The sequence below is a fragment of the Nocardioides sp. Z50_6 genome, assembly GCF_058215755.1.
Window position 1 is genome coordinate 1 of record NZ_JBZAJB010000010.1, and the last position, 108904, is coordinate 108904.

Consider the following 108904-nt stretch of genomic DNA (forward strand, 5'->3'; position numbering starts at 1 on the left):
TCCTTGCCGGTCTGCTTCTCGCCCTCGGCGATCGTGGGGACGCCGGCGGTGCCGGTGGTGGGGAACGGCAGGTCGGTGGTGGTGCTCATCGCAGGACTCCTTCGACGGACTCGGTCAGGTCGACGGGGGTGCCCTCGACCTCGCCGACGAGGCTGCCGATGACCTCGGCGAGCTCGGCGGCCTTGATGGGCATGCCGTTGACCTGGTTGTAGCCCACGGTGTCGACGAGGTACTCGGCGCGCAGCAGCAGCGAGAGCTGGCCGAGGTTCATCTCCGGCACCAGCACCTTGTCGTAGCGGGCCAGGACCTCGCCGAGGTCCCGGGGGAACGGGTTGATGTGGCGCAGGTGCGTCTGGGCGACGCGGCCGCCGGCCCGGCGGACACGGCGGACCGCGGCGCCGATCGGCCCGTAGGTCGAGCCCCAGCCGATGACCAGCACGTTGGCTCCGCGCCCTTCGGCGGCGCCGGGGTCGTCGACCTCCAGCGGGGGGAGGGCGTCGGCGATCCGCGCGATCTTGGCGGCCCGGGTGCGCACCATCAGGTCGTGGTTGGCCGGGTCGTAGGAGATGTTGCCGTGGCCGTCGGCCTTCTCCAGGCCGCCGATCCGGTGCTCGAGCCCTGCGGTGCCCGGCACCGCCCAGGGACGCGCCAGGGTGTCGGCGTCACGCAGGTAGGGCCAGAAGTCGGTCACCTCGCTCTGCTCGCCGGTCTTGGCGTCCTTGCGGGTCGAGGTGTGGTTGGGCTCGGTGGCGAAGCGGGGCTCGATGGCGGCCAGCTCGGAGATCTCGGGGATCCGCCACGGCTCCGAGCCGTTGGCCAGCATCCCGTCGGAGAGCAGCATCACCGGGGTGCGGTAGGTGATCGCGATCCGGCACGCCTCGAGCGCGGCGTCGAAGCAGTCGCCGGGCGACTGCGGGGCGATCACCGGCAGCGGCGACTCGCCGTTGCGGCCGAACATCGCCTGCAGCAGGTCGGCCTGCTCGGTCTTGGTGGGCAGACCCGTGGAGGGGCCGCCGCGCTGCACGTCGACGACGACCAGCGGCAGCTCGGTCATCACGGCCAGGCCGATCGCCTCGGACTTCAGGGCCACGCCCGGGCCCGAGGTGGTGGTCACCCCGAGGTGACCGGCGAACGAGGCGCCGATGGCGGAGCCGACGCCGGCGATCTCGTCCTCGGCCTGGAAGGTGGTGACGCCGAAGGACTTGTGCTTGCTCAGCTCGTGGAGGATGTCGGAGGCCGGGGTGATCGGGTAGGAGCCCAGGAAGACCGGCAGGCCGGACTGGACGCCGCCGGCCACCAGGCCGTAGGCCAGGGCCAGGTTGCCGGTGATGTTGCGGTAGGTGCCCGGAGCCATCGTGGCCGGCTTGATCTCGTAGGAGACCGCGAACGCCTCGGTGGTCTCGCCGAAGTTCCAGCCCGCCTTGAAGGCGGTGATGTTGGCGTCGCGGATGTCGGGGACCTTGGCGAACCGCCGCGAGAGGAACTCGACCGTGGTCTCGGTGGGGCGGCCGTACATCCACGACAGCAGGCCGAGGGCGAACATGTTCTTGGCGCGGGCGGCGTCCTTGCGGGAGAGGCCGAACTCCTTGACCGCCTCGACCGTCATGCCGGTCAGGTCGAGGGGGTGGACGGAGAACTCCGCGAGCGAGTCGTCGTCCAGCGGGGAGCCGACGTAGCCCGCCTTGGTCAGGTTGCGACCGGTGAAGTCGTGGGTGTCGACGATGATCGTCGCGCCCTTCGGCAGGTCGCCCAGGTTGGCGCGCAGGGCGGCGGGGTTCATCGCCACCAGCACGTCGGGGCGGTCGCCCGGGGTGAGGATGTCGTGGTCGGCGAAGTGGACCTGGAAGGACGAGACGCCCGGGAGGGTGCCCTGGGGGGCGCGGATCTCGGCGGGGAAGTTGGGGAACGTCGCCAGGTCGTTGCCGAAGGCGGCCGACTCCTGGGTGAACCGGTCACCGGTGAGCTGCATGCCGTCACCGGAGTCGCCGGCGAACCGGATGATGACGCGGTCCAGCTGCTTGACCTGCTTGGTCACTGCGGGCCTTCCTTCTGCATCTGCTGTGTGCCCTTGCGTGCGGGGGGCGGAGGTGGGGTTGCCTCCGCATGCACGCGCCCCCGGGGGGAGGCGCGCGGATTCAACACTAACCCCGAGGCAAGCCGCGCGTCGTCGCGTCTTGAAGTCCCCCACGCGCAGAGATGTGACGCCCGACACGTGACAGGTAATGTCTCATATGCTGAGTAAGACACTAAAGTGCAGTACCTTACTCCTCAAACACCAGTTCACGCCGCCGCGAGGCGGCCGCCAGAGGGAGCAGCAACATGAGGTCGAGCACCAAGGGTCGAGGCATCGCCGCAGCAGGCATCGGGCTGGCCATGCTGGCGCTGAGCGCCTGCGGCGGCGGGTCGGACGCCGCCGACGGGGACGACAAGACGCTCAGCATCGTCGGGTTCGCCGTTCCCGAGGCGGCCAACAAGGCCATCGGCGAGGAGTTCGTCAAGACCGACGCCGGCAAGGGCTACCGGTTCAAGACGTCGTACGGCGCCTCGGGCGACCAGAGCCGCGCCGTCGAGGCGGGCCTCGACGCCGACTACGTCCACTTCTCGGTGGCCAGCGACGTGACCCGCCTGGTCGACGCCGGTCTCGTCGCCGACGACTGGGACGCGGGGGAGAACAAGGGTGTCGTCTCCCGCTCCGTGGTCGTCTTCGGCGTCCGCGACGGCAACCCCAAGGGCATCGAGGACTGGGACGACCTGATCAAGCCCGGCGTCGAGATCGTGACGCCCAACCCGGCCTCCTCGGGGGCGGCCCGGTGGAACGCGCTCGCGGCCTACGGACAGGTCATCCGCAAGGGCGGCACCGAGCAGGAGGCCACGGAGTACGTCGACAAGTTCTTCGCCAACGTCGTCTCCCTGCCCGGCAGCGGCCGGGACGCCACCACCGCCTTCCTCGGCGGCAGCGGCGACGTGCTGATGGCCTACGAGAACGAGGCGATCCTGGCCGCGCAGAACGGCGAGGAGTTCGAGTACATCATCCCGGAGACCACCCTGCTGATCGAGAACCCGGGCGCCATCCTGACCGAGGCCGACCCGGCGGCGGAGGACTGGCTGGAGTTCGTCCTCAGCGACGAGGGCCAGCGGCAGTTCGCCCTCACCGGCTTCCGCCCGATCCGCGACGACGTCGACTACGGCGGCACCGTCGAGGGTGCCAAGGACCCGTCCGACCCGTTCCCGGTCGTCCCCGACCTGATGACGGTGGCCGAGGACTTCGGCAGCTGGGACGACCTCTCCACCAAGTTCTTCGACGAGGAGGACGGCCTTGTCACCAAGGCCATCGCCGCGTCGGGCAAGGGCGAATGACCACTCCATGACGAGTGTCTCCATCGAGGCCGCTGGCCGGTCGGCGCGCAGGCGCCGGCCGGCCCTCGGCACGAACCTGACCGCCACGTCCGGCGTCGGCCTGGGCGTGGCCATGATCTGGTTCAGCCTGCTCGTCCTCATCCCTCTGTGCGCCGTGGTGGTGACCGCGGCCGAGGGCGGCTGGGGAGCGTTCTGGACCACGATCACCAACGAGCAGACGTCGGCCGCCATCAAGCTGACCGTCTCCCAGGCGGCCCTGGTCACGCTGGTCAACGTCGTCATGGGCACGCTGATCGCGTGGGTGCTGGTGCGCGACCACTTCTGGGGCAAGGGCGCCCTGGAGATCCTGATCGACATCCCCTTCGCGCTGCCCACCATCGTCGCGGGCCTGGTGCTCCTCTCGCTCTACGGTCGCGACAGCCCGTTGGGGTTCGACGTGGTCAACACCCGGGCCAGCGTCTTCCTGGCCTTCCTCTTCGTCACCCTGCCGTTCGTCGTCCGGATGGTGCAGCCGGTGCTCGCCGAGCTCGAGAAGGACGTCGAGGAGGCGGCCGCCTCCCTCGGGGCCAGCAGGATCACCACGTTCCGCCGGGTCATCCTGCCCAGCCTGGTGCCGGCGATCGCCGCCGGCGCGGCGCTCTCCTTCGCCCGCGGGGTCAGCGAGTACGGCTCGCTGGTCCTCCTCTCCGGCAACCTGCCCTTCAAGACCGAGGTCACCTCGGTGCGCATCCTCGGCAGCATCGAGAACGACAACGTCGCCGCGGCCGCGGCCACCGCCACCGTCCTGCTGATGATCTCGCTGACCGTGATCGTGCTGCTCGACGTGATCCAGAGGAAGGTGTCCAAGCGTGGTTAAGTACGTGCTCCGGCTCGTGGTCGTCGCCTACCTGTTCCTGCTGGTGGCGTGGCCGGTCTCGTTGGTCGCGATCAACACCTTCGACGGCGGGCCCACCGCGCTGGTCGAGGTGCTGCAGGACCCGGACGTCCAGGTGGCGCTGCGGCTCACCGTGGTCGCGGCCCTCTCGGCGGTCCTCATCAACACCCTCTTCGGGGTCGGGATGTCCCTGCTGCTGGTCCGCTACACCTTCCCCGGGAAGCGGATCCTCAGCGCCCTGATCGACCTGCCCCTCTCGGTCTCGCCGATCGTGGTCGGCCTCGCGCTGGTCCTGGTCTACGGCGGCCAGGGCGGCTGGTTCGGCCCCTCCCTGGAGTCGGCGGGGTTCCAGGTCATCTTCTCCACCCCCGGCATCATCATGGCCACCGCCTTCGTCGCGCTGCCCCTGGTGATCAGGGAGGTGGTGCCGACCCTGGAGGAGATCGGCATCGAGCAGGAGCAGGCCGCCACCAGCCTGGGCGCCAGCGCCTGGCAGACCTTCTGGCGGATCACCCTGCCCGGCATCAAGTGGGCGGTCGTCTACGGCGTGGTGCTCTCGCTGGCCCGGTCGCTCGGCGAGTTCGGCGCCGTCAAGGTCGTCTCCGGCAACGTGCTGGGGGAGACCCGCACCGCCACCCTCGTGGTGGAGGAGAAGTACCTCAACTTCGACCAGCAGGGGGCGTACGCGATGGCCTTCCTCCTCGCCATGGTCTCGGTCCTGTGCATCGTCATCGTCGCCATCCTCCGTCCCAGCAACGAGAAGTCAGCAAAGAAAGGCGCACGCGCATGAGCATCGAGGTCAAGGGCCTGCACAAGAAGTTCGGTGACTTCGTCGCGCTGCAGGACGTCAACGTCTCCATCCCCACCGGCCAGCTCACCGCACTGCTGGGCCCCAGCGGCGGCGGCAAGTCCACCCTGCTGCGGATCATCGCGGGCCTGGAGAGCGCCGACTCCGGCACCATCGAGATCGAGGGCGTGGACGCCACCCGGCTCTCGCCGCAGAAGCGCAACGTGGGCTTCGTCTTCCAGCACTACGCGGCGTTCAAGCACATGAGCGTGGCCAAGAACGTCGCCTTCGGGCTGGAGATCCGCAAGCGACCCAAGGACGAGGTCAGGCGCCGGGTCGAGGAGCTGCTCGAGCTGGTCCACCTCTCCCAGTTCGGCCACCGGCTGCCCTCGCAGCTCTCCGGCGGCCAGCGCCAGCGGATGGCGCTCGCCCGCGCGCTCGCGGTGGAGCCGACGGTGCTGCTGCTCGATGAGCCGTTCGGCGCCCTGGACGCCAAGGTCCGCAAGGAGCTGCGCGACTGGCTGCGGCGTCTGCACGACGAGGTGCACGTGACCACGGTCTTCGTCACCCACGACCAGGAGGAGGCGCTGGAGGTCTCCGACCAGATCGTGGTGATCAACGAGGGACGGGTCGAGCAGATCGGCACCCCCGACCAGCTCTACGACGAGCCGGCCAGCGACTTCGTGATGAGCTTCCTCGGCGACGTGACCACGCTGGGCGGGCACGCCATCCGCCCGCACGACATCGACCTCGCGGTCTCCCCGCAGGTGGCCGGCGTGGTCGAGGGCACGGTGGCCCGGGTGCTGCGGATCGGCTTCGAGGTGCGGCTGACCGTGCACACGCTCGACGGCGAGGAGGTCACCGTGCAGCTGACCCGCACCCACGCCCGCTCGCTGGGCCTGGTCGAGGGCGCCACGGTCTGGCTGAGCCCGGCCGAGGGCGCGACCGTGATGCCGCCGCGCCAGGTTGCCCTCTCCTAGTCAGGGCGGGGCGCCGGCGGGCACGCGCGGAATGAAGAGGAACGCCGTGCGGCGCATTTCTCTTGAATTCTGAATCAGCGTGGGCAAGTTTCCTTTCCACTATTCCTCGTGGGCTGGCGCCGCCGTGGTGATGGGGGTGTGGGGTCTGTGCGCCTGGAGCCTCACGGTGCCGCAACAGCACCGACTCGTCTCCCTGGCCCCCGGGAGTGCCCCCGTGGCGCTCGGACTCAGCTGCGGTGGACCTCGCGTTCGAATTCGATGAAGGACCCCACCATCGCGGCGTAGATCCGCCCCACGAGCGCGCCAGACCCGCCCGACTCCTCGGCCCGGCTCGCCGCACGCTCGACGACCGCTGCGGCGCGGGCGGGCGCGCGCACGGCCGCGTCGTCGGTCTTGAAGTCCGAGGCCCGGGCCACCAGGTGCTGGCGCGCCACGAGGAGACCCACCAGCCGGCTGTCGAGCTCGTCGATGGCCAGCCGCACGGCGGCCAGGTCTGGCAGGTCCGCCGGGTGCGGCTGGTCGGCGGGGGGAGGTGCGGGGCTCTCGGTCACGACGCCCCTGCCCTCAGCGGTAGTTGGTGAACTGGACCGCGAAGTCCAGGTCCTGGGACTTCACCAGCTGCTGCACGGCCTGCAGGTCGTCGCGCTTCTTGGAGGAGACGCGCAGCTCGTCGCCCTGGATCTGCGCCTTGACGCCCTTGGGGCCCTCGTCGCGGATGAGCTTGGAGATCTTCTTGGCGTCCTCGGAGGTGATCCCCTCCTTGAGGGTGATCGAGATCTTCGACTGCTGGCCCGAGGGGCGCGGCTCGGAGGCGTCGAGGATCTTCAGCGACTGCTGACGCTTGATCAGCTTGTCCTTGAAGACGTCGAGGACGGCGGTGGCGCGGTCGTCGGCCGAGGCGGTGATCTCGATGGAGTGCTCGCCCTGCCACTCGATGGTGGCGCCGGTGCCCTTGAAGTCGAACCGGGTGGCGACCTCGCGGGCGGTCTGGCCCAGCGCGTTGTCGACCTCCTGGCGGTCCAGCTTGCTCACGATGTCGAACGACGAGTCGGCCATGTTCTCTCCTGTGCTGGCTGGTGGCGTGCTGGCGCCGCGCTGGGGTCGGGGACCTGATTTGTCCCTGCACGCGGTGCTTGGGCTATTCTTCCTTCTCGTCGGCCAGGGGTTCAAACGGACTCCGGGTCGACGGTGTGAGGCAGGTTGCCCGAGCGGCCAATGGGAGCGGACTGTAAATCCGTCGGCTTACGCCTTCGAAGGTTCGAATCCTTCACCTGCCACATCCACAGACGCTGGCCCCCGCCTGACGGCGGGGGCCAGCGGCGTTTCCGGGGATGCGTCAGCCATGGCTAATTCATGCACATCATTGCTATGGTGTGGGCCACGGGAGCCCCGGCCGGGACCCGTGGAGACTACGCAGATTGGGAGATCACCATGGGACGCTTCGACGGCAAGACGGCCTTCATCACCGGCGGGGCGCGCGGCCAGGGCCGCTCGCACGCCATGCGCCTGGCGAGCGAGGGTGCGAACGTCGCCATCATGGACATCGCGGCCCAGATCGACACCGTCGCCTACCCGCTCTCGACGCCCGACGACCTCGCCGAGACCGAGCGCGCGCTCAAGGACCTCGGTGCCGAGGTGCTGACGATCCAGGGCGACGTGCGCGACCAGGCGGCCGTCGAGGCCGCGGTCGCCGCCGCGGAGGAGCGGTTCGGCGGGATCGACATCGTCCTCGCCAACGCCGGGATCATGGCCAGCTACGGCGACCGGAAGAACGACATCCAGGCGTGGCACGACTCGGTCGCCACGATGCTGAACGGCGTCTACTTCCTGCTCCGCGCGGTCACCCCGGGCCTGATCGAGCGTGGGCGCGGCGGTGCCATCTGCATCACCGGGTCGACCTCCAGCTTCATCGGGGTCGCCTACAAGGAGGAGATGCTCAACCCCGGCCAGATGGGCTACGGCGCGGCCAAGACCGGGGTCCTGTCCTTGATGAGGAACTTCGCCATGGTGCTCGGCAAGCACGGCGTCCGGGTCAACACCGTGATCCCCGCCGGCGTCTCCACGAAGATGATCGTCAACGACTTCTTCAGCTCCGACCTCTCCGGCGACGCCCCCGGCGGGTGGATGGCCAACGTGATGGAGCGGGGTCCCGTCGAGCCCGAGGAGATCACCCACGCCGTGGCGTGGCTCTGCTCCGACGAGGCACGCTTCGTCACCGGGCAGACCCTGGCGGTCGACATGGGCACCCTCCTGCTCTGAGGCCCGGGTGGGGCAGACTCGCGGCATGCCCCCCGAGCAGCTCCACCGGATAGGACGGCGGCGGGCCTGGAGCATCTGGCTGGTCGCCATGGCGGTCTACGTCCTGGCGATCTTCCACCGCAGCTCGCTGGGAGTGGCCGGGCTGCTGGCCTCCGAGCGGTTCGGCATCACCGCGACCGAACTGGCGTTCTTCACCGTCCTCCAGCTCGTCGTCTACGCCGCTATGCAGGTCCCGGTCGGGGTGCTGCTGGACCGCTACGGCTCCCGCGCGCTGCTGCTCGGCGGGCTCGCGCTGATGACGCTGGCGCAGCTCGTCTTCGCCTTCGCCACCTCCTTCGGGGTGGCGGTGCTGGCCCGCGCCCTGCTCGGGGCCGGCGACGCCATGATCTTCGTCAGCGTGATCCGGCTGGTCGCCGTCTGGTTCCTGGTCCGGCAGGCGCCGATGGTCACCCAGGTGACCGGGTGGGGAGGCCAGCTCGGGGCGGTGGTCGCGGCCGCCCCGCTGACCCTGCTGCTGGAGCACCTCGGCTGGACCCGGACGTTCGCGGCCGCCTCCAGCCTCGGGGTGGTGCTGCTGGTCGCCGTCGCGCTGCTGGTCAAGGACACGCCCTACCGCTCCGAGGGGGTGGTCCGGGTGAAGTTCCGCGCGCTCGCCTCGTCGGTGCGCACCGTCTGGGGCAACCCCGGCACCCGGCTGGGCATGTGGACCCACTTCACCGCGCAGTTCTCCGGGACCGTCTTCGCGTTGCTGTGGGGCTTCCCGTTCCTGGTCCGCGGCCAGGGCTGGTCCGAGGTCGCCGCCGGCACCCTGATGATGCTGATGACCGGCTGGGTGGTGGTCAGCGGCCTGCTGCTGGGCGCCGCGGTCGCGCGCTGGCCCTGGTACCGGTCGTGGCTGGTCCTCGGCATCGTCGCGGCGATGGCACTGGCCTGGGGCGCGGTGCTGCTGCACCCCGGGCCGTCGCCCGCCTGGTTGCTGGTGGTGATGGCCTTCGCGACGGCCAGCGGGGGTCCGGCGTCGATGATCGGCTTCGACCTGGCCCGCACCTTCACCCCGGTGCGGGCCCTGGGCCGGGCCAACGGGATCGTCAACGTCGGCGGCTTCGTGGCCAGCCTGCTGACCATGGCGGTGATCGGGGTGGTCCTCGACCTGCGCGAGCCCGGCGGCATGGGCGCCTACGACCTGGACGACTTCCGGTGGGCGATGGCCACCCAGTACCTCTTCTGGGCCTTCGGGGCCTGCCAGGTGCTGCGGTTCCGGCGCCGGGCGGTGACCCACCTGCAGCGCGTGCACCCCGGCGCGGTGGCGCAGATGAAGGCCGGTCGCCCCTTCGTTCATCCCGGGGTGGGCGACGACGGCGTCTAGGGCGTGACAGGTGTCATGCCCCGCCCGTGCGTTCCGGCGACCCCTCCATGACGCCCGACACTGGTGAGCCCCCCGGACCCGGGAGACGGTGGAGCCATGAACCAGACGACACAGGCAGCGCTGGAGGTCCGCGGGCTGCGCCGGACCTACGGCACCGGCGACGACGCCTTCGAGGCGGTCCGCGGCATCGACCTCACCGTGCCGGCCGGCAGCATCCACGCACTGCTGGGGGTCAACGGGGCGGGCAAGACCTCGGCGCTGGAGGTGATCGAAGGGCTCTCGCCCGCCAGCGCCGGTGAGGTCCGGGTGCTCGGTCTCGACCCGGTCGCCGACCGCGCCGAGGTGCGCCGCCGTACCGGGGTGCTGCTGCAGCGCAGCGGGTTCGTCGGCGACCTGACGGTCCGCGAGACGCTCACCATGTGGGCGGCGACCGTCACCGGCGCCCGCCCGGTCGAGGAGTCGATGGAGATGCTCGACCTCACCCGGCACGCCGACTCGCGGATGCGCGCCCTCTCGGGCGGCGAGCACCGCCGGGTCGACCTGGCGTGCACCCTCACCGGGCACCCCGAGCTGGTGATGCTCGACGAGCCGACCACCGGGCTGGACCCGGAGAGCCGCCGCGCCGTCTGGGAGCTGGTACGCCGGCTCCGCGACGAGGGGGCCACCGTGGTGCTGACCACCCACTACCTGGAGGAGGCCGAGGCGCTCGCCGACCACGTCTCGATCATGCGAGCCGGCGAGATCGTGCGGGCCGGCACCCTTCCCGAGATCGTCGCCGGGCACCCGGCCGAGATCTCCTTCCGCACCCCGAGCCAGCCGCTCATGGTCCCCGACGGCGTCGAGGAGTCCCGCGACGGCGACCGCACCGTGCTGCGGACCGCGGAGCTCCAGCCGGCGCTGACCCGGCTGCTCCTCGACGCCCGCGACCGCGGCGTCACCCTCGACCTGCTGGAGGCCCGCACCGCGACGCTCGAGTCGGTCTTCCTCGCCCTCGCCGCCGATCCCACCTCCGACCTGCAGGGAGCCACCCGATGAGCACCGCGACCCAGATCCCCGCCGTCTCGCGCACCCTGGGCCTGGCCCGCTTCAACGCGATCCTGATGATCCGCAACCGGACCACGATGCTCTACGCCTTCCTGGTCCCGCTGGTCCCGCTGGGGCTGCTCTTCCTCGCCCCGGAGCCGGACCCGATGGCCGGCACCGCCACCATCGGCATCGCACTGCTGATGGCGCTGCTCTTCCCGGGCTACTACAACCTGCTCTCCATGTTCGTGACCCGGCGCGACGAGCTGGTGCTCAAGCGGCTCCGGACCGGCGAGACCCGCGACGTCGAGCTGGTCGCCTCGATGGCGATGCCGGGCGCCGTGCTGACCCTGGTGGTGACGGCGCTGACCGTGCCCATCGCCGCGCTCGCGGGCTTCGACCTGCCGGCCAACCCCCTGCTGCTCCTGCTCGGCGTCGCGCTGGCGATCGTCACCTTCGCCGCCCTGGCGCTCTGGACCGCCGCCTGGACCCGGACCGCGGAGTCGGCCCAGCTGACCAGCGGCCCGGTGATGATCATCGCGATGGCCGGCTTCATGGGCCCCGCCGTCCCCGACAGCGTCTCGCGCTACCTGGACCTGCTGCCCGGTGCTGCGGTCAACGAGCTCATCCGCACCGGCTGGTTCGGGCTGGCCCGGGGCTCCGACGAGCAGGTCGTCGGCTTCTGGCAGACCTGGGTGGAGGCCGCCCCGGGGATGGCGATCCTCCTCGGCTGGACCCTGCTGGCCCTGGCCCTGGCGGTCCGGTCGATGCGGTGGGAGCCACGTGGCTGACCCGCTCCTAGGATCAGCGGCGATGAGCCCGCCCGGAGAGTCCATGCAGCGCGGTCTGCGCATGCCCCGGCCCGCCCGCGGACAGCTCAGGTTCCCGGGGTGGACCGGGCGCGGCGACGTGGAGCGGGTCGACCTCTACACCCGTGGCTCGCTGCACGTGCTCTTCTGGTTCACCATCGCGATGATCACCCTCAACTCGGTCGCGATGCTCTCCACCTCGTTCGACCGGGCCGCGGCGGTGCTCGCGGCCCTGGCGGTCGCCGTGCCCGCCGTCCGGGTGCTGAAGGCGGCCTTCGTCCTGTATCCCGCCTCGGGGCCGATCCCGTGGCGCCTGCTGGCCCCGGTGCTGCTGCTGAGCGTGCCGGTGCTGGCCTGGCTGCTCACCCTGGAGGGCGAGACCGGCGTCTCCCCGGCGCTGGTGCTGGTCGGCACCCTCGCCTGGACGTTGGGTGGGCTGCGGGACCGCCGGGTGATCTGGGTGCTGACGGCGTTCGGCGCCCTGGTGCTCGGCGTGGTGGGGGGACACCCGGCGATGGCGGTCTACGGGGCGGTCGTGGCCGCCTTCTTCGCCTTCACCGTGCAGAGCTCGCTGTGGCTGCTCGGAGTCGTGGTCGAGCTCGACCACGCCCGCAGCTCCGAGGCGGCCCTGGCGGTCGCCGAGGAGCGGCTCCGCTTCTCCCGTGACGTGCACGACGTGATGGGCCGCCACCTGTCGACCATCGCGGTGCAGGCCGAGCTGGCCGCCACCCTCGCCGAGCGCGGCGACGCCCGGGCGCCGGAGCTGGTGCGCGAGGTGCGGAGCACCGCCCACGAGGCGCTGCGCGAGGCCCGCCAGCTGGCCCGCGGCTACCGGCCCCTCGACCTGGCCCAGGAGCTCGAGGGGGCGGTCGCACTGCTCGCCTCGGCGGGGATCGAGGCCACGGGCGACCTCGACGGGCTGCCTGAGGCGTGGCACCCCCCGGTCGCCCGGCTGGTGCGCGAGGCGGTCACCAACGTGCTGCGCCACTCGCAGGCGAGCCGGGTACGCATCGGGTACGACGGCGCCGTGGTGGAGGTGCGCAACGACGGCCTGCCGGCCCGGGCTGCGGAGCGTCCCGGCGGGGGCGACGGCACCGGGCTGGCCACGCTGGTCGCCGAGACGGCGGCGCTGGGTGCGCGGCTGACCCACGAGGTGGAGGGCGAGGAGTTCGTGGTGCGCCTGCGGCTGCGCGCCGACGGCAGGGACGGCGAGGGACGATGACCGAGGACCGACCGATCCGGGTGCTGCTCGCCGACGACGAGAACCTGATCCGCAGTGCGCTGGCGCAGATGCTCGACCTCGAGGACGACCTCGAGGTGGTCGCCGAGGCGGCCGGCGGCGAGGAGGCCGTGGCGGCGGCGCGGGCGCACCAGCCCGACGTGGCCGTCCTGGACCTGCAGATGCCCGACCTCGACGGGATCGAGACGGCGGCCCGGATCGCCGAGGTCGCCCCCGGCTGCGCCTGCATGATCGTCACCAGCCACGGGCGGCCCGGCTACCTCAAGCGGGCCCTGGCCGGCGGGGTCCGGGGCTTCCTGCCCAAGACCACGTCGGCGGCCACCCTGGCGCGGGTGGTGCGGATCGTGCAGTCCGGGGGGCGTCACGTCGACCCGGAGCTGGCGGCCGAGGCGATCGCCGCCGGCGACTCCCCGCTCACCCCCCGGGAGGCCGATGTGCTGGAGGCGGCCGCCGACGCCGCCCCGGTGGAGGAGATCGCGCGACGCGTCCACCTCTCCGCCGGCACGGTGCGCAACCACATCTCCAGCGCGGTCACCAAGCTCGGCGCCGCCAACCGCCACGAGGCGGTGGCCACCGCGCGACGGATGGGCTGGATCTGACTCTGGTTGGATGGCGGTGCCTGGACGCAGGTCGCGTCGGCACGAGGGGGACGAGATGGTCTGGTTGGCAGTGGGGCTTGGGGTTCTGGCCGTGGGAGCGGCGGTGGTCGCGCACCTGGCGCGCAGCGAACGGCAGGAGCTGCTCGGCAACGAGACCCTGACGGCAGCCGAGCTCCGGGAGCTGCACGCGGCGGCGAACGAGGCCGCCGGCCCGGACGCGTTCCGGCAGGCGGTCGAGCTCAAGGGTCGCAGCGCGGCACACGTCGACGGGCTGCTCACCTCCGAGCTCACCTCGACGCCGTGCGTCTGGTACCGGCAGAAGGTCACGCGCAAGTACGAGGAGGTCCGCCGCGACTCCGACGGCGACCGCACCACGGTCCAGCGCGAGGAGGTGATGACCGACAACCACTCCGACAAGGCGTTCTTCGTCGTCGACGAGACCGGCCGGATCGCGGTGGTGCCGGGCAAGGAGGTGCAGGGGGCGCGCAAGGTGCTCAGCGAGTTCCGGCAGGCCGAGCACGGCGCCGGCTCCTCGAAGCTGGAGCTCGGCTCCTTCAAGCTCAGCCTGCCCACCGGTGGCGGCCGGGGCGGGACCCTGGGCTACGAGTACGAGGAGTGGGTGCTGCCCGAGGGTGTGCAGCTCTTCGTCTGCGGCGAGGCCGTGGACCGCGGGGGCAGGCTCACGGTGCGCAAGCCGCAGAGCAAGGGCTCGCTGCTGATCACCACGAAGTCCGAGGAGGAGCTCGTGGAGGGCGCGGCGAGGCGCTACCAGATCGCCGCGGCGGTCAGTGTGGTGGCCGGTCTCGCCTCGGTGGTGGTCGCCGCCGTGGCGGCCGTCTCCGCTCTCGCCTGAGCCGGCTGGGCCGGCTGAGCCGCCCTACTCGTCCACCGGCTCGCCGGTGGGGTCCGGCGCGGCCTCGTCCTCGAGCAGGTGGCCACCGAGCGGGTCCGCGTGCCACTCCACCAGCCGCCAGCCCCGCGTGGGGTGGCCCTCGACGGTGACCAGGCCGGTGTTGTGCAGCGGGCTGGTCGCCTCGGGGGTGCCGGCCACCTCCGGCACCCGGGCGGCGACCCAGGTGCGGATGGCCGCGCCGTGGCTGACGACCAGGGCGGTGTCGACGCCGCTCTCCGCGACCCGGGCGACGTCGGCGTCGTAGCGCTCCAGGAACTCCTCGCCGGTCTCGCCGCCGGGCATCCGGGCGCCGAGCTCGCCGTGCACCCAGCGCTGGACCGTGGTCAGGTAGCCGTGCACGGAGTCGCGGTCGGTGGCCATCTCGTAGCGACCGGCGGAGATCTCGTGGAGCCCCGGCAGCACGCTCTGCGGCAGCTGGGCGCCGCTCACCAGGGGGTGCGCGGTCTGCTGGGTCCGCACCAGCCGGGAGACGAAGACACCCTCCACCTCGGTGTCGCCGAGGACCCGCGCGGCCGCGGCGGCCTGGGCGCGCCCGAGGTCGGTGAGGTCGAGCCCGGGCTCGCCGGTGTCCAGCGCCCCGGCCACGTTGGCGTGGGTCTGTCCGTGGCGCAGCAGCAGGAGGCGCATGGACGCAGCCGCCACGCCTCAGACCTCGGCCGCCGTGCTCGGAGCATCGAGCCGGGCGAGCACCCGGAAGGCGTTGCCGGGCTGGTCGAGCCCCTCCCGGCGGGCCGAGACCTCGGCCACCGCCGCGGCGACCGCGCCGACCGGCAGGGCCGCGGCGACGACCGCGGCCCGCGCGAGCCGCTCGGCCCGGGTGGGGCGAGGCAGCCAGGGCATCCACGGCCGCGGCACCAGCTGGCCGGCGGCGAACCAGGCGGCCGGGAGGACGTCGATGCCTCGGGTGGACGGCTCGCGGTAGCGGTCGAGCACCGTGAACCCGCGCTGCTCCAGGGCCTGCTCGAGGCGCGCCATGGAGAGGAAGTGCTGGTGCTGCGGCTGCAGCCAGGGCATCCAGTAGGGACCCAGCAGGCGTCCGGACGCACAGTCGGGGTCGGGCACCTCCACCATCAGCAGGCCTCCGGGCTTGAGCGCGGTGACCGCCGCGTCGAGCTCGGCGAGCGGCTCCCGGGTGTGCTCGAGGTAGTGGAGCATGCTGACGACGTCGAACTGCCCGGCGAGGTCGCCCGCCACGTCGGGGAAGAAGCCGCGGTGCGCCCGGTCGACCCAGCCGCGGAGCGCGGCGTCGTCGATCGCCTGGCTCTGCTCGACCCCCTCGAAGGAGGTGGTGGGGAACTGCTCCTTGGCGACGAGGCAGAAGTGGGCGTGCCCGCTGCCCACGTCGAGCCAGCGCGCCGGCGTGGCCGTGGCGTGCGCCGCGACCATGCCGACGCGGCCGGCGTACTCGTCGTCGGAGGAGGCGAAGACCTTCTCCATCTCGGCTCCCGCGAACCCGTCGTAGTAGTCGCGGTAGTAGAAGTCGAGGCCCTCGATGCTCAGCCGCGGGTTCTGGAAGACGTGCCCGCAGGTGGCGCACTCGTCGAGGGTGAAGGCGCCCGGCTTGTGCTGGATCAGGTCGGGGGAGGTGACGCGCGGCGCGACATCGGGGGAGCCGCACCACCGGCACGAGTCGACCCGCTCCTCGAAGAACCGCTCGGTGCCGCGCTCCAGCTCCTTGGCGTAGAGCGGGCGCAGCTCGTCGGAGAGGCGGATGGTCGGGGCCGGCGGTGCGGGAGCCCGCATCAGGGCGACCGAGCGCCGCACCTCGGCCAGCCACCGGCCGGCGCGGCCGCCGGCCCGACCCCGGCCGACCAGGCGCGGCTGGAGCTGGTGGACCAGGAGCGCCGGCAGGCCGACCCCTGGCGCCAGCAGGGCACCGGCGCCCACCGTGGCCAGGGACGCGGCGGTCCACACCTGGTGGCTGGTGGCGTAGCGGTCCAGCACGGTGCGCAGCACCGTCAGCTCCTCGGAGGCCGAAAGCGCCACCGACCGCTCGTCCGGTGCCACCACGAAGTCGGTGCGGCGCGGGGCGAAGCGCTTGACCTGCCGGCTCGCCTCGACGAGCTCGGCGGCGCTGACGGGTCCGGTGGGCAGCTGCGCGCGGCTCGCCAGCTCGCTGCGCACCAGCAGGGCGTGGCCGGCGCTGTGCCCTTCGCTGAGCGGGTTTCCACGGAAGGTGCGGGTGTCGACCTGCCGCAGCAGGCCGACCACCCGCTCGGCGGGCAGGTCGTCGGGCACCAGGTCGACGGCGTCCAGGCCCTCGCGCTCCGCCCAGGCGACCGCGGCGGCCAGCGTCGAGGGCCGCACCTGGACGCCGTGGGCGGCGAGGCTCACCCAGCCCGCCGGCACGCCGGCGCCCGCGGCCTCTCCAGCAGGCAGGGAGGCCAGACCCTGGCCGCGGCCGCGCAGGCGCAGGCCGTTGAGCACCATCCCGGCGGCGGTGGCCGTGGTGATGGTCCGGGCGGCTCGGGTGAGGCTCTTGGGCATGACTGGTCCCTGACTCGTGTCGCTGGCTGGCTCGGCGTCCCCACCGCCTCGGCGGGTCCTGAGACCCTAGCGAGGTGGGGCGCGGGCCGGGAGGTGTTCCGAGGGCTGGCGGCTCAGGGGCGCGCGGGGACGATCCGGCCGGCCACGTCACCCAGGGTGATCCGTCCGCCTCCGGTCCCGGGGGCGGAGTAGCGCAGCACCACCTCGTCGCCGTCCTGGAGTGCGAGCCGTTCCTGGTCGCCCACGGCGACGGGCTCGCGCCACCCCCAGGTGAGCTCGAGCAGCGAGCCGAGCTGGTCGCGACGGCTGCCCGAGACCGTGCCCGAGGCGAAGAGGTCGCCGGGGGCCAGGGAGGCCCCGTTGACCGTCAGGTGGGCGAGCATCTGGGCCGGCGACCAGTACATGGCGGCGTACGGCGGCCGGCTGACGACGTGGTCGTTGACCACCACCTCGAGGGCGAGGTCGAGGCCGCGGGTCCGCCCGGGGGCCAGGTAGGGCAGCGGGGTCGGCTCCTGCCGGGGCAGGTCGGTCCAGGCGGCCGTCAGGGCCGCCAGCGGCGTCACCCAGGCCGAGACGCTGGTGGCGAAGCTCTTGCCGAGGAAGGGGCCGAGCGGGACGTACTCCCAGGCCTGGATGTCGCGGGCGCTCCAGTCGTTGAGCCCGACCACCCCGAAGACGTGGTCGGCGAAGGCGTCGGCGCTCACCCGCTCGCCGAGCGCGGTGCCGGTGCCGACCACGAAGCCGATCTCCGCCTCGAGGTCGAGGCGCGCGGTCGGCCCGAAGACGGGGGCGGGGTCCGAGGGGCTCTTGCGCTGACCCAGGGGCCGGATGATCTCGGTGCCGCTGACCACCACGGTGCCGGCCCGGCCGTGGTAGCCGACCGGCAGGTGCTTCCAGTTGGGCAGCAGCGGCTCGGCGTCGGGGCGGAAGATCCGCCCGACGTTCGAGGCGTGGTGCTCGGAGGCGTAGAAGTCGACGTAGTCGCGCGGCGCGAAGGGCAGGTGCAGCGTCACGTCGGCCAGTGGCAGCAGGTGCTCGGCGACCCGGTCCGGCTCGTCTCGGAGCAGCGCGGTCACCGCACCGCGGGCCGCCTCCCACGAGGCCCGGCCGGTGGCCAGGAAGGGGTTGAGGGAGTCCGCGCGCCAGTGCGGCTCCGGCAGCACGGCGGCGAGGTCGAGGACCCGGTCGCCGTACCGCACCCCCATCCGCGGTGCGGGGTCCTGCGCGGTGGAGAGGACGCCGTAGGGCAGGTGGTCGAGCCCGAAGCCGTCGTCGGTGGTGCTCACCCCAGCAGGCCCAGCGCGCGCAGGTCGGCCAGCGGCTCGGCGACCGAGCAGGAGCCGAACGAGGTGAACCAGCGCCGGGCGCCGGCGAGCGACTCCTCGGCGCGCAGCGCGTCGGCCAGCGCGGCCGGGTCCCGCTCGGCCAGGGTCGCGACCACCTCCTCCCGGGCGGCGCCGTCGAAGGCGCGGCGGGTCGCCAGCAGCACGTTGGCGAAGCCGTGCTGGTCGTCGTGGCGCACCGCCCGGTGCAGCCCGGCGGTGCACTTGAAGGGGGTCTCCCGGTCCAGGGCGGCGTCGATCCGCGCGGCGAGGTCGGCCTCGTCGGCGGGCAGCGAGCCGTCGGGGGCGCCGGTGCGGAGCTTGAGCCGCAGCTCGGCGGCGGCGAGCTCGTCGGCGGCCCGGAGCCAGGAGGCGCCCACCCGGCCGGGGACCTCCACGTGGACCGGGGTCTCCTCGTCGAGGACCCCCTCGCCCCGGGCGGCGTCGACCGCGGCCAGCACCCGCCGGGCGTTGCCCGCCAGGTCGTCGAGGTCGCGCAGCGCGATCTCGACCCCGGCGACGTCGAGGCCGGTGCGGGTTGCCAGCCCCAGCGGGCCGGCGAGCTGGCCGGCACCCCCGGTGACCACGACGGAGAACCGCGCGTCCGCGTCGCGGGCCCCGGGCAGGTCGGTGTCGCGAAGCACGAAGGTGCCGACCAGGCCGGTGGCGCGGTGGGCCGGGTGCGCGGCGAGGGCCTCGCCCAGCGGGGCGTTCCCGGGCGGGAAGATCGCGGCGTCGTCGACGATCCCGGCCCAGGCGGGAGGCAGGGTCTCTGGCGTGGTGGCGGTCACGGGGTTACTCTAATCAAGCGATATGCGAACGCAAGTGTTCGATCAGCGAACAGGCGAGTCCATGGCAGGGAGGCGTGCGCGATGGCCCACTACCGGAGCGTGGGAGACGTCCCGCCCAAGCGGCACACCCAGCACCGTGACCCCGGCGGCGCCCTCTACCGCGAGGAGCTGATGGGGGAGGAGGGCTTCTCCTCCGACTCCTCGCTGCTCTACCACCGCGGCGTGCCGTCGGCGATCGTCGACAGCCGGGTCTGGGAGCTGCCCGACCAGACGCGCACCCCCCACCACCCGCTCAAGCCGCGCCACCTGCGGCTCCACTCCCTCTTCGACGCCCCGGGCGAGGGCGCCGGTGCCGACCCGGTCACCGGCCGGCGCCTGGTGCTGGGCAACAACGACGTGCGGATCGGCTACGTCGTCACCGGGGTGGAGCCGAGCCCGCTCTACCGCAACGCGATCGGCGACGAGTGCGTCTTCGTGGAGTCCGGGAGCGGCGTCGTGGAGACCGTCTTCGGGGTGCTGCCCTACCGCAGCGGCGACTACGTGATCCTGCCTCGGGCCTGCGACCACCGCTGGGTGCCGGCGGAGCCGTCGCGGCTCTACGCGATCGAGGCCACCGGTCACATCCACCCGCCCAAGCGCTACCTCTCCCGCTTCGGGCAGCTCCTCGAGCACGCGCCGTACTGCGAGCGGGACCTGCGCGGGCCCACCGAGCCGCTGCTCGCCGAGGGCACCGACGTGGAGGTGCTGGTCAAGCACCGCACCTCGGCCGGCATCGTCGGCACCCGGCTCACCTGCGCCACCCACCCGTTCGACGTGGTCGGCTGGGACGGCTGCCTCTACCCCTGGACCCTCAACGTCGCCGACTTCGAGCCGATCACCGGCCGGGTGCACCAGCCGCCGCCGGTGCACCAGGTCTTCGAGGGCCACAACTTCGTGGTCTGCAACTTCGTGCCCCGCAAGGTCGACTACCACCCGCTGGCGGTCCCGGTTCCCTACTACCACTCCAACGTCGACTCCGACGAGGTGATGTTCTACGTCGCCGGCGACTACGAGGCGCGCAAGGGGTCGGGGATCGGCGTCGGGTCGATCAGCCTGCACCCGGGCGGCCACCCGCACGGCCCGCAGCCCAGCGCCATCGAGGCCTCGCTGGGCGCGGAGCGGTTCGAGGAGCTCGCCGTCATGGTCGACACCTTCGCGCCGCTCGAGCTCGGCGAGGGCGGGCTGGCGGTCGAGGACCCGGCCTACGCCTGGACGTGGGCGGGACGGGGCCCCGCCTGAGCCGTCCTGTCAGGATGGGAGGGTGCCCAGCCCCTCGGTCCTGTCGGTCTCGCGCGACGAGCTCCACCGTTTCAGCAAGCTGCCCTGCGCCGAGATCACCCTGGTCGCGGGGCTCGGCGTCGTGGGCGACGCGCACGCCGGGACCCTGGTGCAGCACCGCTCCCGGGTCCGGCGCGACCCGAACCAGCCCAACCTGCGGCAGGTGCACCTGGTGCACGCCGAGCTCTTCGCCGAGGTGGCCCAGGCCGGGCACGCCGTCGCCCCGGGGGATCTGGGGGAGAACGTCACCACCAGCGGCGTCCCGCTCCTGGATCTGCCCACCGGCACCCGGCTGGCGTTCGGCGACGCGGTGGTGCGGCTCACCGGCCTGCGCAACCCGTGCCGGCAGATCGACGCCTTCCAGCCCGGCCTGCTCAAGGCGGTGCTGCCGCACGGCGAGCGGCGGGCCGGCGTGATGGCGGTCGTGGAACAGGGCGGCACGGTCCGCCCGGGCCAGCCGATCGAGGTCAGGCTGCCCGACGGCCCGCACGAGCCGCTGGAGCCGGTGTGAGCCGGCGCCGCCTGCTGCTGGCCGTCGACGCGCCGTCGCTGCTGCACCGCCACCACCACGCCCGCGCCCACTCCGACCTCCGCGACCGGAACGGGCGGCCGGCCTGGGCGCTGCACGGGATGCTGCGCCAGATCCTGGAGGCGATCGACGCCTTCGCGCCCGACGCGGTGATCTTCGGCCTCGACGACCGGACGACGTCCGTGCGCGAGGCGCTCTACCCCGACTACAAGGCGGGCCGGGCGGCCAAGGACCCGGCGCTGGTCGAGCAGCTCGAGCGCACCGGCGCCCTGCTGGACGCGCTCGGCCTGGCCGCGGTCACCCCGCCGGGGCTGGAGGCCGACGACGTCAACGCCTCCGCGGCGGCCTGGGCGGTGGCCCACGACTGGGACTGCGTCCTGGTCACCTCCGACCGCGACTCCTTCGCCCACATCAGCGACCACACCCGGGTGCTGCGACTGATCAACGGCGGGATGGCCGGCTCGCCGCTGCTCACCCCGCGGGCGCTGCGCGCGATGTACGGCGTCACCCCGGCGCAGTACCTGGAGTTCGCCGCCCTGCGCGGCGACGCCAGCGACAACCTGCCCGGCGTGACCGGGCTGGGGGAGAAGACGGTGCCGGTGCTGCTCTCCCAGATGGGCTCGATGCAGGCGGTCTGGGCCGACATCGACCACAGCGAGGGGCGCCACCTCGTCGCCACCTTGGACTCGTGGGCCGAGGAGACCGGCCAGCGCCGGCTCGGCGCCGGGCTGCTGAAGCGGCTCACGGCCCCCGGCGCCCGGGAGCGCTACGAGTTCAACCTCGCCCTGATGTCGGGTCGCGACGACCTCGACCTGGGGCTGACCCCGGACGTGCCGGGCACGCCGGGCCTCCTGCCGCTCGACCCGCTGCGGGTCTCCCGGGTGGTGGGGCACCTCAACGTGGAGTCCACCACCGCCCTGGCGCTGCGGGTGCTGACCGAGCCGCCCGCCTCGACCGGTCAGCTGGCGGGGTTCGCCGCCAGGTGAGCCAGCGCGCCGCGCTCGAAGCGGCGTACCTCGACCAGTCCGACCCGCTCGGGCCGCACGGCCGAGACCAGGGCCTCCACCTGCTCGGTGGTGCCCAGCTGGAGCACGGCGTGGCCGCCGTCGGCCAGGTGCCGGTCGACCAGCGCCAGGCACTGCGCGGCCACGTCCAGGCCGTCGGGCCCGCCGTCGATCGCCAGCTCGGGGTCGTCGGGGTAGCGGGTGATCTCGGCCCGGGGCACCCACGGCGGGTCCGCCAGGATCAGCGGGAACCGCTCGTCGGGTCGCAGCACCTGGTCCATGTAGCCCTGCCGGATCTGTGGTGCGAGCCCGGCGGTGGCGGCGTTGGTGGTCGCGAACTCGCACGCCGCGGGGTTGGCGTCGACCATCACCAGGTCGCGCCCGGTCAGCCTCTGCAGCACCAGCCCGATGTGCCCGGCGCCGCTGCACAGCTCCAGCGCCGGACCGGCCGGGGCCCCGTCGGCGAGGGCGGCGAGCCACTCGGCCTGGGCGGCCGTCCACGGGCGCGGCTCGAGGACGCGGCTGTCCCAGGCGATCCGCAGGCCGCCGACCACGCTCTCCCTCACTGTCTCCATGGGCCCTGATCATGCCAACCCCTGCCCAGCGCATACTCGTGCGGTGACCCAGCCCCAGCTCGATCCCCGCAGTCGGCGGGCCCTGGTGGTGATCCCGCTCGTCCTGGCGATGCTCTCGATGATCGGCCCGTTCAGCATCGACACCCCGTTCCCGGCGTTCACCCAGATGCGCACCGACTTCGGCGTGGGCGCCCCGGAGATGCAGCTGGTGGTCACCGCCTACCTGGCGTCGTTCGCGGCGATGAGCATCTTCCACGGGCCGCTCTCCGACGCGGTGGGCCGCAAGCCGGTGATCATCGGCTCGCTCGCCGTCTACGTGGGCGCCTCGATCGGGGCCGCCTTCTCCCCGGACCTCGGGGTGCTGCTGGCCTTCCGGGTGCTGCAGGGGCTGAGCGCCGGCGGGGCCACCATCGTCAGCCGGACCGTGATCCGCGACCTCTTCGACGGCGCCCAGGCGCAGGTCCTGATGAGTCGCGTCGCGATGATCTTCGGCCTGGCGCCGGCCATCGCGCCGGTGGTCGGGGGAGTGGTGCTGCAGCTCGGTCCCTGGCCCTGGGTCTTCGCCTTCATGGCGGTGCTGGGGGTGGTGCTGGTCGCGGCGACCGCGTGGGTGCTCCCCGAGAGCCACCCCCCGTCGCGGCGGGTGCCGCTGCACCCGGCCTCGGTGCTGGGCGGGTTGGTCGAGGTGGCGCGACTGCCGGGGTTCCACCGGGTCGCGTGGGCGGCGACCTTCGCCTTCGGCGGCCAGTTCCTCTACATCGGCGGCGCCGCGCTCTTCGTGGTCGACCTGCTCGGGCTGGGCGAGCTCGACTTCTGGGTCTTCTTCGTGCCGATGATCGGCTCGATGGTCGTCGGCTCCTGGATCTCCGGACGCGCCGCCGGCCGGATCACCGGACGCCGCCTGGTCAGCGCCGGCTTCGTCGTCTCGGTGACCGGGGCGGTGGTCGGCGTGGCGCTCTCGCTCACGCCCTGGGCCACCGACCTGCCGTGGGCGGTGGTCGGGCCGAGCATCCTCGCCCTGGGCAACGGGATGTCCTACCCGACCCTGCAGCTGATGCTGCTCGACCTCTTCCCCGAGCGTCGGGGCGCCGTCGTCTCCGGCAGCTCCTTCCTCACGCTCATGCTCAACGCGACCGTCGCGGTGCTGGTGACGCCGCTGATCGCGGTCTCGGCGCTGGGCTTCGCCGCGACCGCGCTGGTCATGGTCGTGCTCGGCCGGCTCTGCTGGTGGTGGCACTGCGCGGTCGAGGACCGCGACGCGCCCGTGCCGGCCGGCGCCGAGCCGATGGGGCCGGACGGACCTGCTGTGAGGCCTCAGCCGAGGGCGGGGTAGTCGGTGTAGCCCTCCGCGCCGCCGCCGTAGAAGGTCTCGGGCCGTTGCTCGTTGAGCGGGGCACCGGAGGCCAGACGCGCGGGCAGGTCGGGGTTGGCCAGGAAGGTCCGGCCGAAGGCGACCGCGTCGGCCCACCCGCCGGCCAGCACCCGCTCGGCCTTCGCCGCGTCGTAGGCCCCGGCGACCACCAGGGTGCCCGGGTACGCCGCGCGCAGCGCGTCGCGGTAGTCGTCGTCCAGGGCGGGGCCGCCGGCCCAGTCGGGCTCGGAGAGGTGCAGGTAGGCCAGGTCGCGCTCGGCGAGCGCCCGGGCCAGGACCAGGCCCTCGGCGCCGCCGTCGGGGTCCTCGAGCCCGTTGAACCGTCCGGTCGGCGAGATCCGGATGGCGACCCGGCCGGGGCCCGCCTCCGCGACGCAGGCGTCGACGACCTCGAGCACCAGGCGCATCCGGTTCTCCAGGGAGCCGCCGTAGGCGTCGGTGCGCCGGTTGCTCGCCGCGGAGAGGAACTGGTGGAGCAGGTAGCCGTGGGCGGCGTGGATCTCGACCAGGTCGAAGCCCGCCCGCCGCGCGTTCGCGGCTGCGCGCCGGTAGTCCTCGACCAGGCGCGGCAGCTCGTCGGTCTCCAGCGCCCGGGGGACCGGGACGTCGGCGCGCACGACCCGGCCCTGCTCGTCCTTGAGGCTGGTGCGGGCGCGCACTTCGATCGCCGAGGCCGAGACCGGGAGCGCGCCGTCGTGCAGCGACGGGTGGTCGACCAGACCGGTGTGCCACAGCTGGGCGGCGATCAGCCCGCCCTCCTCGTGCACCGCGTCGGTGACCCGCCGCCAGGCCTCGACCTGCTCGGGGCTGTGCAGCCCCGGGGTGTCGGCGTACCCCTTGCCCTCGGGGCTGATCTGGGTGCCCTCGCTGATCACCAGGCCGGCGGCCGCGCGCTGGCGGTAGTACTCGACGTGGAGGTCCCCGACCAGGTCGCCCGGCTGCTCGGCGCGCATCCGGGTCAGCGGCGCCATGAAGACCCGGTTGACGGCTTTCACGGCGCCCAGCGTCAGGGGGTCGAGCAGGGCGACGGCCGGGGCGGGTGGCTGGCGGTCGGTCATGCCGTGCCCCAACCGGGCCGTCCGGGGGGCTATTCCCCCGGGCCCTCGTCTCGCGTGTCGACACCCTGGCGCGAGCCTTGCCAAGGTGGACAGTATGGGGACCATGACCAATCCGGAGCCACGCCCGCGCGAGCAACGGATCGCCCCCGGCGACACCGAGGTGCCGCTGGAGCTCCTGCCGCCCCGGGAGGTGCCGCTGGGCGGGCCGCGCGGGATGCGGGTGCGCCGGACGCTGCCCCAGCGTCACCGCTCCCTGATCGGGGCCTGGTGCTTCCTGGACCACTACGGGCCCGACGAGGTGGCGGCCACCGGCGGCATGCGGGTGCCCCCGCACCCGCACACCGGGCTGGCCACGGTCAGCTGGCTCTTCACCGGCGAGATCGAGCACCGGGACTCCTCCGGCGCCCATGCCATGGTGCGCCCCGGCGAGTTCAACCTGATGACCGCGGGGCGCGGCATCAGCCACTCCGAGATCTCCACCCCCGAGACCGACGTGCTGCACGGCGTCCAGCTCTGGCTGGCGCTCCCGGAAGGCGCTCGCGACGTCGAGCCCCGCTTCGAGCACTACGTGCCGCGGCCGGTGCGCGGACCCGGCTGGGAGGGCCGCGTCTTCGTCGGGTCGCTGCTCGGCGACCGGTCCCCGGTGCGCACCCACACCCCGCTGGTCGGGGCCGAGGTGATGCTCGCCGACCGGGCCGCCCTCGGGGTCGACGTCGACCCCGGCTTCGAGCACGGGGTGCTGGTCGACCTCGGGCACGTCTCGGTCGACGGCCAGGAGATCAAGCCCGGCGAGCTGCTCTACCTGGCGCCCGGACGCTCCCGCCTCGAGCTGGAGTGCCACGACGAGGCGCGGCTGATCGTGATCGGCGGACCTCCCTTCGGGGAGGAGATCATGATGTGGTGGAACTTCGTGGGCCGCACCCACGAGGAGATCGTGGCCTACCGCGAGGACTGGCAGGCCCAGCTGCACCCCGACGGCGCCCTGGTGACCGACAGCACCTTGGTGGGGCCGGGGCGCTTCGGTGTCGTGGCCGGCCAGCACCTGCCGCCGCTGCCCGCGCCCACCCTGCCCAACGGCCGCCTCAAGCGCCGCCGCTGACACCTCCCGCGAAGCGCCCCCCTGCGCGGCGCTGGCAGACTGCTGGACCGTGAGCGTGCCTGAGGCGGTGGTCGGCGAGGACGGCGTGCCGCGCTGCCCGTGGGCGGTCGGCCACCCGGTCAACCTCGCCTACCACGACACCGAGTGGGGCGTCCCGATCCACGGGGAGGCCGCCCACCTCGAGCGCCTCACCCTGGAGGCGTTCCAGTCCGGTCTCTCCTGGCTGACCATCCTCAACAAGCGACCGGCCTTCCGGGCGGCGTTCGCGGGCTTCGACGCGGACGCGGTGGCGGCGTACGACGAGCGCGACGTCGAGCGCCTGATGGCCGACGCGGGCATCGTGCGCAACCGGCGCAAGATCGAGGCGGCCGTCACCAACGCCCGGGCCACGGTGGCCCTGCGGGAGCACGGCGGGCTGGAGGAGCTGATCGGGCGGTACCGCCCCGCGGGCCCGGTGGAGCCCCAAGCGGCCACCACCTCGGCGGAGTCGCTCGCTCTCTCGAAGGCGCTGAAGCAGCGCGGCTTCGTCTTCGTCGGGCCGACCACCATGCTTGCCCTGATGGAGGCGATCGGCCTCTTCGACCCGCACCTGCCCGGGTGCCACCGGCGCGGGGCCTGCTGATGCTGCGCGGACTGACCGTGCTGCTGGCCTGCCAGCTCGCCGGGGAGGTGCTCGTGACCCTGACCCGGCTCCCGGTGCCGGGCCCGGTGGTGGGGATGGTGCTCCTCTTCGTGCTGCTCCAGGCGCGGCCGCCGGAGGCCGACGCGGGCACCCTCCGGGCCGCCGACGTGCTGCTGCGCCACCTGCAGCTCCTCTTCGTGCCGGCCGGGGTCGGCGTGGTCGTCTACCTCACCGTGCTCCGCGAGGACGCACTGCCGATCACCGTCGCCCTGGTGGGCTCCTGGCTGGCGGGCCTGCTCGTCGTCGGGTGGACGGTCTCCTGGCTCGGACGACGGCGAGGCGTCCGGTGAGCGGGGAGTGGCGCGAGCTCGCCTCCTCGCCGCTGGCGCTGGTGCTGGTCACCCTGCTCGGCTACCGGCTCGGCCTCCTGCTGCGCGACCGGAGCGGCGGGCACCCGCTCGCCCAGCCCGTGCTGGTCGCGGTGGTGGTGGTCGCGGTGGCGATCACGCTCGCCGACGTCGACTACGCGACGTACGCGGACGGCGCGGCGCTGATCAGCTTCTGGCTCGGGCCGGCGACGGTGGCCCTCGCGGTCCCGCTGCACCGTCAGGTCCGGCGGCTGCGCGGCGTCGTGGGGCCGATGCTGGTCGCGATCCCGCTGGGCGCCGCGGTCTCGATCCTCAGCGCCTACGGCCTCGTCACGGCGCTGGGCGGCGGCGAGGAGCTCGCGCTGACCATGTCGCCGAAGGCGGCCACCACCCCGGTCTCGATCGCGCTGTCGGAGGAGATCGGGGGGATCCCCGCGCTGACCGCGGTGGTGACCGTCACCGCCGGGGTGCTCGGCGCGGTCGCGGGCCCGACCCTGCTGACGGTGGCCCGGGTGCGGAGCCGGGAGGCCAGGGGGCTGGCCCTGGGCGCCTCCTCGCACGGGATCGGCACCGCTCGGGCCCTGCACGAGGACGAGACCGAGGGCGCCTTCTCGGGGCTCTCGATGGGGCTGACCGCCCTGGCGACCAGCCTGCTGCTGCCGGTCTTCGTCTGGCTGCTCTAGGACGCGGAGTCGTCGAGCTCCTTGAAGTAGCGGGCGACCGGCCAGCGTTCGAAGCCGAGGGACTCGTAAGCCAGACGAGCCGGCGCGTGCCCGGAGTCGGCGCCGGTCTCCACCATCACCATCGTCATGCCTGCTGCCCTCGACCGGGCGAACGAGCGCTCCAGGAGGGCGCGTCCGACGCCCCGCTGCTGGTGGTCGGGGTCGACGACGACGACGTACACCTCGCCCATGCTGTCCTCGGGGTGCAGTCGCGTGCAGACCCAGCCGATCGGCCGGTCGCCGTCGAGAGCGACGTCGACGTTCTCGGGCTCGCTCTGCAGGATCTCCGCGAGGTCCTGGTGCTGCCGGTCACGCCAGCCCGTGGGGTAGAAGGCGGCGTAGACGAAAGAGGGAACCTCCTGCTCGACCGCCGGAAACACGGGCTCCCAGGCCCGCAGTGCGAGCTCGAGCAGGGCGGCGTGGTGGCTCGGGGCGTACGGCACGAGAACCGGAGGAACGGGGTGGGAGGTCACCCCGGAAGTGTGGACCATCACGTGTGGTCAGGGGACCGGTGAGAAGCGTTCGTCGGCGTCACGCCCCCCGCGCGCACGCCAGGTGACAGGTCGGAAAGCGGTTGGAGTCGTCCCGCTGGGCCACCACCCGCCACCGCTCGGCCATGCCGGCGTCGGCCAGGGCCGAGGCCATCGCGTCGGGGTGCCAGCGCCACGCCCTGGCGACGGCGTGGTCGAACTCGAGCACGGGGCGCCCCGGGTCCTCGCTGACCTGGAACGCGACCAGGACGTGGGCGCCGGACCGGAGCCGGGCGGCCCACGCCGCCAGCACTCCCGGCACGGACGCGGGGGCCACGTGGATCAGGCTGAACCGAGCCAGGATCCCGCCGAGGGGGACGAGGTCCCTGGGCAGACGCCCCAGGCCCGCGTCGTCCTGGTGCCAGCCCAGCTGCGGGTAGCGCCGACGTGCGAGGTCGAGCATGCCCGTCGAGGGATCGACCCCCAGCACCTCCAGCCCGCGCGTGGCGAGGTCGTGGGTGATGTGTCCCGCACCGCACCCGACGTCCACCACCGGTCCCGCCGGCCCGTCGGCCAGGAGCTCGTCGGCGAAGAGGGCCACGGCGTGCCGCTCCACGGGTGTGGCGTATCCGCTCGGGAACGTCTCGTCGTACGCGCTCGCGAGGGCGTCGTAGCCGGGCTGGGTCTGCACGCGGCTCATCGTGGCAGCCGCGTCGACTCGCGGACCAACCGCGAGAGCGAAGCCTCACGTGCGGAGGTCGACGGGAGGGGCCCTGCAGGTGCCACCGTTCCCCGTGTCCGCATGCCGGTTGGCGGCTAGAAATCGAACAGATGTTCGAGAGAGGATGGACCATGGAGACGGGGAACATCGACGAGCTGGACTCTGCGGGCGTGCTCGCCGAGTCGGTGCGAGTGCTGCGTGAGCGCCGGGCTGCGGAGGTGGCCGAGCTGCGCCTCGCCGCGCAGTGGGCGCTGCTGCACGGCAGCGATCCACGAGACGACCCCACGGCCTCGCCCTTCGAGAGGCTCGTCCCGTTCGGCGGGGAGGGCACGCCCTGGGTGCGCGACCTGTGTCCCGGTGAGCTCGCGCTCGTCCGGCAGGTCGGCTGGATGACGGCGCGAGCCGCGATCGCTGACGTGCTCGACCTGCAGCACCGGCTGCCCCGGGTCTGGGCGCGGGTGGAGGCGCTGGAGGCCGAGGCCTGGGTCGCGCGCAAAGTGGCCGTCATCTCCCGCACGCTCGCGCTGTGCCACGTCGGCGTGGTCGACGCGGCCGTCGCCCGGGCGATCGCGGGAGAGGCGCCCAGTCGGGTGCTGGAGCTGGCGAGGGCCAAGGTGATCGAGGCGGATCCCGAGGCCCACGCGCACCGGGTGGCGGTCGAGCGAGGACGGCGACACGTCACCCTCTCCCGCACCGACGAAGTCGGTCTGAGGCACGTGATCGCCCGGGTGGAGGCTGGCGACGCGGTCTACGTGGACGCGATGGTCGCGCGGGTCGCCGAGATCCTCCGCGAGCGGTTGCACGCATCCGGGGTGCCGCCTCGCGAGCAGCCGACGGGCGACGTGCTGCGCTCCGAGGCTTTCGGCTGGCTGGCCCGCCCCGCCGAGCTGCTGCGGCTCCTCCTGGAGCACGCCGAGGGGGCGGACCCCGGCGACCCGGACCCGGACCCGGACCCGGACCCGGACCCGCCAACGTCCCGCACCACGGCGTTCCCCGCCGACCTGCTGGCCTCCCTGCGATCGATCGACCCCACCCGCCTGCGTCCCCGAGCCTGCCTCTACGTCCACGTGACCGCCGATGCGCTCGCCGACGCCGACCGGGCGGTGGTCCGGCTCGAGGAGCACGGCCCCCTCCTGGCCGCCCAGCTCCGGAGCCTGCTCCGGCACGCCCATGTCGAGCTGAAGCCGGTGGTCAATCTGGCCGAGGACGTGCGGGTCACGGCCTACGAGCACCCCGAGTCGCTCCGGGAGCGCGTCTGGCTCCTCGCCGGCGGTGGCGACCGGTTCCCGTGGTCCGGCTCGAGCAGCCGGCACGTCGACCTCGACCACGTGCGCCCCTGGACCCGCGGCGGACCACCTGGGCAGACCGGCACCCACAACTCCCACCCGCTGCTGCGACGCCACCACCGCTGGAAGACGCACGCCCGGGGTGGGGTCTGGCAGGTGGGCCGAGCCCGATGGCTCTGGCGCAGTCCGCACGGCAGGTACGTGCTCGTCGGACCGGAGGGAACGGCGGCCCTGTGACGCGGAGCCGCCGGATCCTCGACTCGCGTGGTGACGGAGGTTACTGTCCGGTCGCATGACGCGACGCCATGCCTACGCCGAGGACGCCCTGCTCGACCACGACGCCGTCGGCCTGGTCGAGATGCTGCACCGGGGCGAGGTCTCGCCCGTCGAGCTGGTCGAGGCCTCGATCGCCCGGACCCTCGAGGTGGACGAGCACCTCGGCACCCTCGCGGTGGAGATGTTCGACCTGGCGCGCCACCGGGCACGGGACCCGCGCGGCGGCTACTTCTCGGGGATCCCGACCGTCATCAAGGACAACGCCGACGTGGCCGGCGTCCCGACCCAGCACGGCACCGACGCCTTCGTCTCCCCGCCGGCCACCCGGGACGGCGACTTCGCGCGGATGTTCCTGGCCACCGGCGTCATCCCGCTCGGCAAGTCCCGGCTCTCGGAGTTCGGGTTCTCCGGCGCGGTCGACCACCCGCGGCTCGGCCCGGTGCGGAGCCCCTGGCACCACGACCACTATGCCGGCGCCTCCTCCGCGGGCTCGGCCGCGCTGGTCGCCGCCGGGGCCGTGCCCCTGGCCCACGCCAACGACGGGGGAGGGTCGATCCGCATCCCGGCGGCCGTCAACGGACTGGTCGGCCTCAAGCCCACCCGGGACCGGGTGCCCCAGGACAAGCTCAACCGCAGCATGCCGGTGCGGATCGTCGCCGACGGCGTGCTGACCCGCACGGTGCGTGACACCGCAGCCTTCCTGCGCGAGTCCGAGCGCATCTACCGCAATCCGGCCCTCCCGCCGGTGGGCGACGTGAGGGGGCCGTCGGGCCGACGGCTGAGGGTCGCGGTCGTCACCGAGGGGGTGGGGCGCAGCGCGTCGCCGGAGGTGCGGGAGCTCACCCTGAAGACGGCCGCGCTGCTGGAGGAGCTGGGCCACCAGGTCGAGCACGTCGACCCCCCGGTCCCGGACTGGTTCGCCGACCACTTCCTGCTCTACTGGTCGATGCTCTCGATGTTCCTGGTGCGCACCGGCCGCTCCACCCACGGCGGCTCCTGGAACCCGGCCAACCTGGACAACCTCACCCTCGGCCTCGCCCGGCACTGCCAGCGCAACCTGCACAAGCTGCCGGTGGCCATCGCGACCATGGCGGGCTCGCAGCTGATCTCCCGCAAGCACTACGAGCGGTACGACGTCACCCTCACCCCGACGCTGGCCACCGAGACCCCGCGCGTGGGGCACCTCGACCCGACCCGGGACTACGAGGAGGTCATCGACCGGATGATGGACTGGGTCGCGTTCACGCCCCTGCAGAACGCCACCGGCGAGCCGGCCGTGAGCCTGCCGCTGGCGACCACCGCCGCGGGACTTCCGCACGGCATGCAGCTGGCCGCGGGCAAGGGGCAGGAGGCCCTTCTCCTGGACCTCGCGTACTCCCTGGAGGAGGCGCAGCCGTGGCCTCGGATCCAGGATTGAGGGGCCGATTTCACGCCCGGCTCAGCCCTGTGTATTCTCTTCCGACGTTGCCCCTTTAGCTCAGTCGGCAGAGCGTCTCCATGGTAAGGAGAAGGTCTACGGTTCGATTCCGTAAAGGGGCTCTGGGACGGGTCCCGTACTCTTGAGTGCGGTGCCTCCCCGGTGGCGGGGTAGCTCAGGTGGTTAGAGCACACGACTCATAATCGTGGTGTCGCGGGTTCGAGTCCCGCCCTCGCTACGAGAACGACCCCCTGGACGAAGCACCACGCCGGACCAGCCGGTACCGCATCACACCAAGCATTCGACGAAGGACTTCCCGTGGCCAGCAAGAGCTCTGACGTTCGCCCCAAGATCACGCTTGCGTGCGTGGACTGCAAGGAGCGCAACTACATCACCAAGAAGAACCGTCGGAACGACCCCGACCGTATGGAGATGAAGAAGTTCTGCCCGCGCTGCCGCACGCACACCGCGCACCGCGAGACCCGCTGACGGCTCGCTCTCCAGCGTCTCGACGCCCCGCGTCGCCGACCCGCCCGGTCTCACCGGGCGGGTCGCTCGCTATTTTGGCTGCCATGCCCCTCGACCAGTCCCTGGTGGGACGCAGCTTCCCGCCCACCGCCCCCTACGTGGTGACCCGCGAGGCGGTCTCCGCCTTCGCCGCGGCCACCGGCGGGGCCTACGACGGCGGCCCGGCGCCGGTGACCTTCCCCATCGTCCTCGCCTTCGACGCCATGCAGGACTTCCTGGACGCCCAGGGCCTGGCGCTGCACCGCGTCGTCCACGGGGAGCAGCGGTTCGCCTACGAGCGGCCCGTGCTGGTGGGTGACACCCTCACCGCCACCCTGACGGTCAGCTCGCTGCGCCACATCGGCGGCAACGACATCATCGGCACCACCAGTGCCCTCGCCGACGCCGACGGCACCCTGGTCTGCACCGCGCACGCCACCCTGGTCCACCGGGGCGAGGAGGAGTCATGAGCACGCTGACCGCCGGGCAGGCGCTGGAGCCGCAGACCTACACGATCGTCCGGGACGACCTGGTCCGCTACGCCGCGGCCAGCGGCGACCACAACCCGATCCACCAGGACGAGGCGGTCGCTCGCTCCGTCGGCCTGCCCGGGGTGATCGCCCACGGCATGTACACGATGGCGCTGGTCGGCCGCGCGGTGCGGGAGTGGACCGGCGGTGGCGAGGTGCGTCAGCTGGGCTGCAAGTTCACCAACCCGGTGGTCGTCCCGGCCGACGCCGGCGTCGAGGTGCGGGTGGCCGGCACCGTCAAGGAGGTCGTGCCGGAGGCCGACGGCTCCGCGTCCGTCACCCTGGCGCTCGAGGTGACCAGCGCGGGGCAGAAGGTGCTGGGCATGCCCCGCGCCGTGGTGAGGCTGGCACCCGTTGGCTGAGCCCGCGCCGCGGCCCCTGCTGCGCGACCACACCACGCTGCGGCTCGGCGGACCCGCCGACGAGCTGCTCGTCGCCACCACCGAGGCCGAGCTGGTCGAGGCGGTCGCCGACGCGGACGCCGCGGGCGTCCCGGTGCTGCTGCTCGCCGGCGGCTCCAACCTGGTCGTCGCCGATGCGGGGTTCGCGGGGCGCGTGGTCAAGGTCGCGACCTCCGGCGTCGTCGCCGACGTCGAGGGGGACGCCGCGGCCTGCGGCGGCGTCCTGGTGAAGGTGGCGGCGGGGGAGTCGTGGGACGGCTTCGTCGCCCGGGCCGTCGCCCGGGGCTGGAGCGGCGTGGAGGCCCTCTCCGGCATCCCCGGCTCGGTGGGTGCCTCCCCGGTGCAGAACGTGGGCGCCTACGGCCAGGAGGTCTCCCAGACGATCGCCTCGGTGCGGACCTGGGACCGCGTCGAGCGGCGCCAGCGCACCATCGCCGCCGCCGACTGCGGCTTCGCCTACCGCGACAGCCGCTTCAAGGCAGACCCGGAGCGGTACGTCGTGCTCGAGGTGACCTTCCAGCTGCCGCTCGGGTCGCTGTCGGCCCCGGTCGGGTATGCCGAGCTCGCCCGCACCCTCGGCGTGGAGGTGGGCGAGCGCGCCCCCCTCGACGCGGTGCGCGAAGCCGTCCTCGCGCTGCGCCGTGGCAGGGGGATGGTCCTCGACGACGCCGACCACGACACCTGGAGCGCCGGCTCGTTCTTCACCAACCCGCTGCTCAGCGCCGAGCAGGCGGCCGCCCTGCCGCCCGAGGCGCCGCGCTTTCCGCAGCCCGACGGCAGGGTCAAGACCAGCGCCGCCTGGCTCATCGAGCACGCCGGCTTCGCCAAGGGGCACAGCCTCGGCGCCCCGGTCAGTCTCTCCACCAAGCACACGCTGGCGCTGACGAACCGCGGCGGAGCCACCACGGTCGACCTGCTCGCCCTGGCCCGCGAGGTCCGCGACGGGGTCGAGCGGGCCTACGGCGTGCGCCTGGTCAACGAGCCGGTGCTGGTCGGCGCCTCACTCTGAGAGCCAGGCGTCGATCTCGGCGAGCACCCGGGTGCGCAGGTCCGACGGCGCCCGGGAGGCGCGGACCGACATCCTGGCCAGCTCGGCGAGCTGCTCGTCGGTGAGCTCGTGGGCGGCCCGCATGGTGGCGTACTGCCCGGCCAGCTGTGACCCGAAGAGCAGCGGGTCGTCCGCGCCGAGGGCGACGGTGGCGCCGGCGGCCATCAGCTGGGGGAGCGGCACGGAGGTGAGGTCGGAGTAGACCCCCAGGGCCACGTTGGAGACCGGGCAGACCTCCAGCGCGGTCCCGCTCGCCACGATCCGCTCCAGCAGGCGCGGGTCCTCGGCCGCGCGCACGCCGTGGCCCAGCCGGTCGGCGTGCAGCTCGTCGAGGCAGACCCGGACGTGCTCGGGCCCGCGCAGCTCGCCGCCGTGCGGCACCAGCAGCAGGCCGGCGCGCTCGGCGATCGAGAACGCGTGCGCGAAGTCGTGGGTCTGTCCGCGGCGCTCGTCGTTGGAGAGCCCGAAGCCGACCACGCCCCGCCCGGCGTACTGGGCGGCCAGCCGGGCCAGGGTGCGGGCGTCCATCGGGTGCCGGGTCCGGTTGGCGGCGATCACCACGGCCATGCCCAGCCCGGTGCGCGCCGAGGCGTCGGCCACGGCGTCCAGGACCAGGTCGGTGAAGGCGGTGATGCCGCCGAACCGGGCCGCGTAGCCGCTGGGGTCGACCTGGATCTCCAGCCAGCGGCCGCCGTCGCGCACGTCGTCCTCGGCGGCCTCGCGCACCAGCCGCCGGACGTCGCCCTCGGTGCGCAGCACCGAGCGCGCCACGTCGTAGAGACGCTGGAAGCGGAACCAGCCCTTCTCGTCGGCCGCGGACAGCTGCGGCGGCCACTCCGAGACCAGCGGGTCAGGCAGGACGATGCCGTCACGCTCCGCCAGCTCGAGCAGCGTGGTGTGCCGCATCGAGCCGGTGAAGTGCAGGTGCAGGTGCGCCTTGGGAAGCGTGAGCAGGTCGCGCCTGACCCGCATGGTCGCGGAGGTCAGGAGAACAGCTTCTGGATCCGGGAGACGCCCTCGACGAGGTCGTCGTCTCCGAGGGCGTAGGAGAAGCGGAGGTAGCCCGGGGAGCCGAACGCCTCACCCGGCACCACGGCCACCTCGGCGTTCTCGAGGATGTACTCCGCCAGCTCGGCGGAGGTCTCGATCATCCGGCCCCCGTGCTCGCGGCCCAGCAGGCCCTTGACCGAGGGGTAGGCGTAGAAGGCGCCCTCCGGGGTGGGGCAGTAGACGCCGTCGATCGCGTTGAGCATCTCCACGATCCGCCGGCGGCGCCGGTCGAAGGCGACCTTCATCTCGTCCACGGCGCTCAGGTCGCCGGCGATGGCGGCCAGGGCCGCGCGCTGGGAGATGTTGGCGACGTTGGAGGTGGCGTGCGACTGGAGGTTGGCGGCGGCCTTGACGAGGTCCTCGGGGCCGAGGATCCAGCCGACCCGCCAGCCGGTCATGGCGTAGGTCTTGGCGACCCCGTTGACCACGACGCAGTTGTCGGCCAGGAAGGGGCACAGCACCGGCATCGAGCCGGTCTCGACGTCGTCGTAGACCAGGTGCTCGTAGATCTCGTCGGTCAGCACCCACAGGTCGTTGTCCTCGACCCAGCGGCCGATCGCCCGGATCTCGTCGCTGGTGTAGACCGCGCCGGTGGGGTTGGAGGGGGAGACGAAGAGGAGCACCTTGGTGCGGTCGGTGCGCGCCGCCTCCAGCTGCTCCACGGTGACCTTGTAGTCCTGGGTCTCGTCGGCCAGCACGGGCACCGGCACGCCGCCGGCCAGGGCGATCGCCTCCGGGTAGGTGGTCCAGTACGGCGCCGGGACGATCACCTCGTCGCCCGGGTCGAGCATCGCCGCGAAGGCCTCGTAGATGGCCTGCTTCCCGCCGTTGGTCACCAGCACCTGGGCCGGGGTGACCTCGTAGCCGCTGTCACGGCGAGTCTTCTCGACGATCGCCTGCTTGAGCTCCGGGAGCCCGCCGGCGGGGGTGTAGCGGTGGTTGCGCGGGTCGCGGCAGGCCTCCACCGCGGCCTCGACGACGTAGTCGGGGGTGGCGAAGTCCGGCTCGCCCGCACCGAAGCCGATCACGGGGCGCCCCTGCGCCCTCAGCGCCTTGGCCTTGGAGTCGACCTTGAGGGTCGCCGACTCGGCGATAGCACCGATGCGACGGGAGATGCGACGCTCGCGGGGGTTGCCGGGGGACGGGGTCGAGGTGGGAGACTCACTCATGCGGCCATGGTAGGCGTTTGGACGAGAGGTCCGGGGCCCCGTACACTCCTCGTCTGGTGGCTTCTCCACATGCTGCGGCCTGCCCTCCGGGGTGGCTCGTCGCGGAGAAGCGGAACCGGAGGGCACTAGCTCAACTGGCAGAGCATCGGTCTCCAAAACCGAAGGTTGGGGGTTCAAGTCCCTCGTGCCCTGCAAGGCGCACCACGTCTGCAGCAGAACTCGTCACACATTCCGATGGAGGCCCGAACGTGTCTGACACGAAGGCGGCTCCCGAGCCACGCGGTGGCAAGGGCCCCGACAAGGCCCCGGGAAGCACCCGCACCGACCCGGTGACCTTCATCCGGCAGGTGATCGCCGAGCTCCGCAAGGTCGTGTGGCCCACCCAGTCGCAGCTCGTCACCTACTTCATCGTGGTGATGGTCTTCGTGCTGGTGATGATGACGCTGATCGCAGGCCTCGACCTGGCGTTCGGCAAGCTGGTCTTCGAGATCTTCACCGGCGACAGCCAGTTGTGACCGGCGCCCCGGACGGGGCCCACGACAGTCCAGCGAGAAGCAACGGAATCCCAAGTGACGGAGCAGCACGTGTCTGAGCAGAACGACTCGACCGAGGCCGAGCAGGCCGACATCGAGGCGACCGAGCCCATCGAGACCGAGCCGGCCGAGGAGACCGAGGCCGAGCAGACCGAGGCCGAGGACGCCGCGACCGCCGAGTCCGACGACTCCGACGAGGACGAAGACTCCGCCGAGGACGCCGACGCCGACGACCCGCTGGAGCGGTTCCGCCGCGAGCTGTGGGCCAAGCCCGGCGACTGGTTCGTGGTGCACACCTACTCCGGCATGGAGAAGCGGGTCAAGGCCAACCTGGAGAACCGTATCCAGGCCCTCGACATGGGTGAGTACATCCACGAGATCGTCGTGCCGACCGAGGAGGTCGCCGAGATCAAGAACGGCCAGCGCAAGATGGTCACCCGCACCGTGCTCCCCGGCTACGTCCTGGTCCGGATGGACCTCACCGACGAGTCCTGGTCGGCCGTGCGGCACACGCCGTCGGTGACCGGCTTCGTCGGCCACAGCCACAACCCCGTCCCGCTCTCGATGAGCGAGGTCGAGTCGATGCTGGCGCCGAGCGCCGTGGCGGTCGCCGAGGCCGAGGCCGAGGCCGCCAGCGGCAAGACCGGTGGCGCCACGTCGGCGTCCAAGAAGCCGGTCGAGGTGGCCGACTTCGACGTCGACGACTCCGTCATGGTGGTCGACGGCCCGTTCGCCACGCTGCACGCGACGATCACCGAGATCAACGCCGAGTCCCAGAGGGTCAAGGCCCTCGTCGAGATCTTCGGCCGGGAGACCCCGGTCGAGCTGAGCTTCAGCCAGATCCAGCGGGTCTGAAGCACAGCACAGCAACACCCGAGGTGGCAGAGCCGGGATCGTGCCCGGCTCGACAAGACCACGACGTACGAATCGAAGGAAGCACCTAGAGATGCCCCCCAAGAAGAAGATCGCTGCCCTGGTCAAGGTGCAGCTGCAGGCCGGCTCCGCGACCCCGGCGCCGCCGGTGGGTACCGCGCTTGGCCCCCACGGCGTGAACATCATGGACTTCTGCAAGGCCTACAACGCGCAGACCGAGTCCATGCGCGGCAACGTCATCCCCGTCGAGATCACCATCTACGAGGACCGCTCGTTCACGTTCATCACCAAGACCCCTCCGGCCGCCGAGCTGATCAAGAAGGCCGCCGGCCTGGCCAAGGGCTCGGGCGTCCCCGACAAGGAGAAGGTCGGCAAGCTCACCAAGGACCAGGTCCGCGAGATCGCGCAGACCAAGCTGCCGGACCTCAACGCCAACGACATCGAGGCCGCCATGAAGATCGTCGAGGGGACCGCCCGCTCCATGGGCGTCACCACCGACTGATCCCCCGTACGGCCCACCTGATCGACACCCCGTGGCAGAGCCGCGCTGGCTCAGCGACCACACTGGAGAGAAACGAGTACCAGACATGCAGCGCAGCAAGACCTACCGCGCGGCGGCAGAGAAGTTCGACAAGGACGAGCTCTACGCCCCGCTGACCGCGATCAAGATCGCCAAGGACAACAGCAAGAAGAAGTTCGACGAGACCCTCGACGTCGTGATGCGTCTCGGTGTCGACCCCCGCAAGGCCGACCAGATGGTGCGCGGCACCGTCAACCTGCCCCACGGCACCGGCAAGACCGCCCGCGTCCTGGTCTTCGCGAACGCCGAGAAGGCCGAGGCCGCCCGTGAGGCCGGCGCCGACTACGTCGGTGGCGACGAGCTGATCGAGAAGGTCAACGGCGGCTGGCTCGACTTCGACGCCGTGGTCGCGACGCCCGACATGATGGGCAAGGTCGGTCGTCTGGGCCGGGTGCTCGGCCCGCGCAGCCTGATGCCGAACCCGAAGACCGGCACCGTGACCCCGGACGTGGCCAAGGCCGTGTCCGAGATCAAGGGCGGCAAGATCGAGTTCCGCGTGGACCGTCACGCCAACCTGCACTTCATCATCGGCAAGGCCTCCTTCTCCGAGGTCCAGCTCGCGGAGAACTACGCCGCGGCGCTCGAGGAGGTGCTGCGGCTCAAGCCGGCCAGCTCCAAGGGCCGCTACATCCGCAAGGTGACGGTCTCCACCACCATGGGCCCCGGCATCCAGATCGACCCGGCTCGCACCAAGAACGTCGCCGTCGAGGACGAGGGCCAGGCCTGATCGCCTGATCCACCCGCCACGGCAGACAGGGCCGGTCACCCCCACGGGGTGACCGGCCCTGTCGCATCTCCCGCGGGCCGCGGCGGGGATCAGTCGACGAAGACGCGCTCGTCGACCAGCTTCTCCGCGACGACCTCGCCGTCGGCGATGAAGCGCCCGTAGGCGAAGTGCTTCTTGAACTCGATCTCCGCGCCGGTGCGGCCCGAGCGGTTCTTCTCGACCGTGAGCACCGACCACTCCTTGAAGTGGTCGCCGTTGTTGGCGGCGTACATCAGGTGGTGGCGGGCCACGATGTCGGCCTTGTTGGCCAGGATCAGCACCACGTCGGCCTCGTAGGCCAGCGCGGTGGAGCCCTTCATGTTGCGCGCCCGCATCCGCGCACCCGGCTCGAGGCCGGCGCGGTCGGAGGCCGAGATGGCCAGCACCGGGCAGTCGAACTCGATGGCCACGTCCTTGAGCCGCTCGGTGACGTGGGTGATGGCCTGCTCCTCCTCCATCGCCACCGGAGGGTGCACCTTCTGCAGGTAGTCGACGATCACCAGCGGGGACTCCCCGCACTCGGCGACCACCTCCTTGACCGCCGCGGAGATCACGTCGAGGTTGGTGTGGGTGCTGGTGGAGCGGTGGATCGTCAGCCGCGGCGCGTAGTCGCTGACCGTGGCCAGCGCGTCGAGCCCGCCGGGGTAGCGCCCGAGCCGCTCGGGCAGCCCGCCCTCGACGCCGTCGCTGGCCTCGAAGGCGGCCCGCACCTGGTAGACCGAGATGGGGCCGGGGACGCCGGAGTCCGCAGCCTCGGCGGCGATCACCTTCTGCAGCAGCACCTCCGCCTCGAGCTCGTAGGAGAAGAAGAGGACCGGCCGGCCCTGCCGGGCGCACTGCCGGGCCACCTGCAGGGCGAAGGTCGTCTTGCCCTCGCCCTGGGAGCCGGCCAGCAGATTCAGGGCTCCGGCCCGCAGCCCGCCGCCGAGGGCGTCGTCGAGGAGGGGGAACCCGGTGGACCAGATGCGCACGTCGGTCCCGGGGGAGAGGAGGCGGGCGTCGACACGCTCGAGCACCTCGTCGAGGGAGTTCATCGATTCCACCTGCGGATTCCATCACAGGGGGCGGGTACAGGAGACGGGAACGAGGATTTGGCAGGCCCCTCGCCGACCCCTACTCTTGTCGGAGTAACCAGAGACCGCCGGTGACCGGCTCTCCCTCGTGGGGTGTCGGTCGAAGGTTCCGTGAAGCGGACGGCCAGCGCAGGTTCCAGAGTCACCCGGAGCGATCCGGGTCCACGCCCTGGGCCTTGCGCCCGGGGCGTTCGTCTTTGTGGATCCGCCCGACTGTCTTCGACGTAGTCCGGAAGGAGACCCATGGCGCGGCCAGAGAAGACAGCAGCCGTCGCGGAGATCGTTGAGTCGTTCAACGAGTCCGCCGGTGCTGTGCTGACCGAGTACCGCGGTCTCACCGTGAAGCAGCTGCAGGACCTGCGGCGCTCCCTCGGCGAGAACGCCAACTACGCCGTGGTCAAGAACACGCTGGCCAAGCTGGCCGCCAACGAGGCGGGCATCGAAGGCTTCGACGACCTGTTGACCGGTCCCACCGCCATCGCCTTCATCAGCGGTGACGTCGTGGAGGCGGCCAAGGGTCTGCGTGACTTTGCCAAGGCGAACCCCGCCCTTGTGATCAAGGGTGGTGTCCTGGACGGCAACACGCTGGACGCGGCAGAGGTGGCCAAGCTGGCCGACCTCGAGTCGCGCGAGGTGCTCCTGGGCAAGATGGCGGGCGCGATGCTCGCCTCGCTGTCCCAGGCCGTCTACCTGCTCAACGCCCCGCTCGCACAGGCTGCCCGGCTCGCCGGCGCCCTGCAGGCGAAGGCGGAGCAGGACCCCTCGATCCTCGCAGGTGGTGCCGGTACGCCGGCCCCGGAGGCCGCTGCCGACGAGGCCGCAGCCCCCGCTGCCGAGGAGGCCCCCGCCGAGTCGTCCGACGACGAGGCGACCGAGGCCACCGACGCCTGAGGGCGTCACACCACCACCACCTGAAACCCCAGGACGGCCCGGGAACCCCGGTCGTCCACCGAATGGAAGGAAACGCCAACCATGGCGAAGCTCAGCACCGCTGACCTCCTCGACGCGTTCAAGGAGATGACCCTCATCGAGCTCTCCGAGTTCGTGAAGGAGTTCGAGGACACCTTCGGCGTGACCGCCGCCGCCCCCGTCGCCGTTGCCGCCGCCCCGGCTGCCGGTGGCGCCGCCGGCGCCGAGGCCGCCGCCGAGCAGGACGAGTTCGACGTCATCCTCGAGGCCGCTGGTGACAAGAAGATCAACGTCATCAAGGAGGTGCGCGCCCTGACCTCCCTCGGTCTGAAGGAGGCCAAGGACCTCGTCGAGGGTGCCCCCAAGGCGATCCTGGAGAAGGTCGACAAGGCTGCCGCCGAGAAGGCCAAGGAGTCCCTCGAGGGCGCCGGCGCCACCGTCACCCTCAAGTGACCCCCGCCCCCTCGGGGGCAAGCACCACCGCGGAGGCGGCCACCCCATCGGGGTGGCCGCCTCTGTGCGTCCCGGCCCTCTCGCGCGACGTACGGTCGTCGGCCTCGACTCCGGCGTCGTCGAGCCCGCGGCCGACCTGACCTGCGAGTTCGACGACCCGGCGATCCTCGACGTTCATGTGGTGGTGAGCGCCGCCGGCCGAGCGGGCCGGTCCCGCGGCCGGGTGGCTTGACCTTCGGCTCCCGGCGAGCCATCATCTTCGCAACCGCACGGAGTTTCTGGACCCCCATCGGGGGTTTGTCCTGCGTGCGTCTCTGCGCTAGCATCATGAGTTGCGTCTGCCCTCATATGCTCTCACCCTGACCGGACGGGTGATGTAGTGGTGGGTGACGCCACTTCACCTTCAGCGATGATTCGAAGGACGCATCTTGGCCGCGCGCAGCTCTGCTGGAAACCCCCGCCGCATCTCTTTCGCAAAGATCAAGGAGCCTCTCGAGGTTCCCCCTCTGCTTGCTCTTCAGACCGACAGCTTCCACTGGCTGATCGGTGACGAGAAGTGGGAGGAGACCGTCGCCGCCCGCCGCGCCGCCGGCGACGACGTCTCGGAGAAGTCGGGCCTCCAGGAGATCTTCGAGGAGATCTCTCCCATCGAGGACTTCAACGACACCATGTCGCTGTCCTTCGAGAACCCGGTCTTCGTCGACCCCAAGTACACCGAGGAGGAGTGCAAGGAGAAGGACTTCACCTACTCCCGCCCCCTCTACGTCTCGGCCGAGTTCATGAACAACACCACGGGCGAGATCAAGGCCCAGACCGTGTTCATGGGCGAGTTCCCGATGATGACGAAGAAGGGCACCTTCATCATCAACGGCACCGAGCGTGTCGTGGTCTCCCAGCTCGTGCGGTCGCCCGGCGCCTACTTCGAGCGCACCGCCGACAAGACGTCCGACAAGGACATCTACACCGCCAAGGTCATCCCCTCGCGTGGTGCCTGGCTCGAGTTCGAGATCGACAAGCGCGACCTGGTCGGCGTCCGCCTCGACCGCAAGCGCAAGCAGAACGTCACGGTCCTCCTCAAGGCGCTCCAGGCGCTGGCCCAGGAGGAGGGCTACGAGGGCGAGCCCTACGACTACGAGTCGGTGATGGCCGAGCTGCGCCAGTACGAGTCGATCCAGCTCACCGAGGAGAAGGACAACACCCAGGGCCCCGACGACGCCCTCCTCGACATCTACCGCAAGCTGCGCCCGGGCGAGCCGCCCACCCGCGAGGCCGCGCTGACCCTGTTGAAGAACTACTACTTCAACCCCAAGCGCTACGACCTGGCCAAGGTCGGTCGCTACAAGATCAACAAGAAGCTCGGCCTGCACGAGCCGTTCGACCAGCAGACGCTGACCATCAACGACGTCGTCAACGCGATCCGCTACATCGTGCAGCTGCACGCCAGCGGCGCGCCGAGCGAGCCGGTCGACCTGGTCGACCCGTCGGGCGCGGTCGTCATCGGCTCCGACGACAAGCCGGTCAAGGTCTACGCCGACGACATCGACCACTTCGGCAACCGCCGGATGCGCACGGTCGGCGAGCTCATCCAGAACCAGCTGCGCACCGGCCTGGCCCGGATGGAGCGCGTGGTCCGGGAGCGGATGACCACCCAGGACGTCGAGGCCATCACGCCGCAGTCGCTGATCAACATCCGTCCGGTCGTCGCGGCGCTGAAGGAGTTCTTCGGAACCTCCCAGCTCTCGCAGTTCATGGACCAGACCAACCCGATCGCGGGCCTGACGCACAAGCGCCGGCTCTCCGCGCTGGGCCCCGGCGGTCTCTCCCGTGACCGCGCGGGCATGGAGGTCCGTGACGTCCACACCTCGCACTACGGCCGGATGTGCCCCATCGAGACCCCGGAAGGCCCCAACATCGGCCTGATCGGCTCGCTGGCCTCCTACGGGCGGATCAACCCGTTCGGCTTCGTCGAGACGCCCTACCGCAAGGTCGAGAACGGTGTGGTGACCGACCAGATCGACTACCTCACCGCCGACGACGAGGACCGCTACGTCATCGCCCAGGCCAACGCGCGCCTCGACGAGGACAACCGGTTCCTCGAGGAGCGGGTGCTGGTCCGGCAGAAGGACGGCGAGGTCTCCGAGATCCTGGCCGCCGACGTCGACTACATGGACGTCTCCCCGCGCCAGATGGTCTCGGTCGCCACCGCGCTGATCCCGTTCCTGGAGCACGACGACGCCAACCGCGCGCTGATGGGCGCCAACATGCAGCGCCAGGCCGTGCCGCTGATCCGCAGCGACAGCCCGCTGGTCGGCACCGGCATGGAGTACCGCGCCGCGGTCGACGCCGGCGACGTGGTCGTGGCCGAGAAGGCCGGTGTGGTCAAGGCGGTCTCCGCCGACGCCATCGAGACGATGAACGACGACGGCACCTACCAGACCTACCGGATGGCCAAGTTCAAGCGGTCCAACCAGGGCACCTGCATCAACCAGCGTCCGCTGGTCGTCGAGGGTGACCGGGTCGAGGTCGGCTCGCCGATCGCCGACGGTCCGTGCACCGACAACGCCGAGATGGCACTGGGCACCAACCTGCTCGTCGCCTTCATGCCGTGGCAGGGGCACAACTACGAGGACGCCATCATCCTCAGCCAGCGCCTGGTGCAGGAGGACGTCCTCACCTCGATCCACATCGAGGAGCACGAGGTCGACGCCCGCGACACCAAGCTCGGCCCCGAGGAGATCACCCGGGACATCCCGAACATCTCCGAGGAGGGCCTGGCCGACCTCGACGAGCGCGGCATCATCCGCATCGGCGCCGAGGTCACCACCGGCGACATCCTGGTCGGCAAGGTCACCCCCAAGGGCGAGACCGAGCTGACCCCGGAGGAGCGCCTGCTGCGCGCGATCTTCGGTGAGAAGGCGCGCGAGGTCCGCGACACCTCGATGAAGGTGCCGCACGGCGAGTCCGGCACCGTCATCGGCGTCCGGGTCTTCGACCGCGAGGACGGCGACGAGCTGCCGCCCGGCGTCAACCAGCTGGTCCGCGTCTACGTGGCCCAGAAGCGGAAGATCTCGGTCGGCGACAAGCTGGCCGGCCGCCACGGCAACAAGGGCGTCATCGCCAAGATCCTGCCCGTCGAGGACATGCCGTTCATGGAGGACGGCACCGCCGTCGACGTGGTGCTCAACCCGCTGGGTGTGCCGCGACGGATGAACATCGGCCAGATCCTCGAGCTCCACCTGGGCTGGCTGGCCAAGCAGGGCTGGGACCTCGACCTGCACGCCGACCGTGGCTCCGAGGAGTGGCAGGACCGGCTCATGTCGATCCACGCCGAGAAGAGCGAGGCCGGCACCAAGGTGGCGACCCCGGTCTTCGACGGTGCCCGTGAGGACGAGATCACCGGCCTGCTGGGCGCCACGCTGCCCAACCGTGACGGCGTGCGGCTGATCGACGAGACCGGCAAGGCCAACCTGTTCGACGGCCGCTCCGGCGAGCCGTTCCCGGACCCGGTCTCGGTCGGCTACATGTACATCCTCAAGCTCCACCACCTGGTCGACGACAAGATCCACGCGCGCTCGACCGGTCCGTACTCCATGATCACCCAGCAGCCGCTCGGCGGTAAGGCCCAGTTCGGTGGCCAGCGCTTCGGTGAGATGGAGGTCTGGGCGATGGAGGCGTACGGCGCGGCCTACGCCCTGCAGGAGCTGCTGACGATCAAGTCCGACGACGTGCCTGGTCGCGTCAAGGTCTACGAAGCCATCGTGAAGGGTGAGAACATCCCCGACTCCGGTATCCCCGAGTCGTTCAAGGTGCTCATCAAGGAGATGCAGTCGCTCTGCCTCAACGTGGAGGTGCTGTCGCAGGACGGCTCCACCATCGAGATGAAGGACGCCGAGGAAGACGTCTTCCGCGCGGCCGAGGAGCTCGGCATCGACCTGTCCCGTCGCGAGCCCAGCTCCGTCGAAGAAGTCTGAGTCGTGAGGCGGCGCGTCCGACGGACGCGCCGCCCGCCTCAGTCACCGTCTTGATTCAAAGAGAACTAACGAAGGAATTGAAGCCAACGTGCTCGACGTGAACTTCTTCGACCAGCTTCGGATCGGCCTGGCCACCGCGGATGACATCCGCACGTGGAGCCACGGTGAGGTCAAGAAGCCGGAGACCATCAACTACCGCACGCTCAAGCCCGAGCGTGACGGCCTCTTCTGCGAGAAGATCTTCGGTCCCACCCGGGACTGGGAGTGCTACTGCGGCAAGTACAAGCGCGTGCGCTTCAAGGGCATCATCTGCGAGCGCTGCGGCGTCGAGGTGACCCGCTCCAAGGTGCGCCGTGAGCGGATGGGCCACATCGAGCTCGCCGCCCCGGTCACCCACATCTGGTACTTCAAGGGCGTGCCCTCGCGCCTGGGCTACCTGCTCGACCTGGCGCCGAAGGACCTCGAGAAGGTCATCTACTTCGCCGCCTACATGATCACCTCGGTCGACGAGGACGCGCGTCACCGCGACATGGAGACCCTGGAGAACAAGGTCGGCCTGGAGCGGGAGCGCCTGGAGAAGCGCCGCGACTCGATGGTCGACGAGCGGGCCAAGAAGCTCGAGGAGGACCTCGAGGCCCTCGAGGCCGAGGGTGCCAAGGCCGACCAGCGCCGCAAGGTCAAGGACGGCGCCGAGCGCGAGATGGCCGCGATCCGCAAGCGTGCGGACAGCGAGCTGGCCCGGCTCGAGGAGATCTGGTCGACCTTCAAGTCGCTCAAGGTCCAGGACCTGCTCGGCGACGAGATCCTCTACCGCGAGATGAAGAACTGGTTCGGCAAGTACTTCGAGGGCTACATGGGCGCGACCGCGATCCAGAAGCGCCTCCAGGACTTCGACATCGAGGCCGAGGTGGAGTCGCTGCGCGACACCATCGCCAACGGCAAGGGCCAGCGCAAGGTCCGGGCGCTGAAGCGCCTCAAGGTCGTCGACGCCTTCCGCAAGACCGGCAACCAGCCGATCGGCATGGTGCTCGACGCCGTCCCGGTCATCCCGCCGGACCTGCGCCCCATGGTCCAGCTCGATGGTGGCCGCTTCGCCACCTCCGACCTCAACGACCTCTACCGCCGCGTGATCAACCGGAACAACCGCCTCAAGCGGCTGCTGGACCTCGGCGCGCCGGAGATCATCGTCAACAACGAGAAGCGGATGCTCCAGGAGGCCGTCGACTCGCTGTTCGACAACGGCCGTCGTGGTCGCCCCGTCACCGGCCCGGGCAACCGGCCGCTGAAGTCCCTCTCCGACATGCTCAAGGGCAAGCAGGGTCGCTTCCGTCAGAACCTGCTCGGCAAGCGCGTGGACTACTCGGGCCGTTCGGTCATCGTGTCGGGTCCGCAGCTCAAGCTGCACCAGTGCGGTCTGCCCAAGCAGATGGCGCTCGAGCTCTTCAAGCCCTTCGTGATGAAGCGGCTCGTCGACCTCAGCCACGCCCAGAACATCAAGTCCGCCAAGCGGATGGTCGAGCGCGCCCGCCCCGTGGTGTGGGACGTGCTGGAAGAGGTCATCACCGAGCACCCGGTGCTGCTCAACCGTGCACCCACCCTGCACCGACTCGGCATCCAGGCCTTCGAGCCCCAGCTGATCGAGGGCAAGGCCATCCAGATCCACCCGCTCGTCTGCAGCGCGTTCAACGCTGACTTCGACGGTGACCAGATGGCGGTGCACCTGCCGCTGTCGGCCGAGGCCCAGGCCGAGGCGCGGATCCTGATGCTCTCGACCAACAACATCCTCAAGCCGTCCGACGGCCGGCCGGTCACCATGCCGACCCAGGACATGATCATCGGTCTGTTCTTCCTCACCACCGACCGTGAGGACCAGCCGGGCTCGGGGCGCGCCTTCTCCTCGCAGGCCGAGGCCATCATGGCCTTCGACCGCGGCGAGATCTCGCTGCAGAGCAAGGTCCGGATCCGGCTCGACGGCATCGTCGCGCCGATGGACCTCGAGGGCGCCGCCGACCTGGAGGACGGCCAGCCGGTCCTCCTCGAGACCACGCTCGGCCGGACGATCTTCAACGACTGCCTGCCCGGCGACTACCCCTTCGTCAACTACGAGGTGGGCAAGAAGGCGCTCGGCCAGATCGTCAACGACCTGGCGGAGCGCTACACCAAGGTCGAGGTCGCGGCGTCCCTGGACGCCCTGAAGGACGCCGGCTTCCACTGGGCCACCCGCTCGGGGGTCACGGTCTCCATCGACGACGTCACCACGCCGCCGGAGAAGGCCCAGATCCTGTCGGGCTACGAGACCCAGGCCGCCAAGGTGCAGACCCAGTTCGAGCGGGGTCTGGTCACCGACGACGAGCGTCGCCAGGAGCTCATCGAGATCTGGACCCAGGCCGCGGCCGAGGTCGGTCGCGCCATGGAGAAGACCTTCGACCGGGCCAACCCGATCTACATGATGGTCGACTCCGGCGCGTCGGGAAACATGAACCAGATCCGTCAGGTGGCGGCCATGCGAGGACTGGTGGCCAACCCGAAGGGCGAGATCATCCCGCGGCCGATCAAGTCGAACTTCCGCGAGGGCCTGACCGTCCTGGAGTACTTCATCGCCACCCACGGTGCGCGCAAGGGTCTCGCCGACACCGCGCTGCGTACCGCCGACTCGGGCTACCTGACCCGTCGTCTGGTCGACGTCTCGCAGGACGTCATCATCCGCGAGGAGGACTGCGGCACCGAGCGCGGTCTGCCCAAGCAGATCGGTGAGCGTCGCGAGGACGGCACGATCGTCAAGCACCCGCACTCCGAGACGGCGGCCTACGCCCGCTCGGCGGCGGTCGACATCGCCCACCCGGAGACCGGGGAGGTGCTCGCCGTCGCCGGTGAGGACCTCGGTGACGTCAAGATCGGCGAGCTCGTGGCGGCCGGCATCGAGGAGGTCAAGGTCCGCTCCGTGCTGACCTGCGACGCCAAGACCGGTACCTGCGCCAAGTGCTACGGCCGCTCGCTGGCCACCGGCAAGCTGGTCGACATCGGCGAGGCCGTCGGCATCATCGCGGCCCAGTCGATCGGTGAGCCCGGCACGCAGCTGACGATGCGTACCTTCCACACCGGTGGTTCGGCCTCGGCCAGCGACATCACCCAGGGTCTGCCCCGCGTGGTCGAGCTCTTCGAGGCGCGTCAGCCCAAGGGTCTGTCGCCGATCTCCGAGGTCGCCGGCCGGGTCGAGATCGAGGAGACCGACAAGGCCCGCAAGGTCATCATCACCCCCGACGACGGCTCCGAGGTCGTCGAGTACCCGGTCTCGAAGCGGTCGCGGCTCAACGTCGCGGACGGCGAGAGCATCCAGGTCGGCCAGCAGCTGACGGTCGGTACCCCCGACCCGAAGGAGGTGCTGCGGATCCTCGGCATCCGCCGGGCGCAGCAGCACCTCGTCGACGAGGTGCAGGAGGTCTACCGCAGCCAGGGTGTGTCGATCCACGACAAGCACATCGAGATCATCGTGCGGCAGATGCTGCGCCGCGTGACGGTCATCGAGTCGGGCGACACCAACCTGCTGCCCTCCGACCTGGTCGACCGGGCCCGCTTCGAGGAGGAGAACCGTCGGGTCGTCTCCGAGGGCGGCACGCCGGCCTCGGGTCGCGCCGAGCTGATGGGGATCACCAAGGCCTCGCTGGCGACGGAGTCGTGGCTCTCCGCGGCCTCCTTCCAGGAGACCACCCGGGTGCTCACCGACGCCGCGATCCACGGTCGCTCCGACTCGCTGCTGGGTCTGAAGGAGAACGTGATCATCGGCAAGCTGATCCCGGCGGGTACCGGCCTCGAGCGGTACCGCAACGTCCGGGTGGAGCCCACCGAGGAGGCCCGCGCCGCGGCGTACTCCGTCACCGGCTACGACTCCTACGACTACGACTTCGGCCAGGGCTCCGGCCAGGCCGTCGCGCTGGACGACTTCGACTTCGGCTCCTACCAGAGCTGATCGAGCCGTCGCCGAGGCGACGTAGTCACCCACGAGGGCCGGATCCCGCACAGGCGGGGTCCGGCCCTCGTGCCATGCCCCTGCCATGCCCCCTGCCATGCCCGCGTGTCTTCACGGCGCGGTTCCTGCTGGCAGGATGACGCGCATGGGCGAGCAGGACGAGCGGGCGGTCGCCGCCCGGGCCGAGCGGCTGCTCGCCGAGCTCGGCGGCCTCGCGGATCAGGCCGGGCTCGACGTCTCCCGCGAGCTGGCGGCCCTAGCCGAGCGGTTCGCCGCCGCCCCCGCGGCCGCGACGGCCCTGCCCGCTGACGTGCCGCCGGTGCTCGGCGTCGACGCCGGCAAGGGCAGCTGGGTGGGGGTGCTGCTCGCCGGCGGCCGGAGCCGGGTGCTCGCCGCCCCCACCCTGGCCGGTCTGGTGGAGCTGGCCCGCGAGGCCGAGCCGGTCCAGGTGGTGGGGGTCGACATCCCGATCGGGCTGCCCGACACCGGGCGCCGGCAGGCCGACGTCCTGGCGCGTCGCGAGCTGGTGGGGAAGTCCTCCTCGGTCTTCACCACCCTGACCCGGGCGGCCTACGAGGCGGGCAGCTACGCCGAGGCCCGCGCGGCGAACGTCGCCGCCACGGACGGGCAGAGCGCCTCCGCCCAGGCCTGGGCCCTGCGGGAGCGCATCCTCGACGTCGACGGCTACGTGCGGGGCACTCCGCCGGTCCGGGTGGTGGAGGTCCATCCGGAGCTCTCCTTCGCCCGCCTCGCCGGTGCCCCGGTGCCGGCCGCCAAGCGCACCCCCGAGGGGCAGCAGGCGCGCGAGGCCGCCCTCCGGGCGGCCGGCTTCCCGCTGCCCTGGCTCGCCGCCGGGCCGGGCTACGCGGTCGACGACCTCCTCGACGCCTGCGCCGCCGCGTGGAGCGCCGCCCGGTACGCCGTGGGGGTGGCGGAGTCGTTCCCGGCGGAGCCCGAGGTCTTCTCCGACGGCGTCCCGGCCGCGATCCGCGTCTGAGGCCCGACGGTTCGGCGATGCTCCGGAGGCCGACATAGCCTGTCCCCGTGAACGGCGATCCGGGGTTTCAGGAGGGGCAGCAGGACAGCAGGACCCGAACGGATCGGCCGGATCGAGCGGCCTGGTCCCGGCGCCAGCTGCTGGTCGATCTCGGCGTCACCGCCCTGGCCGCCGTCGGCTGCGTCCTGGTCGCCGAGCACCGGTTCCGTGGCCTGTTGCAGGGCGACGTCGGCGGGATCGGCGAGCTGCCCTGGGTGGTGCTGGCCCTCAGCGCGGTCGTCCTGTGGCTCCTCTCCCTGCTGGTGCTGGGCCTGCTGGGGTCGCGGGTGGTCGCCGTCCTCGCCCTGGGCCTGCTCACCGGCGTCACCGTGGTGGCCAGCGACGAGAAGGCCAGGCTCCGCCTCGAGCCGCTCTTCCCGACCGACGTCGCCTACCTCGACCAGACCGGGTTCCTGCTGGACAACGCGGGGATCCCGGTCTGGCAGCTGGGGCTCGCGGGCGGGCTCGCCGTGCTCGCCCTGGCCGCCGCCACGTGGGCCGCGGCGCGACGTCGCCGGACGACAGGGGTGCGCGGCGCCCCGCCGCTGCTCCGCGTCGGGTACGTCGTCGTCGGAGCCCTGGTCCTCCACTCGACGCTCACCTTCAACGACGAGCGCAACCTGCTGCGCGCCGGCTACGAGGCGGGCGGCGCCGAGTGGGTGGCCTGGGACCAGTGGGACAACTACCGGGCCAACGGGTTCCTGCCGGCGCTGCTCTACAACATGCCGGCGAAGCCGATGAAGCGCCCCGACGGCTACGACGAGGAGACGATGTCGGCGCTCGCCGACAAGTACGTCGCCCGGGCCCGGGAGCTGAACGCCTCCCGCGATCCCGCCGCGCTGAAGGACACCAACATCGTGGTGGTGCTGAGCGAGTCGTTCAGCGACCCCACCTGGCTGGACGGCCTCGAGCTGGAGGAGGACCCGATCCCGTTCACCCGCGAGCTGATGGGGAGCAACCCCTCGGGGCGGATGGTCAGCGTCGGGTACGGGGGCGGCACCTCGACCATGGAGTTCGAGGTGCTCACCGGGCTCGCCGCCGCCAACCTCCAACCACAGGCGCGCACGCCGTTCCAGCAGCTCCTCCCCGGCCACGCCCGCTTCCCGGGGTTCGTCAACGCCCGCGTCGAGACCAAGCGGGCCAAGCTGGCGATGCACTCCTTCGGCGGGAGCTTCTACCGGCGCGGTACCGCCTATCCGGCTCTGGGGTTCGACCGCACGAAGTTCTCGGACCAGATGCGCCGCAAGCAGACGCTGGGGCGGTGGCACTACGTCAGCGACCGCGCCCTCTACCGGGAGGTGCTCGACGAGCTCGAGGAGACCGAGGAGCCGATGCTCATCAACGCGGTCTCGATGCAGAACCACGCGCCGTACGAGGACCGCTACCCCGACCCGATCGGGGCGCGCGTCGCGGGGGAGGAGCTCTCTGCGGGGGTCGGCCAGTACCTGCGCGGCATCAAGCACTCGGACGAGGCCCTGGCCGACCTGGTGGCGGGTGTCGCGGCCCTCGACGAGCCGACGGTCGTGCTCGTCTACGGCGACCACCTCCCCGCGATCTGGCCCGAGGGGCTGCTCCGCAGGAACGGTGAGGTGAGGCGCTACGAGACACCGTGGGTGGTCTTCGGCAACGTCCCGCTGAGCCGGACCGAGCAGGTCGACCCCGTCGGTCCGACCCACCTCTGGCCGCTGCTGCGCGAGGCGACGGGGGCCCCCGTGACGCCGATGTCGGCGCTCCTCACCGACCTGCGCCAGGAGCTCCCGGTGCTGACGCCGCAGCTCGTGCAGGACCGCCACGGCGCCGAGGTGGACCCCGACGAGCTCACCGGCCGGGCTCGAGAGCTGCTCGAGGAGTACCGGCTCGTCCAGTACGACCAGATCGAGGGGCGCAGTCGCTCGACCGAGCGCTTCTACGCCCTCCCGGACTGAGGCGCATCAGTCGGCCGAGCGTGGGGTGATGACCCCCGCGGCGCCGCCGCCGCGGCGGACCGGCTCGGAGACCGCGGTCAGCCGGCGTCCGGAGAGCTCGATCGCGGTGGCCGCGCCGATCTCGGCCTGACTGGTGAACGCGTCACCGGCCGCCACCAGCGTGTGCCCGTAGGCGGTCAGCCCGGCCCCGAAGGCGGTGATGAACTCGGGCTCCGCGGTCGTGCTGGCGCCGTTGCGCTGCGTCGCCCGCGGGGCGGCGATCGCCTGCTCCAGGGTCATCCCCAGGTCGATCCGGTTCACCAGCATCTGCAGCACGGTGGTGATGATCGTGGACCCGCCGGGGGAGCCCAGCGCCAGGAACGGCTTGCCGTCCTTGAGCACGATGGTCGGCGCCATCGAGGAGCGCGGCCGCTTGCCGGGCTGGATCCGGTTGGGGTCGCCCGCGTCGTAGACGGTGGAGAAGTCGGTCAGCTCGTTGTTGAGCAGGAAGCCGCGGCCGGGCACGGTGATGCCGGAGCCGCCGGTCTGCTCGATGGTCAGCGTGTACTCCACGACGTTGCCCCACCGGTCGGCGACGGTGAGGTTGGTGGTGGAGATGTTCTCGGTGTCGGCCGCGTCCTCGCCGGCGTCGGGGGCGGCGGTGCAGATCCCGTCGTAGTCCGCGACGTTGCCCGGGGCGGTCGGCTTCGCCAGCGCCCTGCCGGGGGTGATGGCGCACGCCCGCTCGGCCGCGAAGGCGTCGCTGAGCAGGTCGCGCAGCGCGACGTCGACGTAGGCGGGGTCGCCGACGTACTTGTTGCGGTCCGCGAACGCCAGGGCGCTGGCCTCCAGGTAGTGGTGCAGCGCGTCGGTGACCGACATCGACCGCAGGTCGTAACGCTCCAGGATGTTGAGCGCCTCGCCGACGGTGGAGCCGCCCGAGGAGGAGGGCGCCATCCCGTAGACCTGGTAGCCGCGGTAGTCCACCTTGGACGGCCGCTGGGCGACCACCCGGTAGCCGCGCAGGTCCTTGCGGTCGAGCGTGCCGGCCGGGACCGGGAGCGTGGTCCCGCTGACCCGGTCGGGCCGGCGGACCGCCCGGACGACCTGCTTGGAGAGGGGGCCGTCGTAGAAGGCGCGGATGCCCCGGCGGGCGATCAGGTCGTAGGTCTCGGCGAGGTCGCGGTTGCGGAAGACGGAGCCGACCCGGGGTGCGTCCCCGCCGGGCAGCCAGAGCCGCCTGGACTCCCTGGTGGCGCGGAACCGCTCGGCGTTGTCCAGGGTCTGCTGGCGGAAGGTCTCGTCGACCTTGAAGCCCCGGCGGGCGATCTCGGTGGCCGGGGCCAGCGCCTCGTCCAGCCCCCAGGTGCCCCACCTGCGCAGCGCCTTGTCCCAGGTCGCCAGGGTGCCGGGCACGCCGACGCTGACGCCGCTGGTGACCAGCTCGGGGGTGAAGTTGTACGGCGCCCCGGTGGCGGGGTCGATGAAGGCGTCGCGGCGCATCTTGCGCGGGGCGGTCTCGCGGCCGTCCAGGGTGCGCACCTTGCCGGTCGCCGCCTCGTAGAGCACGAAGTACCCGCCGCCCCCGATGCCGGCGCTGTAGGGCTCGGTGACGCCGAGCGCGGCGGCCGCGGCGACGGCCGCGTCCACGGCGTTGCCGCCGGCCCGGAGCACCCGCAGGCCCGCCCGGGTGGCCTCGGGGTCGACGGTGCTGACCGCGCCGCCCCGGCCGACCGCCGTGGGCACCTTGGTGTCGTCCCGGGGGGCGGCGTGGGCCGGCCCGGTCGCGACCAGGGCGGAGGCGCCGAGGGCGAGGGCCCCGACGGCGGTGGCGAGGGTGCGTGCTGGTCCTGGCATGGGTCCTCCCGAGACGTGTGCCGGCTGGCTGGGTCCGTTCACCCTCCTCCACCTCGGCGCCGCTGTCGAGGGGGGTGCGCCGCCTCACCGGGGGCCTGAGAGAATCGCGGCGTGCCCGACCCCTTGCCCGCCCAGACCGACGTCCTGGTCGTCGGTGCCGGTCCCGCCGGCTCGGCGGCCGCCGCCTGGGCCTCCCGTCACGGCCTGGACTCCCTCCTGGTCGACATGGCCGTCTTCCCCCGCGACAAGACCTGCGGCGACGGCCTCACGCCGCGCGCCATCGGGGAGCTGACCCGGCTCGGCCTCGAGGACTGGCTGCGCGCGCACGTCGTCAGCAAGGGCCTGCGCGCCCACGGCTTCGGCCAGACCCTGCACCTGCCGTGGGCGGTGCCCGGCGGCACGCTGCCCGACTGGGGCTCCGCGGTCGCGCGCACCGAGCTCGACGACCACCTGCGCAGCACCGCCATCAAGTGGGGAGCCACGGCGGTCGACGGCACCAAGGCGGTCGACGTCGTGATGGACGGCGACCGGGTGGCCGCCGTGGTGCTCGAGCGCGACGGCGTCCGCACCGAGGTCCGCTGCCGGTGGCTCGTGGTGGCCGAGGGCGTCCGCTCGCCGCTCGGCAAGAAGCTGGGCCGCGAGTGGCACCGCGACACCGTCTACGGCGTGGCGGGCCGCTCCTACGTCGCCTCGACCATGTCGCAGGACCCGTGGATCTCCTCCCACCTGGAGCTGCGCGACGAGACCGGCAAGGTGCTCTCCGGCTACGGCTGGATCTTCCCCCTCGGCACCGGCGAGGTGAACCTGGGTGTGGGTGCGCTGGCCACCTCGAAGCGGCCGGCCGACATCGCGGTCAAGCCGCTGATGCGGTTCTACGCCGAGCAGCGCCGTGCCGACTTCGGGATCACCGGCCAGCTGCGGGCCGAGACCTCCGCGCTGCTGCCGATGGGCGGCGCGGTCAGCAACGTCGCCGGCCGCAACTGGGCGCTGATCGGCGACGCCGCCGCCTGCGTCAACCCGCTCAACGGGGAGGGCATCGACTACGGCCTGGAGACCGGGCGGCTGGTCGCCGAGACCATCGCGGCCGGGGACGACCTGGGCGAGGCGTGGCCCGCGCTGCTGCGCGAGCACTACGGCGAGGCGTTCTCCATCGCCCGGCGGCTCGCCGGGATCGCCACCGTCCCCCGGGTGGTGGCCACCCTGGGGCCGCCCGGGATGCGCTCGGACTGGCTGATGACGCTCGCGCTGCGCTGGATGGGCAACCTGGTCACCGAGGAGGACCGGGACCGGGCCGCGCGGGTCTGGCGCTGGGCCGGCCGGCGGTCGCTGGCGCTCGACGCGCGTCCGCCCTTTTCCTGATTCCACCGGCGCCGGACCTCGCTGACGGCTACCGTCGGCGCCTGTGAGGGAAGGCTGCTACCGGACCACCCTGGCGCTGGGCAGCCTCGCGATGCGGGCCCTCGACGTACGCCTGGAGGTCTCCGGCCTCGAGCACCTGCCGCGCCACGGGCCGGTCATCCTCGCCGCGACGCACGTCTCGTACGCCGACTCCCTGCCGATCGCGCTGGCGGCCCGGCGCCGCGGGCGCTTCGTCCGCTTCACCGCCCGGCACGACGTGTGGCACGCGCCCGGCCTCCGGCTCCCGATGGACCGGATGCGGCACGTGCCGGTCGACCGCAGCGCGCCCGCCGGCGCCTACCTCGCGGCGCGCCGCCTGCTGCGCGAGGGCGAGGCGGTGGGCATCTATCCCGAGGCCGGGATCTCCTACTCCTTCACCGTGCGGTCACTGATGCGCGGCACCGCGGCGCTGGCCCGGGAGACCGGGGCGGTCGTCGTCCCGGTCGCCCTGTGGGGGATCCAGCGCCTCTACTCGGTGGGGCGCCCGGTCGACGGGGTGGAGCCGTCGCCCGACTGGACCCGCGGCAGAAGGGTCGACCTCGCCTTCGGCCCGCCCCTCACCTTCGGTCCCGGGGAGGAGCTGACGCAGTGGACGCGCCGGCTCGGCGTGACCCTGACCGAGATGCTGGAGGGGCTGCAGCGGCTGCCGCACCACCGGCCCGGTCCCGGCGAGCACGCCCCGTGGTACCCCGCCCACCTCGGCGGGCACGCCCCCTGCCTGGTCGAGGCCGCCGCGCTGGACGACGTGCCGCGTGCCGCGGTCAGCCCGACGTGGGGACCTGGGGCCGTCTCCGCTCCGCCCGCCACCGGGTGAAGGTGTTGACGGGGTCGACCAGCCAGAGCAGCCGGGTCGCCAGGGGGCGCCAGCCCAGCAGCAGGGCCAACCCCACCGCGGCGGCCACGGTGATGAAGAGCGACGTCCAGCCGTCCCCGGGCAGCCACTCCTGGTAGCCCTGCGCCTCCACCCAGCGGATCACGAAGCCGTGCAGGAGGTAGACCCCCATCGTGTAGGCGCCGACGTCGGTGACGGCCGACCGCCGGTGCGGGACGAGGCTCAGCACCGCGAAGGTGCCCAGCAGGGCGAGGACGATCAGCTGGGCCCGGATCTCGGCGCCCTCGGCGAGACCGACGCCCAGGGTGTCGTAGGCGTTGCGGTAGTAGAGCCACTGCGTCGACCAGTGGTCGTCGGTCCGTGCCGCCAGCCACCAGAGCCCGGCGAGCACGGCCAGGCCGGCGAGGCCGGAGCCGCGGGCGCGGAGGGCTCCGAGCACGGGGCGGGGCAGGTGCAGCCCGACGACGAAGAAGGGCAGCAGCCCGAGCGCGCGGTTGAGGTCGAGGAGCTCGACGTCGATCCCCCCGGCCAGCAGGCTCACCACCACCGAGGCCGGCACCATCAGCCAGTGCAGCACCAGCACCGGGGTGGCGAGCCGCCACAGGATGAGGACCACCAGGTACCACATCGGCCAGTGCGGGTTGAGCCACAGCGGGGAGAGCGCCTCGAGGCTGGAGACCTGGTGGACCACGTGGACCCGCCACAGCGCCATCAGCAGCTCGAAGATCAGGTAGGGGACCGCCAGCGTGGTGACCAGCGACCACAGGTGCTTGCGGGTCCACCGGAAGCTCCTGGACAGGTAGCCGGTGAGCAGCACGAAGGCCGGCATGTGGAAGTAGTAGATGAAGTCGTAGGCGCGCGACTTCAGGTCCCCGGCCGGCAGCAGCACCAGCGCGTGGCCCACCACCACCAGGACTACGAGCACGGTCTTGGCGTTGTCCAGCCACGGGTCCCGGCGTCTGGGCACGCCGTCACCTTAGCCTTGCCCCATGAGCACCCCCGGCGACCTCCCCAGGCACCAGCGCGTGGCGGCCTATGCCGTGATCCGACGGACGGGCGAGGCGGGTGAGGAGGTCCTGCTGAGCCGCATCTCGGAGCGGATCGCGACCCACGAGCTCTGGACGCTGCCCGGCGGTGGGCTGGACCACGGGGAGGACCCGCGCGCCGCCGTGGTGCGAGAGGTGTACGAGGAGACCGGCCTGGCGGTCACCGTCGGCGAGACCGCCCACGTCTACTCCGCCCACATGCCCGGCGTGCGCCGGGAGGGGCGGGTGGTCGACGCCCACGCGCTCCGCATCGTCTACGAGGGCTGGGTGCCGCCCACCTCCCCGGAGCCGCGCGTGGTCGAGGTGGACGGGTCGACCGTCGAGGCGGCCTGGAAGCCGGTGGCCGATGTCGTGGGCGGGGCGGTCCCGGTGGCGCCCATGGTGGTCGAGGCGCTCGGCGACCTGCAGCCGGCCAGGAACCAGCGGGTGGCGGCCTACGCCCTGGTGCGCCGGCCCGGGGCGGGCGGGGAGGAGGTGCTGCTGACCCGGATCTCCGCGCGGGGCTTCCACTCCGGGAGCTGGACCCTGCCGGGCGGGGGAGTCGACCACGGGGAGCAGCCGGCCGCGGCGTTGTCGCGCGAGGTGCGGGAGGAGACCGGGCTGGAGTGCCGCGTCGGCGCGCTGCTCGACGTGCACGACGTGCACTTCTCGGGGACCGCGCCGAGCGGCCGTTTCGAGGACTTCCACGGCGTGCACCTGATCTTCGACGCGACGGTGCCCGACGGGGCCGAGCCCCGGGTCGTCGAGGTCGACGGCACAACGGACGCCGCGGCCTTTGTGCCGCTCGCACAGATCGAGGACGGCGCGGTGGAGGTATTGGACGTGGTGAGGCACGCTGTGGCCCACCACCCCCCTCGATGAAGGAGCATCCCCGTGAGCGAGCAGATCTTCACCTACGCGGCACCTGCGCTGAAGTTCGGGCGCGGTGCCTCGGGTGAGCTCGCCCACGACCTGCGTGCCCTCGGCGCCACGCGGGTCCTGCTGGTCACCGACCAGGGGGTGGCCGCGACCGGCCACCCGGCGCGCATCGCCGACCAGCTGAGCGCCGCGGGCCTGGAGGTCACCACCTACGACCAGGTCCACGTCGAGCCGACCGACGCCTCCCTCGAGCACGCGATCGGCTTCGCCCGCGACGCCGGGCCGTTCGGGGCCGTCCTCGCCGTCGGCGGCGGCTCGAGCATCGACACCGCCAAGGCGGTCAACCTGCTCACCACCAACGACGGCGAGCTGATGGACTACCTCAACGCGCCGATCGGCCGGGGGCGGGCACCGGAGAAGCCCCTGCTGCCGCTGGTGGCGGTGCCGACCACCACCGGGACCGGGTCGGAGTCGACGACGATCTGCGTGCTCGACGTGCTGGCGCTGGAGGTGAAGACCGGGATCAGCCACCCCGCCCTGCGCCCCACCCTGGCCGTGGTCGACCCCGACCTGACCATGACCCAGCCCGCCGCGGTGACCGCGGCGGCCGGGATGGACATCCTCTGCCACGCGCTGGAGTCGTGGACCGCCCGCTGGTACGGCGACTTCGAGGCCAAGGCGCCCGAGCGGCGGGTGCCCTACTGCGGGGCCAACCCGATCGCCGACATGTGGGCCACCCGGGCGCTCGGCCTGCTGGCCGGGGCCTTCCGCGAGGCGGTGCGCGACGGCGGCGACGCCCGGGCCCGGGAGCAGATGGCCCTGGCCGCGACCTTCGCCGGGCTCGGCTTCGGCAACGCCGGCGTCCACGTGCCGCACGCCTGCGCCTATCCGATCGCCGGGCGGGTGCGTGACTTCCGGCCCGACGGCTACCCGGGGGAGGGGCCGATCGTGCCGCACGGGATGGCCGTCTCGCTCACCGCTCCCGCGGCCTTCCGCTTCACCTTCGAGGCCGACCCGGCCCGCCACCTGGAGGCCGCCCGGCTGCTCGACCCCGGTACCACCGCCACCGGTCCCGAGGCGCTGCCGTCGGTGCTCAGCGCGCTGATGCGTGACATCGGCATCCCCAACGGGCTGGCCGAGGTCGGCTACCTCGAGACCGACGTCGACGCGCTGGTCGAGGGGGCCCTGGCCCAGCAGCGGCTGCTGGCCACCGCCCCCCGCGAGGTCGGCGCCGAGGACCTCGCTGAGGTCTTCCGCGGTTCCATGTCCCTGTGGTGAGTCGGAGCAGCCGGCCGGCGTGGTTCACACTTGGCACATGAGGTGCGTCGAGAGGTCCGTGCGGTGAGTCGACAGGCGGGATCCACCGACGTGCTGGCCGCGCTGCGGCGCGCCGGCGTCACCGACGTCTCGGACGCCGACGTCACCCGGGCGGTCTACTCCACCGACGCCTCCCTCTACCGGGTGGTGCCCCGGGCGGTCGTCCGGCCGCGGCACCGCGACGAGCTGGCGGCGGTGCTGGCGGTGGCCCGCGAGACCGGGACCCCGCTGACCATGCGGGGCGCGGGCACCTCGATCGCCGGCAACGCGGTGGGGCCCGGGATCGTGGTCGACACCTCCCGCCACCTGCACCGGGTGCTCGAGGTCGACGGCGAGGCCCGCACCGCGCGGGTGGAGCCCGGAGTCGTCCACGCCTCGCTGCAGCGGGCCGCGGCGCCCCACGGGGTCCGCTTCGGTCCCGACCCGTCGACCCACACCCGCTGCACCATCGGCGGGATGATCGGGAACAACGCCTGCGGCTCCCGGGCGCTGGGCTACGGCCGCACCAGCGACAACGTGCTCGGCATGGAGGTGCTGTGGGGCGACGGCACCTCCGCCACCCTGGCCGCCGGCACCGTGCCCACCGACCCGGTGAGCCGGGGCCTCCTCGACCTCGTGGCCGGCGACCTCGGCCACGTGCGCCAGCACTTCGGCCGCTTCTCCCGGCAGGTCAGCGGCTACTCGCTCGAGCACCTGCTGCCCGAGCACGGCCGCGACGTGGGCCGCTTCGTGGTCGGGTCCGAGGGCACGCTGGGGCTGGTCCTGGAGGCCACGGTGCGGATGGTCGAGGAGGAGCCGCGGCGCCTGGTGGTGCTGGGCTACCCCTCGATGATCGAGGCGGCCGACGCGGTCCCCGCCATCCTGGCCGGAGGGCGCGAGCAGGGGCTCGGCCTGGTCGCGTGCGAGGGCCTGGACGCCCGGATCGTCGAGCTGGTGCGCGGGTCCGGGAAGAGCGTCCCCGACCTGCCGCGGGGCGCCGGCTGGCTCTTCGTCGAGCTCACCGGCGAAGGGGTGCTGCCGCCCGCCGAGGAGCTCTCCCGGCTCGAGGTCGGCGAGGCGGGCGCCGCGGCCGCCCTGTGGCGGATCCGGGAGGACGGGGCCGGCCTGGCCGCGCGCAGCCTGAGCCGACCCGCCTACGCCGGCTGGGAGGACGCCGCGGTGCCGCCGGAGAAGCTCGGCGCCTGGCTGCGCGAGTTCGACGAGGTGCTGCGCGAGTTCGACCTCGACGGGGTGCCCTACGGCCACTTCGGCGACGGCTGCGTGCACGCGCGCATCGACTTCCCCTTCGACGGCGACGCCCCCGACGGCGGGCGGGGCGTCTTCCGTGAGTTCCTGGAGGCGGCCACCGACCGGATCGTCGCCCTCGGCGGCTCCCTCTCCGGGGAGCACGGCGACGGCCGGGCCCGCTCCGAGCTGCTCTCGCGCATGTACGACGCCGACTCGCTGCGGCTCTTCGGCGCCGCGAAGACGATCTGCGACCCCGACGGCCTGCTCAACCCCGGCGTGCTCGTCGACCCCGCCCCGGTCGACGCCGACCTGCGTCCCGGCCGCCCCGTGGCCAAGGTGCCGACGCTGCTGCGCTTCGTGGAGGACGGCGGCTCGATGGGCCGCGCGGTGCACCGCTGCACCGGCGTCGGCAAGTGCGTGGCCGGCCCGGCCACCGGGCCCGCCTCGTCGGTGATGTGCCCGTCCTGGCAGGCCACCCGCGACGAGAAGGACTCCACCCGGGGTCGCGCGCGGGTGCTCCAGGAGGCGCTCGACGGCACCCTGGTCGACGGCCTGGCCGACCCCGCGGTGCACGACGCGCTCGACCTCTGCCTCTCCTGCAAGGGGTGCTCCAGCGACTGCCCCACCGGGGTCGACATGGCGACCTACAAGTCCGAGGTGCTGCACCAGACCTACCGCGGCCGGCGGCGCCCGCGCACCCACTACACGCTCGGCTGGCTGCCGGCCCTGGTCCGGCTCGCGCCGAAGCGCTTCGGGCGGGGCCTGGCCGAGCGGGCGATGGGTGCGGCCCCGCTGGTGCGGGTGGCGGCCAGGGCCGCCGGGATCGACCCGCGCCGGTCGCTGCCCCGGATCGCGACGCGGACCGCGCGGTCGGTGCTGGGCACCCGCGAGCTGGCCGACCAGGTGGACGTCTGGATCTGGGCCGACACCTTCACCGACCAGTTCCGCCCGTCGGCGGCCCAGGCCGCCATCCAGCTCCTCGGCGAGGCCGGCCTGAGGGCGGCCCTGATCGGGCCGGACGCCTGCTGCGGCCTGACCTGGATCTCCACCGGCCAGCTCGACCGGGCCCGGAGCACCATGCAGCAGACCGTCGAGACCCTGGCGCCCTACGTGGCCTCCGGGGCGCCGGTGATCGCCCTGGAGCCGTCCTGCCTGGCGACCCTGCGCTCCGACGCCGTCCAGCTCAGCGACGACCCCCGGGCCGAGCAGGTCGCCTCCGGGGTCAGCTCGCTCGCGGAGCTGCTCGCCCGGCTCTCCGAGGAGCGCGGCTGGCAGCCGCGGGACCTGCGCGGGGTGGAGGTGGTGGCCCAGCCGCACTGCCACCACCAGTCGGTGATCGGCTGGGAGACCGACGCCCGGCTCCTCCAGCGCGCGGGCGCCACCGTGACCCGGGTCGGCGGCTGCTGCGGCCTGGCGGGCAACTTCGGCATGGAGCAGGGTCACTACGACGTCTCCGTGGCGGTGGCCGAGCTGCAGCTGCTGCCGGCGGTGCGGGCCAACCCCGACGCGGTCGTGCTGGCCGACGGCCTCTCCTGCCGCCACCAGCTCGACGACCTCGCCGGCGTCCGGGCCGTGCACCTCGCCGAGCTGCTGGTGGGGCCTGGGCTGCCGGTGGGTGCCGGGAACTAGCATCGAGGTCATGAACCCCCACCACCGCCGGCTCGTGATCCCGATGGCGCTCGGGGGACTGATCGTGATCGTCGTGCTCGCCGCCCTGCTCAAGTGAGGCCCGAGGTGAGGGACTGATGGCTGCCGAACCCCTGCTGCGCGCGCTGGCCCGGATGCGCAGCCTGATCCTCGACCCCGACGTGCTGGTCCGGGCCGTCGCCTCGGGGCGCAAGAAGGGCTCCGTGCCCCGTTGGAAGCGGGTCGAGCTGCGCTACGTCGAGCTCAAGTCCGGGCTCCACCTGCAGGTGACCGCCTACGACGAGACCCAGGCCCACACCTCCAACCACGCCGTCGGGGAGCCCGGCCGGCCCAGCCCGGCCCGCGAGGCGCTCGACGACCTGCTCGACGAGCCCTTCGGCAACTGGCACGTGGAGACCACCACGCAGCAGCACCAGGTGCGGGTCACCAAGAAGCTCGAGGCGCTGGTCCACACCACCGAGCGGGGCGAGGCGGTGACCGTCGACCGCGAGCACGACCGCGACAAGCAGCGGTTGCTCGCCGAGGACGACCCGGTCCTGGTGGCGCTGGGCATCTCCACGCCCGAGGGGCGGATCAAGCCGAGCCGCCAGGCCAAGTACCGCCAGGTCGAGGAGTTCCTCCGGCTCCTCGACTCCTCCCTCACCGAGGCCCTGACCAAGGGGAGCCTGCGCCGCCCGACCCCCGAGGAGCCGCTGCGGGTCGTCGACCTGGGGTGCGGCAACGCCTACCTCACCTTCGCCGCCCAGCGGTTCCTCACCCACGTGCGCGGCCTGCCGGTCCAGGTGACCGGGGTCGACGTCAAGCAGCAGTCGGCCGACCACAACTCCTCGGTGGCGGCCTCGCTCGGCATCGAGGCCGACTTCGTGGTGGGCACCATCGAGCAGGTCGAGCTCGCGGCGGCACCCGACGTGGTGCTGGCGCTGCACGCCTGCGACACCGCCACCGACGAGGCGCTGGCCCGGGCCGTCGGCTGGCAGGCGTCGCTGGTGCTGGCCGCCCCCTGCTGCCACCACGACGTGGCCGCCCAGCTGCGGCGCACGCCCACGCCCGCGCCGTACGCGATGCTCACCCGCCACGGCATCCTGCGTGAGCGCTTCGCCGACACCCTCACCGACGCGCTGCGCGCCTCGCTGCTGCGCCTGGAGGGCTACAAGGTCGACGTGGTCGAGTTCGTGGAGAGCGAGCACACCCCCCGCAACACCCTGCTGCGCGCGGTGCGCAGCGGCGGCCCGGTCAAGGGCGGCGGGGTGCGCAAGGAGTACGACGACCTGGTCGCGGCCTGGGGCATCCGGCCGCGCCTGGCCGAGCTCCTGGACCGGTGACCTCCGCGCGGGCCTGGGCGTCCGGCCTGGTCCTGGCCACGCCGTTCGTGCTGGGCACCGCGGCCGCGAGCACCCCGCCGGCGGGCGACGTGGTGCTGGTGATGTCCGATCCGCGGATCGTGGAGTCCTCGGGCCTCGCGGAGGTCCCGGACCCCGAGGCGGGGCCAGGCCCGCTGCTGGCGACGGTCAACGACAGCGGCGACACCGGACGGGTCTTCGCCGTCGACCCCGCGACCGGCCGCACGGTGGGGATCACCACCTGGTCCGACGACCCGACCGACGTCGAGGCGCTGGCGCCCGCGGGGCCGGGCGAGGTGTGGGTGGGCGACATCGGCGACAACCTGCGCGCCCGCGACGACGTCGAGGTGGCGCGGGTCCCGGTGGGCCGGGGCGCCGCGCAGGTGGCCGCGCCGCGCTGGAGGCTGACCTGGCCCGACGGCCCCCGCGACTCCGAGGCGCTGCTGGCCCACCCGGTCACCGGCCGGCTGCTGCTGGTGAGCAAGGGCGTCTTCGGCGGGGAGGTGGTCCAGGCCCCCGCCGAGCTGGACCCGGCGGGGCCCAACCCGCTGGCCGAGCTGGGGGAGGTCGCCGCGATGGTCACCGACGGCGCCTTCTGGCCCGACGGCCGCCACCTCCTGCTGCGCACCTACGAGCGGCTGCACCTCTACTCCTACCCCGCGCTGGAGCGGGTCGCCGAGCTCGCGCTCCCGGCTCAGCCGCAGGGCGAGGGGCTGATGGTCACCGGCGACGGCGAGGTGTGGCTCAGCTCCGAGGGCGCCCGCAGCGAGGTGCTGCGGCTCTCGTTGCCCGGCGACGTACGCCGGCTGCTCGACGAGGCGCCGCCCGCCGACGAGGAGACCGCCGCCGGGGAGCAGATCCCGGCGTGGTGGCAGTACGTGCTGCGCAGCCTCTTGCCATGGGTGTGAGGATGAGCCCATGCCCCGACTGCGCCGCACGTCACCGGACCAGCCGGGCTGGACCCGCCGGCGCGCGGGCAGGGGCTTCGTCTACCTCGACGAGCAGGGCCGGCGCCTCCCCGAGGAGGACGCCCAGCGGGTCCGGGAGCTGGTGATCCCCCCGGCCTGGCGCGAGGTGTGGGTCACGCCCCACCCCCACGGCCACCTGCAGGCCGTCGGCACGGACGACGCCGGGCGCCGCCAGTACCTCTACCACCCCCAGTGGCGGGCCAAGCGGGACGCGGCGAAGTTCGACCGGGTCCTCGAGTTCGGTCGGGCGATGTCGGTGGCGCGGGAGAAGGTGCTCACCGACCTGGGCGCGGAGGGGATGGAGCTGGGTCGCGCCTGCGCGGTGGCCGTGCGGCTGCTCGACCTGGGCTACTTCCGGATCGGCAACGACGTCTATGCCGACCAGAACGGCAGCTTCGGCCTGACCACCCTGGAGCGGCGCCACGTCTCGCGCCGGGGGCAGCGGCTGATCTTCTGCTTCACCGGCAAGTCGGGGGTGGAGCACTGCATCGAGATCGACGACCCCGCCGTGGTCGAGGCGCTGGAGCTGATGCGCCGGCGGCGCGACCGCGAGCAGCCCCGGCTGCTGGCCTGGAAGGACGGGCGCACCTGGCGCACCCTGGACTCGGCGGCGGTCAACGACTACATCCGCGAGACCACCGGCGTGGACGCCACCGCCAAGGACTTCCGCACCTGGCACGCCACGGTGATCGCCGCCGGCCACCTGGCCCACACCCCGGAGCCGGGGGCGACCAAGGCGTCCCGCAAGCGGGCCCTGGCGGCGTGCTATCGCGAGGTCTCGGACTTCCTCGGCAACACCCCCACACTGGCCCGCACCTCCTACGTCGACCCCCGGGTGGTCGACGCCTACGAGGAGGGCCGGACCGTGGACCGGGTCGACGAGCGCTCGTGGAAGACGCCCGACGAGCGTCAGGCGGCGCTGGAGCGGGCGGTGCTGGAGCTGCTCACCGAGGAGAGCTGAGCGCCTCGACCACGTGGTCGAGGCAGTGGGTGAGCTGCTCGACGTCGGAGGGGTCGACCGCGGGATACATCGCGATCCGCAGCTGGTTGCGGCCCAGCTTGCGATAGGGCTCGGTGTCGACGATGCCGTTGTCGCGCAGCACCGCGGCGAGCCGGGCGGCGTCGACGGACTCGTCGAAGTCGAGGGTGGCGATGACCAGCGAGCGGTGCGCCGGGTCGGCGACGTAGGGGGTCACGAAGGGTCGTCGTTCCGCCCATCCGTAGAGGGCGTCGGAGGAGGCGGTGGTCCGCTCGACCATGGCGGGCAGACCGCCCTGGTCGTTCATCCAGTCGAGCTGCTCGGCCATCAGGAAGAGCGTCGCCACCGACGGGGTGTTGTAGGTCTGGTTCTTGGCGGAGTTGTCGATCGCGGTGGGCAGGTCGAAGAACGGCGGGACGTAGCGGCCGCTGGAGGCGATCTCCTCGGCGCGGGCCAGGGCGCGGGGCGACATCAGCGCGAGCCACAGGCCCCCGTCGGAGGCGAAGCACTTCTGCGGGGCGAAGTAGTAGACGTCCGTCTCCCGGACGTCGACCGGCAGGCCGCCGGCCCCCGAGGTGGCATCGATCAGCACCAGGGCGTCCTCGTCGGCGCCCGGCGGACGCAGCACCGGGGCCATCACCCCGGTGGAGGTCTCGTTGTGGGCCCACGCGTAGGCGTCCACGCCCTCCTCGGCCACCGGCTCGGGGAGTGAGCCGGGCTCCGAGGCGATCACGGACGGCTCGGCCAGCCAGGGGGCGGCCCGGACCGAGGCCGCGAACTTGGAGGTGAACTCACCGAAGGTCAGGTGCTGGCTGCGGCTGCGGACCAGGCCGAAGGCGGCGATGTCCCAGAAGGCGGTGGCCCCGCCGTTGCCGAGCACCACCTCGTAGCCCTCGGGAAGGTCGAAGAGGTCCCGCAGCCCCGCACGCACGTGGCCCACCATCCGCCGCACCGGCGCCTGGCGGTGAGAGGTGCCGAGCAGGGAGGTCCCGGTGGCGGCGAGCGCCTCGACGTGGCTCGTCGCGATCTTCGAGGGCCCGGCGCCGAAGCGTCCGTCGGCGGGCAGCAGGCCGGCCGGGATGATGAGCGCGTCGTGGGCGGTTGAGGTCACCAGGCATCCTTTCACCGGACCCGCGGCTGCCGACCAGCGCGGGCGTCCTGACGACACTGTCAGCGCGGTCCATTGTGGCACCGGCCCCCGATCTGAGCGAAACGGAACGAGCATGAGCACCGCAGCACCCGACCACCTCGGCCCCGCCCTGAGACTGCGTCGTCGCCCGCTCGCCCACCCGGACTCGGTCCGGCTGGTGCAGGAGGTCCAGGCCGAGTACGTCGTCCTCTACGGAGGACCGGACGAGGCGCCGATCGACCCGGGTGAGTTCGAGGACGGGACCGGTGCGTTCTACGTCGGCTACCTCGGCGAGGTGCCGGTGGCCACCGGCGCCTGGCGCCGGGTCGAGCCGCCCTCGGGGGTGGGCGCGGGCCCCTGCGCGGAGATCAAGCGGATGTACGTGGTCGCCGGGCAGCGCCGCCGCGGTCTCGCCCGCCGGGTGCTCGCCGAGCTGGAGGAGGCGGCGGCCGCGGCGGGGATCCGGGCCCTGGTCCTGGAGACCGGGTTGAAGCAGCCGGAGGCCATCGCGCTCTACGAGGCCTGCGGCTACCGGCCGATCCCGGGCTACGGCTACTACTGCGGCTCGGAGCTCTCCCGCTGCTACGCCAAGGACCTCTCGCCCCAGCCCGCGGGGCTCGCCGAAGGTGCACGTCCAGCCGACACGCCGTGCTGATCTGACTTTCTCACCCGTATCGCGGACATCGACGCCCCTCTCGACGTAGCGTCACGGACGTGACTGGAGGGACTCGGGGAGGAGATCCGCAGGTGAGCAGGGAGTGGCCCGCACGGGCAGTCGTGAGGGCGCTGCTGGTGCTCCTGCTGGCCTCGGTGGTGACGGTGCCGGGCCTGGCCCAGGCCAGCCCGGCGCCCGATCCCGTGGCCGGCCGGTCGGCGACCCCGGTGCCGATGGCACGGGTGCCGATGCTCAGCGCGGCCCTGGTCTACACCTCGGTGCTGGAGGGGTACGCGACCTACCAGCCCCAGACCCGGTGCCGGCCCAAGGCCAAGCCCGGGGTGCTGCTGCTGGCCGCCGCCCTGGTGGCGCGCGGGGGCGGCAACGGTCCCATCGGCCGCGGCTGCGCCGGCTCCTCGACCTCGGAGCACAAGGAGGCCCGGGCCTTCGACTGGATGCTCGACCACCGCGACCCCGCCCAGCGGGCGCTCGCCGACCAGTTCCTCGCGGAGGTGCTGGCCCCGGACCACCTGGGCAACCCCCACGCGCTGGCCCGCCGGATGGGGATCATGTACGTCATCTGGAACGACCGGATCTACTCCGCCTACGACGGCTTCGCCGGCCGTGCCTACCTCAGCTCGTCGTGCCGCACCAAGCGGCGCTGCTCGCCGACGCTGCGGCACCGCGACCACGTGCACATCTCGCTGACGCGCCAGGCGGCCCGCGGCCTGACCAGCTGGTACCTGGAGCAGCCCCCGCCCCTGGCGTGAGCCGGGGCGGGGGCGGCCCCGGGTCACTCCTCGATGATGTGGACCGCGGCCTCCTCGGCGCTGGCGCCGGCACCGTCGATGCCGACGTCCTCGCCGACCAGGTCCTTCTCGGTGTCCTCGGCCACCCCCTGGTCGGGGTCGACCAGGCGGCCCGCCCGCTGCGCACCGACCTCGCCGTCGTCGAGGTCCTCGTCGGCCTCGAGCTCGGCGGCCTCGACGTAGGGGTCGGGCTCGGGCACCTCCTGGGCGATGCGCTGGTCCAGCGACTCGCCCTCGGCCTCCTCGCGGGGAGTGTTTCCGAAGCCCTGGGCCGGCGACCACTTCTCCGGGGGCGAGTAGCCCTCGTCGAGCGGCTCCGTCAGCCCGCGGTCGTCGACCAGGCTGTCTCCCTCGCCCTGGGGCTGGTCCTCGTCGTCCACGGAGTAGCCGTGGTAGGACTCGCTGTCCGGGGTCTCGGTCATCGTCGTCGCTCCTGGTTCCGTCGTCTCGCTTGCTGCTGGGACGTACCCGATCCCCGTCCGGCGATGCGCCGGGTCAGGCAGACCAGGCGTCGTTCCAGCCCTCGACCTCCGAGGCCGGGCGCGAGGCGGGGCCGGTGTAGAGCGCCGAGGGGCGGATCAGGCGGCCGGTCCGCTTCTGCTCCAGGATGTGGGCCGACCAGCCGCCGGTGCGGGCGCAGGTGAACATCGAGGTGAACAGGTGGGCGGGCACCTCGGCGAAGTCCAGGACGATGGCCGCCCAGAACTCCACGTTGGTCTCCAGGACCCGGTCGGGACGCCGCTCCCGCAGCTCGGCCAGCGCGGCCTTCTCCAGCGCCTCGGCGACCTCGTAGCGCGGGGCGTTCAGCTCGCGCGCGGTGCGCCGCAGCACGCGGGCCCGGGGGTCCTCGGCGCGGTAGACGCGGTGACCGAAGCCCATCAGGCGCTCGCCGTCGTCGAGCAGCCGCTTGACGTAGGCGCGGGCGTCGCCGGTCTTCTCGACGTCCTCGATCATCCCCAGCACCCGCGACGGGGCGCCGCCGTGCAGCGGGCCGCTCATCGCGCCGATCGCGCCGGAGAAGGCGGCCGCGACGTCGGCCCCGGTGGAGGTGATCACCCGGGCGGTGAAGGTGGAGGCGTTCATGCCGTGCTCGGCGGCCGAGGACCAGTAGGCGTCGATCGCGTGCGCGTGCTTCGGGTCCACCTCGCCCTTCCAGCGCAGCAGGAACTTCTCGGCGAGGGTGCCGCCCTCGTCGACGATGCGCTGGGGGACCACGGGCTGGTGCAGGCCGCGGGCCGACTGGGCGGCGTAGGAGAGGACCATCACGGCGACGCGGGCGAGGTCCTCGCGGGCCTGCTCGTCGCTGATGTCGTAGGTCTGGCCGAAGCCGAAGGCCGGGGCGAGCATGGCGATGGCGGCCTGGACGTCGACGCGCACGTCGCCGGTGTGCACCGGGAGGTTGTAGGCCTCGGCGGGCGGGAGCCCGGGGGTGTAGCTGCCGTCGATCAGCAGGCCCCAGACGTTCTCGAAGGGGACGCGCCCCACGATCTCCTCGATGTCCACACCACGGTAACGAAGGGCGGACCCTTCCTTGTCGGGCTCGGCGATCTCGCTCTCGAAGGCGACGACGCCCTCGAGTCCGTGGTGAACCTCGGTCATGCGGCTTCGACTCCTTCGACGGGGGATGGGGGCTTCTCGCAATTCTGCACCCCGGCTGGTTCCTGCGCACCATTGCGCCGGTCTAGGGTCGCGCGTGTGGAACCCCGACCGGTCCGCGAGCCGGACCCCGCCGAGTCCCTGGCCGCGCTGCGCCGCGAGTACGCCGCCCGTGGCCTGCTCGAGGAGGACGCCGGCGAGGACCCCTTCGCGCTCTTCCGGCGCTGGCTCGCCGACGCGCTCGGCTCCGGGCTGCACGAGCCCAACGCGATGGTCCTCTCCACCGTCTCCGCCGGCGGGGTCCCCTCCTCGCGCACGGTGCTGCTCAAGGGCTTCGACGAGCGCGGCTTCGTCTTCTTCACCAACCGGGGCTCGCGCAAGGGCGTGGAGCTGGCCGCGAACCCCCACTGCGCCCTGCTCTTCGGGTGGCACGCGGTGGAGCGGCAGGTGCGGGTGACCGGCCAGGCCTGGTCCCTGCCGCCCGACGAGGTCGCCGCCTACTTCGCCACCCGGCCCCGCGGCGCCCAGCTGGGCGCGTGGGCCTCGGCCCAGTCCGAGCCGGTCGGGTCGGCCGCCGAGCTCCGGGCCGCGCACGAGGCCGCGGCGGAGCGGTTCGCCGGCGTGGAGGTCCCGGTGCCGCCCCGCTGGGGCGGCTACCGGGTGCGGCCGCTGGCCTGGGAGTTCTGGCAGGGCAGGCCGGACCGGCTGCACGACCGGCTGGAGTTCCGGCGCGCGGAGCCGGTGCCGACCCGGTGGGTGCGCCGGCGGCTGGCGCCCTGACCTCGCCGGGGCCGGAAAATCCCTTGGCTCCGCGCCCGCGGCGACCTACCGTGGAAGGACACGGGAAAGGAGGTGGTCCGCGAGATGATGTCTTCACGGATGCGTGAGGTGGCTGCGAGCTAGCAGCTAGTCCACCGCAGTCACCCGACCCGCAGGCTCCGGCGCCATCCGACCGGCCCAGGCTCCGTCCCGGAGCAGCCTGCGGGTCGTCTGCGTCGTGCCGGTGCATGAGACGCTGACGTCATGGGGGAGGAGTCGCGTCACGCGCGCCAGGATCCGGACGACGACGTGGGCGACCTGCCCGACCGGATCGTCGGGCGGCTCAGGCTCCTGGTGTCCACGATCATGGACCTCGGCGCCGACCTCGACGAGGAGACGGTGCTGTGCCGGCTCGCCACCGGTGCGTGCGCGGTCGCCGAGGGGGCCCGGGGGCGGGTCGAGGTGCTCGACGGGCACGGTGCGGTGCAGCGGGTGCTCACCGAGCGCGGGACGCCGTACCGCCGGGCTGCCGGCCCGGACCCCCGGGGCACCCGGCTCCGCGAGGAGGTCGTGGTCGACGGGGTCCCGGCGGCCGTGGTGACCGTCTTCGAGCCGCTCGGACCCCACGGTTTCGACCCACGGGCCGCCGGCCGGCTGGCGGCGGTGGCGCGGACGGCCGGGATCGCCCTGCGCAACGCCCGCGTCCACGCCCGGGGCGAGCGGCGCCGGGTCAGCCTGGAGGCGACCACCCAGGTGGCCCACGCGATCACCTCCGCGGTGCCCCTGGAGGACGTGCTCTCGGTGGTGACCGGGTCGGTCCGCCGCGCCCTGGCCGCGACCGGCGCGGGCCTCCTGGTGCCGCACCCCAGCGGCCTGCACGAGGTCAGGGCGCTCGACGTCCGGCGCGGCCACCTGACCCGCAGCCGCACGCTCTTCGAGCAGGCCCGGCCGGCGCTGGAGGAGGTCCTGGTCTCGGGCGAGGAGCAGGTCCTGGCCTTCGACCAGGACGTGATCGCGCTGGTGCCGGTCGAGCTCACCGGCGACGAGCGGCACCTGCTCGGGGTCTGGTGGGCCGGGCGCACCGCACCGCTGGCGGAGGAGGAGCGGGCCCTGGTCGCGGCCTTCGCGGAGCAGGCGGGGGTGGCGATCGACCGGGCGCGGGCCGCCCAGGACCGCGAGCGCCTGCTGGTCCTCAGCGAGCGGGAGCGCATCGCCCGCGATCTCCACGACGTGGTGATCCAGCGCATCTTCGCCTCGGGGCTCCAGCTGCGCAGCCTGCTGCGCGAGGACGACCTGGACCTCGCCCGGCGGGGGCTCTGCGCCGCGGTGGACGACCTCGACCTGACCATCCGCGACATCCGGACGACGATCTTCGCCCTGCACGACGCCGGTCAGCGGCTGCGGCAGGACGCCCGCGGGCTGCTGCGCGAGTATGCGCCGGGGCTCGGCTTCACCCCCACGATGCGGACCCAGGGGGACCTGGACGGCCTCGACGCCCCGGTCGTGGTGGAGCACGCGCTGGCCAGCCTGCGCGAGCTCCTGGCCAACGTCGTCCGGCACGCGAGGGCGAGCAGCTGCCAGGTGGAGCTCCGGCTCGGCTCCGGCTGGCTGAGCGTCGAGGTGGCCGACGACGGCGTCGGCTTCGATCATCCGGCCCGCCGTAGCGGCCTGGAGAACCTGGCGCTGCGCGCGTCGCTGCTCGGCGGCACCTTCAGCATCGGGACCAGGGAGCCGACGGGGACGCTGGCCCGTTGGCGGGTGCCGGTTCAGGCGCTCTGAGCCTCCGTGGCCGGCGCCCCGCCGGGACCCGGCTGCCCGGGTTGCGGGGCGGGTGCCCGGGCCGTCGCGGGGGCGCCCGGCCCCACCAGCTGGGAGACCACGTTGAGGGCCACCCAGCACAGCAGCACCGAGACCAGGTAGCGGGAGAGGGCGGCGTCCAACGGCAGCGTGCCCTCCACCAGGGCGAGCCACAGGGCCGGTGAGGAGACGACGGCGGCGGCCCCCAGGACCACCCCGTTGAGGGGACCGATGCTCATCGCTGGGCTCCTGTCGGGCTGAGGGCGCGGTCACCGGTGACGACGCCGACCGAGCGCACCTGAGCGCTGCCGCCGAGCTCGGAGTAGGAGAGGACCGGCAGCCGGTCGAGGGTGGGGCGCACCAGGCGCCGCAGCGCGGCCCGGATCTGGGGGGCGCAGACGAGCACCGGCCGCTGGTCGCGGTTCTCCGCCTCCGCGGTGAGCCCGGCCAGCTGGATCAGCATCTGCTGCCCGATGTCGGGGTCCAGCGCCAGGACCGCCCCGTGGTCGGTGGCCCGCATCGACTCCAGCATCCGGTGCTCCAGCTGCGGGTCGAGGCTGATCACGTGCACGTCGCCGTTCTGCAGGTAGGGCGCCACCACCGCGGGCCCGAGGGCCTGGCGGGCGGACTCGACGAGGCCGTCGAGGTCCTTGGAGGCCGCGGCCCGCAGCGACAGCGCCTCGAAGATCCGGACCAGGTCGCGCACCGAGATCTTCTCGTCGAGCAGGCTCTGGAGCACTCGCTGCACCTCGCCGAGGCTGAGCTGGGTGGGGGTGAGCTCCTCGATGACGACCGGGTGCGAGCGCTTGACGACGTCGGTGAGCAGACGCACGTCCTCGCGGCCCAGCAGACGGGCGGCGTGCTGGGTGACCACCTCGGCCAGGTGCGTGGTGATCACCGAGGCCCGGTCGACGACGGTGGCCCCGGTGAGCTCGGCCTGGTTGCGCAGCTCGATGGGGATCCACTTGGCCTCCAGGCCGAAGACCGGCTCCACGCCGGCCTGGCCGGGCAGGTTGCCCAGGTAGTCGCCGATGGCCATGACGTGACCCGACGGGGCCTCGCCGCGGGCGACCTCGATGCCGAAGAGGGTGATCGCGTAGGTCCGCGAGGGCAGGTCGATGTTGTCGCGGGTGCGCACCGGCGGCACCACGATGCCGATGTCGGAGGCGACCTTGCGGCGCAGCGCCTTGACCCGGTCGAGCAGGTCGCCGCCGACGCTGGGGTCGACCAGGTCGATGATGTCGGGGGCCAGCTCGAGGCCGAGCGGGTCGACCTGGATCTCGGCGGCCAGCAGCTCGGGGGAGTCGGGGTTGGGCGCGGCCTCGACCTGGCGCTGGGCCTCCGCCTCCGCGGGGTCCGGCTTGGCCGGCACCCGGGTGGAGGCCAGCAGCATCACCCCGCCGGCGACCAGGAACGGGAGCTTGGGCAGGCCGGGGATCAGGCAGAGGGAGAACGCCGCGAAGCCGGCGATGCGCAGCGGCATCTGGTTGGCGGTGATCTGCTTGATGATGTCGCTGCCCATGTCCTCGTCGCCCGCGTGGCGGGTGACCACCAGGCCGGTGGCGACCGAGAGGAGCAGGGCGGGGATCTGGGAGACCAGGCCGTCGCCGATGGTCAGCAGGCTGTAGGTCGAGATGGCCTCGCCGAAGGGCATGCCCAGCTGGGCGACGCCGATCGCGAAGCCACCGATGAGGTTGACCAGGGTGATCACGATGGCGGCGATCGCGTCGCCCTTGACGAACTTCGACGCCCCGTCCATGGCGCCGTAGAAGTCCGCCTCCGCGTGCACCTCGGCACGGCGCAGGCGGGCCTGGTCCTCGGTGATCAGCCCGGAGTTGAGGTCGGCGTCGATCGCCATCTGCTTGCCCGGCATGGCGTCGAGGGTGAAGCGGGCGCCGACCTCGGCGACCCGGCCGGCGCCGTTGGTGATGACGACGAACTGGATGACCAGCAGGATCGCGAAGACGATGATGCCGACGATCAGCGAGCCCCCGACCACGAAGTGGCCGAAGGTGTCGATGACCTTGCCGGCGTAGCCGTCGAGCAGCACCAAGCGGGTGGCGCTGACGTTGAGCGCCAGCCGGAAGAGCGTCATCACCAGCAGCACGGCCGGGAACGAGGCGAAGTCCAGCGGCCTGGTGACGAACATGGCCACCATCAGGATGAGCAGCGCACCGGTGATGTTGAGGGCGATCAGCATGTCGAGGACGACCGCGGGCAGCGGGACCACGAGCATCACGACGATCAGCACGATGCCGACCGGCACGCCCAGCTGGGTCAAGCGCTTCACGCCACGGGTCCTCTCGAAGGGTCACCTCATCCGGTGCGCCCTCCGTGGCGCGGCAGACACCGTCCTGGTGTCACGAGAGTCCTATCGGCCCTCGGCCGACGGTTCTGAGGGTTTTCTCCGGCGACCCGCGGGCAGCACCGGCGGCAGGTCGGCCTCGGTGCGCGGGCTGCGGTGCTCGCCGCCGTGGTGGCCCCGGGTGCGCCGGCTGATCACGAAGGCGAGGACCTGCGCGACCGCGCCGAAGAGCTCCGCGGGGATCTCCTGGCCGACCTTGGTGGAGAAGTGCAGGGCCCGGGCCAGCGGCACGTCGCGCACCAGCGGGACCCGGTGGGTGGCCGCCTCCTCGCGGATCTTGGCCGCGATCGCCCCGGCGCCGCGGGCGACCACCACGGGGGCGCCCCGCTCCGGCTCGTAGCGCAGGGCCACCGCCACGTGGGTGGGGTTGACCAGCACGACGTCGGCGGTGGGCACGTCGGCCATCATCCGGTTGCGGGCCGCGGCGAGCTGGCGGGACCGGATGGCGCTCTTGACCAGCGGGTCGCCGTCGGAGTTCTTGTGCTCCTGCTTGACCTCCTGCTTGGTCATCCGGGTCTGCTTGCCGATCTTGCGCCGCTGGAAGGCGTAGTCGGCCGCCGCCATCACCAGCCCGGCCAGGGCGACGTTGCGGATCAGCCCCAGCGACTCCTCGGCGATCACCTCCAGCACCGCGGGGATCGGCATCAGCCCGCCCAGCAACGGCATCATCGAGCGGATCACCAGGTAGGCCATGATCGCCACCGCCGAGCTCTTGACGAGCATCTTGGCGCCCTCCCAGAGGGCCTGGGGGCCGAAGGCGCGCTTGGCGCCCTGGAGCAGGTTGAGCTTCTTGAAGTTGGGCTTGACCGCCTTGGTGGCCAGGTAGAAGCCGCCCTGGGCCAGCGCGCCGGCGATGCCGATGACCATCACTCCGCTGGCCAGCAGGAGCAGCGCCAGAGCCACGTGCCACAGGCCGCGGCTGAAGAGCTCGAGGGCCAGGGCGACGTCGGCCGTCTCCACCGCCACCAGACAGCTGGTCATCAGCTCGCGCAGCGCGGTGAGCTCGCGGCCCATCAGCATCGGCAGCGCCATCCCGACGGCCAGCATCGAGGCCCAGCCGCCCAGCTCCTGGGTGCGCGGGACCTGCCCCTCCTTGCGGTTCTCCTTCCTCTTCTTCGGGGTCGGTTTCTCTGTCTTCTCCTCGCTCATCGCCTCACCCCCCGCCGGCCAGGGCGGCCATCGCCTCGTTGGCGAGGTCGACCAGCCGGTCGACCGCCTCGGGGAGGACGGGGAAGGAGAGCCCGAGGAGCAGCAGGGTCAGGCCGATCTTGGCCGGGAACATCACGTTGATGGCGTTGAGCTGGGGCGCGACCTTGGTGAGCAGGGCCAGCCCGAGGTCGGCGACGAAGAGCACCGCGATCATCGGCAGGGCGATCTGGACCGCGGTCACGAAGAACATCTCGAAGGCGGTCACCAGGATCCCGGGGGCGCCCTCGGTCTCCGGCAGCTCGCCGAGGGGGAGGAGCTCGAAGGTGCTGAGCAGCCCGCCGATCACCAGCAGGTGACCGCCGGTGGCGAAGAGGAGCATGGTGGCCAGCATCTGGTGGAACTTGCCGAAGACGGTGTTCATGTTCATCCCGAGCGGGTCGAAGCCCTGGGCGAGGGCGAAGCCGCCGAAGATGTCGACCAGGCTGCCGGCGGCCGCGATGGCCTGGAAGAGCAGGTGGGTGACGAAGCCCATGCCCACCCCCACCAGCACCTGGGTCAGGGCCACGACCACCAGCCCCCAGGTGTCGGCCGAGACCTCGCCCGCCATCGAGGGGGCCACCGCGAAGGCGAGCCCGAGGGCCAGCACCACCTTGGCCATCGCCGGCACCGAGCGGGAGGAGAACGGCGGGACCACCGCCAGCCAGGCGCCGATCCGGATCGAGGCCATCAGGTAGGCGATCAGCTCCTGCCCGGCGAGGGAGAGGACCATGGCAGGCCTAGGAGAGCATCGAGGGCAGCGCCTCGAAGAGGTCCAGGGTGAAGGTCACCAGCGTGTGCAGCATCCAGTTGCCGCTGATGAGCATGGCCACGCCCACGCCGACCAGCTTGGGGACGAAGGCGAGCGTGAACTCCTGGATCTGGGTCATCGACTGGAACAGCGAGATGGCGAAGCCGATCACCAGCGAAGTGACCAGGATCGGCGCGGAGAGCTTGAGCGCGACCAGCATGGTGCGCAGCGCGATCTCGATGACGACGGTGTCGGTCATCCTGGCCCCCCGTAGCTGGAGACCAGGGAGGTGACCACCAGTCCCCAGCCGTCGACCAGGACGAAGAGCAGGAGCTTGAAGGGCAGCGACACCATCACCGGCGGCATCATCATCATGCCCAGCGCCATCAGCGCGCCGCTGACCACGATGTCGATGACCAGGAAGGGGATGAAGATGATGAAGCCGATGATGAAGGCCTGCTTGAGCTCGCTGAGCACGAAGGCGGGCACCAGGGTGGCCATCCCCACGTCGTCGCGGTCCTCGGGCAGGTCCCGGCCGGCGACGTTGGTGAGCAGGATCAGCTCCTCGTCGCCCGACTGGTCGAGCATGAACTCGCGCAGCGGCTCCAGGCCGTCGGTGTAGGCGGCGGTGGAGGTCTTGTCGCCGTCGAGGTAGGGCTGGAGCGCGACCTCGTTGATCTGGGAGAGCACCGGGCCCATGATGAACAGGCTCAGGAAGAGGGCGAGGCCGGCGAGGACCTGGTTGTTCGGCGTCTGCTGGAGCCCCAGCGCGTTGCGGGTCAGGCCGAGCACCACCAGGATCTTGGTGAAGCTGGTGCAGGTCAGCAGGATGGCCGGCAGCAGCGAGAGCAGCGTCAGCGCGATGATGATGACGACCGAGTTGCTCGGGGTCTCGGTCAGTCCGTCGAGCTCGATGGTGACCGAGCTGTCGCCGGGGCCGCCGGGCCCGGCGGGCCCGCCCGGACCCTCGGGGGACAGCGAGAGGTCGACGGCGTGCGCGGCGCCGCCCACCGAGCCCAGAAGCAGGACCAGCAGGAGGCCTGCCAGGGCGGCTCCGAGCAGCCGCGGCAGCCACCTCATGGCTGGTGCCTGCCGCCGGTGGGGCCGCCGTCGTCCTTGCCCCGGAGCGCGGCCAGCGCCTGGCGCCAGGTGCGCGGAGAGAGCACCGAGCCGCCCAGCGGGGTGGGCTCCTCGGGGACGACCTGCGCCAGCTGCTCCTCGGTGACCAGCTCTTCGGGGTCGAGCTCGGCCAGCACGTTGACCTGGTGCTCGGTGGTGCCGAGCACCAGCACCCGGCTGCCGACGGTGACCACGGCCACCGACGAGGTGCGGGTCAGCGGCTGGCGGTGCACCACCCGGACCAGCGAGCTGGCCCCGCCCTGGAAGCGGCGCGCCCCGAGACGGGCCAGCAGCAGCAGCAGGCCGACGACGACGGCCAGGGAGAAGACCAGCCGGAGGGTGAGCTCGAGCACGGGTCAGGCGCTCGCTTCGTCCACGATCTCGGTGATCCGCAGACCGAAGTCCTCGTCGACCACGACCACCTCGCCCCGGGCGATGAGCCGGCCGTTGACCAGCAGGTCGGCGGGCCCGTCGGCGGCGCGGTCGAGCTCGAGCACGGTGCCGGGCGAGAGGGCCAGCAGGTCGCGGACCGCCATCCGGGTGCGGCCCAGCTCGACGGTGACCTCCATGTCGACCCCGGCCAGCATCTCGATGCCCCGCCGGGAGGCGACGTGCTCGCTCCGGGGGACGCCGGTGTCGGGCGCGCCGTAGGACAGCGGGCCCGCCGGGGCGGGCGGGGCGATGGGCTGGCCGGCCGGCTCGTGGGTGGGGGTGAACACGGGGGAGGCCGGGGCCACGGCCACCGAGGGGGTCAGCGCGGTGTCGACCAGGAGGACGGCGGCCTCGATGCCCTGGCCGACCAGCGGCACGGCGGTGAAGGGGGCGCCCAGGTCGCTGACCACCATCGACAGGTCGACCGGGGTGGCGGCGCGGGCGGTGCAGCCCAGCGCGGCGGCGACCGCGTCGATCGCCGGCTGGGTGGCCGCGGCCAGGTCGAGACCGCCCAGCGGGCTCTCCATCAGGGCCCGGACGAACTCCTCGCCCACCAGGACGGCGACCCGGTGGGTCCGGCCGTCGGGGCCTTCCAGGACGGCGATCGAGGCCCCGGAGAAGGCGGCGGTGACGTGCTCGTTGCCGGGCTGCGCGCCGACGGCGCTGAGCGGGGTGACCGCGGGGAGGACGCCGGCGGCCGCCGTGGCCGCGGTGACGGCCAGGCTCGTGTCCGGGGCGGACGTCTGGGGGGTCATGAGTTCTCCTTCGGGGTGCCCACGATGAGGGCGGCGAGCCGCGGGCCCTTGGCCCCGGCGGTGGCGTGGGCGAACGGCGTGTCGTCGACGCAGACGTCCAGCGGGGCGGAGGCGGGGTGGGCCAGTCGGACGACGTCGCCGGGCTTGAGGGCGGCGAGCGCCGTCGGGTGCAGGGTCGTGGGCCGCAGCCGGACGGTGGCCTCGACCGGCACGTCGGCGAAGCGCCGCTGCAGCAGCGCGGCCGCCTCCCCGCGCTTGTGCAGCTCGCGCTCGGAGACCGGCGCCGGGGCGGCCGCCTTGGTCAGGTGCGGGAGCAGGCCGTTGAACGGCAGGCAGAGCGTCATCCGGTGCCCGATGTCGGTGATCCTCAGCTCGAACTCGACCACCACCATGATGTCGGCGGCGCCCGCGATCTGCGCGAACTGGGGGCTGTACTCGATGCCGGCCGGCACCAGCTCGAAGTCGGCGATCGCGGCCAGGCCGTAGCGCATCTCGCTGAGCAGGCGGTCGATCAGCCCGCGGACCACGCCGGACTCGATCTCGGTGAGGGGGCGCACCGGCTGGGTCTTGCCGCCCGGGCCGCCGAGCATGTGGTCGATGGCGGCCATGGTGCCGGGCAGCGGGAGCTCGAGCATGGCCAGGCCGTGCATCGGCTCGGCGGTCAGCTTGATCATGTAGGTCGGCGCCGAGAGCGAGTCGATGTACTCGTCGTAGCTGAGCTGCTGGATCGAGAGGAGCTGGACCGCGCAGACGGTGCGCAGCCAGGAGGTGAAGACCGTGGTCGCCTGGCGCGCGAAGCTGTCGAAGCCCAGCTGCAGGATGCGGGAGTGCTCGCGGCTCAGCTGGATCGGGCGACGGAAGTCGTAGACCACCGGTTCCGTGCCCCGGCTGCGGCGGCGCGAACGGGCGCCCGACGTCCCGTTCGGGGACGCGGCCTGGGCTGGGGGAGGGGTCACGTACGTCGTATCGGCCCGGCCGCGACCCTCCTGAGGATTTTGGACTAGACCATCCCGACGACCCCGCCCCGGTCTCGGGGCGGGCGGGTCACTGGGTGACGAACTCGGTGTAGTACACCTCCAGCACCTCGCCGTGGTAGGCGTGGTCGAGCTTCTCCATCAGCTCCTCGCGGAGCTTCTCGCGCTGCTCGCCGGTCACCAGCTCCGACATCTCCCGGCCGCTGAAGACGGTGATCGAGGCGTCCAGGGCCTTGCTGCCGTCGAGCTTGTGGGCGCCCTCGACCAGCTCCAGGGCCAGACCCAGGCGCAGGTAGTGGCCGGCCGCCAGGTTGACCTGCATCGAGTCCAGCGCCATCACCTCGCCCGGCTTCGGCTCGCTGGGTCCCGACGGCTTGAGGAAGAAGAACCAGCCGCCGGCCAGGGCCAGCACCAGCACGAGGACCACGAGGAGCTTCTTCTTGCCGCCCTTCTTCTTGACCTCGGGCTCCTCCAGCGTGGTGCCGCCGGGGGCGGGGGGCATCGCGGTGACGGTCATGTCCGGTCTCCTTCTTCGTCGTTGGCGGCCTGCTCCAGCAGCTCCCGGGTCGCGGCCGGCAGCGAGGAGAGCACCACGATGTCGACCCTCTTGTTGATCTGCTGCGACCCCGGCTCGGCCGGGTCCATCAGTGGCTTCTCGTGGCCGAAGGCCGACGCGGTGAGTCGCCCCTCGGAGATCCCGCGCCCCTCGCTGAGGTGGCGCAGCACCGTGATCGACCGGGCGGCCGAGAGGTCCCAGTCGCTGGCGTAGTACTTCGGCTTCACCGGCACCTGGTTGGTGTGGCCGTCGATCTGGAGGGGGTCCGGGATGTTGGCGAGCACCGGGGCCAGGGTGTCGACCACCGTGCGCCCACGGGAGGTCAGGTCGGCCATGTCGGCCTGGAAGACGACGTGGCGCGAGACCAGGCTGACCACCAGGCCGCGGTTGTCGATCGTGGTGACCACGTCGTCGCCCAGGCCCTTCGCGGCCAGGGCCTTCTTGACCCGACGCATGATCTTGGCCAGCCGGTCGGCCTCCGCCTCGGCCTCGGCGTACGAGCGCTGGGTGCGCAGCCGCTCGTGCTGCGCCACCGCCTCGGTCACCATCTCCTGCTCCTCGGGGCTGAGCTGCGCGTACTGCTTGGGGCTCATTGTCTTGACCGCGGCGCTGCCGGGGTTGTCGAGCAGCGACTCGGCCCCGTCCATCACCACCGCGGACTGTCCGAACCCGGCGGCCAGTCCCTCCTTGAGCGCGCTGAACTTCTTCTCGTCGACCTGGCTCATCGCGAACATCACGATGAAGAGCACCATCAGCAGCGTGACCATGTCGGCGTAGGTGACCAGCCAGCGCTCGTGGTTCTCGTGCTCCTCCTCGATGTGACGCTTCCCGCCGGCCATCAGGCGGCCTTGGCCAGGGCGGCGAGCTCCGCGGCGGGGAGCAGCGAGTGGAGCTTCTGGGCGATGACCCGGGGGTTGGCCCCGGCCTGGATGGCGGCGATCCCCTCGATCGCCACCTCCATCCGCGTGCACTCCAGGTCGCTGAGACGCTTGAGGCGGGCGCAGATGGGCAGCCAGATGGCGTTGGCCGAGCAGACGCCCCACAGGGTCGCGAGGAAGGCGGCGGCGATGAGGTGGCCGAGCTCCTCGGGCTGGGCGAGGTTCTCCAGCACGTGGACCAGGCCCATCACTGTGCCGACGATGCCGATGGTGGGGGCGTAGGCGCCCGCATCGCCGAAGAACTTGGCCGCGTGCTTGTCCTGGACCTTCTTGGCGTAGACCTCGGCCTCCAGGATCTCGCGGACCTCGTGCGGGTCGGTGCCGTCGATGGCCAGGGTGACGCCCTTGACCAGGAACGGGTCGTCGATGCCGCGCAGCTGGTCCTCCAGCGCCAGCAGGCCGTCGCGGCGGGCGCGCTCGGCGAGCTGGACGACGACCGGCACCAGGTCGGCCGACGAGGCGGCCTTGCCGGTGAAGGCGCGCTTGAGGGAGGTCACTGCCGCCTTGCCGTCGGCCACGGTGCCGCCGGCGAAGCAGATCGCCAGGGTGGCCCCGAAGACCAGCAGCATCGGAGGGAGCAGCAGCATCGACATCGGGTTGCCGCCCTCCATCATGTTGGACACGATGATGATGACGAAGGCGAGCAGGATGCCGATCAGGGTTGCCGGATCCATGTCAGTGCTCCCGCATCTCGCCGCGGGCGGAGGCCTCGAAGCCCGGGAGCACCGAGACCGGGGCCAGGCGCGCCGTGGAGGGCGTCGGGAAGAGCTCCTCGAGGTCGGGCGGCACCATGGCCGAGAGCGCGACGATCTCGGAGCGGAAGCAACGGATCGCGGCGACGACCTGGGTCATGGAGTCGGCCACGACGTACTTCGTCCCGTCGGTCAGCGTGATGACGGTGTCCGGGGTGGCGTCGATGCGCTCGATCAGGTCGGAGTTCAGCACGAACTGCGTCCCTGAGAGTCGGGTAAGCATGATCACGATCAGCACCATCCTTGTGCGTCCAGCCGAGGGCCGTCCGTGGCCCTCGATGTTCAGTTCGGCCGGTTGGTGTCCGACCTGAGGCCTTCTGGCCGGTCCGTCCCGATCGGGGACGGACCGGCCGAGGCGGGGGTCAGCGCTTGATGTTGACCAGCTCCTCCAGGACCTGGTCGGAGGTGGTGATCACCCGCGAGCTGGCCTGGAAACCGCGCTGGGCCAGGATCAGGTTGGTGAACTCGGCGGCCAGGTCGACGTTGGACATCTCCAGCGAGCCCGCCTTGACCGTGCCGCGGCCCCCCGCGCCGGCCACGCCGAGCTCGGCCTCGCCGGAGCTCGCCGAGGCGCGCCAGCTGCTCTCCCCGACCTTCTCCAGGCCCTGGGGGTTGGTGAAGTCGGCGATGGCCAGCTGGGCCAGCCCACGCTGGATCCCGTCGGAGAAGAGGCCGGTGACCTTGCCGTCGCTGCCGATCGAGTACGACGTCAGCTCCACTCCGGCGGGGACGGCCGGGAGGACCCCGGCGGTGTTGCGGGTGACGTCGACGAGGTCGCCGGTGGCGACGCCGTCGGCGTCGAGCGCGTAGCCCTGGACCCGGTTGCCGGTCGGGGTGACCAGAGCGCCGGTGTTGTCGAAGGAGAACGCGCCGGCGCGGGTGTAGAGCTGCTCGTTGCCCTTGCGGACCACGAACATGCCGTCGCCCGAGAGCATCAGGTCGGTGCCGCGACCGGTGGTCTGCTCCGAGCCCTGGGTGAGGTTGGTGACGGTGCCGGCGAGCTGCACGCCGAGACCGACCTGGACGGGGTTGGTGCCGCCGTTGTTGGCGTTGGCGGCGCCGGCGCCGGTCATCATCTGGCTCAGGGTGTCCTGGAAGACGGTGGTGCTGGACTTGAAGCCGGTGGTGTTGGCGTTGGCGATGTTGTTGCCGGTCACGTCGAGCATGGTCTGGTTGACGCGCAGGCCGGAGATGCCGGTGAAGAGCGAACGAAGCATGGTGATTACCTCACGGAGTAGGAAGGGACGGTTCAGGGAGTGGTGGAGCCGGGGACGGCGGGAGCCGCTCCCGTGTCGGTGCCCGTCGCGGGGCTGGCCGGGGCGTTCACGGAGGCGACCATCGCCAGCGGCACCTCGGTGCCGTCGACGTCGAGGACGGGGCCCTGGGCGCCGAAGGTGACGCCACCGACCAGTCCGCTGCCGACGCTGCCGTCGGGGTTGGTCCAGGAGACCTCACGACCAACGAGACCGCTGGCACCGAAGGCCATCTGGGCCGAGAGCAGCAGCGCGGTCTGGTCGGCCACGGCCTGCATCTTCTCCAGGGCCGTGAACTGCGCCGACTGGGCCAGGAACTGACCCGAGTCGGCCGGGTTGAGCGGGTCCTGGTAGCGCATCTGCGCCACCATCAGCTGCAGGAACATGTCCTTGTCGTTCTTCGTCGACGGGGTCGACGTGCTCGTGGCCGGACCGAACATGCCGGGTGCCACGGCCTCCGTTGCCTGGACAGACACGGGTACCTCCTCAGACGGTCACGTCGAGTCCCGTGGCACGGGAACGGCTGACCGGTTCGTGCGGAGCGGGGGTGACCCCGGTTCCGCGGATGGTGCCGTCCGTGGCGTTTCTTCCCTCACGCGTCCCTGCGTGGTGGTCTGTGGGTCCCCGGCCGTCGCCGGGGGTGTCGGCGTCGGCCGCCGGGCCGCTGCCGTCGCGGGCGCCGTCGCGCTGGCCGTCGCGGCCGGTCGCGGTGGCGAGTGCCTGGTCGGGTGCGCCCGGCTCGCGGACCAGCACCCGGCTCTCCGAGGCGCCGGCCAGCTCCAGCAGCCGCGCCAGCTCGGGGGCGCCCTCGAGGAGGGCGCCGCGGGCCTGGTCGCCGGCCGCGAAGCTGACCGTCACCTCGCCGTTGCGCACCACCAGGGTGACCCGGACCTCGCCCAGGGCCTCGGGGTTGAGGGTCAGCGTGATCCGGTGGGTGCCGTTGCCCCGGCTGACCAGGCTGGTCACCTCGGGGAAGACCTGGCCCCGCACGTGCGCGGCCGGCTCGGCCGCCCCGCCCGGGGTGGGCGCGGACGCCGCGGTCATGCCGGCCGGGACCGCGGTGGCGCCGGCTGCGCCGACCTCGCCGGAGGTGCCCGTCGTACCCGCCGCGCCCGCCGTACCCGTCTGCGGCGCCGCTGCTGCCGCGCTGACGTCATCGCGAGCGGTCGCCGGAGCGACCGACACCGATGACGTCTCCAGAGGGCCGGCCACCGCGCTGGGCTCGCCCGGCGTGACGTCATCGCCGGCGGTCGCCGGGGCGACCGCTTCTGATGACGTCCCGAGGGGGGTGGGCAGCGGGGTGGCTGAGGGGGTGGGCAGCGGGGTGGCGTCGGGGACGGCCGGGGTGGCGACCGCGGGGGTGCCCCCGCTGGCCACCAGGGCGGCGTCGAGCCCGAAGGGGCCGAGCAGCGCCACCTCCGCGGGGAGGTAGAGCGGCGGGACGGCGGTGGCGTCCGGAGCGGCCTGCGGGTCGGTCCCTTGCGTCTCCTCCCCGTCCTGCGCCGGTACGTCGTGCTGCGGCGCCGCCGTCGCGGCGGGGTCGGCAGCGGGGTCCGCGGCCGGGTCGGCTGCGGGGTCGGCTGTGGGGTCGGCTCCGGGGGCGGCGGCCGGGAGTGCGGCCATCAGCAGCCCGAGGAAGCCGGAGACCGTCTCGGGCGGGACCGGCGCTCCCGTCGGCGTGCTGGGCGCGGGGGTCGCCAGGGTCGCCAGGTTCGGCAGCGACGCGAGGGGCGTCATCGGGCACCTCCGAGTGCGCCCATCACGGAGCGCACGTAGTTCTGGGTCTCGGCGTAGGGCGGGATGCCGTCGTAGCGCATCACCGCACCGGGTCCAGCGTTGTAGGCGGCCAGCGCCAGGTCGGTGCGGCCGAACCGGTCGAGCAGGTCGCGCAGCAGACGCGCGGCCCCGTCGACGGCCTGGGCGGGGTCGAAGGAGTCACTGACCCCGAGCCCCTGGGCGGTGGCCGGCATCAGCTGCATCAGGCCCTGGGCCCCGGCGGGGCTCACCGCCTGCGGGTCGAAGCCGGACTCCTGACCGGCGACCGCGCTGAGCAGGGCGGGGGAGACCCCGTACCGGCTGCCGGCGCTGATGAAGAGGTCGGCGTACGGCGTGGCGCCGGCCGCGGGGACGCCCCCGACGCCCCCGACACCCGGGAGTGCCGGGACGCCGGCGGTGCCGCCGGCCGCGCCGTCGGGCAGGATCCGCCGGATCACGTCGGGGGTGCTCGGCACGTCGATGATGCGGATGTCCAGGCCCGTCCGGGGCGCCTCGATCATCTTGCCGCCGCCGATGTAGATCGCGATGTGGTCGACGCCGTCGTTGCGGCTGGAGTTGTCCCAGGCGATCAGGTCGCCCGGCTGGGCCTGGCTCATGCTCTCCACCGGACGGCCCGAGGCGGCCTGCTGGAAGGAGACCCGGGGCAGGTCGTAGCCGAGGTTCTTGTAGACCACCTGCACCAGCCCGGAGCAGTCCATCCCCTTGTTCGGGTCGGTGCCGCCCCAGACGTAGGGCAGCCCGAGGTACTTGCGCGCCTCGGCGACCACGTCGTCGCCGGAGACCGAGCCGGGCGTCGCGCTGCCGGTGACGGGAGCCGCCCCGGTCAGGGGCGTGGCGCCGCCGAGGCCCGAGGGCGAGTAGGTGGACCCGCCGGTGGCGGCGGTGCCGCCCAGGGCCTGGCCCAGGACGGAGGAGAAGTCGGCACCCGAGCTGCGGGGCGGGGCGAGCAGGGCCAGCTGGGACTGGATCTGGGCGATCCGGCCGGTGACCTCGGCGACGCTCATCGCGTGCCCCCCTGCCGGCGGACCCACAGTTGGGCGGCGATGTCGTCGAGCTCGTGGGCCTCGCGGCGGGCCCGTTCGGCGCGCCGGGCCGCGGCCCGCCGCTCCAGCAGGCTCTCCACCGCGGAGAGCCGGGTCTTGTCCTGGCTCCAGTGGGCGTGGGCCGACTCGGCGATCCGCTCGGCGGAGGCCGTCTCCTGGGCGGTGCGCTCGACCGCCTGGCCGAGGTGGAGCAGCGAGTCGCGCAGGGCCAGGTAGCCCCCGGTGGTCCCCTCGCCCCAGGCGGGGGTGGTGGCGATCCGGTCCTCGAGCTCGGCGACCCGGGCCCGGAGCCGGTCGCGCTCGGCGCCGGCCTCCTGCAGGCCCAGGCGGCTGTCGCGCTCCCGCACGGCGCGGACCCGCTCGACGGCGCGCATGCCACGGTCGGCGGCGGCGCCCTGACGCGCGCTCACGGTGCCACCAGCTCGTGGAGCCGGGTCCAGGTGGCGAAGGTGGGCGTGGTCTCGTCCATCGACTGGCGCAGGAAGTCGTCGATCTGCGGCATCCGCGCCAGGGCGGCGTCGGCGTCGGCGTCGGCCCCGCGCACGTAGGCGCCGATCTCGACCAGCTCGCGGACGTCGCGGTGGGCGGCCAGCATCCGGCGCAGCCGGGTGGCGTCGGCGCGCTGCTCGGGGGTGGTCACCGCGCCGGTGACCCGGGAGATCGACTCCAGCACGTCGATGCTAGGGAAGTGCCCGGAGGTCGCCAGGCGGCGGGAGAGCACGACGTGGCCGTCGAGGATCGAGCGAGCGGTGTCGCCGACCGGGTCCTGCATGTCGTCGCCCTCGACGAGCACGGTGTAGAGCCCGGTGATGCTGCCGGCCGCGGAGGTGCCGGCCCGCTCCAGGAGCCGCGGCAGCAGGGCGAAGACGCTCGGCGGGTAGCCGCGGGTGGCGGGGGGCTCGCCGGCGCTCAGCCCGATCTCGCGCTGGGCCATCGCGACCCGGGTGAGGCTGTCCATCATCAGCACCACGTCGCGGCCCTCGTCGCGGAAGGACTCCGCGATCCGGGTCGCCACGAAGGCCGACCGCAGGCGCTCCACCGGCGGGGCGTCGGAGGTGGCGACCACGACCACCGAGCGGGCCAGGCCCTCGGGGCCCAGGTCGTTCTCGATGAACTCGCGGACCTCGCGGCCGCGCTCGCCGACCAGGGCCAGCACGCAGACCTCGGCGTCGGTGCCGCGGGCGATCATCGAGAGCAGGCTCGACTTGCCGACCCCGGAGCCGGCCATGATGCCGATCCGCTGGCCGCGGCCGCACGGGGTCAGCGAGTCCAGCGCGCGGACGCCCAGGCCCAGCTGCTGGGTGATCCGGGGGCGGGAGAGTGCGGGGGGCGTGGGGTGGTCCACGCTGACCAGGGGCAGGTGGTCCAGCGGCGGACCGTCGTCGATCGGCCGGCCGAGGCCGTCGAGCACCCGGCCGCGCAGCTCCTCCCCGACGCGGATCCGCAGCGGGCCGCCGGTGTGCTGCACCAGCGCGCCGGCGCGCAGGCCGGTGGTCTGGCCCAGCGGCAGGCAGACCAGGCCGGTGGCGCCGGAGGCGGCCACCTCGGCCAGCACGGGGACCCCGGTGGTCGACTCGATCTCGACCAGGTCGCCGACCGCGGCGGCCACGCCGGCGACCAGCAGGTGCAGGCCGAGGATCTCCGTGACCCGCCCCAGGCGGGGGGCGGCGACCGCGGCGAGGGCGGCCGCGTGCCGGGTGGTGGTCAGCGCGCTCATCGCAGCGCCTCCCGGACCCTGGCCATCGCCGAGTCGAGCCGCAGGTCCAGGGCGTGGTCCTCGATCTCGACGACCGCGTCGAGGGGGCCCAGGGTGGGGTCCGCGACCACGGCCACGCCCCGCTGGGCGAGGTCGTCGACGGCCGGGTGGTCGAGGTGGCCGGGGGCCAGGTGGACCCGGGCGACCGTGCCGCCGGGGGCCAGCGCCAGCACCCGGCGTACGACGTCGGCGCCGTCGGCGGCGGCGACCTCACGGGCCAGCAGCTCCTCGGTCAGGGTCCACGCGAGCTCGGTGCCCTGGACCTCGAGGCGCTCCACGGTCTCCTCGACCCGGGAGGCGAGCCGCTCGGCGGCGGCGGTGAGCGCGGCCAGCGCGGCGGCGTGCTCCTCGGCCCGCTCACGCTCGGCGACGGCCCACCGCTCGGCCTGGTCGTGCGCGGCGACGGTGGCCTCCTCGGCCGCCTCGCGGCGACCCTGGGCCCAGCCCACGCTGTAGCCCTGGGCGCGGGCGGCGGCCCGGGCCTGCTCGGCCACGGCGGAGAGGGTGTGCTCGGCGACGGCGTCGCCCAGCAGGCCGTCGGGGCCCAGCCGGGTCCACTCGCCGCGGCGCAGCTCGGGGGGACGGACGCGGGTCACCTGCGGCACGGTCGCGCCCACGGCGAGCGCCGCCTCACTCGACGAACTCATCGTCGCTCCCTCGCCGGACCATGATCTGGCCGGACTCCTCGAGCTTGCGGATGGTGCGGATGATGCCCTGGCGGGCCTCCTCCACCTGGGTCAGGCGGACGGGCCCGAGGAGCTCGACCTCCTCCAGCAGGTTCTCGGCGGCACGCTCGGAGAGGTTGCCGGTGATCTTGCTGCGCACCGGGCCGTCCTCGATGCCCTTGAGCGCCAGGGCCAGGTCGGAGCCCTCGACCTCGCGCAGCACCTGCTGCACCGAGCGGTCGTCGAGCATGACGATGTCCTCGAACATGAACATCCGGCTCTTGACCTCGTCGGCCAGCGAGGTGTCCAGGGCCTCCAGGCCCTCGACGATCTGGCGCTCGGTGGAGCGGTCGGAGCGGTTGATGATGTTGACCAGCGGATCCAGGCCACCGACCCGCGACATCTCGGCCGGCTGAAGCATGGAGGAGAGCTTGCGCTCCAGGGTGGTCTCCACGACGTGGACGATCTCGGGCGAGGTGCGGTCCATCACCGCGATCCGGTGGGCGATCTGCGCCTGCTGCTCGGGCGGCAGGCCGGAGAGCACCAGGGACGCCTTGTCGGCGGTCATGTGGGCCAGCACCAGGGCGATCACCTGCGGGTGCTCGTCGGCGATGAACGAGCGCAGCTGGGCGGGGTCGGCGCGGTGCAGGAACTGGAACGGCATCTGCACCGCGGCGGCCTGGAGCCGCTCGACGACCTCGGCGGCGCGCTCCGCCCCCAGGGAGCCCTCGAGCAGCTCACGGGCGTAGTCGAGGCCGCCCTTGGCGATGTGGGCGCGCGCGGTGAGCAGGTCGCGGAACTCGCCCATCACCTGGTCGGACTCGTCCCCGCTGACGTAGGCGAGCCGGGCGATCTCGCCGGAGATCGCCTCGACCTCCTCGGGGGAGAGGTGGCTGAGCACCTCGCTGGCCCGCTCCTTGCCCAGCTGGATGAGGAGGACTGCGGTCTTGCGCAGCCCCTTGGTGGCGACGGCGGTCATCAGGGACGCTCCACCAGCCAGCCGCGGAGCAGCTGGGCGACGTCCTCGGGCTGCCGCTCGACGAGCGCGGCGAGCTCGTCGCGCAGCTCCTCGGCGTCGGTGCGCTCAGCGGCCTCCAGCGCCATCAGGGCGGCGCCGGCCTCCACCGGGGGCGTGGTGGTGCGGGTGGCCTGGTCGGCGCGGAGCTGCTCCACGACGTAGGTGGTGGCCTTGGCCCGGGCCTTGGCCCGCTGACGACCCTTGAGCCAGGCCAGCAGCAGCATCAGCGCGATGAGGGCGCCGAGGCCGAAGTTGCGCAGCATCTGGTTGCGGGCGGCCTTGGCGTCCGCGGCGGCGGCGGCCTTCAGCTCGGCCTCGACCGCCTCCTGGGCGCTGCGGTCGAAGGGCAGCGAGGTGACCTCGATGGTGTCGCCGCGCTCCAGGTTCTCCCCGATTGCCGCGGCGATGAGGTTGCGCATGTCGGCGGCGCCGACCTTGACCGGGGCGTTGGCGTCCATCGCCACGCCGATGTGCAGGGACTCCACGCCGCCGGGGGCGGCCTCGCGGGTCTCGACGACCTTGTTGACCGCGTTGTCCTCGGTGGTGGTCTCCTTGTTGTAGGAGCCGTCGCCCTCGCCGCCGGGGTTCTCCATCTGGCCTTCCGGGCCCACGACGCCGCCGGCCGTGCCCGGGTCCGCGCCACCGCTGTAGGTCTCGCGCTGGAGGGAGCGGGAGAGGGGCTTGGCGGCGGGGTCGGACTCGTAGGTCGTGGTGGTGCTGACCGCCTTGTCGAAGTCGAGGTTGGCGGTCACCGCGACGGTGGAGTTGCGCGGGCCGACGACCGTGTCGAGCGTCTGCTGGATCTTGGCGGCCAGGTCGTCCTGGTACTCCTCGACGGCCTGGGCGCGGGTGCCCGCACCGGTGCCGCTGGTGGCGTCGTCGGCCGACAGCAGCCGCCCCGTGGAGTCGGTGACGGTCACCTTCTCCGGGGCCAGCCCGTCGATGCTGGAGGCGACCAGGTGGACCACGGCCTGCACCTGCTCGGGGGCGAAGGTGTCGCCCCGGTCGGTGGCGACCAGGACCGAGGCGGTGGCGGGGTCCTGCTCCTTGGCGAAGACCTGCTTGGCCGGCAGCGCCAGGTGGACCACCGCGGTGTGCACGCCGTCGATCGCCTCGATGGTGCTGGCCAGCTCGCCCTCCATCGCCCGCTTGAAGGAGGTCTGCTCCTGGAACTGCGAGGTCGAGAGGCTCTGCTCGTCGAGCAGCGAGTAGCCGTCGCCGCTGCTGGTCGGCAGGCCCTCGCCGCTGAGCGCGATCCGGGTCTCGTGGACCTGCTCCTTGGGCACCATCACCGTGGAGCCGTTGTTGCTGATCTCGTAGGGGATGCCGGTGGCCTCGAGCTCGTCGATCACCGCGGCGGCGTCCTCGGCGGCCATGTTGGAGAAGAGCGGGCTGTAGCTGGGCGTGGCCGCCCACCGGAAGACCATGAAGCCCGCCATGAGCAGCGCGAGCGTCCCGACCACGGCGACGGCCTTCTGGCCCGCGGTGAACGAGGTGAACGTGGTCCGGAAGCGCGCCAGGCTGCGCGTCATCGTGTCCTTCATCAGACCTGCATCCGCATGATCTCGTTGAACGCCTCGAGCGCCTTGTTGCGCACCGCGACGGTCAGCTGGGTGGTGACCGCGGCCTCGGTGGCCGCGATCGTGTAGTCGTGCATGGCGGCCAGGTCACCGGTGGCGGCCTGGACGGCGAGCTTGTCGGCGCGGTCCTGGACACCCTCGAGCCGGTCGAGCCCGTCGAGGACCAGCTCGCCGAAGTCGGCCCCGGCGCCCTGCGGCCCCTGGGGGCCCTGCGCGCCGGCCGCGCCGGCGCCGCCGGCGGCGCCGACACCGAGGTTCTGGGGGACGAACGGCGTGAAGCCGACGCTCTCGATGCCTGAGATGCTCATCAGCCACGTCCGATCTGGAGGGCGGCGTTGTAGGTGTCCTGGGCGTTCTTGGTGACCTGGACCGAGGCCTGGAAACCACGCTGGGCCATCACGAGCTGGGTCATCTGGCTGGCCATGTCCATGTCGGGCATGCGCACGTAGCCGTTCTCGTCGGCCAGGGGGTGCTCGGGGCTGTGGACCATCAGGCCCTCGGCCGCACCGAGCTCGAGGCCGCCGACCTCGACACCGCCGTCGGGCCTGGCGCGCGCCACCACCATCCGGGCCTGGAAGGCATCCTCGTCGGTGCTGGCCGCGGTGTTGGCGTTGGCGATGTTGTGGGAGACCGAGTCGAGCCAGGTCTGGTGCATGCCCAGGCTGGAGCCGGCGATCCGGAGCAGGTCGAAGGCGCCCATCACTGCCCCATCGCCGCGGTGCGGACCAGGGAGAGACGGTCGTTGACCGCGCGGGTGAGCAGCTGGTACTGGAACTGCGACTGCATCGCGGCCAGCGACTCCTTGCGCAGGTCGACGTTGTTGCCGTTGACCCCGACCGGGGTGTCGGTCGGGGTGGCGGACACCGAGACCTGGGCGTCGCCCCGGGCCAGGCCGCCGTCGGCGATCGCGGCGCGCAGCGAGGCCTCGAACTCCACCGAGGTGGCGCGGAAGCCGGGGGTGTCGACGTTGGCGATGTTGTCGGCGATCACGCGCTGGCGCAGCGCGACCCCGTCCAGGGCAGCGCCGAGCGCGGACGACACAGCGTCGGTGACGGCGAAGGACGACAAGGCAGAGGCCTCTCTCGAGGGTTTGCCGGTCCTTCGGCGGGGGTGAGCGTTCCGTGCTCGAGGGTCAGTTCGGCCGGCGGCGGGGGGAGTTGAGGAGAAACGGCCCCGGCGGTCCACATCGGGACCTTCGGACCACCCGGACCACCCGCAGTGACCATGCGGGTCTGGTCATCTCCGCCGGTCGGGTCGCGCTCAGCGCGCGACCAGGACCACCGAGAGCGCTCCGCGTCCGTAGCCGGCCACGTCGACCGCGACGTCGGTGCGCTGGCCCAGCGTCAGGGACCTGGCCAGCACGTCCTGCGGGACGTCGCCGCCCGCCGCGTGCACGGCGTGCAGGCGGAGGTGGTCGGAGTCGCCGGCGTGGAAGAGGTTGACGGCGACGTTGAGGACCTCGCGCAGGTTCTCCTCCAGCAGCGGGGGGAGCACGCTCCACTTGATCGCGTTCTCCGCGACGGTGCGCGGCACCAGTCCGATGGCCGCCCCGGCATAGGCCGAGAGCCGTACGTCGAGGACCAGGAGCGAGGAGACCCGCAGGTAGTCGTCGACGTAGACCGCGAACGTGGCCGGCGTGGCGGGCCCGGGCGCCAGCGGGGCCGCCATCGAGATCTCGACCTGTCGGCCGAGGAGGTCGGCGAGCAGGTCGCGGATCTCCTTGGGGGCGGGCAGGTGGACGGTCATGGGGCGGTGGGCAGGACCGCGGAGATCTGGTGGGCGAAGACCTCGGCGGTGAAGGGCTTGGCGATGAGGAACTGCGCGCCCGCCGCGACGGCGCGGGCCCGCATGTCCTCGGTGCCTTCGGAGGTGACGAAGCCGAACGGCACCCGCGAGCCGGAGGCGCGGATGACCGCCAACGCGTCGATGCCGTTCATCTCGGGCATGTTCCAGTCCGAGAGGACGAGGTCGGGGCTGTGGGTGCGCACCAGCTCGACGGCCTGGCGGCCGTTCTCGGCCTCCACCACGTCGTGGCCGGCGAAGCCGGCCTGGCGCAGCGTCCGGATGACGATCTGGCGCATCACCCGGCTGTCGTCGGCGATGAGGATCTTCACCGGGCTCCCGCCCCCACGTGCTTGGTCGGGCGGCCGGCGTGCACGGTGATGGCCAGCGGCTCCTGGGCCCAGGTGCAGCCGAGCCGGACGACCTCCATGTGACCGGTCCCGCGGGCCAGCCGCCCCGCGGCGACCAGCGGCAGGGAGAGCCGGCACGGGCCGCGGACCAGGCTCTTGACGTTGCCGCCGATCATGTTGACCATCTCGCCGATCGCGTCGACCAGGTCGCCGTCGACCAGGTCCTCGGAGGTCGCGAGGCCGAGCATGCTGCGGGTCAGCTGCTGGGCGCCGGAGGTCGTCATCTCGAGGGCGACGACGCCGTTCCACTCGCCGCGCACGCTGACGCTGGCCGACCACTCGGGGGTGAAGTCGAGGCCGGTGCCGACGTACAGCGGGCCGTGCTCGTCAAGGAACGAGGCCCAGACCTCCTCGGTCAGCTTGCGGACGTCGGACGACCTGGGGCTGGCGGCCACCAGGGCCTGGTCACCGTTCATGGCCAGGATCATGTGAGGGCTCCGTCCTGGATGAGCCCGAGCAGCTCCAGCTTGTCGCGGATGGCGTCCGCAGTGAAGGGTTTGATGACGTACTCGTGGGCCCCGGCGGCCAGGGCCTTGACGATCTGGGCGTGCTCGCTCTCGGTGGTGACCATCATCAGCGTGATGTCGCGCCACTCCCGCACCTTGCGGACCTCGGAGACGAAGTCGTAGCCGTCCATCACCGGCATGTTCCAGTCGATCAGGCACAGGTCGGGGTGGAGGCCGACCTGGAGCAGGTCGAGGGCCTCGCGCCCGTTGGCGGCCTCGGTGGCGCCGAAGCCCAGCCCGTCCAGGATCCGGCGCAGGATCAGGCGCATCGCGCGGGAGTCGTCGATGATCAGAGCGTGCATGTCAGGATCCCGTCGCGGTGAGTCTCGAGCCGGCTGCCGCGGTGGCAGACGGGGCGGGCGGGGGAGCGAACTCCCCCGGAGCGGGCCGGTGCAGCTGCAGCCGCCCGCAGGTGTCGCGGACCCAGTCGTCGCCGAGGTCCATCGCGGTCTCCGAGGAGCCCAGCACCAGGTAGCCGCCGGGGGCGATCGTGGAACGCACCCGGCGCAGCACCTCGCGGCGCACGTCGAGGTCGAAGTAGATGAGGACGTTGCGCAGCAGCACCACGTCGAAGAGCGGCATCGGGGGCAGGTCCTGGACCAGGTTGACCACCGAGGGGCGGACCATCGCGCGCAGCTCGGGGACCACCTCCCACTCCGAGCCGGAACGGGCGAAGTACTTGACCAGCGAGGTGGCCGGCAGGCCGCGGTTCATCTCCACCTGGCCGTAGCGGGCGTCGGCCACCCGCTCCACCATGGTGGGGGACACGTCGGTGGCCCAGATCTCGGCCGTCCAGTCGCGGGGCAGGTGGTCCTTCAGCGTCATCGCGACGCTGTAGGGCTCCTGGCCGCTGGAGCAGGCCGCCGACCAGATCCTCAGGTGCCGGCCGGTCCGCTGCTGGACCAGCGCCGGGATGATGCCGGTGGCGAGGGCGCGGAAGGGGGTGTTGTCGCGGAACCAGGAGGTCTCGTTGATGGTGAGCGCGTCGACCACCCGGCCCTGCTCGACGACGTCGTGGCGCAGCCGGGCGACGTAGGCCTCCAGGCTGCAGCCGGCCCGGGCCGCGAGTGGCGCGAGCCGGGACTCCACCAGGTAGGCCTTCTCCGGGGGATACAGCATCGCCGTCTCACGACGCGCCAGGTCGGAGACGTAGGCGAAGGCCAGCGACGAGAGACTCACGTCCTCCCCATCGGTCGCGGGCCACCCGTCCTGAGGGAAAACGGGATCCGGTGCGCCTCACGTCGCGCTGATGCCTGCCGATAGGAGCCTCGTGATCAATGTTCTGGTCGTCGACGACTCGGCCGCTGTCCGCCGCATCGTGACCGCCGCCCTAGAGACCGATCCCGGGTTCGCGGTGGTGGGTCAGGCCGTCGACGGGCAGCACGCCCTGGAGCTGGCAGACGAGCTCTCGCCGGACGCCGTGGTGCTCGACATCGAGATGCCGGTGCTCGACGGGCTGGCCGCCCTGCGCCGGCTCCGTGCGGCCCACCCCCGGATGCCGGTGATCATGTTCAGCACGCTCACCGAGCGGGGCGCCATGAAGACCCTGGAGGCACTCTCGCTGGGGGCCTCGGACTACGTCACCAAGCCGACCGGCAGCGACAGCCTGGCCGCCAGCGTCCGGGAGATCGCCGACCAGCTGGTCCCCAAGATCACCGCCCTGGTCGGGAGGGCACAGGCGACGGCCGTCGCCGAGCGGCCGCTCGCGCCGCAGCAGGTGCTGGCGACGGGGCCGATCACCCGGCCCGAGGTGCTGATGATCGGCAGCTCGACCGGGGGCCCCGACGCGCTCGCCGGCGTGCTGCGCGACCTGCCGTTCAACCTGCGCGTGCCGGTGGTGGTGGTCCAGCACATGCCGCCGGTCTTCACCGCCATGTTCGCCTCCCGGCTGGACAGGGTGAGTGCCCTGAGCGTCACCGAGGCCGTCGACGGCGAGCCGCTGCTGGCCGGCCACGTCTACGTGGCGCCCGGTGACCGCCACCTCTCGCTGCACCGCAGCGGTGAGCAGGTGCTGACCCGGATCGACGCCGGGCCGCCCGAGAACTTCTGCCGGCCGTCGGTCGACGTGCTCTTCCGCTCCGGTGCCCACGTGTTCGGCGAAGGTGCCCTCGGCGTGGTGCTCACCGGCATGGGGCACGACGGGACCGCCGGGTGCCGCGCGATCCAGGCCAACGGCGGCACCGTGCTGGTCCAGGACCAGGAGTCCTCGGTGGTCTGGGGGATGCCGGGTGCGGTGGTCTCGGCCGGCCTCGCGCACGAGCTGCTGGCTCTGGACAAGATCGCGGCCCGGGTCCTGGACGTGGTCCGGGGCTAGAGGGGCTCGCCCGGGGCGGAGCGCCGCGGTCCCGCTCAGGCGGTGATGTCGAGGTAGGACGGCCCCGCCGGGCCTGACGCCGTGGCGTCGCTGACCCGGTCGGTGAACTCGCGCTGGCGGGTCAGGTCGGCCAGCGACCTGCTCAGCTGCGCGCGGAGCTCACCCTGGCGGGCGAGGAGCTCCTCGGCCCGGGCCTCGAGGTGGTCGGGGACCGGGCCCAGCGAGGGCGCGTGCCAGGTCGGACGGGCGTGCCAGGACAGGAGCGCCTGAGTCGGGTCGGTGAGCAGCTGCTCGGTCCGACGGACGTCGTCCTCGAGGCGCTCGAGCTCGGCGACCCAGGCCGCCGAGATGACGCTGTTGGCCTGGTCGTGCGCCCGGTCGTGGGTGCTCATCAGCTGGCGGCCGCCTGCTGCAGGGCCGCCTCGCGCCAGGTGTCGCTGAGCTGCTCGGCCAACGTCAGCACGTGGCGGGTCGCGGCGACGTCGCGGCGGGTGTTGGCCCGCACCAGCTGGCCGAACATCCAGTCGTAGAGCGAGGCCAGGCGGGGTGCGCCCTCCCAGGCGTCGGTGCGCAGGGTGGAGCGCAGGTGCACCACGATGTCCTGGGCGTGCAGGAGCAGGGCGTGGGCCGCGAGATGGTCGCCGGCGTCCTGGGCCTCGGTGGCGCGGCGCAGGTCGAGGGTCAGCCGCTCGCACAGCATGACCACCAGCCGCTCGGGGCTGGCGGTGCTCACCGAGGCGCCGAGGTAGGCGGCGCGTGCGTCGTTGGGGACCATGACGATCATCACTTCCAGGAGGGGAGGCCGCTGATCTGGCCGGCCAGCCAGGTGGACTGGCTGTTCATCTGGCTCAGGGCGGTCTCGAGGGCGGAGAACTGGCGGGTGAGGGTGGCGCGACGCAGCTCGAGGCGGGTGTCCCACTGGTCGACGGAGTCGTTGAGGCGCTTGATGCCGGCCTGGCGGCCGGTGACGGAGGTGGAGAGGGTTCCGTCGTAGGGATCGCTGGCCTGCTTGGCGACGTCCTGGACACGGGCGGCGAAGCCGCCGGCGGTGGAGCCGAGGGCGACGGCGACCTGCTCGGGGTCGGCCTCGTAGGCCTTGGCCAGGGCCTGCTCGTCGAGGACGAGCTTGCCGTAGCGGTCGGTCTGGATGCCGAGTGAGGCGAGCGAGGCGCCGCCGCCGGGGTAGACCGAGTCGAGCAGGGCCGCTCGGATCGAGCGGACGGTGTTGTCCCCGGCGAGCAGCCCCTTGGGCGCGCCGCTGCCGCCGGAGGCGGTCAGCGAGTCGATCTCCTTGAGCAGGGCGTTGAGGTCGTCGACCAGCGACTTCACCGACGCGGTGACGGCGGTGGCGTCGCGGGCGACGGTGAGCTCGGCGACGGTGCCGGCGGTGGCCGGGGGAGCGAGGGTCACCGAGACGCCGGGCATCAGGTCGGCGAAGGTGTTCGTCGCCGAGGTCGCGGTGATGCCGCCGAGCGAGACCGCCGCGTCCTGGCCCGCCCGTGCCGTGGCGCCGCCGAGCAGGTCCGAGCCGTCGAGGTTGGTCAGGGTGAAGTCGGCGGCCTGGCCGGTGCTCGTCGACTCGACGAGCATCCGGTAGGAGCCGTCGGCGACGCGGACCGCGGTGGCGCGGACGCCGGTCTCGTTGGCCGGGTCGTTGAGCGCGGAGACGAGCCCCTGGAGGGTGCCGTCGGTCTCCAGCGCGAGCGGAGCCGTTGCGTCGAGCCGGTCGAGCCGGACGGTCGTGGACCCCGAGGTCACCGTGTCGGTGAGCGCGGCCGGGCTCGTGAAGGCCAGCTGGTGGGTGAGCGCGAGCCGCTCGACGGTGACGGAGAACGACGAGGCGGCTGTGGCGGAGGAGGCGGTGGCACTCACACCGGGGGCGGAGGAGGTGGCGCTCAGCGTGGACCAGGCGCCTGCCTTGCCGGTGTCGGCGGCCTTGGTCGCCAGCGCCGCGAGCCTGGTGTTGAGGCCCTGGAGCGCCTTGAGGGCGTTCTCCTCGGTGCGGACCCGGGTCTGGACGCGGGTCTTGCCGACGGTCTCCAGCTGCATGAGCTGGTCGACGATGCTGGCACCGTCGAAGCCTGAAAGTCCGGAAACGCTGGCCACGGGGTCCTCCTCTCAACCGCTTCTCGAGCGGGGTGACGATGAGACGGCGGCCGGCCGGGGCACCGCAGTGCCCGACCGACCGCCGTCAGCCATCAGCGGAGCAGGGAGAGGACGCCCTGCGGCGCCTGGTTCGCCTGCGCCAGCATCGCGGTGCCGGCCTGGGAGAGGATCTGCGAACGGGTGAAGTTCATCATCTCCTGCGCCATGTCGGTGTCGCGGATCCGGCTCTCGGCGGCCGAGAGGTTCTCCACGGTCACGTTGACGTTGTTGATGGTGTGCTCGAACCGGTTCTGGATGGCACCGAGCTCGGCCCGCTGGGTGGAGATCGCGGTGATCGCCGTCTGCACCGTGTCGCTGTCGGTGATCAGCGCGCCGCTCACGTCGATCGCCGCCAGGGCGGTGGCGGTGACCTCGATCACGTCGGCCTTGGCGTAGCCGACCTGGAACGACGCCGTGGTGTCGGCGAAGAGCGAGATCCCGTTGAACTTGGTCTGGGTCCCGATCCGCGCGATCTCGGTCGACAGTTGGGTGAACTCCGCCGACAGGTTGGCCTGCGACTCGGTGCTCTGGGTGCCGCTGGCGTGCTGCACCGCGAGGTCGTTCATCCGCTGCAGCATCGAGTGCACCTCGGTGAGCGCACCTTCCGCGGTCTGGACGAGCGAGATGCCGTCCTGGGCGTTGCGGGCGCCCATCTTGAGGCCGCCGATCTGCGAGCGCAGCCCCTCGGAGATCGCCAGGCCGGCGGCGTCGTCGCCGGCCCGGTTGATCCGGAAGCCCGACGACAGCTTCTCCAGCGACTTGGCCATGTCCCCCGAGGTGGTGGACAGGTTGCGGTAGGCCGACATTGCGTCGATGTTCTGGTTGATGCGAAGACTCATGATGGTTTCCTTCCTGGAATGGAGTCACGTGCTGGAGTCCGTCCGTGGACTCCGTTGGCGTTCTCATCGGCCCCCGTCGGACCGGCCTGAGGAATTGGCGGAAGTTTTTCCGCGCGTTCCCGACCCGGGGGCGCCCAGGCTCAGGCGGTGGCGTCCAGGACCGGACGCGCGGCGGGGCGGCGCAGCGTGGCGGCGTGCCGGGCGGAGACGGCGGCGAAGTAGGACTCGCGACGGCGGGCCGCGCAGCCCTCGGGCTTGGCGGCCGGCTTGACCAGGCCCGGCTCGAGCTCACGGTGCAGCGCCTCGCGGAGCAGGCTGAGCGCCTCGGCCCGCAGCTGGGAGACGCGGGACTCGCTCACCCCGAGCTGCTCGGCGATCTCGGCCATCGGGCGCTCGTGGAGGAAGTAGTCGCTGACCACGACGCGCAGCCGCTCGGGGAGCTCGGCGACCGCCTCGATCATGTAGGTGAGGCGCTCCTTGTGCTCGAGCAGCTGCTCGGGGGTGGCGCCGTCGGCGGGCAGCATCTCGTCGAGGGCGTCCTCGGGGGCGCCCTGGAGGGAGAGCACCTGGGCCCGGGCGATGTCGTCGTCGTTGGCGACGACCTCGTCGAGGGTCATCCCCATGGCGCTGGCGACCTCGGCGCTACTCGGGACGCGGCCGAGGGTGGCCGCCATCCGGTGGCGGGTCTCCTCCAGGTCGCGGGCCCGGCGGCGGACGGAGCGGGAGGCCCAGTCGACGCTGCGCAGCTCGTCGAGGAGCGCGCCTCGGATCCGGGTGGCGGCATAGCGGGCGAAGGGCACGCCGCGCTCGGCGTCGAAGGCGTGGGCGGCCTGGACCAGGGCGGCCAGTCCGGCCGACGTCAGGTCGTCGCGGGAGACGTGGGACGGCACCCGGCCCGCCATCTCGCGGACGATGTGCCCGACCAGCGGCATCGTCGCCGTGATCAGCTCCTCGGTGGCCTGCCCGGCCTTCTTCTCGTTCACATGGACGAGAGTCGTCCAGGGAAGCGCACCGTGTACCCACTATTGGGGAGCAACCCTCCGGGTGTGCAGGAATCAGGACGAAGGTCCCGACCGGGCATGGCCCGCGCCGGCTACCCGGGTGTAGGCACAGCGGTGCAGAAGTCCCGGAGACCGGGTGGGAAAAACGCTCAGGTCCCCCTGGGCGCCGCCGATGGGAGTCCTCGAGGAACTGCCCGTCCTCTCTCGTCCCACGCACCGAACGACATCGAAGCCCCACACACCGAGGCCCACCACACCGAAGGGAACCGCCATGGAGAAGCTCTCGCTCATCCTGTGGCGCGAGCGCGAGCTGCTGGAGACCCTGCTGTTCAAGCTGGAGGTCGAGCAGCTGGTGATGGCGACCGGCCGCACCAAGTGGCTCCTGCGCGCGGCCAAGGAGGTCGAGGCCGTCCTGGAGACGATCCGGCAGACCGAGGTGCTGCGCGCGGTGGCCGCCGACGAGGCCGCCGCCCAGGCGGGTCTCGCCCCCAACCCGAGCCTGCGGGCCCTGGTGGAGTCCGTGGCGGAGCCGTGGGCGTCGATCCTCTCCGACCACCGCGACGCCTTCGAGGCGATCACCCGCGAGGTCACCGCGATGGCCGAGGCCAACCGCGACCTCGTCACCGCCGGCATCCGCTCGGCGCGGGAGACCCTGCTGACCCTGGGGGAGGGGACCGAGGGATACAGCGCCGACGGCACCGCCGTCGCCGCCGGCTCCCGCCGTCCGCTCGTCGACCGGAGCCTGTGAGCCGGCCATGAGCGGGACCTTCGCCTCCTTCAACACCGCGCTCAGCGGCCTGCGCTACAACCGCGTCGTGATGGACACCGCGAGCGGCAACATCGCCAACGCGGCCACCCCCGGCTACACCCGCCGCCGGGTCGAGGGGGAGACGGTCGGCGCCCCGGCGCAGCCGGCCATGTGGTCGCGCTACGAGGGGGCCGGCGACGGCGTCCGGGTCGCGGACCTGCGCCGGATGACCGACCAGTTCCTCGACACCCGGGTGCGCCAGGAGCGCGCCACCCTCAGCTACCTCGACGTGCGCCGCACCACCCTGGAGCGGTTGGAGACCGGGGTCGCCGAGCCCGGGCCGAACGGTGTCTCCGCGGCGCTCGCCGACTTCCGCGCCAGCTGGCACGGCCTGTCCAACGCGCCCGGCTCCGACATCGCCCGCACCCAGGTGCTCTCCGAGGCGCAGGCAGTGGCCGACTCGATCCGCACCCAGGCGGCCAACGTCGCCCGGGAGACCGCGGACGCCCGCACCCGGCTCGACGGGGCGGTCACCGAGGTCAACGGTGCCGCGGTCGAGCTGGCCGAGCTCAACCGGCAGATCGCGCAGCACGGTGCGGCCGGGTTGGACGTCAACGCCCTGCTCGACCGTCGCGACCAGGTCGCCACCGGTCTCGCCGAGCTCACCGGGGGGACCGCCACCGAGCGGGCCGACGGCGGGCTCGACGTCAGCGTCGGCGGGGTCCTGCTCGTCTCCGGCCGTCAGGCCGGAACCCTGGTGGCCAGCGCGCCCGGCACCGTGCCGATCGCCTTCGAGATCCGCGGGATCGGACCGAGCACCCCGGTGCCGGGCGAGATCGGCGGGGAGGTGGGGGCCGGAGCCGACCTGCTCAGCGTCACGCTGCCCGCCTACGCGGCCGGGCTCGACGCCGTCGCCGCGCGGCTGTCCCAGGAGGTCAACGACGCCCAGGGCCGGGGATTCGACCGGTCCGGCGGCGTCGGCGGTCCGATCTTCGACTACGACCCGGCCCAGGGGGCTGCGTCGCTCCGCCTCGTCTCCACCGACCCCGGTCGCCTCGCGGCCTCCTCCCAGTCCGGCGCGCTGCTCGGCGACGTCGCCGCGAGCCAGGGCATCGCCACCGAGGTCGAGTCCGACTACCGGCGCCTGATCAACGGGCTCGGCACCGCGGTCTCCTCCGCCGGCAGCCTGGTGGTCAACCAGGCCTCCCTGGTCGCCCAGGTCGACGGCCAGCGTGAGCAGCTCTCGGGGGTGAGCCTGGATGAGGAGATGGTCTCCCTGATGTCCGCCCAGCGCGGCTACGAGGCCGCCTCGCGGGTGATGAACGCCGTGGACGCCATGCTCGACACCCTCATCAACCGGACAGGACTGGTCGGCCGATGACCATCACACGGGTCACCCAGAACATGATGACCCAGCGTTCGCTGGAGCACCTGAACACCGGCCTCGCGCGCCTCGCCACGCTGCAGGACCAGGTCTCCTCGGGGAAGGCGATCTCCCGCCCGTCCGACAACCCGGCCGACACCACCACCGCGATGCGCCTGCGCGGCCAGCTCACCGAGGCGGTCCAGCACCGGCGCAACGCCGAGGACGGGCAGGGGTGGCTCGCCGAGGTCGACACCGTGCTGCAGTCGATGATCACCCAGACCCGCCACGCTCGCGAGATCGGGATCCAGGCCGCCAATCCCGGGGCCGTCAGCCCGAGCTCGCGCGAGGTGCTCGCCGCCGAGATCGAGCAGATCCGCGACTCGCTGGTCGCCCTGGCCAACACCAACCACCAGGACCGCCCGGTGATGGGCGGGGTCACCGCCGGCCGGCTCGCCTTCGAGCAGCTCGGCGACCAGATCACCTACGTCGGCGTCCCCGGCCAGGTCACCCGTACCGTCGCCGACGGGGTGAGCGTCCGCGTCGACCTCGACGCCCGCGCCACCCTGGGGCCGGACGGCGCCACGCTCTTCGACGACCTCACCGCGATGGCGGAGGCCGTGCGCACCGGGGACACCGCCGGGTTGCGCACCGGCCTCGACGCGCTGGCCGGCGACCTGGACCGGCTCGGTGTCGCCGTCATCGACGTGGGCAACCGGACCGTCGCCCTCGACCGTGCCGTGGAGGCCGCCGAGGAGCGCGAGCTCGCGCTCACCAAGTCGCTGGTCGGCGTCGAGAACGTCGACCTCCCGAAGGCGATCATGGACCTGCAGATGCAGCAGACGGCCTACCAGGCGGCGCTCGCGGCCACCAGCCATGTCATGCAGCCCAGCCTCATGGACTTCCTGCGATGACCGCGTCTGTCATGATCGGGCCGGAGAGCCGAGCAGTGCCGAACCGCCAGGAGGAACGGAGCGTCGTGGACGAGATCCCGGTGATCGAGCTGGTCAACCCCATGCCCGGCTTCCCCGAGCACCGCCGCTTCGCGCTGGTCCGTCTCGACGAGGACGGCACGCTCTGCGCCCTGCGCTCCGTGGAGGACCCCGACCTGCGCTTCCTGGTCACCAGCCCGTTGGGCTTCTTCCCCGACTACGCCCCGCTGGTCGAGGACGAGCTGGTCGACCAGCTCGGCATCACCGACCCCTCCGAGGTGCTGGTCCTGGTGGTGCTCACCGCCGGTCACACCCTGGCCGAGACGACCGCCAACCTGCTGGCCCCGATCCTGGTCAACACCGTCAGCCGGCAGGCCAGCCAGGTGATCCTGGACGACCCCGCCCTCTCGGTCGCCACGCCGCTCGTCGCCTGAGTCCTCCCGCGCGGCCGCCTCGCGTGCCGTAGGGTCCTCCCCATGCTGGTGCTGAGTCGTCGTACGGGGGAGAGCGTCGTCCTGGGCGACGACATCACCGTGACGATCCTCGAGGTCCGCGGCGACGTCGTCCGCGTGGGCATCGACGCGCCCCGCTCGGTCAAGGTGCACCGCGCCGAGCTGCTGGCCGAGCTCGCCTCCAGCAACCAGTCGGCCGCCTCGCCCCCCGAGGACGCCGTCGCCTCCCTCGCCGCGGCGATGCGCAAGCGCCAGGAGTGAGCCGCGACCCCGACTGATCGGGGCGTACCTCTCAGATCCGGTGCGGTGTGGCCGATGTGACCACCGAGGCACGGCGCAGCAGCGCGTTGCGCCCGGAGCGCCGGGGGGAGGGCACGTCGTGCACGACGATGCCGAGATCATCGCCGAGTTCCTCGTGGAGAGCCACGAGAACCTCGACCAGCTCGACCGCGACCTCGTCGAGCTCGAGCAGCACCCTGGGAACCCCGAACTGCTGGCCAGCATCTTCCGGACCATCCACACGATCAAGGGCACCAGCGGCTTCCTGGCCCTGCACCGGCTCGAGGCGCTGACCCACGTGGGGGAGAACCTGCTCGCCACCCTGCGCGACGGTGAGCGCACCATGACCACCGAGGTCACCGGTGTGCTGCTCACCATGGTCGACGCGGTACGCCGGCTGCTGGCCGCCGTCGAGGCGACCGGGTCCGACGTGGCCGGCGACGTCGACGTCGACTCCGTGGTGGTGGCGATCAAGACGGTGCTGGACCGCGACGCCGCTCCCGCTCCCGCCCCCGCTCCCGCGTCGGCCCCGGCTCTCGCGCCGACGCCGGCCCCGGCACCGGAGGTGGCGCCTGGCCCGGCCGAGCAGGCGCCCCCGCGCGCCGCCGACGAGACACCCGTGCCGGAGCTCGCGGCCCGCTCCGCGGTGGAGTCCACGGTCCGGGTCGACGTCGACCTCCTCGACAGCCTGGTCCAGCTCGTCGGCGAGCTGGTGCTGACCCGCAACCAGATCTTGCGCCGCACCGAGACCGAGCAGGACCTCGAGCTCGTCCGGGCCGCCCAGCGGCTCGACCAGGTCGCCAGCGAGCTGCAGGAGGGGGTGATGCGCACCCGCATGCAGCCCATCGCGCACGTCTGGTCGAAGATGCCGCGGGTGGTGCGCGACCTGGCCCACCAGCTCGAGCGCCAGGTGCAGCTGGACCTGGAGGGCCACGAGACCGAGCTCGACCGGTCGCTGCTGGAGGCGCTCAAGGACCCGCTGACCCACCTGGTCCGCAACGCGATCGACCACGGCATCGAGAGCCCGGCCGTCCGCCTGGCTGCCGGCAAGCCCGCCACCGGCCGGCTGCTGCTGCGCGCCCGGCACGAGAGCGGCCAGGTCGTGGTGGAGATCAGGGACGACGGCAAGGGCATCGACCCCGCCGTCATCGCGGCCGCGGCCGTGGCCCGCGGCGTGGCCACCCGCGAGGAGCTCGCCCGGATGGATCAGCGCGAGGTGCTCGGACTGGTCTTCGAGCCCGGCTTCTCCACCGCCTCGGTGGTCACCAACGTCTCCGGCCGTGGTGTCGGCATGGACGTGGTGCGCACCAACATCGAGCGGATCGGCGGCACCGTCGACGTGCACAGCGTCGTGGGGGAGGGCACCACCTGCCGGGTGCGCATCCCGTTGACGCTGGCGATCATCCCGGCGCTGCTGGTCCAGGAGGGCGCCGAGCGCTACGCGCTGCCCCAGGTCAACCTGGTCGAGCTGGTCCGGGTCGAGGGCCAGGCCCTCGCCGACGACGTCGACGTGGTGGCCGGCGCCCCGGTGCTGCGGCTGCGCGGCGAGCTGCTGCCGCTGCTCCCGCTCGGCCGGGCCCTCGGTGGCCCGGTCGGCGACGCCCTGCCCCTGGACCAGCGCGACGGGATCACCGTCGTGGTGGTCCAGGCCGACGGGATCCGCTACGGCCTGTGCGTCGAGGAGGTCCACGACACCCAGGAGATCGTGGTCAAGCCGCTGGGCCGCCAGCTCAAGACGCTGGGGATGTATGCCGGGGCCACCATCATGGGCGACGGCCGGGTGGCGCTGATCCTCGACGTGGCCGGGCTGGCCGGTGCCCACGGCATCGTCGCGGTCCCGGTCTCCAAGGTCGAGGTAGCCCTCCGGCGGCAGGCGACCACCCCGATGCTGGTGCTCGAGGTGGTGCCCGGTCGCCGCGCCGCGCTGCCCCTGCACGAGGTCTCCAGGCTCGAGGAGATCCAGGTCTCCCGGGTCGAGGGGGCCGGAGCCCTGGAGGCCGTGCAGTACCGGGACGGCATCCTGCCGCTGGTCCGGCTCTCCCAGCTGATCGGTCTGCCCCCCGCGCCGGCCCCGGCCGACGAGGCGGCGCCCGAGGACCGCACGACGCTCTCGGTCGTCGTCCACGAGGACGGCGAGCGGCGGGTGGGCCTGGTCATCGAGCGCGTGGTCGACGTCGTCGACACGGTGCTGCGCCGCAGCGAGGTGGGCCGCCGCGCCGGGGTCCTCGGCTCGGCGGTGATCGACGGCCGGGTGACCGACCTGCTCGACCTGGAGGCTGTCGTGACGGCGGCGGGGGCGGCGTGATGACGACGACGCCCGTGCTCCCGGCGACACCGTGGGTGCCCGCCGACGTGGCCACCCAGTACTGCACCTTCACCGCGGACGGCCTGCTCTTCGGCGTCCGGATCCAGCAGGTGCAGGAGGTGCTGCGCTTCCAGCCGCTGACCCCGGTGCCGCTGGCCCCGGCCCCGGTGCGCGGCCTGCTCAACCTGCGCGGCCAGATCGTGACGGCGCTCTGCCTGCGCCGCTGCTTGAACCAGCAGCTGCGCGACGCCGACCAGCTGCCTCTCAACGTCGTCGTCCGCTCGGGCGGTGAGGCGGTGAGCCTGCTGGTCGACGAGGTGGGCGACGTGGTCGACACCGCCGGGCTCGACCTGCTGCCGCCGCCGGCCAACCTGCCGGCCGACGTCCGCGACCTGCTGGAGGGCGTCGTCGCCCTGCCGGGCGCGATCCTGCTCGTCCTCGACGTCGACCGCACGGTCGGCGTACCGCTCGAGAGTCCTACCGGAGGAACCCCATGACCGACCTGATCGCCGCGCCGACCACCCCGGTCACCCCGACCGCCCTGGTGGAGTCGCAGGGGTGGCCCGCCCCCGGCGCCCCGGCGATCGTGCAGCACGTGCTCGACGGGTTCCCCGCCGCCGTCCTGCTCGCCGACTCCCACCAGCGGGTCGCCTACGTCAACGAGAAGGCGCTGGAGGACCTGCGTCCGCTGGCGGACTTCCTCCCGCTGCCCCTGGACCAGTGGGTCGGCGCCGACGTCAGGCCCCTCTTCGCCCTGCTCGGGGACGTCGGTCCCTTCGAGAGGGTCTGGGGCGACCCGTCGCTGCTGCCCTTCGAGACGCAGGTCGAGATCGGTGACGAGGTCGCCGACCTCAGCATCACCGGCGTCACCTCCGACGGCGAGTTCGGCGGGGTGATGCTCTCCTGGATCAAGAAGACCGCGCAGGTCCGCGAGCAGCGCAAGTTCGCCCGCGTCCACGCGATGCTGGAGAACTCCCCGACCAAGATGATGTTCGCCAACGCCGAGGGGATCATCACCTACCTCAACCCGGCCTCCCTGCGGGCTCTCGAGGGCCTCGTGGAGCACATGCTGGTGCGGCCCGAGGAGCTCATCGGCGTCCCGCTCGCGATGATCTACGAGGAGCAGGACACCCAGCGGGCCGGCCTGCTCGACCCCAAGGGCACCCTCGCGCGGGCCGAGGAGCAGCTGAGCAAGGTGCGGTCGACCATGCACCAGATCGGGCCGGAGACCCTCGACGGCACGATCAACGAGATGTTCGACGACGAGGGGCAGCGCCTCGGCTTCCTGCTCACCTGGGACATCGTCACCGAGAAGCTGCAGATCGAGCGCGACCGCGAGCAGGCGATGGCCGACACCGCGGCGATGAACCACGTCCTCGGACTGCTGGGGGCCGCCACCTCGGTCGAGGAGGCGATCCTGAAGACGCTGGAGGCGGTCCGCCAGGAGTTCCGCTGGGCCGCCGGGACCGCGTGGCGGGTGGATCCCGAGATCTCCCGGCTGCGGCTCGCGCACGTGGTCGGGCACATCCCCGACGAGATGCTGCGCACGTTCTCCGAGACGACGCTGGCCCGCGGCCAGGGGATGGCCGGCAAGATCTGGGCCAGCGGCGAGGTCCACAAGGAGATCGAGCGCGCCGACATCCCGGCCGGCATCCTCGCCGACCGGCCCGACCTGCCCACTCCTTCCGCGGTGGGCTTCGCGGTCCGGGCGGGGCGCGAGGTCGTCGCCACCATGGAGTTCTTCGCCGACGCGCCCATGGTCCTCAACGACCAGCGCCTCGGCACCCTGCGCAACATCAGCGACCTGGTCTCGCAGGCGGTGGCGCGGATCCAGCGCGACGAGGCGGACCGGGCCGTGGCCGCGGAGCTGGCGGGCAAGGTCGACCTGGTGCTCGAGGTGGTCCGCGCCGCCGGTGAGGGCGACCTGACCCGGCACATGCCGGTGACCGGTGACGACGCGATCGGTCAGCTGGCCCAGGGTCTGGGCGAGGTGCTGACGACGTTGCGTGGGTCGCTGGGCGACATCGGCGGGACGGCCGACTCGTTGGCGGTCGCGGCCGAGCAGCTCTCCTCGTTGTCGCAGGGCATGGGCGAGGGTGCGATCTTGACCTCGGAGCGGGCCGGGAGCGCCTCGGGTGCCTCGGTGCAGGTCTCGGCGTCGATCCAGACGGTGGCCACGGCGGCGGAGGAGATGACGGCCTCCATGCGGGAGATCGCGAAGAACGCGACGGAGGCGGCGACGGTGGCCACGACGGCGGTGGGGGTGGCGTCCTCGGCGCAGGG

At 72.5% G+C, this 108904-nt stretch carries 111 protein-coding genes and 4 tRNA genes; 61 read left to right on the forward strand and 54 right to left on the reverse strand.

All coding sequences use genetic code 11. From position 1 onward, the window contains the following. Positions 1 to 85: 85 nt before the first annotated feature. On the reverse strand, positions 86 to 2035 hold the full coding sequence (locus AC4BGE_RS17465; protein ID WP_490570331.1) for a 2-oxoacid:acceptor oxidoreductase subunit alpha: 1950 nt from the start codon (positions 2033 to 2035) through the stop codon (positions 86 to 88). 284 nt (positions 2036 to 2319) lie between these two features. Between AC4BGE_RS17465 and AC4BGE_RS17470 the strand changes: the two genes are divergently transcribed. From AC4BGE_RS17470 to AC4BGE_RS17485, 4 genes are read left to right on the forward strand one after another with little or no spacing between them, the layout of a single operon-like run. After that, the gene (locus AC4BGE_RS17470; RefSeq protein WP_490570330.1) at positions 2320 to 3357 is read left to right on the forward strand and encodes a sulfate ABC transporter substrate-binding protein; all 1038 of its coding nucleotides are present in this window, start codon (positions 2320 to 2322) and stop codon (positions 3355 to 3357) included. A gap of 7 nt (positions 3358 to 3364) precedes the next feature. Next, a complete protein-coding gene (gene cysT, locus AC4BGE_RS17475) occupies positions 3365 to 4213 on the forward strand; it encodes a sulfate ABC transporter permease subunit CysT (RefSeq protein WP_490570329.1) in 849 nt (282 codons plus the stop codon). Then, a complete protein-coding gene (locus tag AC4BGE_RS17480) occupies positions 4206 to 5021 on the forward strand; it encodes a sulfate ABC transporter permease (protein ID WP_490576105.1) in 816 nt (271 codons plus the stop codon). Before cysT ends, AC4BGE_RS17480 begins: the two co-directional genes overlap by 8 nt. Further along, positions 5018 to 5998, forward strand: coding sequence for a sulfate/molybdate ABC transporter ATP-binding protein (locus tag AC4BGE_RS17485; protein ID WP_490576106.1), 981 nt, complete (start codon positions 5018 to 5020; stop codon positions 5996 to 5998). The genes AC4BGE_RS17480 and AC4BGE_RS17485 overlap by 4 nt, the downstream gene beginning before the upstream one ends. Before the next feature lie 227 nt (positions 5999 to 6225). On the opposite strand, the gene AC4BGE_RS17490 is transcribed toward AC4BGE_RS17485, so the two are convergent. Then, positions 6226 to 6549, reverse strand: coding sequence for a chorismate mutase (locus tag AC4BGE_RS17490; protein WP_490570326.1), 324 nt, complete (start codon positions 6547 to 6549; stop codon positions 6226 to 6228). A gap of 13 nt (positions 6550 to 6562) precedes the next feature. After that, entirely contained in the window at positions 6563 to 7054 is a 492-nt protein-coding gene (locus AC4BGE_RS17495) for a YajQ family cyclic di-GMP-binding protein (RefSeq protein ID WP_490576107.1), read from the reverse strand. Positions 7055 to 7192: 138 nt separating this feature from the next. On the opposite strand from AC4BGE_RS17495, the gene AC4BGE_RS17500 reads away from it, so the two are divergent. From AC4BGE_RS17500 to AC4BGE_RS17535, 8 genes are all read left to right on the forward strand, one after another. Further along, positions 7193 to 7275 (forward strand) — tRNA-Tyr (locus tag AC4BGE_RS17500). Positions 7276 to 7429: 154 nt separating this feature from the next. Then, entirely contained in the window at positions 7430 to 8257 is an 828-nt protein-coding gene (locus AC4BGE_RS17505) for an SDR family oxidoreductase (protein ID WP_490570324.1), read from the forward strand. Positions 8258 to 8282: 25 nt separating this feature from the next. Continuing rightward, positions 8283 to 9623, forward strand: a complete 1341-nt coding sequence (locus AC4BGE_RS17510; RefSeq protein ID WP_490570323.1) for an MFS transporter — start codon at positions 8283 to 8285, stop codon at positions 9621 to 9623. 96 nt (positions 9624 to 9719) lie between these two features. Next, positions 9720 to 10658 (forward strand): ABC transporter ATP-binding protein, encoded by a 939-nt coding sequence (locus AC4BGE_RS17515; protein WP_490576108.1) that lies wholly within the window; start codon positions 9720 to 9722, stop codon positions 10656 to 10658. Beyond that, the gene (locus AC4BGE_RS17520) at positions 10655 to 11437 is read left to right on the forward strand and encodes an ABC transporter permease (RefSeq protein ID WP_490576109.1); all 783 of its coding nucleotides are present in this window, start codon (positions 10655 to 10657) and stop codon (positions 11435 to 11437) included. The genes AC4BGE_RS17515 and AC4BGE_RS17520 overlap by 4 nt, the downstream gene beginning before the upstream one ends. Before the next feature lie 22 nt (positions 11438 to 11459). Continuing rightward, the gene (locus AC4BGE_RS17525) at positions 11460 to 12677 is read left to right on the forward strand and encodes a sensor histidine kinase (RefSeq protein ID WP_490576110.1); all 1218 of its coding nucleotides are present in this window, start codon (positions 11460 to 11462) and stop codon (positions 12675 to 12677) included. Beyond that, positions 12674 to 13294 carry a response regulator gene (locus AC4BGE_RS17530; RefSeq protein ID WP_490576111.1) on the forward strand — a complete coding sequence of 207 codons (621 nt, stop codon included), beginning with the start codon at positions 12674 to 12676 and terminating at the stop codon, positions 13292 to 13294. The genes AC4BGE_RS17525 and AC4BGE_RS17530 overlap by 4 nt, the downstream gene beginning before the upstream one ends. Before the next feature lie 55 nt (positions 13295 to 13349). After that, on the forward strand, positions 13350 to 14147 hold the full coding sequence (locus AC4BGE_RS17535; RefSeq protein ID WP_490576112.1) for a GIDE domain-containing protein: 798 nt from the start codon (positions 13350 to 13352) through the stop codon (positions 14145 to 14147). Positions 14148 to 14171: 24 nt separating this feature from the next. Here AC4BGE_RS17535 and AC4BGE_RS17540 read toward each other — a convergent pair whose 3' ends face one another. The 4 genes from AC4BGE_RS17540 to AC4BGE_RS17555 all read right to left on the reverse strand — a co-directional run bounded on the left by AC4BGE_RS17540 (position 14172) and on the right by AC4BGE_RS17555 (position 18807). Beyond that, a complete protein-coding gene (locus AC4BGE_RS17540) occupies positions 14172 to 14834 on the reverse strand; it encodes a histidine phosphatase family protein (RefSeq protein WP_490576113.1) in 663 nt (220 codons plus the stop codon). Between the two features lie 18 nt (positions 14835 to 14852). Beyond that, positions 14853 to 16694 (reverse strand): class I SAM-dependent methyltransferase, encoded by a 1842-nt coding sequence (locus AC4BGE_RS17545; RefSeq protein ID WP_490576114.1) that lies wholly within the window; start codon positions 16692 to 16694, stop codon positions 14853 to 14855. Between the two features lie 113 nt (positions 16695 to 16807). Continuing rightward, positions 16808 to 17980: a fumarylacetoacetase gene (gene fahA / locus AC4BGE_RS17550; protein WP_490576115.1), complete on the reverse strand. Its 1173-nt coding sequence runs from the start codon at positions 17978 to 17980 to the stop codon at positions 16808 to 16810. Continuing rightward, positions 17977 to 18807: a hypothetical protein gene (locus tag AC4BGE_RS17555; RefSeq protein WP_490576116.1), complete on the reverse strand. Its 831-nt coding sequence runs from the start codon at positions 18805 to 18807 to the stop codon at positions 17977 to 17979. The genes fahA and AC4BGE_RS17555 overlap by 4 nt, the downstream gene beginning before the upstream one ends. Before the next feature lie 81 nt (positions 18808 to 18888). Here AC4BGE_RS17555 and AC4BGE_RS17560 point away from each other — a divergent pair, with 81 nt between their 5' ends. Genes AC4BGE_RS17560 through AC4BGE_RS17570 form a run of 3 tightly spaced genes read left to right on the forward strand, consistent with a single transcriptional unit; the run spans position 18889 to position 21639 of the window. Continuing rightward, positions 18889 to 20085 carry a homogentisate 1,2-dioxygenase gene (locus tag AC4BGE_RS17560; RefSeq protein WP_490576117.1) on the forward strand — a complete coding sequence of 399 codons (1197 nt, stop codon included), beginning with the start codon at positions 18889 to 18891 and terminating at the stop codon, positions 20083 to 20085. 22 nt (positions 20086 to 20107) lie between these two features. Then, positions 20108 to 20635: an MOSC domain-containing protein gene (locus tag AC4BGE_RS17565; RefSeq protein ID WP_490576118.1), complete on the forward strand. Its 528-nt coding sequence runs from the start codon at positions 20108 to 20110 to the stop codon at positions 20633 to 20635. Then, on the forward strand, positions 20632 to 21639 hold the full coding sequence (locus AC4BGE_RS17570) for a 5'-3' exonuclease (protein WP_490576119.1): 1008 nt from the start codon (positions 20632 to 20634) through the stop codon (positions 21637 to 21639). The genes AC4BGE_RS17565 and AC4BGE_RS17570 overlap by 4 nt, the downstream gene beginning before the upstream one ends. Here the strand turns inward: AC4BGE_RS17570 and AC4BGE_RS17575 are convergent. Next, positions 21612 to 22232, reverse strand: a complete 621-nt coding sequence (locus AC4BGE_RS17575; protein WP_490576120.1) for a methyltransferase — start codon at positions 22230 to 22232, stop codon at positions 21612 to 21614. The genes AC4BGE_RS17570 and AC4BGE_RS17575 overlap by 28 nt on opposite strands. A 43-nt stretch (positions 22233 to 22275) precedes the next feature. On the opposite strand from AC4BGE_RS17575, the gene AC4BGE_RS17580 reads away from it, so the two are divergent. Then, positions 22276 to 23565 (forward strand): multidrug effflux MFS transporter, encoded by a 1290-nt coding sequence (locus AC4BGE_RS17580; protein WP_490576121.1) that lies wholly within the window; start codon positions 22276 to 22278, stop codon positions 23563 to 23565. Here AC4BGE_RS17580 and nemA read toward each other — a convergent pair. Next, positions 23547 to 24662 (reverse strand): N-ethylmaleimide reductase, encoded by a 1116-nt coding sequence (nemA, locus tag AC4BGE_RS17585; protein WP_490576122.1) that lies wholly within the window; start codon positions 24660 to 24662, stop codon positions 23547 to 23549. The two genes, AC4BGE_RS17580 and nemA, sit on opposite strands and share 19 nt — an antisense overlap. Before the next feature lie 103 nt (positions 24663 to 24765). On the opposite strand from nemA, the gene AC4BGE_RS17590 reads away from it, so the two are divergent. From AC4BGE_RS17590 to AC4BGE_RS17605, 4 genes are read left to right on the forward strand one after another with little or no spacing between them, the layout of a single operon-like run. Next, positions 24766 to 25761, forward strand: a complete 996-nt coding sequence (locus tag AC4BGE_RS17590) for a pirin family protein (protein ID WP_490570307.1) — start codon at positions 24766 to 24768, stop codon at positions 25759 to 25761. A gap of 55 nt (positions 25762 to 25816) precedes the next feature. Continuing rightward, entirely contained in the window at positions 25817 to 26383 is a 567-nt protein-coding gene (locus AC4BGE_RS17595; RefSeq protein WP_490576168.1) for a DNA-3-methyladenine glycosylase I, read from the forward strand. Further along, positions 26383 to 26733, forward strand: coding sequence for a CidA/LrgA family protein (locus AC4BGE_RS17600; RefSeq protein WP_490576123.1), 351 nt, complete (start codon positions 26383 to 26385; stop codon positions 26731 to 26733). Before AC4BGE_RS17595 ends, AC4BGE_RS17600 begins: the two co-directional genes overlap by 1 nt. Further along, positions 26730 to 27434 (forward strand): LrgB family protein, encoded by a 705-nt coding sequence (locus AC4BGE_RS17605; protein ID WP_490576124.1) that lies wholly within the window; start codon positions 26730 to 26732, stop codon positions 27432 to 27434. The genes AC4BGE_RS17600 and AC4BGE_RS17605 overlap by 4 nt, the downstream gene beginning before the upstream one ends. On the opposite strand, the gene AC4BGE_RS17610 is transcribed toward AC4BGE_RS17605, so the two are convergent. Next, positions 27431 to 27946, reverse strand: coding sequence for a GNAT family N-acetyltransferase (locus tag AC4BGE_RS17610; RefSeq protein ID WP_490576125.1), 516 nt, complete (start codon positions 27944 to 27946; stop codon positions 27431 to 27433). The genes AC4BGE_RS17605 and AC4BGE_RS17610 overlap by 4 nt on opposite strands. A 58-nt stretch (positions 27947 to 28004) precedes the next feature. After that, positions 28005 to 28634: a class I SAM-dependent DNA methyltransferase gene (locus AC4BGE_RS17615; protein ID WP_490576126.1), complete on the reverse strand. Its 630-nt coding sequence runs from the start codon at positions 28632 to 28634 to the stop codon at positions 28005 to 28007. Between the two features lie 161 nt (positions 28635 to 28795). On the opposite strand from AC4BGE_RS17615, the gene AC4BGE_RS17620 reads away from it, so the two are divergent. The 8 genes from AC4BGE_RS17620 to AC4BGE_RS17655 all read left to right on the forward strand — a co-directional run bounded on the left by AC4BGE_RS17620 (position 28796) and on the right by AC4BGE_RS17655 (position 34090). Then, on the forward strand, positions 28796 to 30187 hold the full coding sequence (locus AC4BGE_RS17620) for a hypothetical protein (RefSeq protein ID WP_490576127.1): 1392 nt from the start codon (positions 28796 to 28798) through the stop codon (positions 30185 to 30187). Positions 30188 to 30242: 55 nt separating this feature from the next. Beyond that, a complete protein-coding gene (locus AC4BGE_RS17625) occupies positions 30243 to 31643 on the forward strand; it encodes an amidase (protein WP_490570301.1) in 1401 nt (466 codons plus the stop codon). A gap of 49 nt (positions 31644 to 31692) precedes the next feature. Next, positions 31693 to 31765, forward strand: a tRNA-Thr gene (locus tag AC4BGE_RS17630). Positions 31766 to 31807: 42 nt separating this feature from the next. Then, positions 31808 to 31881, forward strand: a tRNA-Met gene (locus AC4BGE_RS17635). Between the two features lie 80 nt (positions 31882 to 31961). Beyond that, complete coding sequence (gene rpmG, locus AC4BGE_RS17640; protein ID WP_056682466.1) at positions 31962 to 32132, forward strand: 50S ribosomal protein L33; 171 nt, start codon at positions 31962 to 31964, stop codon at positions 32130 to 32132. An 83-nt stretch (positions 32133 to 32215) separates the two neighbouring features. Continuing rightward, positions 32216 to 32620 (forward strand): FAS1-like dehydratase domain-containing protein, encoded by a 405-nt coding sequence (locus tag AC4BGE_RS17645; protein ID WP_490570300.1) that lies wholly within the window; start codon positions 32216 to 32218, stop codon positions 32618 to 32620. Beyond that, the gene (locus AC4BGE_RS17650) at positions 32617 to 33042 is read left to right on the forward strand and encodes a MaoC/PaaZ C-terminal domain-containing protein (RefSeq protein ID WP_490576128.1); all 426 of its coding nucleotides are present in this window, start codon (positions 32617 to 32619) and stop codon (positions 33040 to 33042) included. The genes AC4BGE_RS17645 and AC4BGE_RS17650 overlap by 4 nt, the downstream gene beginning before the upstream one ends. Further along, positions 33035 to 34090 carry a UDP-N-acetylmuramate dehydrogenase gene (locus tag AC4BGE_RS17655; RefSeq protein ID WP_490576129.1) on the forward strand — a complete coding sequence of 352 codons (1056 nt, stop codon included), beginning with the start codon at positions 33035 to 33037 and terminating at the stop codon, positions 34088 to 34090. The genes AC4BGE_RS17650 and AC4BGE_RS17655 overlap by 8 nt, the downstream gene beginning before the upstream one ends. Here the strand turns inward: AC4BGE_RS17655 and AC4BGE_RS17660 are convergent. Further along, on the reverse strand, positions 34082 to 35101 hold the full coding sequence (locus AC4BGE_RS17660; RefSeq protein WP_490576130.1) for an adenosine deaminase: 1020 nt from the start codon (positions 35099 to 35101) through the stop codon (positions 34082 to 34084). The genes AC4BGE_RS17655 and AC4BGE_RS17660 overlap by 9 nt on opposite strands. A gap of 11 nt (positions 35102 to 35112) precedes the next feature. Next, positions 35113 to 36348, reverse strand: a complete 1236-nt coding sequence (locus tag AC4BGE_RS17665) for a pyridoxal phosphate-dependent aminotransferase (RefSeq protein ID WP_490576131.1) — start codon at positions 36346 to 36348, stop codon at positions 35113 to 35115. Positions 36349 to 36467: 119 nt separating this feature from the next. Here AC4BGE_RS17665 and AC4BGE_RS17670 point away from each other — a divergent pair. From AC4BGE_RS17670 to rplA, 5 genes are all read left to right on the forward strand, one after another. Beyond that, positions 36468 to 36540 (forward strand) — tRNA-Trp (locus tag AC4BGE_RS17670). Between the two features lie 56 nt (positions 36541 to 36596). Next, a complete protein-coding gene (secE, locus tag AC4BGE_RS17675) occupies positions 36597 to 36863 on the forward strand; it encodes a preprotein translocase subunit SecE (RefSeq protein WP_490570295.1) in 267 nt (88 codons plus the stop codon). Positions 36864 to 36932: 69 nt separating this feature from the next. Further along, entirely contained in the window at positions 36933 to 37736 is an 804-nt protein-coding gene (gene nusG / locus AC4BGE_RS17680) for a transcription termination/antitermination protein NusG (protein WP_490576132.1), read from the forward strand. A gap of 91 nt (positions 37737 to 37827) precedes the next feature. Next, positions 37828 to 38256, forward strand: coding sequence for a 50S ribosomal protein L11 (gene rplK / locus AC4BGE_RS17685; protein ID WP_489964422.1), 429 nt, complete (start codon positions 37828 to 37830; stop codon positions 38254 to 38256). 85 nt (positions 38257 to 38341) lie between these two features. After that, positions 38342 to 39061, forward strand: coding sequence for a 50S ribosomal protein L1 (rplA, locus tag AC4BGE_RS17690; protein ID WP_490570293.1), 720 nt, complete (start codon positions 38342 to 38344; stop codon positions 39059 to 39061). Positions 39062 to 39150: 89 nt separating this feature from the next. Here the strand turns inward: rplA and AC4BGE_RS17695 are convergent, their stop codons facing one another. After that, positions 39151 to 40134, reverse strand: a complete 984-nt coding sequence (locus AC4BGE_RS17695) for a DnaB-like helicase C-terminal domain-containing protein (protein ID WP_490576133.1) — start codon at positions 40132 to 40134, stop codon at positions 39151 to 39153. 282 nt (positions 40135 to 40416) lie between these two features. On the opposite strand from AC4BGE_RS17695, the gene rplJ reads away from it, so the two are divergent. The 7 genes from rplJ (at position 40417) to AC4BGE_RS17730 (ending at position 52434) form a co-directional block, all read left to right on the forward strand. Continuing rightward, positions 40417 to 41064 (forward strand): 50S ribosomal protein L10, encoded by a 648-nt coding sequence (gene rplJ, locus AC4BGE_RS17700; protein ID WP_490576134.1) that lies wholly within the window; start codon positions 40417 to 40419, stop codon positions 41062 to 41064. A gap of 81 nt (positions 41065 to 41145) precedes the next feature. Beyond that, positions 41146 to 41535 (forward strand): 50S ribosomal protein L7/L12, encoded by a 390-nt coding sequence (gene rplL, locus AC4BGE_RS17705; protein WP_490570290.1) that lies wholly within the window; start codon positions 41146 to 41148, stop codon positions 41533 to 41535. Between the two features lie 52 nt (positions 41536 to 41587). Further along, positions 41588 to 41767: a hypothetical protein gene (locus tag AC4BGE_RS17710; RefSeq protein WP_490576135.1), complete on the forward strand. Its 180-nt coding sequence runs from the start codon at positions 41588 to 41590 to the stop codon at positions 41765 to 41767. A 193-nt stretch (positions 41768 to 41960) separates the two neighbouring features. Next, positions 41961 to 45506, forward strand: coding sequence for a DNA-directed RNA polymerase subunit beta (gene rpoB / locus AC4BGE_RS17715; protein WP_490570649.1), 3546 nt, complete (start codon positions 41961 to 41963; stop codon positions 45504 to 45506). Positions 45507 to 45594: 88 nt separating this feature from the next. Beyond that, positions 45595 to 49473, forward strand: coding sequence for a DNA-directed RNA polymerase subunit beta' (locus AC4BGE_RS17720; protein ID WP_490570289.1), 3879 nt, complete (start codon positions 45595 to 45597; stop codon positions 49471 to 49473). A gap of 145 nt (positions 49474 to 49618) precedes the next feature. Beyond that, positions 49619 to 50470, forward strand: a complete 852-nt coding sequence (locus AC4BGE_RS17725) for a DUF429 domain-containing protein (RefSeq protein WP_490570288.1) — start codon at positions 49619 to 49621, stop codon at positions 50468 to 50470. 47 nt (positions 50471 to 50517) lie between these two features. After that, positions 50518 to 52434: an LTA synthase family protein gene (locus AC4BGE_RS17730; protein ID WP_490576136.1), complete on the forward strand. Its 1917-nt coding sequence runs from the start codon at positions 50518 to 50520 to the stop codon at positions 52432 to 52434. A 6-nt stretch (positions 52435 to 52440) separates the two neighbouring features. On the opposite strand, the gene ggt is transcribed toward AC4BGE_RS17730, so the two are convergent. Then, positions 52441 to 54270, reverse strand: coding sequence for a gamma-glutamyltransferase (gene ggt, locus AC4BGE_RS17735; RefSeq protein ID WP_490576137.1), 1830 nt, complete (start codon positions 54268 to 54270; stop codon positions 52441 to 52443). Positions 54271 to 54381: 111 nt separating this feature from the next. Between ggt and AC4BGE_RS17740 the strand changes: the two genes are divergently transcribed. Continuing rightward, positions 54382 to 55629, forward strand: a complete 1248-nt coding sequence (locus AC4BGE_RS17740) for a geranylgeranyl reductase family protein (protein WP_490570285.1) — start codon at positions 54382 to 54384, stop codon at positions 55627 to 55629. 43 nt (positions 55630 to 55672) lie between these two features. Further along, positions 55673 to 56482: a lysophospholipid acyltransferase family protein gene (locus AC4BGE_RS17745; protein ID WP_490576138.1), complete on the forward strand. Its 810-nt coding sequence runs from the start codon at positions 55673 to 55675 to the stop codon at positions 56480 to 56482. Here the strand turns inward: AC4BGE_RS17745 and AC4BGE_RS17750 are convergent. Further along, complete coding sequence (locus tag AC4BGE_RS17750; protein WP_490570283.1) at positions 56430 to 57467, reverse strand: acyltransferase family protein; 1038 nt, start codon at positions 57465 to 57467, stop codon at positions 56430 to 56432. The genes AC4BGE_RS17745 and AC4BGE_RS17750 overlap by 53 nt on opposite strands. Positions 57468 to 57489: 22 nt before the next feature. On the opposite strand from AC4BGE_RS17750, the gene AC4BGE_RS17755 reads away from it, so the two are divergent. The 6 genes from AC4BGE_RS17755 (at position 57490) to AC4BGE_RS17780 (ending at position 65864) form a co-directional block, all read left to right on the forward strand. Then, complete coding sequence (locus AC4BGE_RS17755; RefSeq protein WP_490576139.1) at positions 57490 to 58407, forward strand: NUDIX domain-containing protein; 918 nt, start codon at positions 57490 to 57492, stop codon at positions 58405 to 58407. Positions 58408 to 58419: 12 nt separating this feature from the next. Beyond that, entirely contained in the window at positions 58420 to 59682 is a 1263-nt protein-coding gene (locus tag AC4BGE_RS17760) for a hydroxyacid-oxoacid transhydrogenase (protein WP_490570281.1), read from the forward strand. Positions 59683 to 59745: 63 nt separating this feature from the next. Beyond that, positions 59746 to 62577 (forward strand): FAD-binding and (Fe-S)-binding domain-containing protein, encoded by a 2832-nt coding sequence (locus AC4BGE_RS17765; RefSeq protein ID WP_490570280.1) that lies wholly within the window; start codon positions 59746 to 59748, stop codon positions 62575 to 62577. 116 nt (positions 62578 to 62693) lie between these two features. After that, on the forward strand, positions 62694 to 63917 hold the full coding sequence (locus AC4BGE_RS17770; RefSeq protein WP_490570279.1) for a class I SAM-dependent methyltransferase: 1224 nt from the start codon (positions 62694 to 62696) through the stop codon (positions 63915 to 63917). Beyond that, positions 63914 to 64843, forward strand: a complete 930-nt coding sequence (locus tag AC4BGE_RS17775; RefSeq protein WP_490576140.1) for a hypothetical protein — start codon at positions 63914 to 63916, stop codon at positions 64841 to 64843. Before AC4BGE_RS17770 ends, AC4BGE_RS17775 begins: the two co-directional genes overlap by 4 nt. 10 nt (positions 64844 to 64853) lie before the next feature. Beyond that, complete coding sequence (locus AC4BGE_RS17780; RefSeq protein ID WP_490576141.1) at positions 64854 to 65864, forward strand: DNA topoisomerase IB; 1011 nt, start codon at positions 64854 to 64856, stop codon at positions 65862 to 65864. On the opposite strand, the gene serC is transcribed toward AC4BGE_RS17780, so the two are convergent. Further along, the gene (gene serC, locus AC4BGE_RS17785; protein WP_490576169.1) at positions 65848 to 66996 is read right to left on the reverse strand and encodes a phosphoserine transaminase; all 1149 of its coding nucleotides are present in this window, start codon (positions 66994 to 66996) and stop codon (positions 65848 to 65850) included. The genes AC4BGE_RS17780 and serC overlap by 17 nt on opposite strands. A 109-nt stretch (positions 66997 to 67105) precedes the next feature. Between serC and AC4BGE_RS17790 the strand changes: the two genes are divergently transcribed. Then, positions 67106 to 67666, forward strand: coding sequence for a GNAT family N-acetyltransferase (locus tag AC4BGE_RS17790; RefSeq protein WP_490576142.1), 561 nt, complete (start codon positions 67106 to 67108; stop codon positions 67664 to 67666). A 92-nt stretch (positions 67667 to 67758) separates the two neighbouring features. Then, a complete protein-coding gene (locus AC4BGE_RS17795) occupies positions 67759 to 68436 on the forward strand; it encodes a VldE C-terminal domain-containing protein (protein WP_490576143.1) in 678 nt (225 codons plus the stop codon). Between the two features lie 23 nt (positions 68437 to 68459). Here AC4BGE_RS17795 and AC4BGE_RS17800 read toward each other — a convergent pair whose 3' ends face one another. After that, on the reverse strand, positions 68460 to 68897 hold the full coding sequence (locus AC4BGE_RS17800) for a DUF5709 domain-containing protein (protein ID WP_490576144.1): 438 nt from the start codon (positions 68895 to 68897) through the stop codon (positions 68460 to 68462). 73 nt (positions 68898 to 68970) lie between these two features. Further along, on the reverse strand, positions 68971 to 70074 hold the full coding sequence (locus AC4BGE_RS17805) for a citrate synthase 2 (RefSeq protein WP_490570273.1): 1104 nt from the start codon (positions 70072 to 70074) through the stop codon (positions 68971 to 68973). Positions 70075 to 70170: 96 nt separating this feature from the next. Here AC4BGE_RS17805 and pdxH point away from each other — a divergent pair, with 96 nt between their 5' ends. Further along, positions 70171 to 70851 carry a pyridoxamine 5'-phosphate oxidase gene (pdxH, locus tag AC4BGE_RS17810; RefSeq protein ID WP_490570272.1) on the forward strand — a complete coding sequence of 227 codons (681 nt, stop codon included), beginning with the start codon at positions 70171 to 70173 and terminating at the stop codon, positions 70849 to 70851. Between the two features lie 243 nt (positions 70852 to 71094). Further along, the gene (locus tag AC4BGE_RS17815; RefSeq protein WP_490576145.1) at positions 71095 to 72609 is read left to right on the forward strand and encodes a sensor histidine kinase; all 1515 of its coding nucleotides are present in this window, start codon (positions 71095 to 71097) and stop codon (positions 72607 to 72609) included. Here the strand turns inward: AC4BGE_RS17815 and AC4BGE_RS17820 are convergent. From AC4BGE_RS17820 to AC4BGE_RS17965, 30 genes are all read right to left on the reverse strand, one after another. Next, positions 72597 to 72866 (reverse strand): hypothetical protein, encoded by a 270-nt coding sequence (locus tag AC4BGE_RS17820; protein WP_490576146.1) that lies wholly within the window; start codon positions 72864 to 72866, stop codon positions 72597 to 72599. The two genes, AC4BGE_RS17815 and AC4BGE_RS17820, sit on opposite strands and share 13 nt — an antisense overlap. After that, positions 72863 to 74917, reverse strand: a complete 2055-nt coding sequence (gene flhA / locus AC4BGE_RS17825; RefSeq protein ID WP_490576147.1) for a flagellar biosynthesis protein FlhA — start codon at positions 74915 to 74917, stop codon at positions 72863 to 72865. The genes AC4BGE_RS17820 and flhA overlap by 4 nt, the downstream gene beginning before the upstream one ends. 81 nt (positions 74918 to 74998) lie before the next feature. Further along, entirely contained in the window at positions 74999 to 76141 is a 1143-nt protein-coding gene (locus AC4BGE_RS17830) for an EscU/YscU/HrcU family type III secretion system export apparatus switch protein (RefSeq protein ID WP_490576148.1), read from the reverse strand. 4 nt (positions 76142 to 76145) lie between these two features. Next, positions 76146 to 76910: a flagellar biosynthetic protein FliR gene (locus AC4BGE_RS17835; RefSeq protein ID WP_490570267.1), complete on the reverse strand. Its 765-nt coding sequence runs from the start codon at positions 76908 to 76910 to the stop codon at positions 76146 to 76148. A gap of 7 nt (positions 76911 to 76917) precedes the next feature. Next, the gene (locus AC4BGE_RS17840) at positions 76918 to 77187 is read right to left on the reverse strand and encodes a flagellar biosynthetic protein FliQ (RefSeq protein WP_490570266.1); all 270 of its coding nucleotides are present in this window, start codon (positions 77185 to 77187) and stop codon (positions 76918 to 76920) included. Further along, on the reverse strand, positions 77184 to 78008 hold the full coding sequence (gene fliP, locus AC4BGE_RS17845; protein ID WP_490570265.1) for a flagellar type III secretion system pore protein FliP: 825 nt from the start codon (positions 78006 to 78008) through the stop codon (positions 77184 to 77186). The genes AC4BGE_RS17840 and fliP overlap by 4 nt, the downstream gene beginning before the upstream one ends. Then, complete coding sequence (locus tag AC4BGE_RS17850) at positions 78005 to 78400, reverse strand: flagellar biosynthetic protein FliO (RefSeq protein WP_490576149.1); 396 nt, start codon at positions 78398 to 78400, stop codon at positions 78005 to 78007. Before AC4BGE_RS17850 ends, fliP begins: the two co-directional genes overlap by 4 nt. Before the next feature lie 3 nt (positions 78401 to 78403). After that, on the reverse strand, positions 78404 to 79234 hold the full coding sequence (gene fliN / locus AC4BGE_RS17855) for a flagellar motor switch protein FliN (protein ID WP_490576150.1): 831 nt from the start codon (positions 79232 to 79234) through the stop codon (positions 78404 to 78406). Next, a complete protein-coding gene (locus AC4BGE_RS17860) occupies positions 79231 to 80190 on the reverse strand; it encodes a flagellar motor switch protein FliM (RefSeq protein ID WP_490570262.1) in 960 nt (319 codons plus the stop codon). The genes fliN and AC4BGE_RS17860 overlap by 4 nt, the downstream gene beginning before the upstream one ends. Before the next feature lie 88 nt (positions 80191 to 80278). Further along, on the reverse strand, positions 80279 to 80725 hold the full coding sequence (locus tag AC4BGE_RS17865) for a flagellar basal body-associated FliL family protein (RefSeq protein WP_490570261.1): 447 nt from the start codon (positions 80723 to 80725) through the stop codon (positions 80279 to 80281). Continuing rightward, on the reverse strand, positions 80722 to 81603 hold the full coding sequence (locus tag AC4BGE_RS17870) for an OmpA/MotB family protein (protein ID WP_490576151.1): 882 nt from the start codon (positions 81601 to 81603) through the stop codon (positions 80722 to 80724). Before AC4BGE_RS17870 ends, AC4BGE_RS17865 begins: the two co-directional genes overlap by 4 nt. Next, complete coding sequence (locus AC4BGE_RS17875) at positions 81603 to 82376, reverse strand: motility protein A (protein WP_490570259.1); 774 nt, start codon at positions 82374 to 82376, stop codon at positions 81603 to 81605. The genes AC4BGE_RS17870 and AC4BGE_RS17875 overlap by 1 nt, the downstream gene beginning before the upstream one ends. A 1-nt stretch (position 82377) precedes the next feature. Continuing rightward, on the reverse strand, positions 82378 to 82677 hold the full coding sequence (locus AC4BGE_RS17880; protein ID WP_490570647.1) for a flagellar FlbD family protein: 300 nt from the start codon (positions 82675 to 82677) through the stop codon (positions 82378 to 82380). 139 nt (positions 82678 to 82816) lie between these two features. Further along, complete coding sequence (locus AC4BGE_RS17885) at positions 82817 to 83671, reverse strand: flagellar hook protein FlgE (protein WP_490570258.1); 855 nt, start codon at positions 83669 to 83671, stop codon at positions 82817 to 82819. Positions 83672 to 83703: 32 nt separating this feature from the next. Continuing rightward, the gene (locus tag AC4BGE_RS17890) at positions 83704 to 84183 is read right to left on the reverse strand and encodes a flagellar hook assembly protein FlgD (RefSeq protein ID WP_490570257.1); all 480 of its coding nucleotides are present in this window, start codon (positions 84181 to 84183) and stop codon (positions 83704 to 83706) included. Between the two features lie 10 nt (positions 84184 to 84193). Continuing rightward, positions 84194 to 85444: a flagellar hook-length control protein FliK gene (locus tag AC4BGE_RS17895; protein WP_490576152.1), complete on the reverse strand. Its 1251-nt coding sequence runs from the start codon at positions 85442 to 85444 to the stop codon at positions 84194 to 84196. After that, entirely contained in the window at positions 85441 to 86487 is a 1047-nt protein-coding gene (locus AC4BGE_RS17900) for a transglycosylase SLT domain-containing protein (protein WP_490576153.1), read from the reverse strand. The genes AC4BGE_RS17895 and AC4BGE_RS17900 overlap by 4 nt, the downstream gene beginning before the upstream one ends. Further along, complete coding sequence (locus AC4BGE_RS17905) at positions 86484 to 86936, reverse strand: flagellar FliJ family protein (protein ID WP_490576154.1); 453 nt, start codon at positions 86934 to 86936, stop codon at positions 86484 to 86486. Before AC4BGE_RS17905 ends, AC4BGE_RS17900 begins: the two co-directional genes overlap by 4 nt. Continuing rightward, a complete protein-coding gene (locus AC4BGE_RS17910; RefSeq protein ID WP_490570253.1) occupies positions 86933 to 88243 on the reverse strand; it encodes a FliI/YscN family ATPase in 1311 nt (436 codons plus the stop codon). Before AC4BGE_RS17910 ends, AC4BGE_RS17905 begins: the two co-directional genes overlap by 4 nt. Further along, positions 88240 to 88929, reverse strand: coding sequence for a FliH/SctL family protein (locus AC4BGE_RS17915; protein ID WP_490576155.1), 690 nt, complete (start codon positions 88927 to 88929; stop codon positions 88240 to 88242). The genes AC4BGE_RS17910 and AC4BGE_RS17915 overlap by 4 nt, the downstream gene beginning before the upstream one ends. Then, positions 88913 to 89926, reverse strand: coding sequence for a flagellar motor switch protein FliG (gene fliG, locus AC4BGE_RS17920; protein ID WP_490570251.1), 1014 nt, complete (start codon positions 89924 to 89926; stop codon positions 88913 to 88915). The genes AC4BGE_RS17915 and fliG overlap by 17 nt, the downstream gene beginning before the upstream one ends. Continuing rightward, a complete protein-coding gene (gene fliF, locus AC4BGE_RS17925) occupies positions 89926 to 91497 on the reverse strand; it encodes a flagellar basal-body MS-ring/collar protein FliF (protein ID WP_490576156.1) in 1572 nt (523 codons plus the stop codon). The genes fliG and fliF overlap by 1 nt, the downstream gene beginning before the upstream one ends. An 11-nt stretch (positions 91498 to 91508) precedes the next feature. Continuing rightward, the gene (gene fliE, locus AC4BGE_RS17930; RefSeq protein WP_490570249.1) at positions 91509 to 91853 is read right to left on the reverse strand and encodes a flagellar hook-basal body complex protein FliE; all 345 of its coding nucleotides are present in this window, start codon (positions 91851 to 91853) and stop codon (positions 91509 to 91511) included. Then, the gene (locus AC4BGE_RS17935) at positions 91853 to 92245 is read right to left on the reverse strand and encodes a flagellar basal body rod protein FlgC (protein WP_490570248.1); all 393 of its coding nucleotides are present in this window, start codon (positions 92243 to 92245) and stop codon (positions 91853 to 91855) included. The genes fliE and AC4BGE_RS17935 overlap by 1 nt, the downstream gene beginning before the upstream one ends. Then, positions 92245 to 92613 (reverse strand): flagellar basal body rod protein FlgB, encoded by a 369-nt coding sequence (gene flgB / locus AC4BGE_RS17940; protein WP_490570247.1) that lies wholly within the window; start codon positions 92611 to 92613, stop codon positions 92245 to 92247. The genes AC4BGE_RS17935 and flgB overlap by 1 nt, the downstream gene beginning before the upstream one ends. 192 nt (positions 92614 to 92805) lie before the next feature. Then, entirely contained in the window at positions 92806 to 93291 is a 486-nt protein-coding gene (locus AC4BGE_RS17945; RefSeq protein ID WP_490570246.1) for a hypothetical protein, read from the reverse strand. After that, positions 93288 to 93659 (reverse strand): response regulator, encoded by a 372-nt coding sequence (locus AC4BGE_RS17950; protein WP_490576157.1) that lies wholly within the window; start codon positions 93657 to 93659, stop codon positions 93288 to 93290. The genes AC4BGE_RS17945 and AC4BGE_RS17950 overlap by 4 nt, the downstream gene beginning before the upstream one ends. Next, positions 93656 to 94153, reverse strand: a complete 498-nt coding sequence (locus AC4BGE_RS17955; RefSeq protein WP_490570244.1) for a chemotaxis protein CheX — start codon at positions 94151 to 94153, stop codon at positions 93656 to 93658. Before AC4BGE_RS17955 ends, AC4BGE_RS17950 begins: the two co-directional genes overlap by 4 nt. Before the next feature lie 8 nt (positions 94154 to 94161). Further along, positions 94162 to 94545 carry a response regulator gene (locus tag AC4BGE_RS17960; RefSeq protein ID WP_490570243.1) on the reverse strand — a complete coding sequence of 128 codons (384 nt, stop codon included), beginning with the start codon at positions 94543 to 94545 and terminating at the stop codon, positions 94162 to 94164. A gap of 1 nt (position 94546) precedes the next feature. Then, positions 94547 to 95422: a CheR family methyltransferase gene (locus AC4BGE_RS17965; RefSeq protein ID WP_490576158.1), complete on the reverse strand. Its 876-nt coding sequence runs from the start codon at positions 95420 to 95422 to the stop codon at positions 94547 to 94549. A gap of 91 nt (positions 95423 to 95513) precedes the next feature. Between AC4BGE_RS17965 and AC4BGE_RS17970 the strand changes: the two genes are divergently transcribed. Continuing rightward, positions 95514 to 96557, forward strand: a complete 1044-nt coding sequence (locus AC4BGE_RS17970; RefSeq protein ID WP_490576159.1) for a protein-glutamate methylesterase/protein-glutamine glutaminase — start codon at positions 95514 to 95516, stop codon at positions 96555 to 96557. Between the two features lie 35 nt (positions 96558 to 96592). Here AC4BGE_RS17970 and AC4BGE_RS17975 read toward each other — a convergent pair whose 3' ends face one another. The 5 genes from AC4BGE_RS17975 to AC4BGE_RS17995 form a co-directional block, all read right to left on the reverse strand. Then, the gene (locus AC4BGE_RS17975; RefSeq protein ID WP_490576160.1) at positions 96593 to 96949 is read right to left on the reverse strand and encodes a hypothetical protein; all 357 of its coding nucleotides are present in this window, start codon (positions 96947 to 96949) and stop codon (positions 96593 to 96595) included. Next, a complete protein-coding gene (gene fliS / locus AC4BGE_RS17980) occupies positions 96949 to 97341 on the reverse strand; it encodes a flagellar export chaperone FliS (protein ID WP_490576161.1) in 393 nt (130 codons plus the stop codon). Before fliS ends, AC4BGE_RS17975 begins: the two co-directional genes overlap by 1 nt. Beyond that, the gene (gene fliD / locus AC4BGE_RS17985; protein ID WP_490576162.1) at positions 97341 to 98663 is read right to left on the reverse strand and encodes a flagellar filament capping protein FliD; all 1323 of its coding nucleotides are present in this window, start codon (positions 98661 to 98663) and stop codon (positions 97341 to 97343) included. Before fliD ends, fliS begins: the two co-directional genes overlap by 1 nt. Before the next feature lie 92 nt (positions 98664 to 98755). Next, positions 98756 to 99541, reverse strand: coding sequence for a flagellin N-terminal helical domain-containing protein (locus AC4BGE_RS17990; RefSeq protein WP_490570237.1), 786 nt, complete (start codon positions 99539 to 99541; stop codon positions 98756 to 98758). Positions 99542 to 99681: 140 nt separating this feature from the next. Continuing rightward, on the reverse strand, positions 99682 to 100524 hold the full coding sequence (locus tag AC4BGE_RS17995) for a sigma-70 family RNA polymerase sigma factor (protein ID WP_490570236.1): 843 nt from the start codon (positions 100522 to 100524) through the stop codon (positions 99682 to 99684). A 289-nt stretch (positions 100525 to 100813) separates the two neighbouring features. Between AC4BGE_RS17995 and AC4BGE_RS18000 the strand changes: the two genes are divergently transcribed. The 8 genes from AC4BGE_RS18000 to AC4BGE_RS18035 all read left to right on the forward strand — a co-directional run. Then, positions 100814 to 101290, forward strand: a complete 477-nt coding sequence (locus tag AC4BGE_RS18000) for a flagellar protein FlgN (protein WP_490570235.1) — start codon at positions 100814 to 100816, stop codon at positions 101288 to 101290. Between the two features lie 7 nt (positions 101291 to 101297). Beyond that, positions 101298 to 102671 carry a flagellar hook-associated protein FlgK gene (gene flgK, locus AC4BGE_RS18005; RefSeq protein ID WP_490576163.1) on the forward strand — a complete coding sequence of 458 codons (1374 nt, stop codon included), beginning with the start codon at positions 101298 to 101300 and terminating at the stop codon, positions 102669 to 102671. After that, positions 102668 to 103567: a flagellar hook-associated protein FlgL gene (flgL, locus tag AC4BGE_RS18010; RefSeq protein WP_490576164.1), complete on the forward strand. Its 900-nt coding sequence runs from the start codon at positions 102668 to 102670 to the stop codon at positions 103565 to 103567. Before flgK ends, flgL begins: the two co-directional genes overlap by 4 nt. Next, positions 103564 to 104019 carry a flagellar assembly protein FliW gene (gene fliW / locus AC4BGE_RS18015; RefSeq protein ID WP_490576165.1) on the forward strand — a complete coding sequence of 152 codons (456 nt, stop codon included), beginning with the start codon at positions 103564 to 103566 and terminating at the stop codon, positions 104017 to 104019. The genes flgL and fliW overlap by 4 nt, the downstream gene beginning before the upstream one ends. 42 nt (positions 104020 to 104061) lie before the next feature. After that, positions 104062 to 104298, forward strand: a complete 237-nt coding sequence (gene csrA, locus AC4BGE_RS18020; protein ID WP_489964484.1) for a carbon storage regulator CsrA — start codon at positions 104062 to 104064, stop codon at positions 104296 to 104298. 118 nt (positions 104299 to 104416) lie between these two features. Beyond that, on the forward strand, positions 104417 to 106621 hold the full coding sequence (locus tag AC4BGE_RS18025) for a chemotaxis protein CheW (protein WP_490576166.1): 2205 nt from the start codon (positions 104417 to 104419) through the stop codon (positions 106619 to 106621). Then, positions 106621 to 107118 (forward strand): chemotaxis protein CheW, encoded by a 498-nt coding sequence (locus AC4BGE_RS18030; RefSeq protein WP_490570230.1) that lies wholly within the window; start codon positions 106621 to 106623, stop codon positions 107116 to 107118. The genes AC4BGE_RS18025 and AC4BGE_RS18030 overlap by 1 nt, the downstream gene beginning before the upstream one ends. Then, on the forward strand, positions 107115 to 108904 hold a 1790-nt coding region (locus tag AC4BGE_RS18035), incomplete at its 3' end, for a methyl-accepting chemotaxis protein (RefSeq protein ID WP_490576167.1). The genes AC4BGE_RS18030 and AC4BGE_RS18035, both read left to right, overlap by 4 nt.

What these genes read in the sequence shown, in the direction of transcription:
- AC4BGE_RS17470 (WP_490570330.1), top strand. Translation starts at nt 2,320, where the DNA reads ATGAGGTCGAGCACCAAGGGTCGAGGCATCGCCGCAGCAGGCATCGGG.
- cysT (WP_490570329.1), top strand. Translation starts at nt 3,365, where the DNA reads ATGACGAGTGTCTCCATCGAGGCCGCTGGCCGGTCGGCGCGCAGGCGC.
- AC4BGE_RS17485 (WP_490576106.1), top strand. Translation starts at nt 5,018, where the DNA reads ATGAGCATCGAGGTCAAGGGCCTGCACAAGAAGTTCGGTGACTTCGTC.
- AC4BGE_RS17495 (WP_490576107.1), bottom strand. Translation starts at nt 7,054, where the DNA reads ATGGCCGACTCGTCGTTCGACATCGTGAGCAAGCTGGACCGCCAGGAG.
- AC4BGE_RS17505 (WP_490570324.1), top strand. Translation starts at nt 7,430, where the DNA reads ATGGGACGCTTCGACGGCAAGACGGCCTTCATCACCGGCGGGGCGCGC.
- AC4BGE_RS17510 (WP_490570323.1), top strand. Translation starts at nt 8,283, where the DNA reads ATGCCCCCCGAGCAGCTCCACCGGATAGGACGGCGGCGGGCCTGGAGC.
- AC4BGE_RS17515 (WP_490576108.1), top strand. Translation starts at nt 9,720, where the DNA reads ATGAACCAGACGACACAGGCAGCGCTGGAGGTCCGCGGGCTGCGCCGG.
- AC4BGE_RS17520 (WP_490576109.1), top strand. Translation starts at nt 10,655, where the DNA reads ATGAGCACCGCGACCCAGATCCCCGCCGTCTCGCGCACCCTGGGCCTG.
- AC4BGE_RS17525 (WP_490576110.1), top strand. Translation starts at nt 11,460, where the DNA reads ATGAGCCCGCCCGGAGAGTCCATGCAGCGCGGTCTGCGCATGCCCCGG.
- AC4BGE_RS17530 (WP_490576111.1), top strand. Translation starts at nt 12,674, where the DNA reads ATGACCGAGGACCGACCGATCCGGGTGCTGCTCGCCGACGACGAGAAC.
- AC4BGE_RS17535 (WP_490576112.1), top strand. Translation starts at nt 13,350, where the DNA reads ATGGTCTGGTTGGCAGTGGGGCTTGGGGTTCTGGCCGTGGGAGCGGCG.
- AC4BGE_RS17540 (WP_490576113.1), bottom strand. Translation starts at nt 14,834, where the DNA reads ATGCGCCTCCTGCTGCTGCGCCACGGACAGACCCACGCCAACGTGGCC.
- AC4BGE_RS17545 (WP_490576114.1), bottom strand. Translation starts at nt 16,694, where the DNA reads ATGCCCAAGAGCCTCACCCGAGCCGCCCGGACCATCACCACGGCCACC.
- AC4BGE_RS17560 (WP_490576117.1), top strand. Translation starts at nt 18,889, where the DNA reads ATGGCCCACTACCGGAGCGTGGGAGACGTCCCGCCCAAGCGGCACACC.
- AC4BGE_RS17575 (WP_490576120.1), bottom strand. Translation starts at nt 22,232, where the DNA reads ATGGAGACAGTGAGGGAGAGCGTGGTCGGCGGCCTGCGGATCGCCTGG.
- nemA (WP_490576122.1), bottom strand. Translation starts at nt 24,662, where the DNA reads ATGACCGACCGCCAGCCACCCGCCCCGGCCGTCGCCCTGCTCGACCCC.
- AC4BGE_RS17590 (WP_490570307.1), top strand. Translation starts at nt 24,766, where the DNA reads ATGACCAATCCGGAGCCACGCCCGCGCGAGCAACGGATCGCCCCCGGC.
- AC4BGE_RS17600 (WP_490576123.1), top strand. Translation starts at nt 26,383, where the DNA reads ATGCTGCGCGGACTGACCGTGCTGCTGGCCTGCCAGCTCGCCGGGGAG.
- AC4BGE_RS17620 (WP_490576127.1), top strand. Translation starts at nt 28,796, where the DNA reads ATGGAGACGGGGAACATCGACGAGCTGGACTCTGCGGGCGTGCTCGCC.
- AC4BGE_RS17625 (WP_490570301.1), top strand. Translation starts at nt 30,243, where the DNA reads ATGACGCGACGCCATGCCTACGCCGAGGACGCCCTGCTCGACCACGAC.
- AC4BGE_RS17645 (WP_490570300.1), top strand. Translation starts at nt 32,216, where the DNA reads ATGCCCCTCGACCAGTCCCTGGTGGGACGCAGCTTCCCGCCCACCGCC.
- AC4BGE_RS17650 (WP_490576128.1), top strand. Translation starts at nt 32,617, where the DNA reads ATGAGCACGCTGACCGCCGGGCAGGCGCTGGAGCCGCAGACCTACACG.
- AC4BGE_RS17660 (WP_490576130.1), bottom strand. Translation starts at nt 35,101, where the DNA reads ATGCGGGTCAGGCGCGACCTGCTCACGCTTCCCAAGGCGCACCTGCAC.
- AC4BGE_RS17665 (WP_490576131.1), bottom strand. Translation starts at nt 36,348, where the DNA reads ATGAGTGAGTCTCCCACCTCGACCCCGTCCCCCGGCAACCCCCGCGAG.
- rplK (WP_489964422.1), top strand. Translation starts at nt 37,828, where the DNA reads ATGCCCCCCAAGAAGAAGATCGCTGCCCTGGTCAAGGTGCAGCTGCAG.
- rplA (WP_490570293.1), top strand. Translation starts at nt 38,342, where the DNA reads ATGCAGCGCAGCAAGACCTACCGCGCGGCGGCAGAGAAGTTCGACAAG.
- AC4BGE_RS17695 (WP_490576133.1), bottom strand. Translation starts at nt 40,134, where the DNA reads ATGAACTCCCTCGACGAGGTGCTCGAGCGTGTCGACGCCCGCCTCCTC.
- rplJ (WP_490576134.1), top strand. Translation starts at nt 40,417, where the DNA reads ATGGCGCGGCCAGAGAAGACAGCAGCCGTCGCGGAGATCGTTGAGTCG.
- rplL (WP_490570290.1), top strand. Translation starts at nt 41,146, where the DNA reads ATGGCGAAGCTCAGCACCGCTGACCTCCTCGACGCGTTCAAGGAGATG.
- AC4BGE_RS17725 (WP_490570288.1), top strand. Translation starts at nt 49,619, where the DNA reads ATGGGCGAGCAGGACGAGCGGGCGGTCGCCGCCCGGGCCGAGCGGCTG.
- ggt (WP_490576137.1), bottom strand. Translation starts at nt 54,270, where the DNA reads ATGCCAGGACCAGCACGCACCCTCGCCACCGCCGTCGGGGCCCTCGCC.
- AC4BGE_RS17755 (WP_490576139.1), top strand. Translation starts at nt 57,490, where the DNA reads ATGAGCACCCCCGGCGACCTCCCCAGGCACCAGCGCGTGGCGGCCTAT.
- AC4BGE_RS17770 (WP_490570279.1), top strand. Translation starts at nt 62,694, where the DNA reads ATGGCTGCCGAACCCCTGCTGCGCGCGCTGGCCCGGATGCGCAGCCTG.
- AC4BGE_RS17780 (WP_490576141.1), top strand. Translation starts at nt 64,854, where the DNA reads ATGCCCCGACTGCGCCGCACGTCACCGGACCAGCCGGGCTGGACCCGC.
- AC4BGE_RS17790 (WP_490576142.1), top strand. Translation starts at nt 67,106, where the DNA reads ATGAGCACCGCAGCACCCGACCACCTCGGCCCCGCCCTGAGACTGCGT.
- AC4BGE_RS17800 (WP_490576144.1), bottom strand. Translation starts at nt 68,897, where the DNA reads ATGACCGAGACCCCGGACAGCGAGTCCTACCACGGCTACTCCGTGGAC.
- AC4BGE_RS17805 (WP_490570273.1), bottom strand. Translation starts at nt 70,074, where the DNA reads ATGACCGAGGTTCACCACGGACTCGAGGGCGTCGTCGCCTTCGAGAGC.
- AC4BGE_RS17815 (WP_490576145.1), top strand. Translation starts at nt 71,095, where the DNA reads ATGGGGGAGGAGTCGCGTCACGCGCGCCAGGATCCGGACGACGACGTG.
- AC4BGE_RS17820 (WP_490576146.1), bottom strand. Translation starts at nt 72,866, where the DNA reads ATGAGCATCGGTCCCCTCAACGGGGTGGTCCTGGGGGCCGCCGCCGTC.
- AC4BGE_RS17830 (WP_490576148.1), bottom strand. Translation starts at nt 76,141, where the DNA reads ATGAGCGAGGAGAAGACAGAGAAACCGACCCCGAAGAAGAGGAAGGAG.
- AC4BGE_RS17835 (WP_490570267.1), bottom strand. Translation starts at nt 76,910, where the DNA reads ATGGTCCTCTCCCTCGCCGGGCAGGAGCTGATCGCCTACCTGATGGCC.
- AC4BGE_RS17840 (WP_490570266.1), bottom strand. Translation starts at nt 77,187, where the DNA reads ATGACCGACACCGTCGTCATCGAGATCGCGCTGCGCACCATGCTGGTC.
- fliP (WP_490570265.1), bottom strand. Translation starts at nt 78,008, where the DNA reads ATGAGGTGGCTGCCGCGGCTGCTCGGAGCCGCCCTGGCAGGCCTCCTG.
- fliN (WP_490576150.1), bottom strand. Translation starts at nt 79,234, where the DNA reads ATGACCCCCCAGACGTCCGCCCCGGACACGAGCCTGGCCGTCACCGCG.
- AC4BGE_RS17865 (WP_490570261.1), bottom strand. Translation starts at nt 80,725, where the DNA reads ATGACCGTCACCGCGATGCCCCCCGCCCCCGGCGGCACCACGCTGGAG.
- AC4BGE_RS17870 (WP_490576151.1), bottom strand. Translation starts at nt 81,603, where the DNA reads ATGGCCGGCGGGAAGCGTCACATCGAGGAGGAGCACGAGAACCACGAG.
- AC4BGE_RS17875 (WP_490570259.1), bottom strand. Translation starts at nt 82,376, where the DNA reads ATGGATCCGGCAACCCTGATCGGCATCCTGCTCGCCTTCGTCATCATC.
- AC4BGE_RS17880 (WP_490570647.1), bottom strand. Translation starts at nt 82,677, where the DNA reads ATGCTTACCCGACTCTCAGGGACGCAGTTCGTGCTGAACTCCGACCTG.
- AC4BGE_RS17885 (WP_490570258.1), bottom strand. Translation starts at nt 83,671, where the DNA reads ATGCTTCGTTCGCTCTTCACCGGCATCTCCGGCCTGCGCGTCAACCAG.
- AC4BGE_RS17895 (WP_490576152.1), bottom strand. Translation starts at nt 85,444, where the DNA reads ATGACGCCCCTCGCGTCGCTGCCGAACCTGGCGACCCTGGCGACCCCC.
- AC4BGE_RS17900 (WP_490576153.1), bottom strand. Translation starts at nt 86,487, where the DNA reads ATGAGCGTCGCCGAGGTCACCGGCCGGATCGCCCAGATCCAGTCCCAG.
- AC4BGE_RS17910 (WP_490570253.1), bottom strand. Translation starts at nt 88,243, where the DNA reads ATGAGCGCGCTGACCACCACCCGGCACGCGGCCGCCCTCGCCGCGGTC.
- AC4BGE_RS17915 (WP_490576155.1), bottom strand. Translation starts at nt 88,929, where the DNA reads ATGAGTTCGTCGAGTGAGGCGGCGCTCGCCGTGGGCGCGACCGTGCCG.
- fliG (WP_490570251.1), bottom strand. Translation starts at nt 89,926, where the DNA reads ATGACCGCCGTCGCCACCAAGGGGCTGCGCAAGACCGCAGTCCTCCTC.
- fliF (WP_490576156.1), bottom strand. Translation starts at nt 91,497, where the DNA reads ATGACGCGCAGCCTGGCGCGCTTCCGGACCACGTTCACCTCGTTCACC.
- fliE (WP_490570249.1), bottom strand. Translation starts at nt 91,853, where the DNA reads ATGAGCATCTCAGGCATCGAGAGCGTCGGCTTCACGCCGTTCGTCCCC.
- AC4BGE_RS17935 (WP_490570248.1), bottom strand. Translation starts at nt 92,245, where the DNA reads ATGGGCGCCTTCGACCTGCTCCGGATCGCCGGCTCCAGCCTGGGCATG.
- AC4BGE_RS17945 (WP_490570246.1), bottom strand. Translation starts at nt 93,291, where the DNA reads ATGACCGTCCACCTGCCCGCCCCCAAGGAGATCCGCGACCTGCTCGCC.
- AC4BGE_RS17955 (WP_490570244.1), bottom strand. Translation starts at nt 94,153, where the DNA reads ATGAACGGTGACCAGGCCCTGGTGGCCGCCAGCCCCAGGTCGTCCGAC.
- AC4BGE_RS17960 (WP_490570243.1), bottom strand. Translation starts at nt 94,545, where the DNA reads ATGCACGCTCTGATCATCGACGACTCCCGCGCGATGCGCCTGATCCTG.
- AC4BGE_RS17975 (WP_490576160.1), bottom strand. Translation starts at nt 96,949, where the DNA reads ATGAGCACCCACGACCGGGCGCACGACCAGGCCAACAGCGTCATCTCG.
- fliS (WP_490576161.1), bottom strand. Translation starts at nt 97,341, where the DNA reads ATGATCGTCATGGTCCCCAACGACGCACGCGCCGCCTACCTCGGCGCC.
- AC4BGE_RS17990 (WP_490570237.1), bottom strand. Translation starts at nt 99,541, where the DNA reads ATGAGTCTTCGCATCAACCAGAACATCGACGCAATGTCGGCCTACCGC.
- AC4BGE_RS18000 (WP_490570235.1), top strand. Translation starts at nt 100,814, where the DNA reads ATGGAGAAGCTCTCGCTCATCCTGTGGCGCGAGCGCGAGCTGCTGGAG.
- flgK (WP_490576163.1), top strand. Translation starts at nt 101,298, where the DNA reads ATGAGCGGGACCTTCGCCTCCTTCAACACCGCGCTCAGCGGCCTGCGC.
- flgL (WP_490576164.1), top strand. Translation starts at nt 102,668, where the DNA reads ATGACCATCACACGGGTCACCCAGAACATGATGACCCAGCGTTCGCTG.
- fliW (WP_490576165.1), top strand. Translation starts at nt 103,564, where the DNA reads ATGACCGCGTCTGTCATGATCGGGCCGGAGAGCCGAGCAGTGCCGAAC.
- csrA (WP_489964484.1), top strand. Translation starts at nt 104,062, where the DNA reads ATGCTGGTGCTGAGTCGTCGTACGGGGGAGAGCGTCGTCCTGGGCGAC.
- AC4BGE_RS18030 (WP_490570230.1), top strand. Translation starts at nt 106,621, where the DNA reads ATGACGACGACGCCCGTGCTCCCGGCGACACCGTGGGTGCCCGCCGAC.